Origin of the sequence: Arenibacter echinorum (genome assembly GCF_003259375.1) — a bacterium.
In the GTDB taxonomy this organism is placed as follows: Bacteria; Bacteroidota; Bacteroidia; order Flavobacteriales; family Flavobacteriaceae; genus Arenibacter; species Arenibacter echinorum.
This window is the reverse complement of record NZ_QLLN01000002.1, coordinates 1-115,343: the sequence shown is the minus strand read 5'-3', so window position 1 is coordinate 115,343 and position 115,343 is coordinate 1. Positions and strand designations below refer to the sequence as shown.

The 115,343-nt window shown below is 40.0% G+C and carries 114 protein-coding genes (1 of these 114 running past the window's edge); 59 read left to right on the top strand and 55 right to left on the bottom strand.

All coding sequences use genetic code 11. The annotated features are described in order from the left end of the window. Positions 1 to 1,098: the 5' portion of an SDR family oxidoreductase gene (locus LV92_RS04415; protein ID WP_111622450.1), read on the bottom strand. Its footprint begins 6 nt before the window's first position; 1,098 of the gene's 1,104 nt are visible here — the first part of the coding sequence; its start codon is at positions 1,096 to 1,098; its stop codon lies off the left edge, out of view. A 110-nt stretch (positions 1,099 to 1,208) separates the two neighbouring features. Further along, positions 1,209 to 2,525 (bottom strand): adenosylhomocysteinase, encoded by a 1,317-nt coding sequence (gene ahcY, locus LV92_RS04410; RefSeq protein ID WP_111622449.1) that lies wholly within the window; start codon positions 2,523 to 2,525, stop codon positions 1,209 to 1,211. Positions 2,526 to 2,714: 189 nt separating this feature from the next. Between ahcY and LV92_RS04405 the strand changes: the two genes are divergently transcribed. From LV92_RS04405 to LV92_RS04365, 8 genes are all read left to right on the top strand, one after another. Further along, positions 2,715 to 3,347, top strand: a complete 633-nt coding sequence (locus LV92_RS04405) for a 4'-phosphopantetheinyl transferase family protein (protein WP_111622448.1) — start codon at positions 2,715 to 2,717, stop codon at positions 3,345 to 3,347. Positions 3,348 to 3,682: 335 nt separating this feature from the next. Then, positions 3,683 to 4,321, top strand: coding sequence for a nicotinamide riboside transporter PnuC (gene pnuC / locus LV92_RS04400; protein WP_111622447.1), 639 nt, complete (start codon positions 3,683 to 3,685; stop codon positions 4,319 to 4,321). After that, positions 4,276 to 4,839, top strand: coding sequence for an AAA family ATPase (locus LV92_RS04395; protein WP_111622446.1), 564 nt, complete (start codon positions 4,276 to 4,278; stop codon positions 4,837 to 4,839). Before pnuC ends, LV92_RS04395 begins: the two co-directional genes overlap by 46 nt. Further along, on the top strand, positions 4,839 to 6,377 hold the full coding sequence (locus LV92_RS04390) for a DUF4301 family protein (RefSeq protein WP_111622445.1): 1,539 nt from the start codon (positions 4,839 to 4,841) through the stop codon (positions 6,375 to 6,377). The genes LV92_RS04395 and LV92_RS04390 overlap by 1 nt, the downstream gene beginning before the upstream one ends. Positions 6,378 to 6,655: 278 nt before the next feature. Beyond that, positions 6,656 to 6,967 carry a hypothetical protein gene (locus LV92_RS04385; protein ID WP_245946258.1) on the top strand — a complete coding sequence of 104 codons (312 nt, stop codon included), beginning with the start codon at positions 6,656 to 6,658 and terminating at the stop codon, positions 6,965 to 6,967. A 359-nt stretch (positions 6,968 to 7,326) separates the two neighbouring features. Next, the gene (locus LV92_RS04380; RefSeq protein WP_146613510.1) at positions 7,327 to 7,629 is read left to right on the top strand and encodes a hypothetical protein; all 303 of its coding nucleotides are present in this window, start codon (positions 7,327 to 7,329) and stop codon (positions 7,627 to 7,629) included. 377 nt (positions 7,630 to 8,006) lie between these two features. Next, positions 8,007 to 8,309 carry a hypothetical protein gene (locus LV92_RS04370; RefSeq protein ID WP_111622955.1) on the top strand — a complete coding sequence of 101 codons (303 nt, stop codon included), beginning with the start codon at positions 8,007 to 8,009 and terminating at the stop codon, positions 8,307 to 8,309. Between the two features lie 149 nt (positions 8,310 to 8,458). Then, positions 8,459 to 9,817, top strand: a complete 1,359-nt coding sequence (locus tag LV92_RS04365) for a sigma-54-dependent transcriptional regulator (RefSeq protein ID WP_111622443.1) — start codon at positions 8,459 to 8,461, stop codon at positions 9,815 to 9,817. On the opposite strand, the gene LV92_RS04360 is transcribed toward LV92_RS04365, so the two are convergent. Then, positions 9,792 to 12,263 (bottom strand): hybrid sensor histidine kinase/response regulator, encoded by a 2,472-nt coding sequence (locus LV92_RS04360; RefSeq protein ID WP_111622442.1) that lies wholly within the window; start codon positions 12,261 to 12,263, stop codon positions 9,792 to 9,794. The two genes, LV92_RS04365 and LV92_RS04360, sit on opposite strands and share 26 nt — an antisense overlap. Positions 12,264 to 12,592: 329 nt before the next feature. On the opposite strand from LV92_RS04360, the gene LV92_RS04355 reads away from it, so the two are divergent. Next, positions 12,593 to 14,764, top strand: a complete 2,172-nt coding sequence (locus tag LV92_RS04355; RefSeq protein WP_111622441.1) for a TonB-dependent receptor — start codon at positions 12,593 to 12,595, stop codon at positions 14,762 to 14,764. 139 nt (positions 14,765 to 14,903) lie between these two features. On the opposite strand, the gene LV92_RS04350 is transcribed toward LV92_RS04355, so the two are convergent. From LV92_RS04350 to LV92_RS04340, 3 genes are read right to left on the bottom strand one after another with little or no spacing between them, the layout of a single operon-like run. Next, positions 14,904 to 16,280, bottom strand: coding sequence for a Gfo/Idh/MocA family protein (locus LV92_RS04350; RefSeq protein ID WP_111622440.1), 1,377 nt, complete (start codon positions 16,278 to 16,280; stop codon positions 14,904 to 14,906). Positions 16,281 to 16,336: 56 nt separating this feature from the next. Then, the gene (locus tag LV92_RS04345) at positions 16,337 to 17,431 is read right to left on the bottom strand and encodes a DUF6807 domain-containing protein (RefSeq protein WP_211322932.1); all 1,095 of its coding nucleotides are present in this window, start codon (positions 17,429 to 17,431) and stop codon (positions 16,337 to 16,339) included. 54 nt (positions 17,432 to 17,485) lie between these two features. Continuing rightward, positions 17,486 to 18,082 carry a 3-keto-disaccharide hydrolase gene (locus LV92_RS04340; protein WP_111622438.1) on the bottom strand — a complete coding sequence of 199 codons (597 nt, stop codon included), beginning with the start codon at positions 18,080 to 18,082 and terminating at the stop codon, positions 17,486 to 17,488. A gap of 458 nt (positions 18,083 to 18,540) precedes the next feature. On the opposite strand from LV92_RS04340, the gene LV92_RS04335 reads away from it, so the two are divergent. Beyond that, positions 18,541 to 19,530 (top strand): Gfo/Idh/MocA family protein, encoded by a 990-nt coding sequence (locus LV92_RS04335; protein WP_245946256.1) that lies wholly within the window; start codon positions 18,541 to 18,543, stop codon positions 19,528 to 19,530. A gap of 6 nt (positions 19,531 to 19,536) precedes the next feature. Here the strand turns inward: LV92_RS04335 and LV92_RS04330 are convergent, their stop codons facing one another. Next, entirely contained in the window at positions 19,537 to 19,974 is a 438-nt protein-coding gene (locus LV92_RS04330) for a Rieske (2Fe-2S) protein (RefSeq protein ID WP_111622436.1), read from the bottom strand. A gap of 111 nt (positions 19,975 to 20,085) precedes the next feature. Between LV92_RS04330 and greA the strand changes: the two genes are divergently transcribed. Then, positions 20,086 to 20,559: a transcription elongation factor GreA gene (gene greA / locus LV92_RS04325; protein ID WP_111622435.1), complete on the top strand. Its 474-nt coding sequence runs from the start codon at positions 20,086 to 20,088 to the stop codon at positions 20,557 to 20,559. 121 nt (positions 20,560 to 20,680) lie between these two features. After that, the gene (locus LV92_RS04320; protein WP_111622434.1) at positions 20,681 to 21,073 is read left to right on the top strand and encodes an HIT family protein; all 393 of its coding nucleotides are present in this window, start codon (positions 20,681 to 20,683) and stop codon (positions 21,071 to 21,073) included. Here the strand turns inward: LV92_RS04320 and LV92_RS04315 are convergent. Both LV92_RS04315 and LV92_RS04310 read right to left on the bottom strand, forming a co-directional pair. After that, positions 21,066 to 21,416 (bottom strand): hypothetical protein, encoded by a 351-nt coding sequence (locus LV92_RS04315; protein ID WP_111622433.1) that lies wholly within the window; start codon positions 21,414 to 21,416, stop codon positions 21,066 to 21,068. The two genes, LV92_RS04320 and LV92_RS04315, sit on opposite strands and share 8 nt — an antisense overlap. A 4-nt stretch (positions 21,417 to 21,420) precedes the next feature. Then, positions 21,421 to 22,569 (bottom strand): sensor histidine kinase, encoded by a 1,149-nt coding sequence (locus tag LV92_RS04310; RefSeq protein ID WP_111622432.1) that lies wholly within the window; start codon positions 22,567 to 22,569, stop codon positions 21,421 to 21,423. Between the two features lie 117 nt (positions 22,570 to 22,686). On the opposite strand from LV92_RS04310, the gene LV92_RS04305 reads away from it, so the two are divergent. The 3 genes from LV92_RS04305 to aat all read left to right on the top strand — a co-directional run bounded on the left by LV92_RS04305 (position 22,687) and on the right by aat (position 24,913). Then, entirely contained in the window at positions 22,687 to 23,568 is an 882-nt protein-coding gene (locus tag LV92_RS04305; RefSeq protein WP_111622954.1) for a flavin reductase family protein, read from the top strand. Positions 23,569 to 23,766: 198 nt separating this feature from the next. Then, on the top strand, positions 23,767 to 24,144 hold the full coding sequence (locus LV92_RS04300) for a DUF3127 domain-containing protein (RefSeq protein ID WP_111622431.1): 378 nt from the start codon (positions 23,767 to 23,769) through the stop codon (positions 24,142 to 24,144). A 133-nt stretch (positions 24,145 to 24,277) separates the two neighbouring features. Further along, complete coding sequence (gene aat, locus LV92_RS04295) at positions 24,278 to 24,913, top strand: leucyl/phenylalanyl-tRNA--protein transferase (RefSeq protein WP_111622430.1); 636 nt, start codon at positions 24,278 to 24,280, stop codon at positions 24,911 to 24,913. Positions 24,914 to 25,105: 192 nt separating this feature from the next. On the opposite strand, the gene LV92_RS04290 is transcribed toward aat, so the two are convergent. Genes LV92_RS04290 through LV92_RS04280 form a run of 3 tightly spaced genes read right to left on the bottom strand, consistent with a single transcriptional unit; the run spans position 25,106 to position 27,041 of the window. Next, a complete protein-coding gene (locus tag LV92_RS04290) occupies positions 25,106 to 25,672 on the bottom strand; it encodes a hypothetical protein (RefSeq protein WP_111622429.1) in 567 nt (188 codons plus the stop codon). After that, complete coding sequence (locus LV92_RS04285) at positions 25,662 to 26,225, bottom strand: DNA-3-methyladenine glycosylase I (protein ID WP_111622428.1); 564 nt, start codon at positions 26,223 to 26,225, stop codon at positions 25,662 to 25,664. The genes LV92_RS04290 and LV92_RS04285 overlap by 11 nt, the downstream gene beginning before the upstream one ends. A gap of 60 nt (positions 26,226 to 26,285) precedes the next feature. Continuing rightward, complete coding sequence (locus tag LV92_RS04280) at positions 26,286 to 27,041, bottom strand: slipin family protein (protein ID WP_111622427.1); 756 nt, start codon at positions 27,039 to 27,041, stop codon at positions 26,286 to 26,288. A gap of 253 nt (positions 27,042 to 27,294) precedes the next feature. On the opposite strand from LV92_RS04280, the gene LV92_RS04275 reads away from it, so the two are divergent. The 5 genes from LV92_RS04275 (at position 27,295) to LV92_RS04255 (ending at position 32,008) form a co-directional block, all read left to right on the top strand. Continuing rightward, the gene (locus LV92_RS04275; protein ID WP_111622426.1) at positions 27,295 to 27,870 is read left to right on the top strand and encodes a phosphatase PAP2 family protein; all 576 of its coding nucleotides are present in this window, start codon (positions 27,295 to 27,297) and stop codon (positions 27,868 to 27,870) included. A gap of 82 nt (positions 27,871 to 27,952) precedes the next feature. Continuing rightward, positions 27,953 to 29,269, top strand: coding sequence for a gluconate:H+ symporter (locus tag LV92_RS04270; RefSeq protein ID WP_111622425.1), 1,317 nt, complete (start codon positions 27,953 to 27,955; stop codon positions 29,267 to 29,269). 14 nt (positions 29,270 to 29,283) lie between these two features. Next, positions 29,284 to 29,748 (top strand): RidA family protein, encoded by a 465-nt coding sequence (locus LV92_RS04265; RefSeq protein ID WP_111622424.1) that lies wholly within the window; start codon positions 29,284 to 29,286, stop codon positions 29,746 to 29,748. Positions 29,749 to 29,767: 19 nt separating this feature from the next. Next, on the top strand, positions 29,768 to 30,877 hold the full coding sequence (locus tag LV92_RS04260) for a D-TA family PLP-dependent enzyme (protein ID WP_170126283.1): 1,110 nt from the start codon (positions 29,768 to 29,770) through the stop codon (positions 30,875 to 30,877). A gap of 63 nt (positions 30,878 to 30,940) precedes the next feature. After that, positions 30,941 to 32,008, top strand: a complete 1,068-nt coding sequence (locus LV92_RS04255) for a dipeptidase (protein ID WP_111622423.1) — start codon at positions 30,941 to 30,943, stop codon at positions 32,006 to 32,008. Positions 32,009 to 32,026: 18 nt separating this feature from the next. Here LV92_RS04255 and LV92_RS04250 read toward each other — a convergent pair whose 3' ends face one another. After that, complete coding sequence (locus LV92_RS04250) at positions 32,027 to 32,944, bottom strand: AraC family transcriptional regulator (protein ID WP_111622422.1); 918 nt, start codon at positions 32,942 to 32,944, stop codon at positions 32,027 to 32,029. 248 nt (positions 32,945 to 33,192) lie between these two features. Between LV92_RS04250 and LV92_RS04245 the strand changes: the two genes are divergently transcribed. The 5 genes from LV92_RS04245 to LV92_RS04225 all read left to right on the top strand — a co-directional run bounded on the left by LV92_RS04245 (position 33,193) and on the right by LV92_RS04225 (position 38,879). Continuing rightward, positions 33,193 to 34,716 (top strand): aldehyde dehydrogenase family protein, encoded by a 1,524-nt coding sequence (locus LV92_RS04245; RefSeq protein ID WP_111622421.1) that lies wholly within the window; start codon positions 33,193 to 33,195, stop codon positions 34,714 to 34,716. An 18-nt stretch (positions 34,717 to 34,734) separates the two neighbouring features. Continuing rightward, positions 34,735 to 35,109 (top strand): DUF779 domain-containing protein, encoded by a 375-nt coding sequence (locus LV92_RS04240; RefSeq protein ID WP_111622420.1) that lies wholly within the window; start codon positions 34,735 to 34,737, stop codon positions 35,107 to 35,109. 145 nt (positions 35,110 to 35,254) lie between these two features. After that, positions 35,255 to 35,896: a hypothetical protein gene (locus LV92_RS04235; RefSeq protein ID WP_111622419.1), complete on the top strand. Its 642-nt coding sequence runs from the start codon at positions 35,255 to 35,257 to the stop codon at positions 35,894 to 35,896. Between the two features lie 310 nt (positions 35,897 to 36,206). After that, on the top strand, positions 36,207 to 36,968 hold the full coding sequence (locus LV92_RS04230) for an SGNH/GDSL hydrolase family protein (RefSeq protein ID WP_245946254.1): 762 nt from the start codon (positions 36,207 to 36,209) through the stop codon (positions 36,966 to 36,968). Positions 36,969 to 37,142: 174 nt separating this feature from the next. Beyond that, entirely contained in the window at positions 37,143 to 38,879 is a 1,737-nt protein-coding gene (locus LV92_RS04225; protein ID WP_111622418.1) for an ABC transporter ATP-binding protein, read from the top strand. A gap of 116 nt (positions 38,880 to 38,995) precedes the next feature. On the opposite strand, the gene LV92_RS04220 is transcribed toward LV92_RS04225, so the two are convergent. From LV92_RS04220 to trmB, 7 genes are all read right to left on the bottom strand, one after another. Beyond that, positions 38,996 to 39,325 carry a 2Fe-2S iron-sulfur cluster-binding family protein gene (locus LV92_RS04220; RefSeq protein WP_111622417.1) on the bottom strand — a complete coding sequence of 110 codons (330 nt, stop codon included), beginning with the start codon at positions 39,323 to 39,325 and terminating at the stop codon, positions 38,996 to 38,998. 70 nt (positions 39,326 to 39,395) lie between these two features. Continuing rightward, entirely contained in the window at positions 39,396 to 40,454 is a 1,059-nt protein-coding gene (locus LV92_RS04215) for an NAD(P)/FAD-dependent oxidoreductase (protein ID WP_111622416.1), read from the bottom strand. Between the two features lie 69 nt (positions 40,455 to 40,523). Further along, positions 40,524 to 40,766, bottom strand: coding sequence for a NifU family protein (locus LV92_RS04210; RefSeq protein ID WP_111622415.1), 243 nt, complete (start codon positions 40,764 to 40,766; stop codon positions 40,524 to 40,526). 2 nt (positions 40,767 to 40,768) lie between these two features. Then, positions 40,769 to 41,911, bottom strand: coding sequence for an Mrp/NBP35 family ATP-binding protein (locus tag LV92_RS04205; protein WP_111622414.1), 1,143 nt, complete (start codon positions 41,909 to 41,911; stop codon positions 40,769 to 40,771). Positions 41,912 to 42,068: 157 nt separating this feature from the next. Further along, positions 42,069 to 42,413: an MGMT family protein gene (locus LV92_RS04200; RefSeq protein WP_111622413.1), complete on the bottom strand. Its 345-nt coding sequence runs from the start codon at positions 42,411 to 42,413 to the stop codon at positions 42,069 to 42,071. Next, the gene (locus tag LV92_RS04195) at positions 42,413 to 43,042 is read right to left on the bottom strand and encodes a LysE family translocator (RefSeq protein WP_111622412.1); all 630 of its coding nucleotides are present in this window, start codon (positions 43,040 to 43,042) and stop codon (positions 42,413 to 42,415) included. The genes LV92_RS04200 and LV92_RS04195 overlap by 1 nt, the downstream gene beginning before the upstream one ends. 3 nt (positions 43,043 to 43,045) lie before the next feature. Further along, a complete protein-coding gene (gene trmB, locus LV92_RS04190; RefSeq protein WP_111622411.1) occupies positions 43,046 to 43,717 on the bottom strand; it encodes a tRNA (guanosine(46)-N7)-methyltransferase TrmB in 672 nt (223 codons plus the stop codon). Positions 43,718 to 43,920: 203 nt separating this feature from the next. Here trmB and LV92_RS04185 point away from each other — a divergent pair, with 203 nt between their 5' ends. Further along, positions 43,921 to 44,922 (top strand): glycoside hydrolase family 113, encoded by a 1,002-nt coding sequence (locus LV92_RS04185; RefSeq protein ID WP_111622410.1) that lies wholly within the window; start codon positions 43,921 to 43,923, stop codon positions 44,920 to 44,922. 159 nt (positions 44,923 to 45,081) lie between these two features. After that, complete coding sequence (locus tag LV92_RS04180; RefSeq protein ID WP_245946253.1) at positions 45,082 to 46,128, top strand: N-acetylmuramoyl-L-alanine amidase family protein; 1,047 nt, start codon at positions 45,082 to 45,084, stop codon at positions 46,126 to 46,128. A 6-nt stretch (positions 46,129 to 46,134) separates the two neighbouring features. Here LV92_RS04180 and LV92_RS04175 read toward each other — a convergent pair whose 3' ends face one another. The 6 genes from LV92_RS04175 to LV92_RS04150 all read right to left on the bottom strand — a co-directional run bounded on the left by LV92_RS04175 (position 46,135) and on the right by LV92_RS04150 (position 50,803). After that, a complete protein-coding gene (locus LV92_RS04175; protein ID WP_111622409.1) occupies positions 46,135 to 46,842 on the bottom strand; it encodes a TIGR04283 family arsenosugar biosynthesis glycosyltransferase in 708 nt (235 codons plus the stop codon). Continuing rightward, on the bottom strand, positions 46,829 to 47,584 hold the full coding sequence (locus tag LV92_RS04170; protein WP_111622408.1) for a DUF547 domain-containing protein: 756 nt from the start codon (positions 47,582 to 47,584) through the stop codon (positions 46,829 to 46,831). Before LV92_RS04170 ends, LV92_RS04175 begins: the two co-directional genes overlap by 14 nt. Before the next feature lie 62 nt (positions 47,585 to 47,646). Continuing rightward, positions 47,647 to 48,612, bottom strand: coding sequence for an arsenosugar biosynthesis arsenite methyltransferase ArsM (gene arsM, locus LV92_RS04165; protein ID WP_111622407.1), 966 nt, complete (start codon positions 48,610 to 48,612; stop codon positions 47,647 to 47,649). Between the two features lie 84 nt (positions 48,613 to 48,696). Further along, positions 48,697 to 49,512: a purine-nucleoside phosphorylase gene (locus LV92_RS04160; RefSeq protein WP_111622406.1), complete on the bottom strand. Its 816-nt coding sequence runs from the start codon at positions 49,510 to 49,512 to the stop codon at positions 48,697 to 48,699. A gap of 6 nt (positions 49,513 to 49,518) precedes the next feature. Then, positions 49,519 to 50,130 (bottom strand): TIGR04282 family arsenosugar biosynthesis glycosyltransferase, encoded by a 612-nt coding sequence (locus tag LV92_RS04155; protein WP_111622405.1) that lies wholly within the window; start codon positions 50,128 to 50,130, stop codon positions 49,519 to 49,521. 160 nt (positions 50,131 to 50,290) lie between these two features. After that, positions 50,291 to 50,803: a rhodanese-like domain-containing protein gene (locus LV92_RS04150; RefSeq protein ID WP_111622404.1), complete on the bottom strand. Its 513-nt coding sequence runs from the start codon at positions 50,801 to 50,803 to the stop codon at positions 50,291 to 50,293. 242 nt (positions 50,804 to 51,045) lie between these two features. On the opposite strand from LV92_RS04150, the gene LV92_RS04145 reads away from it, so the two are divergent. Further along, on the top strand, positions 51,046 to 51,981 hold the full coding sequence (locus tag LV92_RS04145; protein ID WP_111622403.1) for a YitT family protein: 936 nt from the start codon (positions 51,046 to 51,048) through the stop codon (positions 51,979 to 51,981). Positions 51,982 to 52,100: 119 nt separating this feature from the next. Continuing rightward, positions 52,101 to 52,724: a thioredoxin family protein gene (locus tag LV92_RS04140; protein WP_111622402.1), complete on the top strand. Its 624-nt coding sequence runs from the start codon at positions 52,101 to 52,103 to the stop codon at positions 52,722 to 52,724. Here the strand turns inward: LV92_RS04140 and LV92_RS04135 are convergent. The 6 genes from LV92_RS04135 to LV92_RS04110 form a co-directional block, all read right to left on the bottom strand. Beyond that, positions 52,701 to 53,438 (bottom strand): hypothetical protein, encoded by a 738-nt coding sequence (locus LV92_RS04135; RefSeq protein WP_111622401.1) that lies wholly within the window; start codon positions 53,436 to 53,438, stop codon positions 52,701 to 52,703. The two genes, LV92_RS04140 and LV92_RS04135, sit on opposite strands and share 24 nt — an antisense overlap. A gap of 77 nt (positions 53,439 to 53,515) precedes the next feature. Further along, positions 53,516 to 54,211 carry a tRNA pseudouridine(55) synthase TruB gene (gene truB, locus LV92_RS04130; protein ID WP_111622400.1) on the bottom strand — a complete coding sequence of 232 codons (696 nt, stop codon included), beginning with the start codon at positions 54,209 to 54,211 and terminating at the stop codon, positions 53,516 to 53,518. Then, the gene (locus tag LV92_RS04125; RefSeq protein WP_111622399.1) at positions 54,211 to 54,996 is read right to left on the bottom strand and encodes an undecaprenyl-diphosphate phosphatase; all 786 of its coding nucleotides are present in this window, start codon (positions 54,994 to 54,996) and stop codon (positions 54,211 to 54,213) included. Before LV92_RS04125 ends, truB begins: the two co-directional genes overlap by 1 nt. Positions 54,997 to 54,999: 3 nt before the next feature. After that, a complete protein-coding gene (locus LV92_RS04120; protein ID WP_111622398.1) occupies positions 55,000 to 55,266 on the bottom strand; it encodes a DUF3098 domain-containing protein in 267 nt (88 codons plus the stop codon). A gap of 9 nt (positions 55,267 to 55,275) precedes the next feature. Further along, positions 55,276 to 56,154 carry a cell division protein FtsX gene (locus LV92_RS04115; protein ID WP_111622397.1) on the bottom strand — a complete coding sequence of 293 codons (879 nt, stop codon included), beginning with the start codon at positions 56,152 to 56,154 and terminating at the stop codon, positions 55,276 to 55,278. A gap of 138 nt (positions 56,155 to 56,292) precedes the next feature. Further along, on the bottom strand, positions 56,293 to 57,855 hold the full coding sequence (locus LV92_RS04110) for a T9SS type B sorting domain-containing protein (RefSeq protein WP_111622396.1): 1,563 nt from the start codon (positions 57,853 to 57,855) through the stop codon (positions 56,293 to 56,295). A 397-nt stretch (positions 57,856 to 58,252) separates the two neighbouring features. Here LV92_RS04110 and LV92_RS04105 point away from each other — a divergent pair, with 397 nt between their 5' ends. From LV92_RS04105 to LV92_RS04090, 4 genes are all read left to right on the top strand, one after another. Beyond that, positions 58,253 to 61,186 (top strand): leucine--tRNA ligase, encoded by a 2,934-nt coding sequence (locus tag LV92_RS04105; RefSeq protein ID WP_111622395.1) that lies wholly within the window; start codon positions 58,253 to 58,255, stop codon positions 61,184 to 61,186. Positions 61,187 to 61,278: 92 nt separating this feature from the next. Further along, a complete protein-coding gene (locus LV92_RS04100) occupies positions 61,279 to 61,533 on the top strand; it encodes a SemiSWEET family sugar transporter (RefSeq protein WP_111622950.1) in 255 nt (84 codons plus the stop codon). Between the two features lie 248 nt (positions 61,534 to 61,781). Beyond that, positions 61,782 to 62,882, top strand: a complete 1,101-nt coding sequence (ald, locus tag LV92_RS04095; RefSeq protein WP_111622949.1) for an alanine dehydrogenase — start codon at positions 61,782 to 61,784, stop codon at positions 62,880 to 62,882. A gap of 134 nt (positions 62,883 to 63,016) precedes the next feature. Continuing rightward, positions 63,017 to 63,712, top strand: a complete 696-nt coding sequence (locus LV92_RS04090; protein WP_111622394.1) for a zinc metallopeptidase — start codon at positions 63,017 to 63,019, stop codon at positions 63,710 to 63,712. A gap of 50 nt (positions 63,713 to 63,762) precedes the next feature. Here the strand turns inward: LV92_RS04090 and LV92_RS04085 are convergent, their stop codons facing one another. Then, positions 63,763 to 64,233 carry an Lrp/AsnC ligand binding domain-containing protein gene (locus tag LV92_RS04085; RefSeq protein WP_111622393.1) on the bottom strand — a complete coding sequence of 157 codons (471 nt, stop codon included), beginning with the start codon at positions 64,231 to 64,233 and terminating at the stop codon, positions 63,763 to 63,765. A gap of 48 nt (positions 64,234 to 64,281) precedes the next feature. Continuing rightward, positions 64,282 to 65,655, bottom strand: a complete 1,374-nt coding sequence (locus LV92_RS04080) for a saccharopine dehydrogenase family protein (protein WP_111622392.1) — start codon at positions 65,653 to 65,655, stop codon at positions 64,282 to 64,284. A 77-nt stretch (positions 65,656 to 65,732) separates the two neighbouring features. Here LV92_RS04080 and LV92_RS04075 point away from each other — a divergent pair, with 77 nt between their 5' ends. Together LV92_RS04075 and pckA are read left to right on the top strand one after the other, a co-directional pair. Next, complete coding sequence (locus LV92_RS04075; protein ID WP_111622391.1) at positions 65,733 to 66,125, top strand: DUF423 domain-containing protein; 393 nt, start codon at positions 65,733 to 65,735, stop codon at positions 66,123 to 66,125. 48 nt (positions 66,126 to 66,173) lie between these two features. Then, positions 66,174 to 67,790, top strand: a complete 1,617-nt coding sequence (gene pckA, locus LV92_RS04070) for a phosphoenolpyruvate carboxykinase (ATP) (protein WP_111622390.1) — start codon at positions 66,174 to 66,176, stop codon at positions 67,788 to 67,790. Positions 67,791 to 67,860: 70 nt separating this feature from the next. Here the strand turns inward: pckA and LV92_RS04065 are convergent, their stop codons facing one another. Both LV92_RS04065 and LV92_RS04060 read right to left on the bottom strand, forming a co-directional pair. Beyond that, entirely contained in the window at positions 67,861 to 68,607 is a 747-nt protein-coding gene (locus LV92_RS04065) for a uroporphyrinogen-III synthase (RefSeq protein ID WP_111622389.1), read from the bottom strand. Beyond that, complete coding sequence (locus LV92_RS04060; protein ID WP_111622388.1) at positions 68,604 to 69,269, bottom strand: DUF4271 domain-containing protein; 666 nt, start codon at positions 69,267 to 69,269, stop codon at positions 68,604 to 68,606. The genes LV92_RS04065 and LV92_RS04060 overlap by 4 nt, the downstream gene beginning before the upstream one ends. Before the next feature lie 481 nt (positions 69,270 to 69,750). Here LV92_RS04060 and LV92_RS04055 point away from each other — a divergent pair, with 481 nt between their 5' ends. The 3 genes from LV92_RS04055 to LV92_RS04045 are packed head-to-tail and all read left to right on the top strand — an operon-like array spanning position 69,751 to position 72,249. Continuing rightward, positions 69,751 to 70,479, top strand: coding sequence for a polyprenol monophosphomannose synthase (locus LV92_RS04055; protein ID WP_111622387.1), 729 nt, complete (start codon positions 69,751 to 69,753; stop codon positions 70,477 to 70,479). A 1-nt stretch (position 70,480) separates the two neighbouring features. After that, positions 70,481 to 71,821, top strand: coding sequence for a dihydroorotase (locus LV92_RS04050; protein ID WP_111622386.1), 1,341 nt, complete (start codon positions 70,481 to 70,483; stop codon positions 71,819 to 71,821). Then, on the top strand, positions 71,821 to 72,249 hold the full coding sequence (locus LV92_RS04045) for a DUF4296 domain-containing protein (protein ID WP_111622385.1): 429 nt from the start codon (positions 71,821 to 71,823) through the stop codon (positions 72,247 to 72,249). Before LV92_RS04050 ends, LV92_RS04045 begins: the two co-directional genes overlap by 1 nt. Here LV92_RS04045 and LV92_RS04040 read toward each other — a convergent pair. Beyond that, positions 72,230 to 73,237: an NAD-dependent epimerase/dehydratase family protein gene (locus LV92_RS04040; protein WP_111622384.1), complete on the bottom strand. Its 1,008-nt coding sequence runs from the start codon at positions 73,235 to 73,237 to the stop codon at positions 72,230 to 72,232. The genes LV92_RS04045 and LV92_RS04040 overlap by 20 nt on opposite strands. A gap of 105 nt (positions 73,238 to 73,342) precedes the next feature. On the opposite strand from LV92_RS04040, the gene tyrS reads away from it, so the two are divergent. Both tyrS and LV92_RS04030 read left to right on the top strand, forming a co-directional pair. Then, positions 73,343 to 74,638 carry a tyrosine--tRNA ligase gene (gene tyrS, locus LV92_RS04035; protein ID WP_111622383.1) on the top strand — a complete coding sequence of 432 codons (1,296 nt, stop codon included), beginning with the start codon at positions 73,343 to 73,345 and terminating at the stop codon, positions 74,636 to 74,638. 67 nt (positions 74,639 to 74,705) lie between these two features. Further along, on the top strand, positions 74,706 to 75,236 hold the full coding sequence (locus LV92_RS04030; protein ID WP_111622382.1) for a hypothetical protein: 531 nt from the start codon (positions 74,706 to 74,708) through the stop codon (positions 75,234 to 75,236). Here the strand turns inward: LV92_RS04030 and LV92_RS04025 are convergent. The 5 genes from LV92_RS04025 to LV92_RS04005 form a co-directional block, all read right to left on the bottom strand. Next, a complete protein-coding gene (locus LV92_RS04025; RefSeq protein WP_111622381.1) occupies positions 75,231 to 76,208 on the bottom strand; it encodes a long-chain-fatty-acid--protein ligase in 978 nt (325 codons plus the stop codon). The genes LV92_RS04030 and LV92_RS04025 overlap by 6 nt on opposite strands. Before the next feature lie 181 nt (positions 76,209 to 76,389). Continuing rightward, positions 76,390 to 76,713 carry a T9SS type A sorting domain-containing protein gene (locus LV92_RS04020; protein ID WP_111622380.1) on the bottom strand — a complete coding sequence of 108 codons (324 nt, stop codon included), beginning with the start codon at positions 76,711 to 76,713 and terminating at the stop codon, positions 76,390 to 76,392. Between the two features lie 182 nt (positions 76,714 to 76,895). Continuing rightward, positions 76,896 to 77,213: a T9SS type A sorting domain-containing protein gene (locus LV92_RS04015; RefSeq protein ID WP_111622379.1), complete on the bottom strand. Its 318-nt coding sequence runs from the start codon at positions 77,211 to 77,213 to the stop codon at positions 76,896 to 76,898. A gap of 169 nt (positions 77,214 to 77,382) precedes the next feature. Continuing rightward, the gene (locus LV92_RS04010; protein WP_111622378.1) at positions 77,383 to 80,211 is read right to left on the bottom strand and encodes a TonB-dependent receptor; all 2,829 of its coding nucleotides are present in this window, start codon (positions 80,209 to 80,211) and stop codon (positions 77,383 to 77,385) included. Positions 80,212 to 80,306: 95 nt separating this feature from the next. After that, positions 80,307 to 81,725: a hypothetical protein gene (locus LV92_RS04005; protein ID WP_111622948.1), complete on the bottom strand. Its 1,419-nt coding sequence runs from the start codon at positions 81,723 to 81,725 to the stop codon at positions 80,307 to 80,309. A 327-nt stretch (positions 81,726 to 82,052) separates the two neighbouring features. Between LV92_RS04005 and LV92_RS04000 the strand changes: the two genes are divergently transcribed. The 18 genes from LV92_RS04000 (at position 82,053) to argH (ending at position 102,692) form a co-directional block, all read left to right on the top strand. After that, on the top strand, positions 82,053 to 82,739 hold the full coding sequence (locus tag LV92_RS04000; protein WP_111622377.1) for a response regulator transcription factor: 687 nt from the start codon (positions 82,053 to 82,055) through the stop codon (positions 82,737 to 82,739). After that, positions 82,739 to 83,785, top strand: coding sequence for a sensor histidine kinase (locus LV92_RS03995; RefSeq protein WP_111622376.1), 1,047 nt, complete (start codon positions 82,739 to 82,741; stop codon positions 83,783 to 83,785). The genes LV92_RS04000 and LV92_RS03995 overlap by 1 nt, the downstream gene beginning before the upstream one ends. Before the next feature lie 221 nt (positions 83,786 to 84,006). Then, positions 84,007 to 85,353 (top strand): NAD(P)/FAD-dependent oxidoreductase, encoded by a 1,347-nt coding sequence (locus LV92_RS03990; RefSeq protein WP_111622375.1) that lies wholly within the window; start codon positions 84,007 to 84,009, stop codon positions 85,351 to 85,353. 9 nt (positions 85,354 to 85,362) lie between these two features. Beyond that, positions 85,363 to 86,943, top strand: a complete 1,581-nt coding sequence (locus tag LV92_RS03985) for a 4Fe-4S binding protein (protein WP_111622374.1) — start codon at positions 85,363 to 85,365, stop codon at positions 86,941 to 86,943. 161 nt (positions 86,944 to 87,104) lie between these two features. Beyond that, positions 87,105 to 87,794 (top strand): glycosyltransferase family 2 protein, encoded by a 690-nt coding sequence (locus LV92_RS03980; protein ID WP_111622373.1) that lies wholly within the window; start codon positions 87,105 to 87,107, stop codon positions 87,792 to 87,794. A gap of 1 nt (position 87,795) precedes the next feature. Then, positions 87,796 to 89,280, top strand: a complete 1,485-nt coding sequence (locus tag LV92_RS03975; protein WP_111622372.1) for a cellulose synthase family protein — start codon at positions 87,796 to 87,798, stop codon at positions 89,278 to 89,280. Positions 89,281 to 89,546: 266 nt separating this feature from the next. Beyond that, on the top strand, positions 89,547 to 90,932 hold the full coding sequence (gene mptB / locus LV92_RS03970) for a polyprenol phosphomannose-dependent alpha 1,6 mannosyltransferase MptB (protein WP_317046753.1): 1,386 nt from the start codon (positions 89,547 to 89,549) through the stop codon (positions 90,930 to 90,932). 217 nt (positions 90,933 to 91,149) lie between these two features. Continuing rightward, positions 91,150 to 91,779, top strand: coding sequence for a GNAT family N-acetyltransferase (locus LV92_RS03965; protein WP_031445532.1), 630 nt, complete (start codon positions 91,150 to 91,152; stop codon positions 91,777 to 91,779). Positions 91,780 to 91,822: 43 nt separating this feature from the next. Then, entirely contained in the window at positions 91,823 to 93,013 is a 1,191-nt protein-coding gene (gene argG / locus LV92_RS03960) for an argininosuccinate synthase (RefSeq protein WP_111622370.1), read from the top strand. Next, entirely contained in the window at positions 93,006 to 93,980 is a 975-nt protein-coding gene (gene argC, locus LV92_RS03955) for an N-acetyl-gamma-glutamyl-phosphate reductase (RefSeq protein ID WP_111622369.1), read from the top strand. Before argG ends, argC begins: the two co-directional genes overlap by 8 nt. Before the next feature lie 110 nt (positions 93,981 to 94,090). Continuing rightward, positions 94,091 to 94,885: a pyrroline-5-carboxylate reductase gene (proC, locus tag LV92_RS03950; protein WP_111622368.1), complete on the top strand. Its 795-nt coding sequence runs from the start codon at positions 94,091 to 94,093 to the stop codon at positions 94,883 to 94,885. Between the two features lie 59 nt (positions 94,886 to 94,944). Next, positions 94,945 to 96,072: an aspartate aminotransferase family protein gene (locus tag LV92_RS03945; protein ID WP_111622367.1), complete on the top strand. Its 1,128-nt coding sequence runs from the start codon at positions 94,945 to 94,947 to the stop codon at positions 96,070 to 96,072. Next, positions 96,069 to 97,265 (top strand): glutamate-5-semialdehyde dehydrogenase, encoded by a 1,197-nt coding sequence (locus LV92_RS03940; protein ID WP_111622366.1) that lies wholly within the window; start codon positions 96,069 to 96,071, stop codon positions 97,263 to 97,265. The genes LV92_RS03945 and LV92_RS03940 overlap by 4 nt, the downstream gene beginning before the upstream one ends. 37 nt (positions 97,266 to 97,302) lie before the next feature. Next, on the top strand, positions 97,303 to 98,064 hold the full coding sequence (gene proB, locus LV92_RS03935; RefSeq protein WP_111622365.1) for a glutamate 5-kinase: 762 nt from the start codon (positions 97,303 to 97,305) through the stop codon (positions 98,062 to 98,064). 4 nt (positions 98,065 to 98,068) lie between these two features. Further along, entirely contained in the window at positions 98,069 to 99,013 is a 945-nt protein-coding gene (locus tag LV92_RS03930) for a Rossmann-fold NAD(P)-binding domain-containing protein (protein WP_111622364.1), read from the top strand. Between the two features lie 219 nt (positions 99,014 to 99,232). After that, the gene (gene argB / locus LV92_RS03925; RefSeq protein WP_111622947.1) at positions 99,233 to 100,012 is read left to right on the top strand and encodes an acetylglutamate kinase; all 780 of its coding nucleotides are present in this window, start codon (positions 99,233 to 99,235) and stop codon (positions 100,010 to 100,012) included. 2 nt (positions 100,013 to 100,014) lie between these two features. Further along, positions 100,015 to 101,082: a M20 family metallo-hydrolase gene (locus LV92_RS03920; protein WP_111622363.1), complete on the top strand. Its 1,068-nt coding sequence runs from the start codon at positions 100,015 to 100,017 to the stop codon at positions 101,080 to 101,082. Between the two features lie 329 nt (positions 101,083 to 101,411). Continuing rightward, a complete protein-coding gene (gene argH, locus LV92_RS03915; RefSeq protein ID WP_111622362.1) occupies positions 101,412 to 102,692 on the top strand; it encodes an argininosuccinate lyase in 1,281 nt (426 codons plus the stop codon). A gap of 538 nt (positions 102,693 to 103,230) precedes the next feature. Here the strand turns inward: argH and LV92_RS03910 are convergent. From LV92_RS03910 to LV92_RS03860, 11 genes are all read right to left on the bottom strand, one after another. Further along, complete coding sequence (locus tag LV92_RS03910) at positions 103,231 to 103,806, bottom strand: DJ-1/PfpI family protein (RefSeq protein WP_111622361.1); 576 nt, start codon at positions 103,804 to 103,806, stop codon at positions 103,231 to 103,233. Between the two features lie 648 nt (positions 103,807 to 104,454). Then, positions 104,455 to 105,015 carry a DinB family protein gene (locus LV92_RS03905; protein ID WP_111622946.1) on the bottom strand — a complete coding sequence of 187 codons (561 nt, stop codon included), beginning with the start codon at positions 105,013 to 105,015 and terminating at the stop codon, positions 104,455 to 104,457. A gap of 57 nt (positions 105,016 to 105,072) precedes the next feature. After that, positions 105,073 to 105,609, bottom strand: a complete 537-nt coding sequence (locus LV92_RS03900) for a Crp/Fnr family transcriptional regulator (protein ID WP_111622360.1) — start codon at positions 105,607 to 105,609, stop codon at positions 105,073 to 105,075. A 10-nt stretch (positions 105,610 to 105,619) separates the two neighbouring features. Continuing rightward, positions 105,620 to 106,594 carry an NAD(P)-dependent alcohol dehydrogenase gene (locus tag LV92_RS03895; protein ID WP_111622359.1) on the bottom strand — a complete coding sequence of 325 codons (975 nt, stop codon included), beginning with the start codon at positions 106,592 to 106,594 and terminating at the stop codon, positions 105,620 to 105,622. Positions 106,595 to 106,620: 26 nt separating this feature from the next. Further along, positions 106,621 to 108,033 carry a BNR-4 repeat-containing protein gene (locus LV92_RS03890; RefSeq protein WP_111622358.1) on the bottom strand — a complete coding sequence of 471 codons (1,413 nt, stop codon included), beginning with the start codon at positions 108,031 to 108,033 and terminating at the stop codon, positions 106,621 to 106,623. Between the two features lie 5 nt (positions 108,034 to 108,038). Further along, positions 108,039 to 108,506, bottom strand: coding sequence for a GNAT family N-acetyltransferase (locus LV92_RS03885; protein ID WP_245946250.1), 468 nt, complete (start codon positions 108,504 to 108,506; stop codon positions 108,039 to 108,041). Positions 108,507 to 109,052: 546 nt separating this feature from the next. Further along, complete coding sequence (locus LV92_RS03880) at positions 109,053 to 109,271, bottom strand: hypothetical protein (RefSeq protein WP_111622356.1); 219 nt, start codon at positions 109,269 to 109,271, stop codon at positions 109,053 to 109,055. A gap of 149 nt (positions 109,272 to 109,420) precedes the next feature. After that, positions 109,421 to 110,263, bottom strand: a complete 843-nt coding sequence (locus LV92_RS03875) for a pseudouridine synthase (protein WP_111622355.1) — start codon at positions 110,261 to 110,263, stop codon at positions 109,421 to 109,423. Between the two features lie 74 nt (positions 110,264 to 110,337). Then, positions 110,338 to 111,243, bottom strand: a complete 906-nt coding sequence (locus LV92_RS03870) for a geranylgeranylglycerol-phosphate geranylgeranyltransferase (protein ID WP_111622354.1) — start codon at positions 111,241 to 111,243, stop codon at positions 110,338 to 110,340. 11 nt (positions 111,244 to 111,254) lie between these two features. Next, positions 111,255 to 112,193, bottom strand: a complete 939-nt coding sequence (locus tag LV92_RS03865) for a mevalonate kinase family protein (protein WP_111622353.1) — start codon at positions 112,191 to 112,193, stop codon at positions 111,255 to 111,257. 117 nt (positions 112,194 to 112,310) lie between these two features. Continuing rightward, positions 112,311 to 113,393, bottom strand: a complete 1,083-nt coding sequence (locus LV92_RS03860; protein ID WP_111622352.1) for a diphosphomevalonate/mevalonate 3,5-bisphosphate decarboxylase family protein — start codon at positions 113,391 to 113,393, stop codon at positions 112,311 to 112,313. 94 nt (positions 113,394 to 113,487) lie between these two features. On the opposite strand from LV92_RS03860, the gene LV92_RS03855 reads away from it, so the two are divergent. Further along, a complete protein-coding gene (locus LV92_RS03855; protein ID WP_111622351.1) occupies positions 113,488 to 113,961 on the top strand; it encodes a TspO/MBR family protein in 474 nt (157 codons plus the stop codon). A 94-nt stretch (positions 113,962 to 114,055) separates the two neighbouring features. Here the strand turns inward: LV92_RS03855 and LV92_RS03850 are convergent, their stop codons facing one another. Together LV92_RS03850 and LV92_RS03845 are read right to left on the bottom strand one after the other, a co-directional pair. Next, on the bottom strand, positions 114,056 to 114,892 hold the full coding sequence (locus tag LV92_RS03850) for an IS3 family transposase (protein ID WP_111622350.1): 837 nt from the start codon (positions 114,890 to 114,892) through the stop codon (positions 114,056 to 114,058). An 8-nt stretch (positions 114,893 to 114,900) separates the two neighbouring features. Beyond that, the gene (locus LV92_RS03845; RefSeq protein WP_111622349.1) at positions 114,901 to 115,299 is read right to left on the bottom strand and encodes a transposase; all 399 of its coding nucleotides are present in this window, start codon (positions 115,297 to 115,299) and stop codon (positions 114,901 to 114,903) included. Positions 115,300 to 115,343: the final 44 nt, after the last annotated feature.

Sequence of the window (115,343 nt, the reverse complement as noted above, 5' to 3'; positions counted from 1 at the left end):
CTTCTGATTTCTAAAATTCTTGGCTTTGGCAAAAGCTACGGTTTCGGATAAATAATCCACTAGGTCGTAATTAGGGATAGGCAAGACACTCTCCAAAAGGCTTGTGTCCCATTCATTGGGTTTAGAGGTCATGTAGGGGTGTAAATGCAGCCCTATGGTTTCATAGTAAAACTCTTCCAACTTTGAAGAAAATCCTGTTGAGGTATCAATTTTATCTTCGGTAAAACTAAAATTGGAGAAACCTACGACCTTCAAAATTTTTGAGATACCTTTTTTCATGTTCGTCTCTTTGGAATTAACAATGTTCAATTGTTGAATTTCTGTAGAAATTACTTTGGCAATCACCTGTGCGGCATAGTCCGTTGGAATAATATTTAATCCTGTACCTGTTTTGGTAGTTATTCGTATAGCATCCTGGGAGTTGTTATTGTGAAAAAACTTCGCAAAAAGGTAAAAGACCATGTATTTTGATATAAAATAATTTGGGCTCTCATTAATATTTCCCCCTAGAACGCTGGGCCGTAAAATTTGAATTGGAACATTGTTTTCCGTGCCGGCCTTTAATAGAAACTTCTCTGAAGCGTGTTTGGAGGCTTCGTAATGGTTTCGATAGTTGCCGTTTATTATTTTGGTATAATCATTATGCAATAACCCGCCTATATTCCCTGCGGCAAATGCCGTACTTATATAAACGAATTTTACAATGCTAGTGCAGTAAGTATTGAATATGTCTTTGGTAAACTGTAAATTCTGATTGAATATTTCCTCCTTGGCGGCAGGATCCGTAGATAAATTGACAAACCCGGCCGAGTGTATAAAATAATCCAATTTATTGTTCCCTAGGAAAGAGGCCGGATTTAATAATTCTTCCGCATCTACAGTAACTATTTTTTTTAAGACCTCATCTAGGTTCTTTTTTACAAAATCCGTCGCAAACTCACTTGACACTACATTTTTAACACGTTGTTCTGGGCTAACCGAAGTTTTCTTACGAACAGGGAGATAAATGGTTTTTATACTTTGAAAGCGAAGTTCTAAAAGCGAAAATAATACTCTAGAACCTAGGGTTCCAGTAGCTCCGGTTAAGAGTATGTTCATCAAGTTGATGTAGGAATTAAAAAATCAAAATCCTTATCTGTTTGAGTGTGATAAGGATTTTGGTTTTGTATTAAAATGGATTCTTAGATCTTTCCAAACAAGAATGGAGACTAGTACCTGTAATAATCGGGCTTAAAAGGACCTTCAACGGTTACCCCTATATATTCTGCCTGTTCCGGTCTTAAAGTTTCCAATTCCACTCCCAATCGGGAAAGGTGCAAAGCGGCCACTTTTTCGTCCAAATGTTTTGGAAGCATATATACGTCATTGTTGTATTTGTCACTATGGTTCCAAAGTTCCATTTGAGCCAAGGTTTGGTTGGTGAACGAGTTGCTCATTACAAAACTTGGATGTCCGGTAGCACATCCCAAGTTTACCAATCTACCTTCGGCCAAAACAATTATATCCTTTCCTTCAAGGGTATATTTGTCAACCTGTGGTTTTATTTCATCTTTGGTATGGCCATAATTCTTGTTCAACCATGCCATGTCTATTTCATTGTCGAAATGGCCAATATTACAAACTATGACTTTGTCTTTCATAGCTTTAAAATGCTGCGATTGGATAATATCCTTATTTCCAGTAGTGGTAATTACGATGTCCGCATTTCCAATAACTGTATCCATTTTCTTTACCTCAAATCCGTCCATAGCTGCCTGTAGCGCACAAATAGGATCAATTTCGGTAACCGTAACAATAGAACCTGCACCTTTGAAAGATGCTGCCGTACCTTTTCCTACATCGCCATATCCGGCAACTACAATTCTTTTACCTGCAAGCATTGTATCCGTAGCCCTCCTGATAGCATCTACAGCACTTTCCCTACAACCGTATTTGTTGTCGAATTTGGATTTGGTTACAGAATCGTTAACATTGATGGCGGGCATTGGCAAGGTTCCTTTTTTTACCCTTTCATATAGTCTATGAACACCAGTGGTAGTCTCTTCGGAAAGGCCTTTGATACCTGAGGCCAATTCTGGGTATTTGTCCAATACCATATTGGTAAGATCTCCTCCGTCATCCAAGATCATGTTTAAGGGTTGGCGATCTTCCCCGAAAAACAAGGTCTGTTCAATGGCCCAATTAAATTCTTCTTCGTTCATTCCCTTCCATGCATATACAGGTACCCCGGCAGCGGCGATAGCAGCTGCAGCCTGATCTTGGGTAGAGAAAATATTACAGGAACTCCAAGTTACCTCTGCGCCAAGGGCTACCAAGGTCTCAATAAGTACAGCTGTTTGTATGGTCATATGCAAACACCCGGCAATACGGGCGCCTTTAAGGGGCTGTTCTTTTCCGTACTCTTCCCTTAAGGACATAAGTCCGGGCATTTCGGCTTCGGCAAGCTCAATTTCTTTTCTTCCCCATTTGGCCAAGCCAATATCTTTTACTTTATAGGGTACGTAAGGAATGGTTTTAGTACTCATAAATTTTATTTGTTATAATTAGTTGTTCAAATGCGTATTAAAATAAATCGGAGTGATAGATCAAAAATAATATAAATCAAGAATATCTTCGATTAGCCTATTTCTTCTCCTTTTTTATTTTTATTTTAGTAATAGAACAATATTCTTATTTTTTGCATTTGCAAAGGTAGTAATAACTTAAATAATCTAATGCCTCTTTACAAAACAATAACAGTTGAGGATAACGCTAAAGTCTTGATTTGGAAAGTTGAAGAAACGGAATCTCAACTTTCTGAAGGGGTTGTGCTTACCCCGCATTGCCAAAAACGTATGATGGGGATGAAATCGGAATTGCATAGAAGGGGTTTCTTGAGTATAAGACATTTAATGGCGGTTGAGGGCTATGTTGATCATGATTTATTTTACGATGATGCGGGCAAACCTCATTTGACCGATGGCAAATTCATCTCCATTACACATTCCCACGAATTTACAGGAATTATTATTTCGGACACCAAAGAGGTGGGTGTTGATATTGAAATGCAGCGCGATAAGATTCTAAGGATAGCCAACAAGTATACTCCTTTGGAGGAATATAAAACCGTGGCAAATGCGGATGCCCTGGTAAGAAAACTTACTATTGTTTGGGGCGCCAAGGAATCCCTTTACAAGATATATGCCCAACACGGCCTAAGTTTTTTACACCATATAGATATTACGGATTTTTCTTTGTCCGACTCGGAGACTACGGGTACTATTCTATACAAGGGAAAATCCTCTCATTACAATATTATATTTTCGGAGTTCGAGGGATATACCTGTGTGTATGCCATTAAAAATTAGTGGTTCGGAATCTATACGGGCAGCCTTATCCAAGCCGATATTACTACTATACAGTTATGGGTTAAGTTAATTCTCTTGTTTGGGAATAGATGTGATACACCTATCAATTCAAAAGTATTTTTCCTGATAAATCCTAAGATTTATAATGGGAAAAGTTATTTTTGGTCAAGATTACTTTACTAAAGCCTTAAGGAAATCACCAAAAGGAGACCTATTGATTAATGTATGTATCTTCAGGACTTAGGCAGCGGTTGAATGTGGAAAGAAATCTTCATTTGAATTGTTGGAAAGTGGTTTGATAAGTATAAAAAATGTAAAATCTGACCGGAGTAACTATGAGCCCCTTTTTTGATTGGATTTTTGCCCAATACCAAGATATTCCCGTCCATTTGATAATTTTGGAAATGGTAGGGGTATTTTTCGGATTTTTAAGTGTTTGGTACTCCATGCGGGAGAATATACTGGTTTTTCCCACAGGAATCATTAGCACCGGGTTGTTCGTATATATCCTTTTTGTTTTTGGGTTATTGGGAGATATGCTTATCAATGCCTACTATTTCACAATGAGTGTCTACGGATGGTATATTTGGACCAGAAAGGTAGATGAGACCCATTTTATTCCCATAACAACAACGAATGCCAAAGAGAAAAAATGGACAGTTGTTTTATTTGTTGCTACTATTTTATTTGTTGTTTTGGTATATGTGGTATTCGATAAGTTGGATAGCTGGACAGCTTATGTGGATACCTTCACAACTGCCGTTTTCTTTGTTGGCATGTGGCTCATGGCCAAGAAAAAACTTGAAAATTGGGTATATTGGATTATCGGCGATGTAATATCCGTTCCATTATATCTTTATAAAGGACTTATATTTACATCTCTACAATATTTATTGTTCACTATTATTGCCATTTTCGGATACCTTGCATGGAAGAAAAGTTTAAACAAGAGCCCTCAAGTATTGTTAAAGTAGTATTATTTGGTCCGGAATCTACTGGAAAAACAACCTTGTCCCAAGATTTAGCCAAGCATTACAATACCGTTTGGGTGCCAGAATATGCTCGTGAATACCTTCAGGATAAATGGGATAGGGAAGGGAAAACTTGTGAGCCAAAAGATTTATTGCCCATCGCTGAAGGGCAGATCAAATTGGAAAATTCCCTGACCAAAAAGGCCAATGAAGTTTTAATATGCGATACTGATCTTCTGGAGACCAAAGTTTATTCCGAAGCCTACTATTTGGGATATTGTAATCCGGTTTTGGAGGCATACGCGTTACAGAATACTTACGATATCTATTTTCTGACCTATATAGACATTCCTTGGGAAAAAGACGATTTAAGGGATAAACCAAATGACCGTGAACGAATGTTTCTTTATTTCAAGGATACTTTGGAAAAATATAACAGGAATTTTATTATCTTAAAGGGTGATAAAAAAACAAGGCTGACGACGGCCCAGAACTACATTAACCAACTACTAAGAAAATAATGGAATTAACGGAAGCAGACAAAAAACAATTAGAAAAGAAGGGTATTTCTAAAGAAAAAGTTCTTGGTCAAATTGAGACATTTAAGGAGGGTATTCCTTTCGTGAGATTGGAAAAGGCCGCGGTAGTATCCGATGGCATTTCTAAATTTTCCGAGGTAGAGGAACAAAAGTTCATTAAAAAATTTGAGGATGCAATAAAGAAGATTTCACTTCTAAAATTTGTGCCGGCTTCAGGTGCGGCATCCCGAATGTTCAAGGCTATGTTCAATTTCTTGGACACCTATGATCCCAAAGTCGAAAAGTTTGAGGCCTATTTGGATAGGACCAAGGACAAGGATGTTAAAGCCTTTTTTGATGGGTACAAAAATTTTGCCTTTTATGACCTTATTCAAAAACGGATTGCTGGTAAGACAAGCTCCAAGGATGAGGAAAAGTATCTCTTTGTAAAGGAGATGTTATTGTCCGAAGGCTTGGATTTCGGAATTTACCCGAAAGGCCTTTTGCCCTTTCACGACTATGGCAAGCATACCGCCACGCCTTTCGAGGAACATTTAAAGGAGGCTGTTGCCTATGCCCAGGTGAATAACGAGGCAAATTTACATTTTACCATTTCTGAACAGCATGGCGAAATGTTCAACAAGGAATTTAAGACTGCTGGGGAGAGGGTGACAAAGGAGGCTACAACTTCCTTTACGGTAAATTATTCCTTCCAGAAACCCTCCACGGACACTATCGCTGTAACTTTGGACAATAAGCCGTTCAGGAATTCCGATGGTTCCTTATTATTCAGACCAGCCGGTCATGGGTCATTGATAGAGAACCTTAACGAGCAGGATGCGGACATTATTTTTATAAAGAATATAGATAATGTAGTAGTTCCAAGATTTTCCGACGATGTTGCCAGAAGCAAAAAGATATTGGCCGGACTGTTGTTGGAATTACAAAACAAGGCTTTTGAATATGCCAAGTTATTGGATGGTGATAATTTAACTTCCGAATTATTGGAAACTATAAAATCGTTTCTTGAAAAGGATTTAAATGTCCGATTCTCAGATAAATTCGGTGGTTTTAGTATAGGGCAACAAATAGAAATTTTGAAGGATAAGATTAACCGTCCAATTCGTATTTGTGGAATGGTCAAAAATGAAGGCGAACCTGGAGGTGGTCCATTTTGGATAAGGGATGCCCACGATCATATTTCTCTTCAAATTATTGAATCTGCACAAGTGGACATGGATAATCCCGCACAGGTCGATATCTTAAAGAACTCTACCCATTTTAATCCGGTAGATTTGGTCTGTGGGGTTAAAAATTATAAGGGGGAGAAATTTAATTTACTCAATTTTGTAGACGCCAAACAAGGTTTTATCACCCAAAAAACCAAAGAAGGCAAGGATCTAAAGGCTTTGGAGTTACCTGGTCTATGGAACGGTGCCATGGCCTTTTGGAATACTATTTTTGTGGAGGTTCCCTTGGTGACCTTTAATCCTGTAAAAACGGTGAACGACCTACTGAAACCTGCTCATCAGGTAAAATAGATTTGTGGTCAACAAATTGGATTATCTTTGACTTCTGTTGCTAGGTGGATTTTCCATTTCAATCAAATATATCAGGTATTGTACTCAAAAAGTGTATAACTTTTATACACTTTTTGTGGTGCTATACATATTTACACATTCATTATAGATGCTAAAAATATTGTAAATTATTGATTATCAATATATTGAACCTAAAATTGTTCAATTTTATATGTTGGCACAATTTTCCTTCTGTGTCCTGTGAGAAACAAATAGTATTCACACAAAACATTAGAGATATGAAAAATGATATGAAAAGCTTGGTTTTTGCCACAGCGATGGCAATGGGAAGTTTAAGTCCAGTTTTGGCCACCCCTCCTATTTTTCACGATGGAATTATGGAAATAATTATGGCTCAAGATTTTACTGAAATAGACGTTGATCAGTTGCCTGACACAATTACAAAGGCTTTGGAGAAAGATCATGCTGGAGCGGTAATAAACAAGGCGTATGTAAATGAGGAAGCTGAATATAAGTTGGAGGTTACTTTTTCCGATGGAACCAATTCCGAATTATACGCCGATGCTGAAGGCAACTGGATAGACATGTAATACATTGGTAAAGTGAGTTATATGAGTTATTTGAATTAGCAGGGCTACCGTATGGTGGCCCTTATGCGTTTCTATAGGGAAGTGGCTCCCAATGCTATTATTAGTGTTTAGTGGAAGCGGCGTATAAACGTTGTTGTATTTGGTGCTTTACACGGGTTTTTACGTTAGATCTGTTTGTCCCGACTGTGGTCATGGTGTGTAATTTTAACACAATTGAATGCTTTAATACCCATTATTACACAGTTTCAGTATAATAACAAATGTTCTTTAAGTTATTGAAAGTCAAGTAAATGAGGCGTTTTAATGATTTCGGTATTGTTTTTCCATTGGTAATGGTAATAATCATTAAAATTGGAATCATGAGAAAGCTATTTTTTGGAATTGCATTATCAATAACAAGTTTAACCGCCTGTGGACAGGAGAACAAAGTAGTTAAGGGGGCGGTTACGGAGATGAGTGTTGCCCAAGATAAATTCTCCGAAATAGGGGCTGCAGAATTGCCCGAAGCAGTGACCAAGGCAATAGACACATATTATCCTTCGGCGGTAATCAATAAGGCGTATATGAACAATTCCCGACAATTCAGGTTGGATATAATATTGAAGGAAGGGAATAGCGGTACTATATATGCCGATAAGGATGGAGATTGGATAGAAAGATAGGATGTGCTAATTTATGATATTATTGGAATGTCCAATGATAATGGGATTGTTTTAACGATCCCATTTTTTGTTTCTGGTATTTTCTAGGTTGAAGTATGTCACTCACTTGATAGTCTAATCATTTGATTAGCGACTTTACACAATTAATTATTGAGTAATAAGGAATCTGTTTTCGAATATAAAAATTATATAAAGGACAGAGTGTTTAGTTTTTACCCATTAAAAGATTTTAATACCCAAAATTATACAGTTCAATTTTCCATACACATTTCATAACACTCACATTTACAAGTATTTAGATTTAAATATGGCATTGGTTGAATCTTGGTATCATATTTTCAATAGATATAACAAGTTCAACTATTAAAATGAAAATCATGAAAAAATTATTTTTTGTAGCAGTATTATCATTCGGAAGTCTAACCGCATTTGCTCAAGCAGGTGAAGATGTAGCCCTAGAAACTACACAAACTGCAATAGCTCAGGACGACTTCTCGGAAATAGAGACAAGTGATTTGCCAGAAGCGGTTTCAACAGCTGTTTCAACTGACTATCCTTCCGGGGCCATCAGTAAGGCTTATGTAAATAAGCAAGAGCAATATAAGTTGGAAGTAACCTTGGAGGACGGTACTACAGGTACTTTGTATGCCGATAAAGACGGTAATTGGATAGAACTATAATAAAACTTGAATTATTTGTTTTGTATCAAGTTGGTTTGGTAAGAGGGGGATTGTTTATTCAATCCCCCTCTTTTTTTATGAAATTTTTTAAAGGCAACTAACTTTCTTATGGTATTTTTACTATCTATAGTAAATTGTAATAGAAAGGTATGCCCAAACTCCTTATCATTGAAGATGACGCCGCTTTTTGTCAAATGCTTCAAAAGTTTTTGATTAGAAACGGATACGATGTCGACGTTAGTTTTACAGCCCAGGAAGCCAAGACCAAATTCAAGGCAACCACCTATAATCTAGTATTGACAGATTTGCGTCTCCCTAATTATGATGGCCTACAACTGTTATCCGATATCAAGGAGGTAAATCCAAAGACTCAGGTGATTGTGATGACTGGTTATGCTGAGGTTGGTTCTGCCGTGGAGGCCATGAAAAAAGGTGCTTACGACTACATTTCCAAACCTTTTACTCCAGAGGAAATTTTAATGCAGATTAAAAGTGCCTTAAACCAAGAGACCAAGGGGCAATTGGATAGTGAGCCAAAGGAGAGCAATAAGATTGAAAATACTTTAGATGAGCCCCAGGACGATAGGGTTGTCATTGGAATAAGTGAGGCATCCAAAAAACTGCACGAGTATATAAAGCTGGTGGCCCCAACGGACATGTCCGTTTTAATTACCGGGGAAAGCGGGACAGGGAAGGAGGTAACTGCCAGGGCAATACACGATAATAGTAAGCGCAAAGAACACAGTTTTGTAGCTGTGGATTGTGGAGCCATTCCCAAGGAAATAGCAACCAGTGAATTTTTTGGGCATATCAAAGGGAGTTTTACTGGAGCCGTGGAGGATAAGAAAGGTCATTTTGAAGCTGCCAATGGGGGTACCTTATTTTTGGACGAAATAGGGAACCTTTCTTATGAAAACCAGATACAGTTGTTAAGGGCCTTGCAGGAAAGAAAAATTAAAAGAGTAGGCAGCAATAAAGAGATAGAGGTAGATATCCGTATTGTAACGGCCACAAACGAAGATCTTACGGAGGCTGTTGAGAACGGTAGTTTTAGGGAAGACCTTTTTCACAGGATCAACGAATTTTCTGTAGAAATTCCGTCCTTGGACGAACGCTTCGAAGATCTACCACTTTTCGCCGATTTCTTTTTGCGAAAAGCCAACCGATCCTTGGGAAAAAAGGTAGAAGGTTTTTCTGAGGATGTAAAGGATATATTTAAGCAATATCATTGGCCAGGAAATCTACGGGAATTACAGAACGTTATAAAAAGGGCGGTTTTATTGACCAGCGGGGATATGGTGGAGAAAGCGGCCTTGCCCAAAGAAGTATATAGGAGCAAAGAAGGCAACGTTAAAGTCGATAACTTTTCCAAGGCCGATTATGAGAAGGAACAAATAGTAAAGGCCTTAAAACAATCAAATTTTAATAAATCCAAAGCGGCCAAATTGCTGCAGATCACAAGGAAAACGCTATATAACAAAATTAATCACTATAATTTGGACTTGTAGCCAAATACGATTTAATGGCAAGGATTAAAACGGTGGACTTATTTTGAAGATCTCTGTAGGTTTGTTTTAAGATCTTAGGTTCCCATTGGCCAATTTCCAAAATCTCCATTTGTTCTAAAATGGGAACTATTTCCGTACTATTCAATTGACGGAACATGGGAAGCATCCTGTGGGAAACAACATTCACTTTCTTGATGTCCAGATCTTCTACCGCCACTTTCAGTTTTTCCATGTTGGTTTTAGTGTCCGTAATAAAGGTCTGTAGAACCTCGGCGATGCCTTCCTCATCATCTCCCAAAAAGGAGGAAATAACCCCCAACTGGAACAAGTTGGAACCAGAGGAAATGACAGGTTTTGCTTTACTTTCAGGTTCCTCGAGAACTGCTTGGGGGAACAAGTTGGTCAATACTTCCAAGAACATATCTTTGGTAAAGGGTTTCAGGAGGATATCTGAAAAACCTGCTTCAATATACTGCTCTCTTTTTAAATCTTTCCGTCCGGTCATCGCTACTATAGGTTGCCCGGCATAATGCGAATAGGTGCCGTTTTGGAGCTTGCTCAGTACTTCAAAACCCGTAATATCCGGCATTTGTATATCGGTCAAAACCATGTTGTACTCAAGTGTCCCTGTTTTTGAAACGTCATTAAAATTATTATAGGTATGGGCAGAGAGGCCTGAATGTTGACAGACTTCCTTTAGTAGTTTTAGCATGGCAAGGTCATCATCTATAATAAGAAGGGATAACTCAACCTTTGGGCTGATTTCAATTTTCTTGGGAGAATTCAATGGTTTTTTTGATATTTCAAGGGGAATTTTAATCATAAATGAACTTCCCTCATTTTCCTCGCTCTGAAGGCTAATTTCTCCCCCTAAAAGCTCGGTGAGTTTCTTGGAGATAGTAAGGCCCAGTCCATAACCCCCATATTTTTTATCCGTATCCTCCTCCGCTTGGGTAAACTCTTTAAATATGTACTCTTGCTTTTCTTTTTTAATACCGATGCCAGAATCTGTGACCTTTATTACCGCCTGATAGTTTCCATCTGCCTCGCTTATCACCTTGGCTTCAACTTTTATGAAACCTTCATTGGTGAATTTATAGGCATTGCCGATAAGGTTGGTCAAAATTTGTCTTATCCTAAATGGATCTCCCAAAACGGGATTATCCAATTGCCCATCTATTTTTATAACGAGTTCAATGGGTTTTTTCGAGTGTATTTCTTTGAGGTTTTCGGCCGTTTCCCTAATGAGGTTAGAGAGAATAAATACGGTCTTGTCTACCTTGATTTTCCCTGCCTCCAGTTTGGAAAAATCCAATAGATCGTTAACCAAACTATCCACATATTTTGATGCTGATTTTACATGTTTCAAATAGGAGACTTGTTTACCCGTAAGGCCAGTGTTTTCCATAAGTTCGGAATACCCGGTTATGGTATTCAAGGGGGTTCGCAGGTCATGGCTTACGGTAGAAATCAATTGTTCCCGACTTTTTAAAAGGGATTCGGAAAATTTCTTTTCCTTTTCCAACTGCTGTCTGTATAATTGAACCTTCCAATAATCTTTGGTAATCAAAAAAGTAAAAAGTCCCACAATCGCTATACCCAGCAAGCTGGCAAAACCGGCCACCCGTAGGCTTCTTTTTAGGGCAGTTTGCTTTTTTAGGTTGTCGTTATAGGATTTTGCGATTACTTCCTGTTCAAAGGCAGAAATAATACTACGGAGCTGCTGCGAAATTTCCAGATCGGCCCTACTTAATTGCAATTCTTTCTGCGCTACCGAACGCAGGGTTTTGGTATTGCTCTGTTTGGCCTCTGTAAGAAGTGATTTAGATGCTGTTAACACCGAATCTACCCGCTGTGAAACTGCAACCTTGCTGGTGTCTTTGGGGACATTTTCACTCAAATATTCTGCCCATTTTTTTACGATATCCCTAGTATCCGGCGGTAGGTCCAAATAATCGGGGGTAAAGCTTTCAGGTGGTATAATACCCAGGGATTCCTCCATTTTGTTAAGCTTCTTTATGGCATTGTCAATGGAACTGTTGGTTTCATTATTTCTCTTTAATCTTAAAAGTTCATTGCTATTGAATACTTTTTTTTTAAGAAGGCCCTGCACGCTATCCAACATTTCCTTTTGGTAGTCATTAACCGTAAGTAGTTTAAGTGAGTCTATGGTAATAAAGATGGAATCTATCTTTTGGGCGTAGGCCGTAAAACTTTTTGGAGTCTTTTTTTGGAGTGCCAGCTTGGAAAGACTTTCCGCCTCATATAGTTCTGTAAGTAGGGAGCCCGTTTTTAGTAATTTGGCATCGTTTTCCGTTGCCGCGTCGGTTGATACCAATACCTTAATTTCTGAAAATATAAAATAAGCTACTACAAGGGTCAATATCCCGAGCATTAGGTAGCTGAACATTATTTTAAAGGTGAATTTATTCTTTGTCTTGTTCATTAATGATTCCAGTTTTTATGGCTGGTATTCTAATTTACGTATTTCAAGGCCCTCTGGTCTATAAATTATAGTTAATTATTTTAGTGCTTTTTATTATGATATTAGAATGGCCGTACGTAAATTTGCCCTCGTCTCAAAGGGGTGCTTGTTAGGTCAGGCTGAGATTATACCCAAGGAACCTGGGCAGGTAATGCTGCCAAGGGATGCGAAAATCGCGTTTTGGAATTTCCAACGTTTTATTTTCGATACAATATTGTAATCGGAAAAAAACAAAAATCAATTTTTAACAAGAATAATAGCCCCTTTTATTCGTAACAAATGTATTACGGATGAAAACTATGTTCACAACGGTCGCTATCGTCGCGACTACGCTTTTGGCGATTGGCCAAGAGAAACCCAAAGATTCTTTGGAAGGAAAAGAAATTGCCTTGGATGAGGTATTGGTATCCGCTGTTAGGGTAACCAAGCAATCTCCGGTAACTTTCACCAACCTGACCAAGGAACAGATCAAACCCAGAAATTTGGGACAGGATATTCCTATTCTAATGAATTTTCTGCCAGCTGTGGTTACCACTTCAGATGCCGGGGCCGGTGTCGGCTACACAGGTATCCGAGTTCGTGGTAGTGATGGTACACGGGTAAACGTTACCATTAATGGTATTCCCTACAACGATGCGGAATCACATGGTTCTTTTTGGGTAAACATGCCCGACTTCGCCTCTTCCACAGAAAGTCTGCAACTACAACGTGGAGTGGGAACATCAACAAATGGATCAGGAGCCTTTGGAGCCAGTTTAAACTTGTTGACCGATGCCATTTCGGAAGAGGCCTTTGGTCAGGTTTCGTCTTCCATAGGCAGCTTTGGCACACTTAGAAATAATTTAAAATTTAGCACCGGCCTATTGAACGATCATGTTGAAATTGCCGGACGTTTGTCCAGAATAACCTCGGACGGTTACATTGATAGAGCTTCTTCCGAATTGGATTCCTATTTTTTGCAAGGGTCCTATGTGGATGACAATACCTTGGTTAAAGCATTGTTGTTCGGCGGGCACGAAATTACCTATCAGGCCTGGAACGGTATAGATGCCGAAACTTTGGAGTCTGACAGAACCTTTAATTCCGCCGGAATCTTTACCGATGAAAATGGTAATACCCGGTTTTATGACCACGAAGAGGATAATTATAGACAAAACCATTTTCAATTGCATTGGAACGAACAAATTGCAGATAATTGGAATACCAATCTGGCATTCCATTTTACCAAGGGAAGGGGTTTTTTTGAGCAGTATAGGGAAAACGATGACTTTAGTACCTATGGAATTGAGCCTATAATGGTTGAGGGGGAAGAAGTGGATAATACGGATCTAATACGAAGACGCTGGCTGGTCAATGATTTTTATGGAACCACTTTTTCTGCAACTTATGACAAAGAGAGTTTGAATTTAATTCTTGGAGGAGGTTGGAACAAATATGAAGGAAGCCATTTTGGGGAAATTATTTGGGCCCGTTTTTCCAACAATAAGGATTATGAAGACAGATATTATGATGACAGTTCCACCAAAACAGACCTAAATCTTTTTGCCAAGGCCAATTATAAGTTTAGCGACCAATGGAGTGCTTATGGGGATTTACAGTTTAGGACCATAGGCTATACGGCCAATGGCGAAGACACTGGCCTTGTAGATGACACCTTTAATTTTTTCAATCCCAAGGTAGGTGTTACCTATGATCTAAACATGAATAATAATTTTTACCTCTCTTATGCCAGGGCCAATCGTGAACCTAACAGAAACGATTATGAAAGCGGTAGCCCCAAGCCTGAGAAGTTGAACGATTATGAGTTGGGATGGCGCTATGTTTCCCCAGATGTACAGCTGAATACCAATGTGTATTATATGGGATATAAGGATCAATTGGTTCTCACTGGCGAGCTAAATGATGTTGGAGCTCCCTTACGTGCCAATGTTGGAGATAGTTACCGCTTAGGTTTGGAAGTGGATGCTACCATAGCCTTGGGGAATCAATTTAAAATACGTCCCAATGTGGCATTGAGCAGTAACAGAAACAGGGATTTTGTATTTCAGCGGGATGGTGATCTACAAGAACTTGGGGATACCCATATTTCCTTTTCGCCCTATATTATTGTAGGAAATGTTTTAACCTATCAACCTAAGGAAAATCTTCAATTTAGCTTGTTGACCAAGTTTGTTGGAGAGCAATATATGGGTAATATAGATTCTGAAGGGTCCAAGTTGGATTCGTATTCGCAGACCGATTTTAATGTGCAGTATGAAATCAATACCAACGGTTTTGTTAAGAACATTGTTTTATCTGGACTGGTCAATAATATATTCGATTCCTTAAATGTGTCCAATGGATATTTTTATACTTATGATGATGATTATTCTGTGCCTGGAACCGTTACCACTTATGAAGGAGCTGGTTACTATCCGCAGGCAGGGATTAATTTTCTCTTAGGGGCATCCATAGGTTTTTAAGTACACCTTACCGCTTTATTCGGAAATTAAAAACCCCGATGTTGGCCTATACAGCTAACATCGGGGTTTATTCTTTTTAAATGTTTCTCCCTATAATTGATTTTAGCAATTCAAGAGAATCCATACTTAGGTTGGAGGATTATACATTTTCCGGAACTATATATGGATATCTGTACTTTCTGGTAAGCATTAGATCAGCTTCTTCATTGTTTATAAATTTTTCGAACTCCCCATTAAATTTTAAGGTTTCTCCCACCCTCAAGGCAATATTTGCTATCAATGGCAGGACGGTGGACATATGTCCTGTCTCTATATCGCAATTTAAATCATGACGGTTTCCTGAGCGTACCCCGTCTATAAAATTCCCATAATGTCCTTTGCTATCAGGGGCGGTCAAAAAGGAGGTGTCACCCCCAACGGCAGCACTACCGGCCATTTCAGAACCTGCAAAAGGTTCGGTTTCCTTGCCCTTGTATGCTTTCCAGGTAGAGCCGTTTACTTCCATCCACCCTTCTGTTCCGTAAAACATATTACCAATTTTGACTCCTAAATTGGCCTCATGGTTGGTATATCTGCCCCTGGTTTCAAATTCCAATATTTTTCCATCCCCATACTCAAATACGGAGGTTTGGGTGTTTGGAGTTTCTTGTGAACATTCCTGTGGTGTAAACCCAAAAATACCTCCCATAGACTGTACCTTTACCGGATGTACTTTCTTGTTGAGTCCCCACCGGGCTATATCAAATTGATGTGGCCCTTGGTTGCCTGTGTCACCATTGCCGGTATCCCAGTGCCAATGCCAATTATAGTGCCCCTTTTTTTCATTGTAAGGCCTATAGGCGGCCGGACCCAGCCAAAGATCATAGTTCAAGGTTGAAGGTGAAACACTATCGGGAGAAATTCCAAAGGAATCCCTAGGTTTAAAACATGTGCCTCGGGATAAAAATACTTCTCCAATACCACCACGATGTAGAAAATCCATTGCCTGCATCACATTGCTAATAGATCGGTTTTGGAACCCTACCTGGACTACCCGATTATATTTTCGGGCTGCCTCTACCATTTTTCTTCCTTCCCATACATTATGGGAACTAGGTTTTTCAACATATACATGTTTTCCTGCCTGGCAGGCCCAGATGGTGGCCAGTGCATGCCAATGATTGGGAACAGCCACGATTACGGCGTCTATTTCCTTGTCCTCAAAAACACGGCGCATATCTTCTTCGGTTCCTGGTTTGTTACCTTTTTGGTTTTTGGTAGCCGTTTTTACATTGTCGCCCAAAACGGCAGAATCAACATCGCAAACAGTTTTAATTCTCACGCCATTATCGTACATCTCGGAAAAATTTTCCAACAAATCACTACCACGACCCCTAACGCCAATAGATCCCAAGACCACACGGTCATTGGCACCCATAATGTTCCCGTAAGATTTAGCGGAAAAGGCAGATGCACCAACAACAACGCCGGTACTGGCAAGGGTAGTTTTTTTAATAAAGTCTCTTCTGTTGTCCATAATTATGTTTTATTAATGGTATTGATGATTATTTTATCCATATGCCTTGCAGCAATTTATTGCGCTGAAAATTTGTTAAATTCTGCATCAAGCTCAGCCTTTTCCAAATTCTTACTGGCGACTATAATCCGATGTTTAAAGGTTACATCCTCCCCTTTGTCCAGGCTTAGGTTTAAGGTTTCCTTTCCATCACTAAAAACTTCCTGCCCTAGGGGATTGGCAGCAAAAAGGCCATAGCCACGGGTATGCCAATAGGTGGGATAGCCGGCATTTGAAGTATGGTCTAAGATTGCCAGGGAGATTTTTTCATCGCCAATGTTGGATCTTAAATTTACCCAATTGGATCTTTTTCCCCAACAGTCGTCCCCTTCAATATTTTCGCTATTAATGTAATTTCCATTTACACCTTCATTGTTTAGGACAGGGACACCTGTAGGGATTCCATTGGAATCGGTAAAAATATCGGGCTTGTCAGAAGGGTGCTCCAATTCGCGTGTAACCCGTATGCCTAGGACTCCTTCCTTGTTGTCCTTAAAAATTACTTTTTCATTGGGAGCAGAAAGGTTGGTGATGCGATCTATAGAATATTCATCGTGAGCGCCTCTAAAAATAAAAGTGGTGTTTTCTTTTAGCAATACCTTTCCTTCGTTAGAAACCCAATCCATGGCCACCTTTAGCCTTGCTTCCTCATTACCGTCTTCCATGCCCAGTATTTCCTTATGAAGAATGGTACCGTAACTACCTCTCTTTTCTACTTTTATGGAATCGGAATTGTTCCAAAAATCCAATCCGTTAACATCACCGTAATTAAACCAAACCCCTACGTGATGCGGATGGTCCACCCTTTCACCTACAGACGGCTCCAGGGGATATTTTCTAGTAATTTTAGTTCCCTTAGGGGTGATTAGAGGGTATAGTACGGGTTTTTTAATGTTGGTAGGGTAGATGTAGGAAGTAAATAGATTGCCATCTATAAATACATCCACCTTTTTTTCTTGGTCGTTACGGACCAGTTTTATTCTTTTTTCTAACTTGGGTTGAATGTCGGTCTCAGCCGTTTTATCAGATTTGGCCTGCTTGCATGATACCATAAAGAGTAAGGCTATAAGACTGCTTAAACCAGATTTAAGAAGTAAAGTTGGTGTGTTCATTTTTGTTGATCGATATTGAATTAGATTAATTTGTTCCAAGAGCAAATAGTTCCACTACATTTTTCCAATTTTGATGTTTCGGAAGCTGGCGGTCATCTCAGTATTTGGGTGTAGTTGCAATCCTATGGGTCCCGTTTTAACATAACTGTCGGAGGTGTAACTCATAACATGTTTGTTGTTGAGCCAAACTTCATAATAGCCTGCAATGGCTATCACTTTTATGGTATTCCAGTCGTTGGGCTTTAGAATTTCCTTGACGTTTTGGGCTTCTACGGGATATTTTTTTCCTACAATATAGGGGGAGCCGGTCATATCACGCTTTAAGGAGCCCGAAATCCCCATTTGTATCTGTTCCTTGTCATTTCTAAGAAAAATTCCAGTATCTACCGTTCCTTCGTCATATCTGAAGTCGGTTTCTATTACAAAATCGGTATATTCCTTGTCGGTCCATAAAATAGATCCCTTTTTATCAGGACCACTTTTGGCACGTAATATTCCATTTTCTACGGACCACCATATGTTGTTTTCAGGAGCAACCCACCCTTTGAGATTTTTTCCGTTAAAAACACTTTTAAGCACTGGGTCTTGTGCAAACATGTTTAACGTAATAAAATTCACTATCAGAAACGTACAAATAATTTTTGCTTTCATTTAATTAAGGTTTTAACGGTGATACTATAAATTGGAATGTGGTCTATGATTAACAAAGCAGTTCTTCTTAAATTATTAAGCATTACATTAAAGTATTCTTAATGCCACACCGTTTTTTTATAAAACTATTTAAAAACTATGTCATTTTCCAATTTTATCTGCCAAAATTTAGAGGAAACTTAAGTATTGGTAAAATACCATTAAGTAGAGTTAAGAATTGTGCAGTTGATTATGGCCTGTCAAGATGAAATACCAAGCGCTATACTGCATATCAGATAATTGAGTTTGCATTTTTCAAGCGTCAATTGGAAAATTATTTTATTCGATTTTAACTTTCCCAATTTGGGTAATTTCTCATAGCATAATGAAGAATCCTCGATTTTGCGGTGATTAATTCATATTTTAACCGTTATTTTTGTGACTTAAGTAGATGACCAAAACCTATAAATTTTTAGATAATGAACAATACTAGTTACACGAAACCAATGCGATGGGGAATAATTGGTTGTGGAGCGGTTACTGAGATAAAAAGTGGACCGCCTTATCAACAAACTAAGGATTTTCAGTTGATTGCCGTTATGCGCAGGGATGAAGAAAAGGCGGAGGACTATGCCAAAAGACACGGTGTCCATAAATTTTATTCCAAAGCTGAGGATTTGATCGGGGATCCAGAAGTAGATGCAGTGTACATTGCCACGCCCCCGGACACCCATAAACATTATGCCTTAATGGTAGCCGAGGCCGGCAAGCCTTGTTGTGTGGAGAAACCCATGGCGCCAAGCTATGCAGACAGCTTGGAGATATACAATGTTTTTAAAGAAAGAAAATTGCCTCTTTTTGTGGCTTATTATAGGCGCTCTTTGCCCAGGTTTCTAAAAATAAAGGAATGGCTGGACAATGGTGAGATTGGGGATGTAAGACATATCCGATGGCATCTGTCTAAACCACCAAGTACTGAAGATCTTGAAAAAACATACAATTGGAGGACCGATGGTGAAATTGCACCTGGGGGTTATTTTGATGATCTGGCCAGCCATGGGTTGGATTTGTTTTCGTTTTATCTTGGGGATATTGAAAATGCCTTTGGAGTTAGCACCAATCAACAAAAATTATATACCGCAAAAGATGCCATTGCTGCTTGTTGGATCTACAAAAACGGAGTTACTGGGGAAGGCAGTTGGAATTTTGGTACCTCGGAAAGGGTAGATATGGTGGAGATTATTGGCAGTACTGGTAAAATATCCTTTCCAGTGTTTGATGAAGGGGATATTACCCTGAGCAATGAAAATGGTACTCAAAATCTCTTTATTGAGCACCCTAAGCACGTGCAGCAGTTTCATGTGGAAAACTTACGGGCGCATTTGTTGGAAAACAGGGAGCATCCTTCAACTGGAAAGTCGGGATTGCATACTAGTTGGATAATGGACAAAATCTTAGGTCAGATGTAAGGGGCGTTAATTGGAAATGATCACGGAATTGCCACTATAGGTGGCACGGTAAAATAGTAGGTCGTGATAACTCTTGCCGTCGTCCGGTCTGTTCATTAGTTGCCCGGTAAACAAATTGTATTCATAACCTTCACAGGAGCAGGTGACCAATTGTCCATTTAATGACATTGTGGAACAGTCATTTGGGGCATGATTGGGGCAGCTGGCTTCCCAGGCCATATAGGAATTAAATCCGGTATTGATGACAAATGCACCTCGGGTACCTACTGCGGCGTTACCCACATATACGGCGCTACCTGTATTGGTCAACGGGCTGTAAAGAGGTAAATTCAAATTTAGATCAAACCTAAAGCTAATTTCCTGTAGGTAAGGATTTCTATTGGTGGAGTTCTTGTCGCAGGACAATAAAAAAAAGAAAAATAATAATCCCAATATGCGTGTCATACCACCGTGCCTATTTAAATAACTTAGACAAAATTGAACAAAATTTATGTATATTTGTCTTAAATCCTCTTTAAAAAAAGAGGATTTTCCTATTTATTTAATGTAGAACTTATGAGTAAGGTATCTTATTATACACCAGAGGGGCTAAAAAAATTGAGAGATGAACTTAATTATCTTAAGGATGTTGAGCGTCCAAAAGCTTCGCAAGCAATTGGTGAGGCCAGGGATAAAGGGGATTTGTCGGAAAATGCCGAATATGATGCCGCAAAAGAGGCACAAGGTTTGTTGGAGATGAAAATTTCCAAGATGGAAGAGACTTTGGCCAATGCAAGGTTAATAGATGAATCACAACTGGATACCTCCAAAGTGTTAGTCCTGTCTACCGTTAAACTGAAGAACATGAATAATGGGATGGAAATGAAATATACCCTTGTAGCAGAAAGTGAAGCTGATCTGAAGACGGGTAAAATTTCTGTGAGTTCGCCCATAGGTAAGGGACTGTTGGGTAAAAAAGTAGGGGATACTGCTGAAATCACCGTTCCCAATGGAACTTTGAAATTTGAAATTTTGGAAATCTCCAGATAGAACATTTTAAAAAATATGATAGGGCCTCATTTGATTTATTCAATTGAGGTCTTTATTTTTTAGGCGTAAGGCTGTTTTAAAATATTTGTACTATCTTTTAATTTGATTTAAGTTCAGAAATATGTCATCAATTTTTACGAGAATTATAAACGGTGAAATCCCGTCCTATAAAATAGCCGAGGACGATAATTATTTTGCCTTTTTGGATATTAATCCTAATGCTCCTGGGCATACTTTATGTGTTCCCAAAAAAGAGGTGGACAAACTTTTGGACCTGGACGAGGAAACCTATTTGGGGCTTATGGCCTTTTCCAGGAAAATAGGCTTGGCCATCGAAGCCAGTGTACCTTGCAATAGGGTGGGTCTAACGGTAATAGGCTTGGAAGTTCCCCACGTACATGTACATTTAATTCCTTTGAATGGAATGAGGGATGCCACTTTTCAGCATAAGACAGCATTGACGCCCAAGGATTTTACGGATATAGCGGAAAAAATTAAAGCCAATATTAAATAATCCCTTCCAAGACAATATAAGCCCCGGCAGCAACTACTATTATAAGTAGTAGTGTTAAAATATAAAACAGTGCGGTAAAACGTATGGAGGCACGGTCTGGGGCAATCATTTTTTGGTAATAATCATATACGCGCTCTATGTCCTCCGTCCAGGTTACCGGATAGATCGTAGAACCGCATTTTTTGCATTTAATTTCGTGGGTGATGTCCTTAGTGGTCCTGTCGTATAGTCGACCATATGTATGTCTTTGATAAAAGGTCAACTTTAATTCTTGATTAAAACATTCGGGACAATTGTTTGTTAAATCCGCTTCCTTAATTACAACTAATTTCTCCTTTGCCATCACCTTAATTTTTAACTTTAAATGTAATTTGCATTATGGTACCGTCCTTTGTGGATGTCAGTACTTTAATTTTGCCTTTGTGGTATTCTTCCACAATTCTTTTTACCAAGGAGAGCCCTAAGCCCCATCCCCTTTTTTTAGAGGTGACCCCTGGATTAAATATGGTCTGAAAATTCTTTTTTGGTATGCCACTGCCTGTATCGGAAATTAGGACTTTGACCCAATTTCCGTTGGGAACTATTTCAATGGCAATACTACCCTTGCCCCTCATTGCATCTATACCGTTCTTTACCAAGTTTTCAATGGTCCAATTGTACAAAGCCTTGTTTAAAAGCACTGGTACATGGTCCACTTGTGAATTAAAAGAAAAGTGAATGAGTTTGGAGCTCCTTAATTTTAAATAATCGTATGCATTTTTTGTTTCTTCAACAATGTCGTACTCATTAAGAATGGGTAGGGAGCCAATTTTTGAGAAACGTTCCGTTATAGTTTCCAATCGGCTAATATCTTTGTCAATTTCCTTGGTAATTTCTGGATTGATATTTTCGGCCCGCAATAATTCGTTCCATCCCAGGAGCGAGGAAAGGGGGGTTCCTATCTGGTGGGCTGTTTCTTTGGCCATTCCGGCCCAAAGTTTATTCTGTTCAGATGTTTTATTGGTCTTGAACAAAAAATAGATTACCGTTCCAAAAAGGAAGATAATCAATAAAAGGGCAATGGGGTAATACTTTAACTTGGTGAGTACCTCGGAATTCCCGTAATATAGCGTGGCCAAATTTTCTCCTTTGTATTCAATGGAGATAGGTTTGTTTTCCGCCTTGAATTTATTAATTTTTCCGCGGATAAAAGCGGTGTCCGTTTTCTGGATCCCCGGCATATTGTTCACTTTTATGGTACTGTCCTTGTTGACTAGTATCATGGGAGTGGAGGTATTGTTCTGAAAGATTTTGATGTGTAGGTTGCCTGGGTCGGCGTCAACCGGAAGGGATAAAAATTCAGACTGTGCCGTGGCCCAAATTTCCATTTTATGGCGTTCTTCTTCCTTAAACTTCTTGAAAAAACTGTTGGTGTTCCATAGAATTAAGCTCACAATAGCAAAGGAAGCTATTAATAACAGAAGGTTCGAAGTTTTCTTTTTAGGACTAAAATCCATCCAACTAAAAATTATACTTAAAGATAACGCAATTTGGACAAAGATATTCTATTTTGATATCTACCTCTTTATTTCATTTTGCCTACATTTTATGTACCTTTACCTGCTATGAAAAAAATGGTTTCCATCACGGCCTCAGAAGTACCCACAGCTAGATTACATGGGTATTTATTGGGTGCCGTTGGACCAAGACCTATTGCTTTTGCCAGTACCGTTGATGGGAAGAATAGACCTAATTTATCGCCTTTTAGCTTTTTTAATGTCTTTAGTTCCAATCCGCCTATTTTGATATTTTCTCCCTCCCGAAGAGTGAGGGACAATAGTACGAAGCATACCTTGGACAATGTATTGGACAATATGGAGGTGGTAATCAATGTAGTGAATTATAATATGGTGCAACAAATGTCCCTGGCAAGCACAGAGTACAGGGAGGGCGAGAACGAATTTATCAAATCAGGTTTAACAATGTTGCCTTCAGATTTGGTAAAACCTTTTAGGGTGGCGGAATCACCAGTGCAGTTTGAGTGCAAGGTCGTTAAGGTAGAACCATTGGGAAAGGAGGGTGGTGCTGGCAACCTTATCTTTTCAGAAGTGTTGAAAATTCATGTAGATTCCGATATTTTGGATGAAAATGGGAATATTGATCAATTTAAAATAGATCAAGTAGCCAGGATGGGGGGCAATTGGTACAGCAGGGCCAATATGGGATTGTTTGAAGTGCCCAAACCGGTTTCCAATTTAGGAATTGGCGTTGACCAAATTCCTGAACATATTCGGTTGAGCAATATCCTTACCGGCAACGATTTGGGAATGTTGGGTAATATAGAAAAATTGCCAACCCAAGCAGAGGTGAGGCAGTACGTTGATAATAATGTAGATTTAAGGTCCATATTGAGTTCAGGTGATGAAGCTTTACTCCATTCAAGGGCCCAAGAGTTGTTAAAGACTAAGGATGTGCTCTCTGCTTGGAAGGTTTTATTGGCCGAGATACCCTCATAGAAGAATTAACGTGAGGTGTATAACATGAATTATTTAGATTGAAATAAGGATAGGGAGTAAAGTAGATTGATGCCAAGCAATATTTTAGGAGCGGAACCCTTAAAAACTAAGATGCGATATTTTGTTTTAGGTGTTCCTGATCAAAATGCTTAATATTGACAAAAAAAGAATACAAAGTAGAATTATATAAATAGCAAAATGGAAGTACAAGGGAAAATTAAAATGGTAGGTGAGACCCAAACATTTGGGAGCAACGGATTTAGAAAGAGAGAAGTAGTGGTGACTACGGAGGAACAGTATCCACAACATATTATGGTAGAGTTTGTACAGGATAAATGCGACCTTTTAAATAATTTTGGAGCTGGCCAAGCTGTAAAAATAAGTATTAATCTAAGAGGTAGGGAATGGGTAAACCCACAGGGCGAGACCAAATATTTTAATTCCATACAAGGTTGGAGAATAGAAAGTTTACAGGATGAAGCAAATGCTCCAGGGATGCCTCCGGTACCACCAATGGATGCTTTTGAACCAGCGGATGATATAAATGACGATGATCATGACGATTTGCCATTTTAATTAGTGGTCAAAAATTTTATGGAGCATAATTATACCCGTTTTTAACGGCGGTGTAATTTCAAAAAAAGGAAAACCTATTCAGTTTGTAACCGAATAGGTTTTCTTAATTTTAGGATCCAAAATCAACTTCAAAATGTTTCTCCTTAATCATCGTTTACTGTTTCCGGATATAGAAAAAGCCGATGATGACGGATTATTGGCTGTGGGGGGCGATTTGTCCCCAGAGCGACTGCTTTTGGCCTACAAGAATGGTATATTTCCATGGTTTAATGAGGATTCCATGATTCTTTGGTGGAGCCCGGATCCACGAATGGTATTATTTCCAAACAAAATAAAGATTTCGAAAAGTATGGCCCAAGTTATAAAATCCAATAAGTTTAGGATTACTTGGAACACCAGGTACGAAGAAGTTGTTGATGCATGTTCTGCCATAAAGCGTAAAGGGCAGGATGGAACTTGGATTACCCCTGAAATGAAAAGCGCCTACTTAAAATTACATCAAATGGGAATTGCAAAGTCCATTGAAGTATGGGAAAACGATCTTTTGGTAGGAGGCCTTTATGGAATAGACCTTGGAAATGTATTCTGTGGAGAAAGTATGTTCAGTAAAAGGAGCAATGCCTCCAAATTCGCTTTTATCAGCTTGGCCCAGGAGTTGCAGCAAAAAGAATATAAACTTATCGATTGTCAGGTGTACACGGCACATTTGGAAAGCCTTGGTGCTGAGGAGATTCCTAGGAAACAATTTATCGAAATTTTAAAAGGTTAGCTGGATAAATTCCTATCGACGCATCCTTAATATAATGTGAGTTCGATTGATTTTAAGTGTTATTGAGTTGTATAGGCAAATGTCTCTGTCTCCTCGAGCGCAGTCGAGAGGTTTTAGAAAATTCTATCTTTAAATTGAGGTCTCGATTACGCCTGTTTTCCGACCAGGCATGCTGGACAGGTCAAAATCATCTTAATATAGCACCCTATCATAATTGGCCGGTAAGGCCAGTGTAGTTTTCATCAAATTTCCCTCAGCATCAAATATCGCTATATAGTCTTCCTTACGATCCGCCTTTTTGCCGCGTAACATTAGTTTGTAGGTGTTATTGGGCAATATCAGATTTTGAAAGGTGTTTTTTAGAACATCCTCAGAGGACCCAAGATAGCGTTGTTGGATATATTTGATTTTTATTTTTTTGAAATTCTCTTTTAGATATGAATCTATATTGGCATAGGCATCCGTTGGGATGTCAACTTCCTTTACCATGAATCCCGTATTTTGAAGCGCTCCCTTTTCGTTGTAATTTATATGGTAATGCATTTTCCCTTTCTTAAATTTTAGGGTATAGGTAATTTTGGAGGTGTCCACTTCTCGGTAGTACCTTATGTGTTTGGTGTTCTCCAAGGGCAGCTTGTCTATGTCAATAGCAGGAAATTGCGATTTTTTTATCCGATGCTCCCGTTCCAATTTTGTTTGGGAAAAACATTGTAAGCCGAGCATCAATAATAGCATTAAGGTTATATAGCTATACTTCATTATATCTAAAACAATTTAATTCGTGATCGTTTACCATGCCGGTGGCCTGCATATGGGCATAAATAACGGTGCTTCCCACAAATTTGAACCCCCGCTTTTTTAAATCTTTGCTTATAGTGTCGGACAAAGGGGTATGCGCCGGGGCTTTTTTATAATCCCTATGATTGTTCTTAATGGGCTGGCCATCAACAAATCCCCAGATATAATTACTAAAACTACCAAATTCCTTTTGGACGGCAATATAGGCTTGGGCGTTGGTAACAGTGGCCCTTATCTTGAGCTTGTTCCTAATAATTCCGGCATCCTGTAACAAGGATTCAATTTTCGATTCCCCGTATTTAGCTATTTTTTTGTAATCAAAATGATCAAATGCAAGTCTAAAATTCTCCCTTTTTCTCAAGATGGTAATCCAGCTTAAACCGGCCTGGAAGGTTTCCAAAATTAAAAATTCAAACAGTAGGTCATCATCTTTTAGGGGGACTCCCCATTCTTCGTCGTGGTACTTTTCGTAAAGTGCATCGCCCTTACACCAGCCACATCTATGTTTTTCCATTTTTAATATTCAAACTTTTTTTAAAGATAAAGAAACCTTGATTTTAATGATGGGATTTACCTACTTTTTGTTTTTGGATTTTTTTACGGGGTTTCTGGGCAAGACCTCTTCTGGGAAGGGAAATAGGATGGTAGAATTTTTTTCTGCCGCAATATTGGATAGGGTTTGGTAGAGCCTTAGTTTTATAGCGGAAGGCGACTGATCTATCAATTTACCCGCTTCCAATAATTTGCCTGCGGCCTGCTCCTCGGCAAGGGCCAAGATAATTCGAGCTCTTCTGGATCTTTCCGCCTCTGCCTGGTTGGCCATCATACGCTTCATGTTTTCAGGTAATTGAATGTCCTTAATTTTGACATCGATAATTTCAATACCCCATTCTTTGGTCTCCAATTCAACTATGGCCTTGATATTTTTTCCCATTTCCTCACGCTTGGAAAGGATGGTGTCCAATTCTACCTTTCCACAAACATCCCTTAAGGCTGCTTGGGCCAATTGGGTAATTGCAAACCTGTATTCTTCCACTTCCAGAACGGCTTTTTCAGGATTGTTTATTTTAAAGAAGACCACGCCATCAATACTGCAGGGAACATTGTCCTCTGTCATTACTTCTTGGGAAATTATATTTATAGTGATAACCCGAATATCCACGGTTTGTATTGTCTCCACTAAGGGAATAATCCACCTAAAACCTGGTTGCAGCGTTTTTACATACTTGCCAAACCTAAATTTAAGCGCTCTTTTGTACTCGAAAATAATGCGTATGCCAGCTAATAAAAACAATAAAATAATAATGCTGAGAATGAAAGGTGGTGCCATGATAACTGTGGTTTATAATTAGTAATAAACTCCTATAAAATTATTTGGACATAAAGGACAATTAGTTACTACTTTCTATTGGCCATAGTCAACATCAGAAAAGAATTATAAAACTCTATTTCTGTAAAGTACAGATTCACTTAAAGTTACGAAAATTACGAAGCAGCCAAAAATAAAAGTTCGCTTAAGTTGATTTGCATAAAATGGCAACGATTATTTATTTATCTTGAAGCTATCACAATAATGATTCTCTATGGAAAAATGGCCGATAATCTTTGTATGTGCATGTTTTTTTATAACCATTGCCTGTTGTTCCCAGGATACGGAAGGAGGACATGAGAAATGGGAATATGTGTTGGAAGATACCGGAGACGTCCTCCAATTGGCACTGCCGTTAACTGCCGGTCTCATGACATTGATTAATAAGGATTACAAGGGTACCAAAAAACTGGCTTTCTCTTATGGCACTACCTTGGCATTGACCTATTCCCTAAAACATTTCACGAAAAAAGAGAGACCTGAAGGCAGAAAGCTATATGATTCCTTTCCTTCCGGTCATACTTCATCCGCCTTCTCTGGAGCATCATTTATACAGCGCAGATATGGTTGGAACTATGGTATCCCGGCCTATCTTCTGGCAAGTGTTGTTGCGGTTAGTAGAACGGAAGCCCCGGACGGTTACCATGATTTTTGGGATGTATTTGCCGGTGCTGCCATTGGCATTGGTAGCACTTATATTTTTACAAAACCATATAAAAAGGAACAAATGTCTCTTGGTTTTTCCAATTATCAAGATACCTATACTTTAAGTTTTTTGTATAAATTTTAAATTATTATTAAAAAGGATATTAATTTTTTGGTTGATATAGTATATTTAAGAATTGTATACAACTAAATACCAAACCAATACTATGCCTTTACTTATTGTTATTTTAGGATTATTTCTCCTCTTTTTACTCATTGCCAAATTTAAACTTAACGCCTTTATTGCTTTCATAATTGTTTCGCTTGCCGTGGGGATAGCGGAAGGCATGGATCTGGAGAAGGTGGTAAAATCCATTGAACACGGAATTGGCAATACCCTCGGTTTCTTGGTAATGATTTTAGGATTAGGGGCCATGTTGGGCAAGCTGGTGGCAGATAGTGGTGCCGCGCAACAGATAACGACTAAGTTGGTGGCCAAATTTGGTGTAAAAAATATTCAATGGGCCTTGGTGTTGACCGGATTTATTGTGGGCATACCTTTGTTCTATGAGGTTGGTTTTGTGATTTTGGTTCCCTTGATTTTTACTATTACCGCCTCAACAGGCTTGCCGTTATTGTATGTAGGTCTTCCAATGTTGGCGTCTCTATCGGTAACACATGGCTATCTCCCGCCTCACCCAGCCCCAACAGCCATCACAGCAATGTTTAATGCCGATATGGGAAAGGTACTGCTATATGGCATTATCATTGCCATTCCGGCCATCGCAGTTGCCGGTCCGTGGTTTTCGCGTACCATTAAAAATGTTGAGGCCACTCCCTTGAAGGATTTTGTAAACCCTACTGTTTTAAAGGAAGATGAAATGCCGGGAATAAACATCAGTATTTTTACCGCCCTCCTTCCTATTATTTTGATAATGTTTTCTACAGTAGCTGATCTTTTTTTCCCTAAGGATTATGGATTTATGCCTGTTGTCAATTTTATAGGAAATCCTGTAATCGCCATGTTGGTTTCAGTATTGGTAGCCATTTATACCTTGGGCTTGGCCAGAGGCAAACGGATGACAGAGGTTATGGCGTCTATGGCCAGTTCAATCTCAGGGATTACCATGGTACTACTCATTATAGCAGGTGCCGGGGCACTTAAGGAGGTTTTAATAGATAGTGGTGTAAGTTTGTATATCGCCGATAGTTTAAAGGACTCCAGTGTTTCGCCGCTATTGTTGGCTTGGTTTGTGGCCACGGTTATTAGGGTGTGTGTGGGCTCGGCAACTGTTGCCGGACTAACAACTGCAGGCATAGTAATGCCCCTTATAGGTGCTACCGGGGTGAGTCCGGAATTAATGGTGCTCGCCATAGGTTCTGGGAGTTTAATGCTTTCCCATGTGAACGATGGAGGATTCTGGTTGTTCAAGGAATATTTTAACCTTTCCATTAAGGATACTTTAAAAACATGGACGGTTATGGAAACCACCGTGGGCGTAATGGGATTGATAGGAGTAATGATTTTGAGTTTATTTGTTTAATTAAAGTGTCAATTATGAGTAGTTCACCCACAGAAAAAATTAAGGAATTAGGATTGGTTTTTCCCCCGGCCCCAAAACCAGCCGGAGTTTATAGGCCTATTTTGGTAGTAGATAAGTTTTTATATGTTTCGGGCCAGGGTCCAATTCAAAATGACGGATCTTTAATAATCGGGATAGCAGGTTTTGATATGAATGCCGATGAAGCCAAACAGGCAGCAAGACAGGTAGGCCTTACTATGCTTTCCACAATTATGACTCATTTTGGGAGCTTGGATAAGATAAAACGGGTAGTAAAGGTTCTGGGGATGGTAAATTCCACTCCAGATTTTGGAAAACAACCCTTTGTAATAAATGGTTTTAGTGAATTGATGGCAGATGTTTTTGGACAAGAAAATGGTATTGGCGTACGCAGTGCGGTCGGGATGATGCTACCAGACAATATTCCCGTAGAGGTAGAGGCCATGTTTGAGCTTCATTGATGTTAAACCCAATACAATAATGAACAAGGATTGGTATATAATTAAGGATCCAGAGGATATAATTACCCCTGCCCTTCTGGTTTATCCGGAGCTTATAGAAAAAAATATAAGGACCATGATAGCCATGGCCGGTGGTATCCACAACCTTAGGCCACATATAAAAACACATAAAACCGCAGAGATTGTTCAGCTACAGTTAAAGCATGGCATTCAAAAATTTAAGTGTGCTACCATTGCCGAGGCCGAACTTCTGGGAAATTGCGGTGCAAAGGACATATTGCTTGCATTACAACCGGTAGGTCCCAATATAGACCGATTTTTTAGACTGATTTCGGAATTCCCCAATTGTATATTTTCTGCAATTGTTGATAGCGCCCAGATTGTTGAAAAAATCACTAAAATTGCTAGGGACGAAGGCATTTGTGTCTCACTTTGGTTGGATATAAATAGTGGGATGAATAGATCTGGTATTCTGCCCAATGCCGAGGCTATGGAATTGTATAAAAAAATATTCAAGGACCCCAACTTAGAGGCCGCAGGCTTACACGTGTACGACGGCCATATCCACAACAAAGACCTGTTTGAAAGAGAGCAAAAATGTAATGAAGATTTTGAAGCGGTTTTGGATTTGAAAAATTCCTTGGAAAAACAGGGTTTCCCTATTCCCACCATTGTGGCCGGGGGTTCCCCAACCTTTCCCATTCATTTAAAGCGCGAAGGGGTGGAAACTAGCCCAGGAACTACGCTTTTATGGGATGCTGGTTATGCTGCCTCCTATAAGGACATGGATTTCCTACCGGCAGCTGTTTTATTGACCAGGGTGATCAGTAAGCCAAGCTCCAATTTGGTATGTTTCGATTTGGGACATAAACACCTGGCTTCAGAGATGAATTTTCCAAGGGTACTTTTGTTGGAAGGGGAAGGTTGCACCCAAGTAGGGCAAAGCGAAGAGCATTTGATTGTGCAATGCCCCAATGATGAAATGTTTGCAGTAGGAGACACCGCCTATGCCATTCCGGTACATATTTGCCCAACTGTTGCCAAGTATAAGGAAGTCCTAACGGTAGTTGATGGGAGCTTAACCGGTGCCTGGCAGGTAGCCGCAAGAAACCTTAAAATAAATATATAAACCTCTCCTTTATAAGGACCAATAATTATTGGTTGGGCCTACAGTTGGGATAAATTTAAAATTATGTTCGTATTTGATGCCCATTTGGATCTGGCTATGAATGCCATGGAATGGAATAGGGATTTAACATGGACCGTGGCCGATATTAGGGAAAGTGAATTGGGCATGACCGATAAACCGGATAGGACCAATAATACGGTGTCTTTTGATGCAATGCGCAAGGGAAATATTGGTCTATGTATGGCTACCCAAATAGCTAGATATGTAAAAAAGGAAAACCCCTTGCCCGGATGGAACTCTCCTCATCAGGCCTGGGCCCAGACCCAGGGACAATTGGCTTGGTACAAGGCCATGGAAGAAATTGGGGAAATGGTCCAAATTAGGAATACAGAACAATTGAATGCGCATTTGGAGCTATGGGAAAATGGGATGGACAAAAAGCCGATCGGCTATATACTTAGTTTGGAAGGGGCAGATTCCATAATTACCCTAGATCATTTGGAAAGATCTTATGAACAGGGTTTAAGGGCCATTGGACCGGCGCACTATGGCCCCGGCACCTATGCGCATGGTACGGATTCGGTTGGAGGGATTGGACATAAAGGGAAGGAGCTTCTAAAGGAGATAGAACGATTAAACCTAATACTGGATGCTACACATTTATGCGATGTAAGTTTTTGGGAAACCATGAAGGTTTACAATGGTCCGGTCTGGGCAAGCCACAATAACTGCCGAAAATTTGTGGAGCATAACAGACAATTTTCTGATGAACAAATAAGGGAACTTATAGGTAGGAATGCAGTAATTGGAATAGCCCTGGATGCTTGGATGATGGTCCCTGATTGGGTTCGAGGGGTTTCAACACCTGAGAGAATGGATGTTACCCTTACACAAATGATAAACAACATAGACCATATCTGCCAGTTAGCTGGAAATTCCCTGCATGTTGGGATAGGGACCGATCTGGATGGAGGCTTTGGGAAAGAGCAATGTCCAACCGACCTGGATACAATCACAGACCTTCAAAAGGTTCCTAAGCTGCTTTCAGAAAGAGGCTATTCGGAAGTTGATATTGAAAATATAATGAGCAATAATTTTATTCGGTTTCTAAGAAAGGTTTGGGGTAATTGATTGGTTTGTTTGCCAAATTTAATATCTCTTTTCCCGAACAACATTGGCTTGATATTCACCTGGGGAAACATTTTTCTTTCTCTTGAATACACGGTTAAAATAAGATCTACTTTCAAACCCGCATTCCATAAAAACTTCTTTTATGGTGCGTTTTGGGTCCTGCAAAAGGCTAACGGCCAGTTTAATTCGTTCATTATTAATGAATTCCACAGGAGAAATGCCAAGTTCATTTTTAAAGACCCTGTAAAAATGGGACTCGCTCATATGGGCCTTTTTGCTCAATGTTTCAATACTTAGAGGCTGGTAAATGTTTTCCCTAATAAAGGAGACTATATACCCTAGCCTGCTGGTGTTGCTGATTTCCAGTGTTTGTTCCGTGTAAATTTTGCGCTCATTGCTCTGTAGTATCCGCACTATCAATTCGCTTAGCATATTGTCTACAAAAAGGTCTTTGGAGGGATGATTCTCTGTGAATAGAAAAAGCAATCGCTGTAAAATCTGATAGAGACCAATATCATTGGTGAAATGAAAATTATAATCCATCAAAGCCCATTCCTTGCCATCCAATTTGGGCATGGTTTCATTCATTACCCTTAACATCTGCTTTATTTTATCTTCAGAAATGGCCATGGCCAGGCAACGGGTAGGGTTGCTGGCCTTTGCTTCGGGAAAATCAATACACATTACTTCTTTGGATGGCAGTATTAGCGACTCACCGGGTAAGAAGTTAAAGGACTCATGGTCCCTGAGATGCATAATTTTCTTGCCACTTAGCATACTTGCCAGTACGGGCTGGTCAAATTGGAGCAATATTTGTTCCGCCTGCTGATGGGTTTCAAAAACGTGCATGGCAGCATTGTTCAACGTATAGGTCGTTTGATTCTCGACCAAAGTTTCCAATTTCCTATTATTAAAGTAAGCGTTGGACAGCTGCATCACGGACTTGTTTTAATTGTCATTAATTATAATTCTACGAGCTTATTTTAATAAAAATACAAAATTAATGCCGTCAAATTAGGATATAGGCAATTATTGATAGGATAGTTCATGTTATTGATAGGATGGGTCAGAATTTTAACAAAAACGCTTCATACATTTGAAAACAAGCCACTTACACTTACGATATGGCTCGGCCAATGGCGATTGGCAAAATGAAATTTAATATTAATTAAAAATATACGATCATGGGAGATGTAAAGACCACAGCACAGAACAGGGTTGAAAGACCAGTATTTAAAAGTCAGTATGAAAACTTTATTGGGGGTAAATGGGTTTCGCCCACCAAAGGGGAGTATTTTGATAATATCTCACCGGTGGATGGCAATAGTTTTACGAAAATAGCACGATCTACCGCAGAGGATATTGAACTGGCGTTGGATGCCGCATGGGCTGCAGCCCCGGAATGGAATAATTCCTCAGCGGCGTCCAGGAGCAATTTGTTATTGAAGATTGCGGATATCATGGAACAAAACCTAGAAGTCTTGGCACGGGCCGAAACCTGGGACAACGGTAAGCCAATTAGGGAAACCATGGCAGCCGATTTGCCTTTGGCCATAGATCATTTTCGCTATTTTGCGGGGGTCATACGGGCAGAGGAAGGCACGGCTAGTGAACTGGATGCCAATACCCTTTCGTTAAACATTCCGGAGCCTTTAGGAGTTGTTGGGCAAATTATTCCTTGGAACTTTCCACTGCTTATGGCCGCTTGGAAGGTGGCACCTGCACTGGCTGCTGGAAACTGTGTAGTTTTAAAACCAGCAGAACAAACCCCAGTGGGTATTCTTGTGTTAATGGAACTTATAGAAAATGTATTGCCGGGTGGTGTGCTCAATGTGGTGAACGGATTTGGTATTGAGGCAGGCAAACCTTTGGCTTCCAACCCAAGGATCAATAAGATTGCATTTACAGGTGAGACTACTACAGGCCAACTTATTATGCAGTATGCCTCCAAAAACATAATCCCTGTTACCTTGGAATTGGGAGGTAAATCGCCCAACGTATTTTTTGAAAGTATTATGGAGGCGGATGATGAATTCTTCGACAAATGCTTGGAGGGAGCCGCAATGTTTGCCTTTAATCAAGGCGAAGTTTGTACCTCTCCATCCCGTATCTTGGTACAGGAAAGTATTTATGAAAAATTTATTGAGCGGGTTGTAGCCCGTACCAACAAAATTAGGTTGGGACATCCGTTAGATCCTGAAACCATGATGGGCGCCCAAGCTTCCAATGATCAATATGAAAAAATACTGAACTATATTAAAATAGGAAAAGAGGAGGGCTGTGAAGTGCTTACGGGAGGTAGTGCCGCCTACAATGAAGGTTTGGAAGGAGGTTACTATATTCAGCCTACCATTCTAAAAGGAAACAATAAAATGAGGGTCTTTCAGGAAGAGATCTTTGGCCCAGTTGTATGCCTAACAACCTTTAAGGATGAGGCCGAGGCCATTGAGATTGCCAATGACACTTTATATGGACTGGGAGCCGGAGTATGGACAAGGGACACTCACCAGGCTTATAAGGTAGCAAGGGCCATTAAAGCCGGTAGGGTATGGGTAAATAGCTATCATACGTATCCAGCACATGCTCCTTTTGGAGGGTATAAAAAATCCGGTATTGGTAGGGAAACCCATAAAATGATGTTGAACCACTATAGGCAGACTAAAAATATGCTTATTTCCTACGACAAAAAAGCACTTGGGTTCTTTTAAGAATTAAAGTAATGTGATATGGTGAAAAGGGTATTGATTTCAGAAAATGCAAGGCAGGTATTGGAGCAACTAAAGTCCCAGCATGGGGAGCTCATGTTCCATCAGTCTGGAGGTTGTTGTGATGGGTCTTCGCCCATGTGTTTTCCAAAAGGGGAATTAATGCTAAATGAAACCGATGTTTATCTAGGAGATATTGCAAACTGTCCTTTCTATATGTCGAAGGATCAATTTGAATATTGGAAACATACCCAATTGACCATAGATATCACCAAAGGCCGGGGTTCTAGTTTTTCCTTGGAAATACCATTGGGATTGCGCTTTGTTATAAAGTCCCGTTTATTTACAGAGGATGAATTTTCCCAATTGGGTCCGGTGGATACGGTCAAAAATTAAGGAATTCTCCCCTGAATTATTAATGCCGGTTTAAGCTCATGCTTATACCGGTTTTTTTTGTTATTCTGTGAATTTAACAGCATTTTAGTGACACATGGCAAGGTATTTGATATTTTTGTAGCTGATAGGTACCTTAAATGGCTATATGAGAATAGTATTTTTATTTTGCGTTCTATTTCTATTTTCCCATTTGGGTATGTCCCAAACAGACCTCCCTACCACGAATCCTCTGAAAATAGAGGGGGATAGAGGGGTTAGGGAAAATCCAAATCAGGGTACTGCTTTGAAAATGCCATCCATTATTACCTTAAAGCCTACAACTAACCTCAGGGATTCCCTTACCGCCAGAAATGTTAAGATGCTCCCGGACAGGGAATTGGTGCAGGCTGGCTACGGTTTAAAAATAGATCCAAAAATTGGTGAAAAGGAAAATGAGGGCTCTTCTAAGTTTTTTGGGAATATGTATTTGGGCGATATAAAAAGCAATGGAAAATTCGTAGGGATTGTTTGCCGCGACCATGAATATGTAGATGGTGACAGGGTAAGGATATTGCTCAACGATAAGGTAGTGGAACCTAATATATTTTTGACAGGTTCCTTCAAAGGAATTAACTTGGATTTACAGAAAGGTTTTAATAGAATTGATTTCGAAGCTTTGAACCAAGGTACTTCAGGCCCCAATACGGCCCAAGTTAATGTTTATGATGATGAAGGTAAAATGATACATTCCAATATGTGGAATTTATCCACTGGGTCCAAAGCCACCATTATTATCATAAAGGAATAACTCAATAAGTAACACAAACACTGACCAATATGAAAGGATATTACTATTTATTGATCATTAACCTACTGCTTATCCTAATCCCGTATTCCTTAAGATTGCTTAGGAATTCTAAAAGAAATAAGAATTAATTAATAAGCAATTCTACAACAAGTTACCGGATTTTAATTATCATCTCAATAGGTAGGGTTTTTATAATTGAGCATTTCTTTTTTAATTTCAACGTTAAGGGATTTAGAAGAAGATATCATCTTTTCTAAATTAAAACAAACCTCTTAACCCTGTCTTTCGTAAATAATATAAAACACTTTTGATGCGGTTATCATTGTTATTTGTTATTGCAATTGTTTTCTTCGGATGTTCCCAAGAAAGGGAGTTGCCCTCAATTGAACCTTCCATGGACAATATTTTGGAAGCGGAGCCGCCTTCGACCATTTCCAATGAATTGGCTGGACCACATTTAAACGAAACAGGAACATATAATTATTTGGCCTTGGGGGATAGTTATACCATTGGTGCAAGCGTTACCAGTGCAGAAAGCTTTCCAATCCAACTAAAGGATAGATTGGAACAGGGTTTAAAAGTAGCGGTCAATACCGAAATAATAGCCGTTACAGGATGGCGCACAGATAATTTAATGGATGCAATAAATAGGGGAACCTTGTTGCCTTCCTATGACTTGGTAACCCTTTTAATTGGGGTTAATAATCAATATCAAGGCAAACCGTTTAGAATATACACCAAGGAGTTTCCCCAACTTTTGGAACGGGCCATTGTATTGGCTTACGGCAATCCCAAAAATGTTGTTGTAATTTCAATTCCAGATTATGCGTATACCCCTTTTGGAGAAGGTAGGAATTCTGATAAAATTTCCAAGGAAATTGATGAATACAATGCCTTTGCAGAAGCCACGGCTTTGCAGAACGGTGTGCCCTTCGTAAATATTACCGATATAACACGAAATGGATTGTCCAATCCCGATTTAGTAGCAGGGGATGGCCTACATCCTTCCGGGGAGGCGTATAAGCGATTCGTAGATGAATTATATCCGGTAGTACTTCCTGTTTTTGATTAATGATAATTTCCTTTTATTCGGATTTGTGAACAAATCTTAGATTATTTTTCCTTTTTTAATGTTAGCTGTTGGCTATAATAAAGTAGCAACAGAGAAAGTTTTCATGGTTCGCCTACCAATAACTTTAATTACATTTATACCTTACAAATCCCCTCAATCAAAATATAATTCATAATGTCCAATAAAAAAGTTAGTATTCTTACCGCCTTTAAAACAATAATTTGGCCTCGGCGCAATTTGGTTTTTATAGGTCTGTTCTTGATCGTCATAAGCAATGCAGCAAATTTTGTAGGTCCTATTTCCCTAAAATATTTTATGGATGACGTTATTCCCAACAAGGATATGGACATGCTCAAAATATTGGTAGGTGTGGTAATACTATCTATTTTGGTACGTGCAGTAACTTCTTTTTTGTTGACAAAAATATTGAGCGTACAGGCACAATATCTTATCTCGGAACTAAGGGCACAGGTACAAAAGAAAGTGCTTTCGCTCCCGATCCGTTTTTTTGATAATGCAAAATCAGGGGCTTTGGTCTCCCGAATAATGTCGGACGTGGAAGGGGTAAGAAACCTAATTGGCACAGGATTGGTACAATTGGTAGGGGGAAGCATTACGGCCATAGGTGCCTTGATTTACATGTTGTGGATAAGCCCGTCTATGACCTTCTTTACCTTTATTCCTTTAGCCATTTTTGCCTTTATAGCCTTAAAGGCTTTTAAGGTTATTAGACCAATTTTTAGAAATAGGGGAAAAATAAATGCAGAGGTTACGGGGAGGCTTACAGAAACCTTAAGTGGAATTAGGGTTATCAAAGGCTTTAACGCTGAGGAGCAGGAGACCAAGGTTTTTGAGAGCGGGGTGGAACTGTTGTTTCAAAATGTAAAAAAGAGCCTTACGGCAACTGCTTTTATGACAAGTTCTGCCACTTTCTTAATTGGTATTGCCACTACTGGAATTATGGGAATTGGGGGGTATAAAATAATGTACGAAGGCTTGAGCCTTGGGGATTTTTTGTCCTTCACCTTCGTCTTGGGCATCATGATTGCACCAATTGTACAAATGAGCAACATTGGGAGTCAACTTACAGAGGCACTTGCAGGTCTGGACCGTACGGAAGAACTAATGAATATGATACCGGAAGCCAATGAGGAGGAAAGAACAATTGTTCTGGAAAAAATAAAAGGGGATATAGCCTTTAATGATGTTTCCTTCGCCTATGAAGAGGATAAGGACGTATTGCACAACGTTAGTTTTGAAGTGAAGTCGGGCAATGTGGTAGCTCTAGTGGGTAGTTCCGGTTCAGGGAAATCTACCATAGCCGGTTTGGCGGCAACCTTTCTAAATCCCCTTTCCGGGGCCATTACCGTTGATGGTCAGGATCTTTCTAAAGTTGATCTGAGCAGCTTTCGCCGAAACTTGGGAGTTGTTTTGCAGGATGAGTTTTTGTTTGAAGGTACCATAAGGGAAAATATAATGTTCCCAAGACCAAATGCTACTGAGGATGAATTGATAAAAGCTGTTAAGGCAGCTTATGTTGATGAGTTTACAGATAGGTTTGAAAAAGGATTGGACACCCTGATCGGGGAACGTGGAGTGAAGCTTTCCGGCGGACAGCGGCAACGTATTGCTATTGCTAGGGCCGTTTTGGCCAATCCAAAAATTCTGATTTTGGACGAAGCTACTTCCAATCTGGATACGGAAAGTGAAGCCCTGATTCAAAAAAGTTTGGCCACCCTAACCGAAGGAAGGACTACTTTTGTTATCGCCCACAGATTGAGCACCATTAGGAAGGCCAATCAAATACTGGTAATAGAAAATGGTCGTATTGCAGAAAAAGGGACTCATGATGAGCTTATTGCAAAAGAAGGACGTTACTTTAACTTATTTACCTATCAGGCGAGGATTTAAATTCGATTTGCTTAAGACCTGAGTTGATATGAGGGTGCTATTAGTCAGCACCCTATATGTAATGGGTTGCGGGATCCGAGAATACTATTCCCGGGGATGCACATACATTATAATAATTAACTCTCAGGAGCCAACTCCACTTCCAGGCCTTCCAAATCCTCTGTAATATGGATTTGGCAACCTAGGCGGCTGTTGTCCTTTACATTGAAAGCTTCGGCAAGCATGGCGTCCTCATCATCCGACATTTCGGGCAATTGGTGGTCAGATTCTATATAGCACTGGCAGGAGGCACACATGGCCATACCGCCACATATTCCAATGGTTCCCTCGGGGGCAAGTTCGTAGGAACGAACTATTTCCATAAGGTTCATATTCATATCCGTGGGTGCGTCTACCTCGTGTACAACCCCATCCCTGTCCTTAATTTTTATTTTAACATCGCTCATGCCAGAAATATTCTTTTTTGCTAATAGCCAGCAAATTTAAGGGATTTACTTTAGGATTTGGTGGTTTTTTTTAATCAATGGCCTTTACTACAGCCTTGGGAGCTTCTTTTTTGCTGCCATCAAAACCAGATACACCGCCTACGGTGGTATATTTCATAACATATTTTTTGTCCGGGAAAATACGTTGGTAGGCACTTTGGCACATTAGGGTTGCCTCGTGAAAGCCGCAAAGGATCAATTTTAGTTTTCCTGGATAGGTATTTACGTCCCCAATGGCATAAATTCCTGGAATGTTGGTCTGATAGTCGAAAGTGTCCACTTTTATGGCATTCTTTTCAATTTCCAATCCCCAATCCGCTATAGGTCCTAGTTTGGGAGACAGCCCGAACAAGGGAATAAAGTGGTCTATTTCCTTGATGATTTCTTCATCCTGATCCCCGGATTTGTTGATTACAACTGCTTCTAATTTTCCTGATCCTTTTAGGCCCACCACTTCTGCTGGGGTAATAAGGTTTATTTTTCCAAGATTTTTTAACGATTGCACCTTCTCTACAGAATCCAAAGCACCTCTAAACTCATTTCTTCTATGTACCAAAGTTACTTCCGAAGCAACATCGGCTAAAAAGATACTCCAATCCAGGGCAGAATCACCTCCACCGGCAATCAATACTTTTTTATTGCGATATACTTCGGGATCTTTTATAAAATAGGAAACACCCTTGTCTTCATAATCCTTTATTCTGTCTATCAAGGGTTTTCTTGGTTCAAAACTTCCAAGGCCACCGGCTATTGCCACTATTGGGGCATTATGCTGCGTGCCCTTATTGGTAGTTACCAAAAAGGTGCCATCTTCCAATTTTTCGATAGTATTTGCGCGCTCCCCCAAAGTAAATCCGGGTTGGAATGCTTTTATCTGTTCCATAAGATTATTGACCAGATCCCCGGCCAAAACTTCTGGAAATCCTGGAATATCGTAAATAGGCTTTTTAGGGTAAATTTCGGAACACTGCCCTCCTGCTTGCGGTAATGCGTCAATTAAGTGGCATTTAAGCTGTAACAGGCCTGCTTCAAAAACAGCAAAAAGACCGGTTGGGCCTGCACCTATAATCAGAATATCTGTTTTAATCATGGAAAAATGAACTTAAAATAGCTACAAAGCTAAAAAAGGTATTGAGAATAGTTTATGATAAAAGTCAGGTTATTGGACCACATTTATGACCTCTTGTATTTGTGGGGCATATTTTTTTATGGTCATTTCCACGCCACTTTTTAGGGTCATTTGATTTACCGAACAGCCTACACAGGCCCCTTCCAATTTTACCTTAACGGAATTATCATTGTCTATGGAAATCAGGGAAATATCCCCTCCATCACTTTGCAAAAAAGGACGGATTTCATCCAAGGCCTTTTCAACGTTGTTTTTAAGTTCAATCGATGTCATAGTTACTTCTTTTTAACAGCCGAACAACCTGCCATTGTAGTTATTTTAATAGCCTCCGTTGGAGGTAAACTTTTGTTTCTGGCCACCACTTCCTGAACTACATTTTTTGTAATTTCCTCAAAAGCGGTCTCAATTGCGGTTGCCGTTTGTAGTGCCGCCGGTCTTCCTATATCACCGGCCTCCCTGATGCTTTGTACCAAAGGTATCTCCCCCAAAAAAGGAACATTTAAATCTTCTGACAAATGCTTGGCACCTTCTTTTCCAAAAATATAATATTTGTTGTTGGGCAATTCTTCTGGTGTAAAATACGCCATATTTTCTACTATTCCCAACACGGGTACATTTATAGAATCTTGCTGGAACATGGCCACACCTTTACGGGCATCTGCCAGGGCTACTTCCTGTGGGGTACTTACTACCACAGCACCGGTAATTGGTAAAGATTGCATAATGCTTAAATGTATGTCCCCTGTTCCGGGAGGAAGATCCAGCAACATAAAATCCAACTCTCCCCAATGAGCGTCGAAAATCATTTGATTGAGTGCTTTGGCAGCCATAGGGCCTCTCCAGATTACCGCCTGATTTGGTTGGGTGAAAAAGCCAATGGATAAGAGTTTTACGCCGTAGTTTTCTATGGGCTTCATTTTGGATTTCCCTTCAATATTTACGGCCAATGGTTTTTCCTGGGCAACGTCGAACATGATGGGCATGGATGGACCATAAATGTCTGCATCCAATAGACCCACTTTAAACCCCATTTTGGCCAAGGTTACAGCCAAATTTGCTGTAACTGTGGATTTTCCAACCCCTCCTTTTCCGGAAGCGACTGCAATAATATTTTTAATCCCTGGGACTGGTTTTCCTTTTATCTCATTAACCTTGGGCTTGGCAGCGGGGGCATCCACTTTTACGTTCACGGTAATCTTGGCCTTGTTGTATACCTTCTCGTGGATTACCTTCAAAATTTCAACTTCGGTTTTCTTTCTCGCCTGTAAACTAGGGTTGGAAATGGTAATATCAACAACTACCTCGTCCCCAAAAACCATAATATTTTTAACCGCGCCACTCTCCACCATATTCTGTCCTTCTCCGGGCACAGTGATGTTTTCGAGGGCTTTAAGTATGTCTGTCTTGTCTAATTTCATCCTAAACCATTCTTATTCAGTCATTATTAAAACTGATTCTAAATTACAAAGATAGGGCTTAGGAGCGAGATTAGGAAGGAAGGTAATTGAAAAGTAAAATAAGGCAATAAGTATCCTCTATATGTTGCGATTTATGCAATATTATCGGCAATTGTAATCAAGAAAATTGCTTCAATTCCTGCCAGGGATCCCAAAAGTGATTTTCAAAATCCACTATTTGATTATCCACGACTTTTATTCCCTCATTTTCCAATAGCTGCTGCATCAAATTGGTGCCTTCAAAATGATGTTTCCCTGTTAATAGCCCTTTTCTGTTAACTACCCTATGCGCTGGGATATCTCCAATTTTATGGGCGCCGTTCATGGCCCAGCCCACCATTCTGGCACTTCTGGCGGTTCCTAAATATTTGGCAATGGCACCATAGGAGGTAACCCGCCCAAATGGTATTTGCCTGGCCACTGCATATACTTTTTCGAAGAAGTTCTCATTTTCGGGTTTCATCAGGTATAAAAAATACGGATTAAGGTAATCACCAATAATAGCATCATTAAGGCACTTAAGATATAATTGGAATTTTTTGAAAACCTGTTGTTCTTGGTTTCCAATTTGGTAAAATAGACCGTGTACAAATAGAGTACTGTAAAAGTGCCACATCCTGCAGCCAGTATAAAGGTAGCTATATCACGGAATTGGAATTGTATCCATCCTGAAGCGTTCCACATGGCATTCAATCCACTGTAATAAGGGATGGTCAATAAATTTAATGCTGCCAATAATATTCCTTTAAAGAAACTATTTTTCTTGCTTACCTTGACTATTTTAGGTCGATTCAGCTTTTTTTTCTTGGCTTTAACAAAGAAGTAGATGGCAAAAAAAGCGAAGACAATAAGGGCAATTTTTAAAAGTAGGTCTATGATCTCCGGATTTTTGAACAGAAATTTGGAAATCAGTACAGAAATATAGGCCTGAATAATGATCATTGTAGACACCCCCAGGCTAAAAATAATACCATTGGTCTTACCCTTTTCCACACTTATCTTGGCGGCATTCATATTCAATAGGCCAGGAGGAACCGTAGCCATGAAGGCCGCTGAGAAGGTAGCAAAAAAAAGGGTAAGCAAATGCTCCATGGTTTACCTTATTCTAAATTTGATATAGGTTATTGGTTTTCCTTTTTCAAGATACTGTTTTTCATAGAAAGTCTGTATTTCCAACACCTCCTTGGGGCTACCTTCGTTTTTATAGATGTCGTGATTGGCATAGAGCACTTCATAACCTTTACCATGTAAAAGGCCCAAGGTATAGCCATGCATAAATTCACTATCGGTCTTTAGATTTACTGTACCATCTTCCTTTAAAATCAATTTATACTTTTCCAAAAATACATCGTTGGTAAGTCTATGCTTGGTACGTTTATATTTTATTTGGGGATCTGGAAAGGTAATCCAAATTTCGGAAACTTCATCAGGGGCAAAAAGACCGTCAATTAGTTCTATTTGGGTTCTTAAAAAGGCAGCATTGGTTACATTCTCTTCAATGGCCGTTTTGGCACCTCGCCAAAAGCGGGCTCCCTTGATATCTATTCCAATAAAGTTTTTATTTTTGTTTTGCTTGGCCATCCCGATGGTATATTCGCCTTTGCCACAGCCCAATTCCAAAACCAAAGGATTGTCATTGCCGAAAAATTCATTCCATTTTCCCTTTTGTAAAAACGAACCCTTTGTAATTTCTTCCCTAGTGGGTTGAATTACATTTCTAAAAGTTTCATTCTCCTTGAATCGCTTCAGCTTGTTCTTACTTCCCACCGTTGATTTATAATTTAAATTTTGGCAAAGCTAATGAAATCTAAATTTGTTTCTTAGGAAGTGGTCGTTCGTTGTTTAATGTTATCCGTAATTAATGGGGAGGCATAAATTGTAAACGTCGAGCCCAACATTTAACACCAGTTAACCAGCTAATTTTTATAATGAACAGGAAAAGAAGTAAATTAGAGCTATAATCCATATAAATGCAAAAATTAGGACTTCTTTTCTTATTGCTGTTGCAACTTGGTTGTAGTGGCCAGGCAATGGAGAAATTTAATGGCGTAAGTTTTGTTGCCTCTAGGGATAAGGTAGCTCAAGAACATGTAGACGCTGTTAGGAATGTAAACGCTAAATGCGCGGCAGTTATGCCCTTTGGATTTATTAGGGATGCAGACTCACCAGAAATAATATTCGACACTTCAAGACAATGGTTCGGGGAAACAAGGACTGGGGCTAGACAATATATTGACATCTTGCACGTGAATGGTTTAAAAGTAATGTTGAAACCCCAGATTTGGATTTCTAGAGGCGCGTTTACAGGTAATTTAAAAATGAATTCGGAAGTAAACTGGAGGGCTCTGGAGGAGTCCTATCAGAAATTCATTATGGCTTATGTTTCACTAGCGCAGGAAACAAAGGCGGATGCATTTTGTATTGGGACCGAGTTGGAGCAATTTGTTAGTCACAGGCCGGAATACTGGAGGGAACTGATCAAAAAGATCAGGAGTGTTTATAAAGGTAAACTTACCTATGCGGCCAATTGGGACGAATATGGAAGAACCCCGTTTTGGGAAGATTTGGATTTTATTGGGATAGATGCCTACTTTCCGCTGAGCGATGAGAAAACTCCCACCGTGGAGCAATTAAGAAAGGGCTGGCAACCACACAAGGAGAAAATAAGATCATTGTCCGTGGCCAAGAATAAACCCATTATTTTCACGGAATACGGATATAGGAGCAATAATTATACTGCCAAAAAGCCTTGGTTGGTAGACCATAGCCAGGACGACGTAAATCTTGAGGCCCAAACGAACGCAACCAAGGCCATTTTTGAAGAATTTTGGAAAGAAGATTGGTTTGCAGGCGGATTTGTTTGGAAATGGTTTATAGATCATGAAAAGGCCGGCGGAATAAATGACAATCGATTTACCCCCCAAAATAAACCTGCACAAGAGGTAATAAAGAGTTTTTACAATATATATTAAGGCCCCTATTCCCAATTTATCCAGTCTTTGTTTTATTTTTTAATGGATTGTAAGGATTATGCCTAAATTATTGGTTTGTGCAGTCCTAGAATTCCTTCATTTTGGATTGTTTTTGGAAATGGGCAGTATTTTTGATAATATTTGTACAAAATATATATCGTGTCTGCCAAAAGAACTTTTATTTTATCGTGGATCGGGGCTTTAATATGGCTCCCTTTAATTTCCCAAACTTCGATTAAAACCGTAATCGCGGAAAGGGGAGATGGTATTTATTCCATTCTCAGGAAGCAAGGGATGAATCCGGTTAGGCACTACGGACATTTTGTTGATCTTAACCAGGATAATTTAAGGGATAGCATGCATCTTTATGAGGGTCGGGAATACTTTATACCTCCCGTACCAGTAGATACTGTTCCAATAGAGGAATCCATAATAAAAAAGTCTACCGAAATTAAAACGGTATCCAATATCCTCAACGATGATATTTTTGGTAAGGATTACGCTTCCACGGAAATAAAAAGTACCAAGTTACAGGGTGCCATTTATTATTTAATATCAGGTCACGGCGGGCCGGATCCAGGTGCTATTGAAAAATATGAGGACAAAATTATAGCTGAGGACGAGTATGCCTACGATATTACGTTACGATTGGCCAAGGAGCTTATATCCCACGGGGCCAAGACCTACATTATCATTAGGGATTCCAATGATGGCATAAGGGATCAGCGCGTTCTGGAAATAGATAGAGACGAGGTGGCCTATCCCAATGAGGAGATACCTTTGAACCAATTATTGCGGTTAAAGCAGCGTGTTGATATAGTGAACAAACTCTATAAGGAAAATGCTGGTAAATATCAACGGCTAATAGTGACGCATGTGGATAGCCGAAGCAGGGGCCAGAATATAGACGTGTTTTTCTATCATCATGAGAACAGTAAGAATGGAAAGCGTTTGGCAGAAAGTATCCATGAGACTTTTTTGAAAAAATATCAATTATATCAACCCAACAGAAATTATGAAGGAACCTTTGCAGATCGAAGTGGACTGTATTTGGTTAAAAATACTTTGCCGGCCATGGCCTATATAGAAATCGGGAACATTAAGAACAAAAAGGACCAAAAGCGAATCTTGGACCCGGACAATAGACAAGCCCTTGCCAAATGGATTTCGGAAGGGGTGTTGTTGGATTTTGACAATAGAAATTAGGGATATTTAAGAGGCAATATTTTTCTTGTAATAACGGTACAATTGGTCGGGGCCTACACCCAGTAAATTCTTCAGGTGGATTATCCCAAAATGATACTGCAATTTAAAGGTTCCAATCTCTTCATATTTTCTGGCCGAAGTCACTACATGTTGAGGCAATACCTTGAATTTTGTTGTTTTGTAAAGACGTGCAATAAATTCCGTATCCTCGTAGATAATATACTTTTCATTAAAACCACCAGTCTTTCTGAAAAGGTCTTTGAGAATAAATAAGGATTGATCACCACCCCTACATAGTCGGTTATTTATTCTGCTGAACCAGGCAAAGAATCGTAAAAATTTTTTGGAGGTATCGAACTTCATCCTAAAGCAACCCGAAGATATATTGTGATGTACTGCATTTAGAATAAAAACGTCAAAGTCTTTTGGCGGATAAGTGTCCGCATGCAAAAAGTAAAGGACATGGCCTGTGGCCAATTCCGCGCCCTTGTTCATTTGTTTGGCACGCCCCATTTCTGAGCTTATGGTCTTTGCTCCCAAAGTTTTTGCCAAGATCGGGGTGCCGTCCGTACTACCGCCATCCACTACAATTATTTCCTTGATATTCTTGGGGCTGCTGTTTGCTTTTATATACTCCAACAAATCACCAATACCGTCAGCCTCATTTAGGGTTGGGATTACTATGCTTAGAGATATGGAATTACTCAATTTCATTTAATCCCCAGTTATAGTTCAAATAACTTATTTTGGTATCGGAAGTCAATTTTTGAAAGGCATACTTGTTAAGGTAATTTATTAAGGAACCATTTTGGGTGAAATCTTTTTTGTACCAGTTAAAAATTTCGGACAGGGAGGCTTTTTCTTTTGTTAACACATTTCTTTTTGGGTCATTTATAAAATCTATGGCCGTCTGTTCCAAGAGTTTTTCCAGATTGGCTGCAGTAAAAGCTGTGTTCAATAATTTGGGACAGGAATAAGAGGCGCAGTTAATGACAAAATGAATTCGCGGTTCGTCCATTTTGCGCAATATTTTGTGTTCCAGATCGCCCAAAGAAATCTTTGAACTACCCATTTGCACGATATCTTTCCCCCATGGATTTTTGATGTCCTTAATACTTTTGGTAGGATAATTGTCCAAGATAAGTTTTACGGTAGCGGCATTGTAAAAGTTAATGTAATAAGCAAGCTTTTCGGGTTTGGGTGCCTTGTCCGTTGGACTGTTCTTGGCCAAATAATCCAAATAATCCTGAAGCGCATCGATATCTCTGGCAAAGCCTTTATAGTCAACATTTCCTGTGTTGTCTACATGCTTTTTGAGTAAAATATCCCATTTGGAATGATCTAATTGCCATACCATATCGATGGCAAAATTTTCATTAGAACTTGGTGTAGGGACAAAACTAATAACACTTTTAGTTAGTAGCAGGATCAGTATTATCGATAATTTGATGTGCATGGTAGTACTATTTACCTCTAATTAGTGGGCCCAATTCATTAAACCTTACATCCTGTGTATTATCAACAGCAGCCCCCACCATTATAGTGCCATGTACTGTTGCTTATATGGATTTCGGAATTGCTTTTTTGCAAGTCAGCTGCGGTTTTGTCACATACCGCCAAAGGCTGGTTTTGCATTAGTACATGGCCGTTTTTGTCATCAAAATATTCTTCATCACCGTAATAAATGGCTGTTTTTCCCGTAAAAATGCAGGGGCCATCCTGGGGTATAGGGTCTTTTATCGCAGCTATTTCAATAGACTCAATAAAGATCAACTCGTCTGTAGGATAGTGATTGGGAGAGAGCACACGGTACGATTTTCGCGCCCTAATTTCAATGGTTCCAAAACCGGCATCCGTCAAAACCTTTATATATTCTTTCAAGGGGATACTTCCGCTTAAACATAAAGCCCTTAGTCGGTCATCGTTACGCAGGGTTTCGTTCATGGGCTGCTCACATATGGGGTCGCTCATAACCAGTCTTCCTTGAGGTTTTAATACACGATACATTTCCGCAACCGCTTTCTTCAAATCTTCCGTCTTAAAGATGTTGAACAGGCAGTTTTGTGCCGCAACATCAATACTTTCATCCTCAATAGGTAGGTTTAGGGCATCCCCTTTCACGAGGTTTACAAACTCGCTCTTAAACCATGGGTTCTCCTGTTCCGCTATTTTGAAGTTTTCTTTGGAGGCCTCCAGCATTTCATCCACAACATCCACCCCTGTTACCCCGCTATTTTGTCTGGAAAAATATGAAAACTGCAACAGCTCCATTCCGCCTCCGACCCCTACATATAGCACCTTTGGATTGTTGACCAGATCCTGGGCAGAAACCGTACTTCCGCAACCGTAGTTCATCTCCTGCATAATTTTAGGAATGGACAAACCTGGGAACTGCCAAATTGGATTCGTGGTGCAACACAGTCCAACATCGGGGGTCAATGCGGCATTCTTATATAATTCATTTGTTGCTTCTAAATAACTCATGTCTGTATGCTTAAAAGTTTGTCATCAGGTTTATAATTTTCTTTCTTCACTACTCACTACTCACTACTCACTACTCACTACTAATTATAATACCTTGATCAATTCCCTAAATAATTTTATCATTTTTGGTTCCGTTTTCCCTGCAATGGCAATGATTTCGGAAATATTGACGGGTTTTAGATCGTCTGGGTCGCATTCGTCCGTTAGCACGGATACGGCCACTACCGGCAATTTTAGATGATTGGCCACGATTACCTCTGGCACCGTGCTCATGCCTACGGCATCGGCGCCGATAATTTTTAGCATTCGGTATTCTGCCTTGGTTTCCAGTTGGGGCCCTACAACGGAGGCGTAGACCCCCTTCCGCAGGATTATATTTTCCTTTTTGGCTATTTTCTCCAAACTTTTACGCATCGGAATGTCATATGGTTCGCTCATATCCGTAAAACGATCTCCAAATTGGCTTACGTTTTTAAATGCTAGCGGAGACCCACCTTGAAGGTTAATGTGGTCCTCAATAAGCATTATATCCCCTTTTTTGAAACCCGGATTTATGGCCCCGGCAGCGTTGGAGATAAATAGTTTTTTTATACCCAGCATTTGCATTACCCTAATAGGATAAGTAACATCCAAAAGATCATATCCTTCATAATAGTGGAATCTGCCCTGCATCACTACCACTTTTTTACCTTCCAATATTCCATACATCAATTTACCCGAATGGAATTCTACGGTGGCCAAGGGAAAATAGGGAATATGGTTGTAATGTGCTTCTATAGGATTCTCAATTTCATCTGCCAATCTGCCCAAACCTGTTCCCAGTACAATGCCAATTTCAGGGGCTTCGAAGCCTTTTCCGATAAGATAATCAGTAGATTCCTTAAGTAGTTTACCCGTCATATAATTTCAATTTTTTAAAAAGGTTCGGAAGATTTCAATATCCTTGATATCTTCAAAATAGTCAATATCATTTTTAGGAGCCAACAGGCTGTAGTTTTTATTTTTCAAATCCTGTAAGGTAGCTTCCAACACCGTATCGGTGCCCCAGGTTTTACCTTTAAATAGAGCGGGGCTCAAGACTTTCATCCCCAATAAATAATAGCCGCCATCAATAGCAGGTCCTATTACATAATCATGTTGATCTAGGAAATGAAAAGCTTCCAATAAATCATTTTCGTTTAAATCGTACATATCACTGCCAATAATAATAATTTTTTCATAGCCTGCATTAAATCCGTCAATAAAGGCATTGGACATGCGCTCTCCCAAGTCATTGCCGGATTGTACTTTTTTTTCATAAAAGGATTTATCCCAAATATCATTTTCCCAAATATCATCAGAATAGTACACCCATTTTCCAATATTTAAGTCTTGCGTAATATTCTTGGTGTGATCAAGTAAGAACTTATATATGTTAAGGGCAATCTCGTCGCCCACTGTTGCCGCCAATCTAGTTTTACACTTGCCCAGTTCGGGGTTACGTGTAAATATGATAAGTAAGTCTCTAGGATGGTTCATTTTGACTGTTGAATATCTTTTTATGTAATGGGCTTGGTCTTAATGGTCGTTATGGGTTGGTGTTCATTACTTAATTCTAGGCTAGAAATTGAGAATTTGATGTGGTACGCCCTTGTTCTGCCCATTAGGGTGGATTGATGCCTTTTAGCAAGGTCGGCAATTAGTTGTTGTGTTTTCTGTGCCCATATACTTTAGTGGCATTGTTCAGCATTTTGCCCCAGTGCTTGTTATAGGCATGAATCCGATCCGTTTTTTGTCCAAAGGAATCATACACAGGTAAACCCTTATTTTTCCATTCAAAAATACCACCATAGAGGTTGTAGACCTCGGTATATCCGTTTTTTATCAGCTTTTCCCCTATGTCTTCAGAACGTATGCCTATTGAGCAATATAGTACAATGGGTGTATTTTTTTCCGGAACAATATTGTAAGTCCTATCCAAATCGGATATTTTGTCCCCTACCCAGACAGCATTTTCGAGATGGCTTACTTCAAATTCCTCTTTTTCTCTGGTGTCCAAGAGTAGAAACCGGGTATTTCCTGTTAATCTTTCCGCTGTTATATATGGCACACTGTTATTGTTGAATATCCTTAAAGCCTGGTCTATCTTACTTTGACCGTGCAGTCCGTAAAGGCAAAAAAGGCTTATGAGTATTTGGAATAGATATTTCATGGGAAGTTATAATCATATTGTAAAGATAGTACATTGATAACATAAGCTTATGGGAGAATCGGTGGGCTAGAAATTAATTTTATTTAAGACCTAAGGGATCTCCATTATTAAAATTTGATTTTTTAATTTCACGGTTCCGTAATTGCGCAGTTTGTTTTCTTTTAAAACATTGAAATTTTTTTTTGGAAAGCACCGTTATAATCTGTCTTTGCTATTAACAAATCTTGTTTTAATTTTAGAATATGCCCGATAAAAAGAAAAAGAATCATGACTTTAGAACCAACCTCTATTCCTATTGGAAAAAATCCCGGAGGTTTAGGGTTGGGATTTTTGCCGACATACATGATGCCCTCTTTATAATAGCTGGTATTTTTTCTGCTGCCTTTGGTTTGGAGAGTTTTCTATTGCCCAATAGCTTTATTGATGGAGGGGCTACGGGAATTTCACTTTTGATCTCCGAAATTTCGGCTATACCCTTATATATATTGATTATTCTTGTAAATATTCCATTTATATTCCTTGGTTATAAAGTGATAGGCAAACAATTTGCAATCAAGGCCTCTTTGGCAATTATTGGCCTGGCCATAGTTTTGGCCACGGTACACTTCCCAGAAGTAACCGAGGACAAACTCTTGGTAGCAGTTTTTGGAGGTTTCTTCCTGGGGGCAGGAATTGGTCTTTCCATTAGAGGAGGTGGTGTCTTGGATGGCACCGAGGTACTCGCCATTTATTTGAGCAGGAAACTAAGGACCAAAATTGGGGATAATATTATAGTGATAAATGTTATCATATTCTTGGCCGCTGCCTATTTCCTTTCTTTGGAAACAGCACTTTATTCCATGTTGACCTATTTATCAGCTTCAAAAACTTTGGATTTCGTGGTAGATGGGATCGAGGAATATACCGGGGTTACCATTATATCTGCTCGCAGTGAGGAGATCAGACTTATGATTACGGAAAAACTGGGAAGGGGTCTTACCATTTATAAGGGTCATGGGGGTTACGGCAAAAGTGGTGTCCATAATGAATACGACATTATTTATGCGGTAATTACCAGATTGGAGATTAGTAAATTAAACACCGAACTGGAAAAGATAGACCCAAATGCTTTTGTTGTGATGAATAGTATAAATGACACTAAAGGCGGGATGATCAAAAAACGGGCCTTGAACCACTAATATTTCTTATTACTAATTGGATATGTAAGTATTGCTGAAGTAAAACTACCAATGTAACTATTGTTACCAATTGCTGCCCAAAGAAGGGCTAATTTTGGAATAAATAGTATTACCATTTTATGGAACAAACAGTACAGAAAAGCAAACAAGAATTGGTTCGGGAGGGTTTAAGATCGTCTATGGGTTATGTGGAATACCGATTAATGATGTCCAATTTAGCTTTAGAGGGAAAATCCACTGGATCAATAGAAAGTCAGGAATTGAGTGATTTTACACGTCTAAACGATCAACGAATGAAACGTTTGGACAAGACCATTAAGATCGACGCTGATTCCGAAGCCAAAATTAAAGGGGTAGCTAAAAAATCTACTTGGTTGGTGCTTACCGAAAGTTGGTGTGGCGATGCCGCCCAAACTCTACCTGTAATGAATAAGATTGCAGAATTAAATAAAAATATTTCGTTAAGACTTGTATTGCGCGATGAAAACCTGGAGCTAATGGAGCAGTTTTTGTCCAATGGGGCTATGGCCATTCCAAAATTGATTTCCATTGATGATACTACGGGCAAGGTTGTTGGGGAATGGGGTTCCCGACCTTCAATAGCTGCCAAAATGGTGCAAGACTACAAAAGTAAATATGGGAAGTTGACGGCAGAATTTAAACAGGATCTACAGCTCTGGTACAATAAGGACAAGGGACAAAATACGGTGAGCGACCTTTTATCTTTGCTTTTCTTGGAATAGATAGGTAATGGTGCCCATTTGTTCAACCTTTTCTCCGGCATTGAATTTGGATTTTAAGGCATATTCAATGGCATTATCTACTAGGCAACCATTCAGGGTACTGGAACTTTTTTTGTTTACATCGGCTTCTATGACCTTTCCTAATGCGTCAACCTTAATGTTAATCACTACTTTGCCCCCTTCTATACAGGTGTAAATAGGTATGGGAAGGCTGGTATGCCTTCTGTCTACCAAGGAGTAGGAAATAGAAGTCCTTCTTTTGGCCAAATTGTTGGTCATTACTTCTTTACTAGCTTCCTTTTCTCCCAATAATTCTTGTTTTTCCCTTCTTCTCTTTGCTAATTCTTTTACTCTTGCAGCATATTCGGAGTCGGAGCTAAGGAAGTCCGTAGGGTCGTCACTATCGGAAGACAGCTCTTGTTCCTCCATTATTTCCTCTAGGGTTTTGAGGGGCTCGGGGTTGCCAAAACTTGGTTTATTGGCCTCATTATAGGCCATATGACTTTTAACGGGATCTGCCTTGGCCATTTCCTCCATGTCCTTTAATTCTTCCTCAATTTGCTTTTCCAGATCCTCCTCTTCCAACAAACTTAATTCAATAACATACTCTTCTTTTTCTTCCTGTCCCAAGTGGATGTTGTATAATCCCAACACTACCAAGGCCATGGAAAAGAATGTTATTAAGAAAGAAAGTTGTTTACGGTTTAAATTCATAGTGATATAACCACGTTTTATCAAAAATATTTCAAATTATCGACGAACGGTTAGGTTACCACTTCTAATATCGAAATTTAACTGTCGATTTGCAGTAATTTACCAAATTCCTCGGGGGTTATGGCTTTATTTACGTTGTAATCACCTATTTTGGTTCTTTTCAACGAGGATAAATGCGCTCCGGATTGCAGGGCTTTTCCAAAATCATGGGCCAAAGACCTGATATAGGTGCCTTTACTACAGACTACCCTAAAGTGAACCATTGGCAGTTCTATAGCGGTAATTGCAAATTCTGTGATAGTGACCCCTCTTTTTTTAATCTCCACTTCCTTGCCTTCCCTTGCGTATTCATAAAGTCTTTTGCCGTCTTTTTTTAGGGCCGAGAAAACGGGTGGAATTTGTTCTATATCCCCAATAAATTGGGCAGTGGTGCTGTGGATCAATTCATTGGTAATATGATGCACGGGGAAGTTTTCGTTTATTTCCGTTTCCAGATCATAGGAAGGCGTTGTACCGCCTAGGGTTATAGTGCCCGTATATTCTTTTTCTTGACCCTGTAGTTCGTTTATGGTCTTGGTAGCTTTTCCAGTACAGATAAGTAATAATCCTGTCGCCAATGGATCAAGGGTCCCGGCGTGGCCAATCTTAATTTTCTTTAGCTGAAATTTCTTTCTAATTTTCCATTTTAAGGAATTAACAGCCTGAAAGGATGACCAACCAAGCGGTTTGTCTATCAGTAATACCTGCCCTTCTAAAAAGTCTTCCTTTGTCATTAGATTACCGTTAGCGGACTTATAAAATAATGTATGACAATGATTGCGATGCCCACTATGATTCTGTAGTAGCCAAAAACCTTAAAACCGTGCTTGCTTAAATACCCAATAAAGGTCTTAATTGCGAAAAGGGCCACTACAAAACCAACTACGTTACCTATAATCAATAAATTTATTTGTTCGGTGCTAAGAGTAAAGCCGGCATTATAATAATCATAACTTTTTTTAAGGGTTGCCCCCAGCATGGTCGGCACAGCCAGAAAGAATGAAAACTCTGCTGCTGCTGTCCTGGATAATTTTTGGGTCATACCTCCAACAATACTGGCACCACTTCTGGACACGCCAGGAATCATTGCCAAACACTGGAAGAGGCCAATTTTAAAAGCCGTGGCGTATGAAATGTCGGTGTTCTCTGAATTTCCGAATAACTCGTCCACTCTAAGTAGTATCAGCCCCCCTATAACTAAAGAAATGGCAACTACAATTGGACTTTCCAGTAAGGCGTCTATTACATCACTAAAGAGTAGGCCCAAGACCACTGCAGGAATAAAAGCGACCAAAAGTTTATAGTAAAAATCAATGCTTTGGAAAAATCGCTTAAAGTAAAGTACCACAACAGAAAGTATGGTGCCCATTTGGATAACGATTGTAAACAATTTCGTAAAATCTTCCTGAGCTATACCAAAAAAGGAAGAAGTAATAATCATGTGTCCAGTTGAAGAAACCGGTAAATACTCGGTTATACCTTCAATAATGGCAAGAATAATAGCCTCTAATATATCCAAAATTTATTTCTTCTTATGCGGATTCAACAGAATGGCGTAGACTTCTATCCCCAGCCCAATCAATACCAATGTTGGGGCCAAGCGTATTCTTCTGAAATTATAGATTTCAGGATTAAAAACATTGGGATCGTCACTTCCGCCACCGCTCATAAGGATAAACCCTAGGCTAATCAAGGCCAGGCCAATAAACATAAAAAGGTAATTTTTTTTCTGAAAAATAAATTCCTGTCTAGGCTTTTGTAGTTGATTATTGTTTTGTTTTTTACTCATGCCGCAAAGTTAATAATATAAATCGTCTGTTCTAAGATTTAAGAAACGTTGTGTTGCAAAAAATGTACTTATAAAGGAAATCAGGACCCCTAAAAAGAAGACACTTGCAAAAAGAAATACTAGAATTGCCGGATCCTGAAAAAGGTTCAGCTCAGGAAAATTTATATTTACATAGTATATTACAAAGCCTAGTGCAATTAAGGCTATTACCGCCCCAAGAACACCCAATTTAATGTTGGTCCAAATAAAAGGTCTGCGGATAAAAGTTTTGGTGGCCCCAACCATCTGCATGGTTTTTATGATAAAGCGTTTGGAGTAAATGGATAGTCTAATGGAACTGTTGATCAATAGCACGGCGATAAAGGTGAAAATACCACTGGCAACCAATATCCAGAAACTTATTTTTTTTACGTTATCGTTTAAAAGGGTAATCAAGGGTTTGTCATAGCTCACTTCTTCAATATAGTCCCTGCTCGATATTTCCTCTGCTATTTCGGCAATTTTCTCTGTAGACACATAATCGGCCTTAAGTTGCACGTCTATGGAATTCTTAAGGGGGTTATACCCCAAGAAATCCAAAAAATTCTCTCCAATTTCTTCACTGTGTTGTTCCGCTGCCTGTTCCTTGGATACATAGGTGGCCTTTTTGGTATATTCTGCCATAGCCAAACTTTTTTGCAATTGATCAACCTCCACCTCTTTGGCATTGTCCTTAAGAAAGACGGATATGGTGATCTGTTCCTTAAAATGATCGGCCAGTTTTTTGGTGTTTAGCACCAAAAGCCCCAATATACCCAATAGAAAAAGTACCAATCCAATACTTAGGACTACTGAAAAATAAGAGGAGATAAGCTTTCTTTTTTGAAAACGTTCAAAAGATGTACTCATAGTTGAAAATCAATATGTAAAAATAGGAAAGTAAATTGAATTAAAAATAGCAGAGGCTCCTTTCCTTACTAATTAGAAGCTGTACTATGGTCTAGCGGTTTCATTTGGCCTCTTGAAAACCTCTTCTTTTTACTAGAATTATCTTTTTAAGGCGAAATGGCCTTTTTTTATGTTGTTGTTAACTTTAAATTGAAACCAATAATCAGAGGCGGGAAGTTCTCGCCCATTATAACTGCCATCCCATTCGAAAGGACTGTTCATGGTGGTTTTTAAAAGGTTGCCATAGCGGTCAAAAATACTTAATTGTGCCGGTTTTAAATTTTCGGCCCCACTAATCTTGAAAGTATCATGTATACCATCTCCATTAGGGGTAAAAAATTTGGGGATTACCAAATGAACATAAGGGAGATTTGTTGTACCACAGTTGTTTTTCTCACGGGCAAAGAGGGTATATAATCCGCCCTCAGTATTGGTAAACTGATTATCGTCTTGGTAATTATAACCATCTAGGGAATATTCAAAATCCCCATTATTATCCATGATTATGGTAAGGGTGTATTCCTCCGAAGTGGCTGTTTTTATTTTAGGCGCTTCAATTTGATTTAGGGTAATGGTTTTCGTAGTAGAACAGCCGCTGCCATTGGTTAGTGTAACAGTATAGATTCCGGGAATACTAACATTAATATCAGAGGTAGTTTCGCCGGTACTCCACTCATAGTCTACATTACTTGTGTCGGAGGACAAGGTAATGGTCGTATTTTCACAGAAACTCAGGGTTTCATCTGTTGGTTTTGGGGGGTCGTCGTGTACAATAATGGATACGGCTGTCCTTTGGCTGGAGGAACAACTTAATATGGAATCGGGATCGTGAACGAAGGAGCCAGGGACCGGTGGTCCCAAAGGGGCGGGCAAAGCCCGAGCTTCAGCATAATAAGTGCCCGATGTTAGAGCCAAAAGAGTGGCACTGTTGGCAAGCAACAGATTACCGCCTATGGGTTCGTCATACCAATCCACTGTTAAATCTTCATACCATTCCACTTCTTCATCTATGCTTACAGTTAGCATCCTGTTTTCGGATCTACAAGCGTCTATATTTCCAAGGCTCAGGGGAGGGTCGGGCTGGGGTACGTTAAAAATCTCGTATACTTGATAATCAAAATTACATAAAGAGCCAGGTAATTCTTCATCGATTAATACATACCTATAAAAGCGATAATTGGTCGATGACGATGGAATAATATATTGGTTGCCGAGTCCTGGTACATTACTAATTGCGTTTTCCCAATTTCTACCATCTGTACTTTGCTGCCATTTATTGACATATTCAAAATTTTCTGTTTGTTGAGGGTTTGAACGAATGATTGTAGAATGTACTTGAAGTCTTATACTGGTAGGAGGCGCTGTTTCACAGCGGGGAAAACTAGTATTACCATATTCATCGTACACGACAGTCTGAACGCGGCAATTTTGGGCAACAGTATTCAACGTTTTTGGGATTGTAATTGTTTGCTCTTTATGAGGGGAATATGCGAGTGCGTGTGGAGAAATACTGCCTTGGTTGCTTTCGGTTTCATCCCATGCCGAAAATAGGGGCAGGCTGGTGTGTATTGTGTTATGCCTAAATTCTCCATGAACAAAATTGCTGTAAAAGCAAACTACTATAATTAGTTTAATACACAGTTGTCCTGAGAAATGGTTCATATTGAAAGTTATATATTTTGAGACAAATGAGCAACTTGTACCGTTGACATGTCATTTTGCCGCTTGTAATCCCTTATAGAGGGTTTAATTCTCCAGGGCTTGCCGGCCCGTTCCAGTCAGGCCGGCCTTTATTGTAACATTTTTTTTCAGTAGCATGCCACTTATCCTTGGGGCTAGGGTATTCATTAGATTTATTTTTAAGGTGTGAAAAAGGCTGGAAGGGATGTTGTTGTAGCCTGCTTGAAACAATTCCTAATTTATATATTCTTACCACTATAATCTTCATCTTAGGCCCTATTGTGATAGTTCATTTCATAGATTAAACTTATTTTTGCGCTACATTAATAAATGCAGGGGTGTGCAGTAGGTACACTAGATTAAAATACAATACATTAGGATGACTTACGATTTTAGGAAGATTGAAGAAAAGTGGCAGGAATTTTGGGCGGAAAACCAAACTTTTAAAGCAGAAAACGACTCCCAAAAGGAAAAGTTTTATGTACTGGATATGTTTCCATACCCTTCAGGTGCAGGTTTGCATGTAGGACATCCCTTGGGCTATATTGCCAGCGATATTTATGCGCGCTATAAAAGGCACAAAGGGTTTAATGTTTTGCATCCTATGGGATACGACTCCTTTGGCCTGCCTGCGGAGCAATATGCCATTCAGACAGGGCAGCATCCTGCCATTACCACAGAGACCAATATCAACAGATATAGGGAGCAGTTGGATAAAATTGGTTTTTCTTTCGATTGGAGCCGGGAAGTCCGTACCTCCGATTCCAGTTATTACAAATGGACACAGTGGATCTTTATCCAGCTTTTTAATTCCTGGTACAATAAGGATGCCGATAAGGCGGAAGATATTTCCAGTCTGATCGCTATTTTTGAAAAAGAGGGCAATCAAAGTGTAAATGCTGTTTGTGATGAAGATGTTGCAGCATTTTCAGCTACCGATTGGAAAGCCTTTACGGTAAAGGAACAACAGGAAGTGTTATTGCAATATAGGTTGACGTATTTGGCGGAGACCGAAGTAAATTGGTGTCCCGCCTTAGGGACGGTTTTGGCGAACGACGAGATTGTCAATGGGGTTTCGGAACGGGGTGGTCATCCGGTGATCCGTAAAAAAATGACGCAGTGGAGCATGCGCATATCTGCCTATGCCCAGCGGTTGTTGGACGATTTAACTATGGTAGATTGGCCTCAGCCCTTAAAGGACTCCCAAACCAATTGGATCGGTAGGTCCGAGGGGGCGGAAGTAACGTTTAGGGTTAAGGGGCGTGAAGAAGTGATAGATGTTTTCACCACCCGACCAGATACGATATTCGGGGTTAGTTTTATGACCTTGGCCCCAGAGCACGAATTGGTTGCCAAAATAACTACTTCTGAGCAAAAGGAAGAAGTAGAGGCCTACATAGCGGCTACGGCCAAACGCAGTGAGCGCGATCGTATGGCCGATGTAAAGACCATTACCGGAGCCTTTACCGGGGCTTATGCAGAACACCCGTTTAGCAAGGAGCCCATCCCAATTTGGATCGGGGATTATGTATTGGCGGGCTATGGTACCGGGGCGGTAATGTCCGTTCCCTGTGGAGATCAGCGCGATTATGACTTTGCAAAGCATTTCAATATTCCCATTACCAATATTTTTGAGGGAGTGGATATTTCCGAAGAGGCCTTTGCAGATAAGGAAAAGACGGTTATTGCCAATTCCGACTTCTTAAATGGACTCCCCTATAAAAAGGCTGTTAAACGTGTCATTTTCGAATTGGAAAAATTGGAACAGGGAAAAGGAAAGATCAACTACAGGTTGCGCGATGCTGTATTTAGTCGCCAACGCTATTGGGGAGAACCCTTTCCGGTATACTATGTGGACGGGATGCCCCAAATGATCAGTGCGGAGCATTTGCCTATTGTACTACCTGAAGTTGAAAAATACTTGCCTACGGAAACCGGGGAACCGCCTTTGGGCAATGCCACAGTTTGGGCCTGGGACGTAAAGAAGTCGGCAGTAGTAAGTAATCAGTTAATAGATCATAAAACTGTGTTTCCATTGGAGTTGAACACTATGCCCGGTTGGGCAGGAAGTTCGTACTATTTTAACCGTTATATGAATCCCAATAATGAAAACGAAATTTTTTCAAAAGAGGCAATTGACTATTGGCAAGATGTAGACTTGTATATTGGGGGTAGTGAACATGCCACTGGACATTTGCTATATAGCCGTTTTTGGCAGAAGTTTTTGTTCGATAAAGGTATAGTACCAAAACCGGAATTTGCCAAAAAACTGATCAATCAGGGAATGATTACTGGAACCAGTGCATTTGTTTATTTTGTTGTAGCGCGTTTTGCCAAGGACAAACAATTTTACATTGCTGTCTCGAAAAGTGCGTGGGGCAGGGTTGATGAGGTAATAAAAAATTGGAGAAACACTCATCCAGTTAACGAGAAGGCGTTTAGATATAGTGTTTTAAATAGAATACACTCCCCCGTTGAATATGTTAATTCTTCTGATGAATTAGATATTGAATCTTTTAGAAATGACCCAATGTATTCTGAATTTAAGGATGCTATTTTTATTGGTGAGAAAGGGGAAGTTATTAAAGATAATAACGATACTTACATTGTTGGTAGGGAAGTGGAAAAAATGTCCAAATCCAAATACAATGTGGTGAGTCCGGATAGTATCTGCCAGGAGTACGGTGCAGATTCCCTTCGATTGTACGAGATGTTCCTAGGACCATTGGAGCAATCCAAACCTTGGAATACTGCAGGTATTACGGGGGTTCACAGTTTTCTTAAGAAAATGTGGCGTTTGTTCCATGGGGGAAATGACGGGGCTTTTATGGTGACCGATGCTGCACCTACTGCAGATAATTTAAAAACTTTACATAAGACCATCAAGAAGGTGGAAGAGGATATAGAGAATTTCTCCTTTAACACCTCGGTGGCTACCTTTATGATCTGTGTAAACGAATTGGCAGCCCAAAAATGCAATAGTAGGGAAATATTGGAACCATTGGTCCTATTGGTTTCACCTTATGCGCCACATATAGCGGAGGAACTTTGGAGTAAATTGGGACACGCTACCTCAATTGCTACCGCTCCATTCCCTAAGTTTGAAGGAAAGTATTTGGTGGAGAGCAGTAAGGAATATCCTATTTCTTTCAATGGAAAAGTGCGTTTTAAAATAGAATTGCAGGCAGATCTTTCCAAAGAGGAAATAGAGGCTGCCGTTATGGCCCACGACAAAACACGGGAACAACTACAGGGACGTAGCCCTAAAAAGGTCATTGTAGTCCCGGGAAAAATAGTCAATATTGTGGGATAGGGAGATTATTTCAAAACATAAGTTGGTTTTGGTGATATTATTGGATGTAAATTCGCATTATGGGGTTTGCCCATAAAATTGAATCTAGTGGCATGGAGAACATAGAAATCATGGGCCTGGTGGCGGCCGTACTTACTACCTATTCTATAGTGCCGCAGGTACATAAGACGTGGAGGAATAAATCTACCAAGGATATTTCACTGACCATGTATTTGGCCATGTTCTTGGGAGTGGTCCTATGGTTGATTTATGGTATTTACCATGATAGCGTGCCTATGATCTTGGCTAATTTTATTACCGCGGTACTACTTTTTATCATGATTGTCCTTAAGTTAAAATACAAATAGCGGATAATTTCCACATTAAAATTTCTTGTTATTTGTGCTATTGATAGTGTGTCTTTTTAATGGGTTCGTACACATAATGTGAAAAGTGCAATAATCAATGTTCTTGCCCCTTATTTAGGGGGTTTTCTTTTTTTCTTATTTTTTTTTGTTCCATTTTTGAAATTCTTATCGTCATTAGTATTGGTAAGGAATAATGCCTATTGCCTGGAAGAGGTATTTTCCCCATGCAGTTTAAAAAAGAATTGAAAATGAAAGTCGGGATTCCAAAAGAAATCAAAAATAACGAAAGCAGGGTAGGTATAACGCCTGCCGGGGTTTTTGAACTGGTGAGAAATAACCATACCGTATATGTGCAAACCGGTGCCGGTGATGGCAGTGGGTTCTCAAATAGCGATTATCAACAGGTGGGAGCCATTGTCTTGGATACTATAGGCCAAGTATATGCCATGAGCGATATGATTGTTAAGGTAAAAGAGCCTATAAAGGAGGAGTATTCCCTTGTACAAAGGGGGCAAGTGGTATTTGCCTATTTTCATTTTGCCTCTAGTGAGGTCCTAGCCGAAGCTATGATAGATCGTAAAGCTATTTGCATAGCCTATGAAACTGTGGAGGATGAAGATGGCACACTGCCTTTATTGACACCTATGTCCGAAGTTGCTGGCAGAATGGCCATTCAGCAAGGGGCAAAATACTTGGAGAAACCGGAAAAAGGAAGAGGGGTGCTACTTGGAGGAGTTCCCGGAGTGGCCCCGGGAAGGGTTTTGGTACTTGGGGCTGGTGTTGTAGGAATTCAGGCTGCTAAAATGGCAGCCGGACTTGGGGCACATGTTACTATTTTGGATGTTAATATGAAACGGCTTCGCTATGTAAATGATGTAATGCCGAGCCATGTGGTAACGGAATTTTCCAATGAATTTAATATAAGGAAACACATTAAGGACCATGATCTAATTGTTGGGGGTGTCTTGTTGAGGGGAGCCAAAGCGCCCAAGATCATTACTCGCGATATGCTTAAGGATATGCGCCCAGGTACCGTAATTGTGGATGTGGCCGTAGATCAAGGGGGATGTGTGGAAACCACAAGGCCCACTACGCATGAAAACCCTGTCTATATTATAGACGATGTGGTACACTACTGTGTTACCAATATGCCAGGGGCAGTTCCATATACTTCGACCATGGCCTTGACCAATGTAACTTTGCCATATGTCTTAAAATTGGCCAATTTGGGTTGGGAAGAAGCTTGCCAGAAGGATGCTTCCCTGGAAAAAGGTTTGAATATAGTAAAGGGAAAGGTAATCCGTAAGGAAATTTTGGAGGCCTTTAAATGGCAAGCTATGGATGACTAGACCGTACATTTTGTCATATATCCAACCCTGTCATAATTTGGCGGGGTTTTTGATTATTTAGAAAAGAAATAATTACTTGATATTAAGAAAAGGAAACTTTAGTATATTGGATTAATTTTAAAAAGAGAATTGTTATGATGATGTATTATATATTACTGGGCGCCATAGCTCTAGTAAGTTGGTTGGTTAGTAATAAGTTAAAAAGCAAATTTAAGTTCTATTCCAAGGTGCATTTGCGCAACGGTATGAGCGGTGCCGAGATTGCCGAGAAAATGTTGGCAGACCACGGAATCAGGGATGTAAAGGTTATTTCTACCCCAGGAATGCTTACGGACCACTACAATCCGGTTAATAAAACAGTAAATTTAAGTGAAGGGGTGTACAATCAAAGAAACGCTTCTGCAGCGGCGGTTGCGGCCCACGAATGTGGACATGCCGTACAACACGCCACGGCTTATGAATGGTTGACAATGCGTTCCAAATTGGTGCCGGTGGTAAGTGTTACCTCAGGCATGTCTATGTGGGTAGTCTTTGGGGGGCTTATGTTGGGGGCCGCAGCAGGAGTTGGTCTTGGCTATTGGGTGGCCGTGGCAGGTCTAATAATGATGGGACTTGCAACCTTGTTTAGTTTTATCACTTTGCCCGTTGAATACGATGCCAGTAACCGTGCCCTGGCTTGGTTAAAGAACAAGAATATGGTGACCCCGGAAGAATACAAAGGATCTGAGGATGCTTTAAAATGGGCTGCTAGAACTTACTTGGTAGCTGCCATAGGATCTTTGGCAACCTTGGTCTATTGGGCTATGCAGGTCCTGGGAAGTAGGGACTAAGACTTTATGATTATAAATCAAAAAAAAGGGCATCTTTAGATGTCCTTTTTTTATATCGTTATTTGTCGGTCTATTTGTTGGTCCAAAGAAATAAAGGTCTCTGTTCTGGATACCCCTTCTATCTGCTGTATGTCCCTGTTAAGTACATGCATAAGATGTTCGTTGTCCCTGCAAAGTACTTTTATAAGAATGGACCAGTTCCCTGTAGTATAATGGCATTCCAAAACCTCTGGTATTTTTTCAAGTTCCTTAACTGCCACCGGATTGCTCATGGCCTTGTCCAAGTAAATGCCAATATATGCCATGGTAGTGTATCCCAAAACTTTGGGGTTGATAATGAATTTAGAGCCTGCAATTAAACCTGAAGCTTCCAATTTTCGCAACCTCTGATGAATGGCAGCACCTGAAATCCCAATTTTTCTGGCAATTTCCAAAACGGGCTTTCTGGCATCGGCCATCAAAAATCGTAGTATCTTTTTATCGATACCATCAATTTTCACGTTTTCGTTATTGGATTTCATGGGTTCTACTTCAAATTCTATATAAAGATACCAAAATGGTTTTACATCTTAGCTAGCAACAGAGTCGGGATTATAACCCAAGTAAGGTACCTGGTATTCTTTAAAGTGAATTCCATAGTTTTTAAGTTGTTTTAAAATAGGCTCATAGACCTCTCTTCTTATTGGTAATTGTACTCCTGGAGTGGTGATTTTTTTGTTTAATATCAATAGCGTGGCCATAGCTACCGGTAACCCTACGGTTTTGGCCATTGCGGTATAGGTCCGGTCTTCCCCTATAACGACTGTATTGGAATCTATCTGTTCTTTTTTTCCGTTAATTTCGTACCCAAATTTGTGGTACATAACAATCATATCCTTGTCCGTACTGGCCAAGGTCCAACTGTCCTCCAAGATTCTTTGCAAAATTTGTGCGGGAGTAGCGTTTTTTAATTCAATTTTCCTTTTCGAATCAAATAAGTGCAATTCCATTAATTTTTCCCACATTATATCGTCCTGGTCTATTTTAAGATAATGCCGCAGTTTTAGTTCTACCGTATTGGTAGGCGAATATGGTAGAAATAAGTTTACAAATTCGCGATAAGACATTCCTTCGGAATTCTCAATGGTATAGCTGTCATCGGTCATGCCCAATTGCACGAACATATTCCATGCCTTGGAAAAACCAACCCTGCGCATGGTCCCCCTATACAAGGTAAGTACGTTCTCCAACCCGTAGGCTTCCCTGTATTTCAGTGAGTCCCTGTTGGCGTATACTTCAAATTTCCCATAGCCTTCCACATCCAAGAATTCGGTTCTTCTAAATAGTTTGTGGTAGGGGATATATTTGTAAGTGCCTTCTTGAATAAATTTGGCCACTCCGCCCTGACCGGCCACTACGACATTTCTGGGGTTCCAAGTAAATTTATAGTTCCAGAGGTTGTTGTCGCTTTCCGGGGCTACCAACCCCCCTGTGAAAGATTCGAAGAGAATAATTTTCCCACCGCGTTCCCTGATATTATCTATTACCTGCATGGCACTCATGTGATCTATACCGGGATCTAGGCCAATTTCGTTCATAAAAACCAGGCCTTTTTCTTTGGCCTGTTGGTCCAAAGCCATTATTTCATCACTTATATAGGAGGCAGTTACCAAATGTTTTGTAAATTGAATGCAATCCACTGCTACCTTGATATGAAAACGGGCAGGGAGCATGGAAATGACTATATCCGTTTGTTCGATGGCCTTGCTTCTTTCTTTATCATTGAAAATATCCAATTTTAGAATAGTACAGGAGGTATGTAATTTTATCCTATTGGGAAGGACCTCCGGATTTAAGTCACAAATAGTAATATGTAAATTTTCCGCCTCTGCTTTTTGTAATAAATAATCCAACAAATATGCAGTGGATTTTCCGGTGCCCACAACAAGTATTTTTCGACGCATTGGTTTTTTACTTTTCTATTTCACGGATACTAAGGTATCAAATTGTTATATTTGTAAGAAATAAGCCCCAATAAGTTATGAACAAAACAATTTTTAGCACTGGTATATTTTTCGGTCTAACAGCAGTACTTTTGGGAGCTTTTGGGGCACATGGTTTGGAAAAAATGATAGATGCCAAGGCAATTGAGACCTTTGAAACTGGGGTAAGATACCAGATGTACCACGCTTTGTTCCTTATGATTTTGGGAGGTAGCAACTTGTTGATCAACGAGTGCAAAAAGTTAATTTATTATTTTATAGTGGTAGGGGTTGTTTGTTTTTCTTTTTCAATTTACCTTTTGGCCATCAATGAATTGTCGAGTTTTGATTTTAAGAAAATAGCACTATTGACTCCCCTTGGCGGTGTTCTCCTTATTACCGGCTGGATACTATTGGGCATTAAGGTTCTTAATCAAAAACCAATAAATTAAAACTAACAAGCTCGCAGAGCACTTTTTTTCTAATAAAACTCAACTATTATGAATTCATCAACACCCTCAACTAAATCGATTGCGTTGGAGACGTACGGCATATCCAGTAAAAAAATTCATTATCAATTGACGCCTTCAAGACTACATGAAATAACAGTGGAAAAGGGGATGGGAGTAACTTCGTCTACCGGGGCTTTAGCTATTAATACCGGGGAATTTACCGGGAGGTCCCCAATGGACAGATTTATTGTAAAGGATGATATTACGGCAGATAAAATTTGGTGGGGAAATGTGAACATACCCTTCGAAGCCGAAAAGTTTGATGCTCTTTATAACAAGGTCATCAAATACCTTAATGAAAAGGAACTTTATGTAAGGGATTGTTTTGCATGTGCCGACGATGATTACAAGATGAACATCAGGGTCATTAACGAATATCCCTGGTCCAATATGTTTGCCTATAATATGTTTTTAAGGCCTACGGAAGAAGAGCTGGTTGGTTTTGACCCGGAATGGACGGTGATCAATGCACCTGGATTTATGGCAAAGGCAGAGGAAGATGGGACAAGGCAGCATAATTTTGCCATCCTAAATTTCACCCGCAAAATAGCCCTGATAGGAGGTACCGGCTATACGGGGGAAATTAAAAAGGGAATATTTTCTGCATTGAATTTTATTCTTCCAGTATTTAAGAATTGCCTTCCAATGCATTGTTCGGCAAACGTGGGGGAAGACGGGGACACGGCAATCTTTTTTGGCCTTTCCGGAACGGGAAAGACTACATTATCTGCAGATCCACATAGAAAATTGATTGGGGATGATGAACATGGGTGGACTAAGGAAAATACCGTTTTTAATTTTGAGGGAGGTTGTTATGCCAAGGTCATTAATCTTTCGGAAGAACATGAGCCTGAAATTTACGGAGCCATAAAGAAAGGGGCGCTTTTGGAGAACGTGGTCTTGGATGCCGATGGGGTGGTGGACTTTACAAACACCTCCATTACCCAAAATACCAGGGTAAGTTATCCTATTTATAATATAGATAATATACAGGTGCCGTCAATTGGTAAGAACCCAAAAAATATTTTCTTTTTAACTGCGGATGCCTTTGGGGTATTGCCCCCTATTTCCAAGCTGACCCCTAGTCAGGCTGCCTATCATTTTATTTCGGGCTATACGGCCAAGGTGGCTGGTACCGAGGCAGGGGTGGTAGAACCCGTACCAAGTTTTTCGGCCTGTTTTGGAGCGCCGTTTATGCCCTTACATCCAACCAAATACGCAGAGATGCTCAGTAAAAAAATGTTGGATGCAGGAGTAAACGTATGGTTGGTAAATACAGGTTGGACCGGTGGCCCTTATGGGGTTGGTACCAGAATGAAATTGAAATATACCAGGGCCATGATCCATGCGGCATTAAGCGGTGAACTAGGATTGTACAGTTATGACAAATATCATATCCACTCCGTTTTTGGAGTGGCACAGCCTAGGGAATGCCCTGGAGTCCCATCAAGTGTGCTTAGTCCTCGGGCAACTTGGAACAATGACGAGGCCTATTACAAAACAGCCTTTAAATTAACCAATGCCTTTCGGGAAAACTTTAAGAAATTTGAAGTCTATGCCAATGAGGAAATAAGGCGTGGAGGACCGCAACGATATGCATTCTAAAAGTAAAACCCCGAGGCTTGCCTCGGGGTTTTTTATAATGTGGTATTGCTAAACTAATTTTCGTAAATAACTATTTTTTGTTTACACTAGTAATGTATCTCTGAAGTGCCATGGTCATAGAAGGAGTTTCTGGAGTAGGGGCCTGAATGTCTATTCTTAAACCTGCTTCCGTAGCCGCTTTAACCGTTGAATTTCCAAAAACTGCTATTCTGGTCTCGTTCTGTTTAAAATCTGGGAAATTCTTTAACAATGATTCAATTCCCGAAGGACTAAAGAATACCAAAACATCATAATACACATCCCTTAAATCGGAAAGGTCGCTAATTACTGTTTTGTAAAAAATGCCCCTGGTCCAATTTATTCCCAAACTATCCAGCGTTTCGGGAACGATCGGCTTAAGGACGTCAGAGGATGGCAACAAAAATTTTTCGTCCTTGTATTTTTTGAACAGAGTATTTAAATCTGGAAAATTCATTTTCCCGACATATATTTTACGCTTACGGTATACAACGTACTTTTGTAAATAGTAGGCTACAGCCTCTGACTGACAAAAATATTTCATCGTATCCGGAACCTTGAACCTCATTTCCTCCGCAATTCTAAAGAAGTGATCCACCGCATTCCTACTGGTAAGTATAATGGCGGTAAAATTATTGAGGTCAATTTTTTGTTGTCGGACCATTTTTGCATCAACACCTTCCACGTGGATAAAAGGTCTAAAATCTACCTTTATTTTCTCCTTATCAATAAGCTTGGAATAAGGGGAATTTTCCATCTTAGGTTCTGGCTGTGAAACCAAAATCGTTTTTACTTTCATAGGTTTCGATCTATTAGATAGTTACCAATTACAATAATTGGTGCTATTTCAAGAGCGCAAAGGTACAAAATAAAATACACAAAATTACTGGCGATGAATTTTTGATGATTTCTCAACGTTGTGGTCCAACCAATAGCGTTTATAAGGAATACCAGTAGTAGACTTATAAAAACTACTGCTTTAGACTCCCTGAAAACAAAATTTAATAAAAGATTGGCAAATAGCATTACAATGCCACTATAGTTGAGATAGGAGAGTTTTTTGAAAATTATTTCGGAAATGACCTTATTGATATTGAAAATAAAACCGTTGCCCAATTGCAAGAGTATTTTAATGGTAAAAAACGAAAAGAGTGATATAAAAATAATGCCGTAGGCAACGAACTGTTGCTCTTCCGGAATCTTAAAAAAAATGGTGTATGTAAAATATAGGAAAAGGGAAAAATTAAGCAATTGGAAAATGCTGAAAAAAATATTGAACCAATTAAAGAGTTTGTCTTTCTTTTGGTACAGGAAAATATATTTGTTGTTGAAGGGTAAGATTATATAGTTCAAGAAACGACTATAAAAAGTAGTTTTTGCAAGCACCATAAAAAAGATACTGGAAAATAGGATAATGGTTATCCAATCTACGGTGTACTCATTTCTTAATATAGCTTCCATTTATACGGTCTTATACTTGGGTGATATTATTGCTAACAACGTATATTTCATTCTCTTTAGTGTTGAAAGCAAAATAATTGAATCCTTCAAGTCAAATATGGGGTACATATTGTCTTTTATGACAAAAAAATCAGCCCAAACCTAAGCTTTTTTTAGCACTAATTCCATGGTAAAGGTAAGAAACCTAATAGTTGGGTATTATATCTCCTTAAAGTAAAGTACCATTAACTTTAATAGTGCCCTTCTCTTTAAAAGAACTTATATACCCGCCAATGCAAAGGATGTTCTTTGTTGACTTCCTTATTGCTAGTGCACCAAATTGTTACTAGGAAGTCTTAAAATTCTACAATAAAGAAGTTCTATTTAAGGACCAAAACCTCACATTCGCTTTTATTTGGAATCTTTAAAAAAATCATAAAACTTCCCTGATATTTCACTACAGTTTTTAAAATACTATTTTTGCTAAAATTGCAATACCTAGATGGCGGATAGCTTGGTCATTATTCCTACCTTCAATGAAATTGAAAACATTGAGCTTATAATTCATTCCGTCTTTGCTTTGGAGCAGGATTTTCATATCCTGGTTGTTGATGATAATTCTCCCGACGGTACAGCTGATGCGGTAAAAGCTTTGCAGGAACAATATTTAAATAAATTATTTTTAGAGGTAAGACGAGGTAAATCTGGTTTGGGAACGGCCTATATCCATGGATTTAAATGGGCCATAGAAAGGAAATATGAATATGTTTTTGAGATGGATGCTGATTTTTCACATTCCCCTACTGATCTTATAAAGCTACGCCAAGCCTGTATAGATGGGGCGGATGTGGCCGTGGGATCGCGTTACAAAAAGGGGATTAATGTGGTAAATTGGCCCTTACATAGAATACTATTGTCCTATGGTGCCTCATTTTATGTGAAGTTGATAACAGGAATGAAGGTGCACGACCCTACGGCCGGATTTGTCTGTTATAAGAGAAAGGTTTTGGAAACCATCAATTTGGATTCCATTAAATTTATTGGTTATGCGTTTCAAATCGAAATGAAGTTTAGGGCCCATCTTCAAAACTATAAGATTGAAGAGGTGCCTATTATTTTTACAGATAGAATAAGGGGCAAATCAAAAATGAGTGCTTCCATTATTAACGAGGCCGTTTTTGGGGTACTGCAGATGAAGTTGCACAGTTTGTTTCACAAAAAGAAATTTTAAGATGGGAAGAATACTTATAAAAAACGCTACAATCGTTAACGACAATAGAATATTCCCTGCCGATATACTTTTGGAGGATGATGTTATTCTTAAAATTGAGGATCAGATTTCATCGGATGGTGTTGCCAATGTTATCGATTTGGAAGGGAAATATGTAATACCGGGAGCCATAGACGATCAAGTACATTTTAGGGAACCTGGTCTCACCCATAAGGGCACTATTGCTACGGAAAGTCGGGCAGCGGTTGCCGGCGGAATAACCTCCTTCATGGAACAGCCCAATACCAATCCCCAAACAACCACCATTGAAGCTTTGGAGGAAAAGTTTGAAATGGCAAGAAATTCTGCTTTTGCCAATTACTCTTTTTTGTTCGGAGGTACTAATGACAATTTGGAAGAGATAAAAAAATTGGATAAGAATGCCTGTTCCGGGATTAAACTCTTTTTAGGTTCCTCTACGGGTAATATGTTGGTAGACAATGAAGAGGTGATAGAAAAAATATTTAGGAATACGGAGATGGTCATTTCTGCACATTGCGAAGATGAGGCCACTATTAAGGCAAATTTTGCGAAATATAAGGCACAATATGGGGATGATATTCCCGTAAAATACCATCCTTTGATCAGGAGTGCCGAAGCCTGTTATCTTTCTTCCTCAAGGGCCATTGCCCTGGCCAAAAAAACAGGAGCAAGATTTCATGTCTTTCACCTATCTACAGGAATAGAAACCGAGCTTTTTAGGAACGATATTCCATTGGAGGATAAAAAGATTACTGCAGAGGTCTGTATTCACCATCTTTGGTTTTCCGAAGAGGATTACGATACTAAAGGAACCCTGATTAAATGGAATCCGGCCGTTAAAACTGCAACGGATAGGGATCAGCTATGGGAGGCCTTATTGGACGATCGTATAGATGTAGTTGCCACGGACCATGCACCACATACATTAGAAGAAAAGAACAACATGTACACTTCCGCTCCCTCTGGAGGCCCATTGGTACAGCATGCCTTGCCGGCAATGCTGGAGAAATATCACAGCGGAAAGATAAGTTTGGAGAAAATTGTAGAGAAAATGTGCCATAATCCGGCAAAGTTGTTCCAAATAAAAAAACGGGGTTTTATTCGGGAAGGTTTTTATGCTGACTTAGTGGTGTTGGATCTTAATGATTCCTGGACAGTGACCAAGGAAAATATCGCCTATAAATGCGGGTGGTCCCCCTTTGAAGGTAACTCGTTCAAATCCAGGATAACCCATACCTTTGTAAATGGCCATTTGGCCTATGAGAACGGCAATTTTTCGAAAGAGCGAAAAGCCATGAGGTTAACTTATAATAGAGAGTAATGCTAAAATATATAGTTGTCGTTTTTCTAGGGCTGTTGTTTTCATGTAATGAGAAGGTGGTGGAGAAACCGGAAAACCTTATTCCGGAAGATAAAATGGCCACCATTTTATACGACATTTCATTATTAAATGCCGGTAAGATAATTAACGAAAGCATTTTAAACGAATATGACATTGAGCCCATGGGGTATATCTATACCAAGTATGGGATAGACAGCGTTCAATTTGTAAAAAGTGATACCTACTATGCCTCTATGCCCACTGTTTACGAGGCTATCTACACCAAGGTAAAAGATAGATTGGAGAAGGATGAAAAGTTTTTTGAAGATGAAAGGCAGCAGAAGCAGGATTCTTTAATGGAGGCCAAAGAAAAGTTGAATCCCGACCTCAAAAAGAAACCAGAAACTACTAAGGATACTCTTCCATAAACTTTTTGCAGGATAGTTCAATAACACCGTCCAAAGCTTCAAAGGAATGTCCTAGTTCTTTTTGAATTTTGTCGGCATTGAACAATTGGTTCTTTCGTAAGGATTCAACAGAGTTTTTGGTAAGTTTTCTTCCACTGTTCCAGAAAATATTCCTTAGCCAATCCAATCGTCTAAATATCTCTAATTGCCAAAATTTAATGGCTTTGGTTGGACCTGGTTTTCCAAAGGCCCCTGTAATCATTTGTAGTATTTCTTTATAGGTAAGGTTTTTGGCCACAAGGATATACTTTTCATTGGTTATGGGAGACTGCATCAATTGGGTCATTATTTGGACCACGTCATTTACAGTTAAGAAACCTGTTCCTCCTGGCGGATAATATTTACGGGCCCTATAAGCGGTTTTAAATAAAATTCCAGTACCCGTTTCCCAGAACCCAGGGCCCAAGATAACCCCCGGATTTACAATAACCACAGGAACATTTTCCTGAGCGCCCCTCCAAACTTCCAATTCGGCATCCATCTTGGTCATGGCGTACACATTGCTTTGCTGGCTGTTCCAATCCGTTTCTTCAGTAGCCTCTTGGTTGCCTACTGTTCTCCCTATGGCACCTATGGAACTGGTATAGCACAATTTTTTAACTCCCTTGGCAATACACAGATTTACAATGTTTTTGGTGCCTTCATAATTAACGGTACGCAATAGGTCATAATCATTGGGGTTAAAAGAAATTAAGGCCGCACAATGATAAACATATGTTACATTTTCAAAAGCAATTTCCAAGGCCGGTAGGTCGTTAAGATCGGCCTTTACCCAATTAATTTTTTGAAACAGTTCGCGGGATTGGTCGGTATAATACCCAAAGACCTTTTCAACCTCTTTTAGGTTGCTCTTTTCTCTATGAATGGCTTTTACCGTAGCACCCGACTGCAATAAGTGCAAAAGTAGGTGCGCTCCTACCAAACCAGTTCCTCCTGTGACTAAAATCATGGCGCAAATTTACTCATTTGCATCTAATTTATTCCGTTTTTGGCAGGAGTTAAACAACCTATTATTTTATATTTGTCACTATTATTGAATTAGAAGATCTAAAGCATGACTACGAACTTTGTAGAGGAATTAACTTGGAGAGGAATGTTGCACGATGCAATGCCCGGAACCGAAGAACATTTGTTAAGCGGAATGCAATCTGCCTATGTGGGAATAGACCCAACGGCAGACTCCCTTCATATTGGACATTTGGTAGGGGTTATGATGCTTCGTCATTTTCAGTTGGCAGGCCATAAGCCTTATGCCTTGATCGGGGGCGCAACCGGGATGATCGGTGATCCCTCCGGAAAATCAACAGAGCGGAATTTGTTGGATGAGGCCACCTTGGCACATAACCAGGCCGCTATAAAAGCTCAACTTTCCCGTTTTTTGGATTTTAATAGTGGAAAGGATAACAGTGCCTTACTGGTGAACAACTATGATTGGATGAAGGATTTTTCCTTTTTGGAATTTATAAGGGATGTAGGGAAGCACATCACCGTAAATTACATGATGGCCAAGGATTCTGTAAAAAAACGTTTATCGGCCGAAGCTAAGGAAGGAATGTCCTTTACGGAATTCACCTATCAATTGGTTCAGGGATATGATTTTTTACATCTCTATAGGGCGCATAATTGTACCCTGCAAATGGGGGGTAGCGATCAATGGGGAAATATTACCACAGGTACCGAACTTATTCGTAGAATTGGGGGCGGTAAAGGATTTGCCCTTACCTGTCCTTTAATTACAAAGGCCGATGGCACCAAATTTGGGAAGTCGGAAGGGGGCAATATATGGTTGGATTCTGAAAGAACATCTCCCTATAAATTTTATCAATATTGGTTGAATACCTCAGATGAGGATGCCGAAAAATATATCAAAATCTTCACCTTTTTACCAAAGGAAGAAATAGAAAATTTGGTAAAAACCCATCATGAAGCCCCACATTTAAGGGTGCTTCAAAAGCGTTTAGCCGATGAGGTTACGGTAATGGTACATTCGCAGGAAGATTTGGACAATGCTGAAAGAGCAAGTGATATTCTTTTTGGAAAATCGACTTCGAGCGACTTAAAGAAACTGAATGAAAAGACATTTTTGGAGGTGTTTGAAGGTGTACCACAGGCGGAGGTATCCAAAGAGGACATAAACAATGGCTTGGATATGATTGCGGCCTTGGCTGCAAAAACCGGCTTTTTAGGGTCTAATGGGGAAGCTAGGCGCGAATTGAAACAAAATTCCATTTCCGTTAATAAGGAAAAAGTCAAAGAAGATTATATCATTTCTTCAGAAGATCTCATCAACAATAAATTTGTTTTGTTGCAGCGCGGGAAGAAGAATTATTTTGTGCTGGTCATTAAATAAACGCCGTATTTTTTTCACTTACCCAATAAAATTAGGAGATACCCGTTAGCCTAATAAATTGGATGTTATGAAGAAGTATTTTTTGTTTTTTGCCCTAGTTTCTCTTTTTGTTTCTTGCGATAAATTGGACGAGCTTACTAAATTTGAGATGGATTATGATCAGACGGTAGTTATACCGTCCTCAACCGGGGTGGATTTGCCCTTTGATATCTTTACCCCTGAAACAGAGACCAATTCATCTGCAGAGTTTGAGGTAAACGATACCAGAAAAGATTTGATAGAGGAAATTGTTTTAAAGAAACTCGTAATGACCGTGGAGGTTCCTGATGGGGAGGATTTTAGCTTTTTGGAATCGATCATCATATATATGTCCGCAGACGATTTGCCGGAGATTAAAATAGCATGGAACGAAGAAGTGTCGGCTACGGTTGGGGAACAGCTGGAACTGGTGACTACGGCTGAAGATTTAAAGGAGTATATTAAAAAGGATTCCTATACCTTAAGACTAAAAACCATAACCGACGAGTTTTTGTCGTCCGATTATGAAATAAACATAGCAACTACCTTTTTTGTAGATGCGAAGATTTTGGGTTTATAATACCATTAAATTACAGCCTCTAATATCGGAATGGTCAAACCTTCCCAATATCTCAAAACTTCCGCCAGTATGGACCTTGCCCAAATCTTGAGTGGCAATAAAGCTGCAGGAGTGTCTGTTGGCCAGATCAATGATATTTACACCCCCCGTTTTACCTACTTTTTGTAATGTTAAAGGGTCTTCGGTTTCACGCGTCAAGACTTTCATCCATTTTGGGGCAAAGAAACGTCCATTGCCTTGGGAATAGGCTTGGGACAAAAGCTCTGTCATACCATATTCGGAATGGATGGCCTGTACTCCAAAACCTTTTTTTAATAGTTGGTGCAATTCCTCCCGGATCAATTCCTTTTTTCGTCCCTTCATGCCACCGGTTTCCATGACTACGGTATTCTTTAATTTTAATTGGAATTTTTCCGCCATATCCAACAAGGCAAAGGAAACACCTAACAGTAATATTTTAGTGTTTTGGGTATCCAATTCAACCAAGGTCTTTTGCAAACGGTGAATATCATCCAAGTAAAAGCCACTGTGGGGATGCTTGCTTTTATTGATAAGGTCGTTGGCCATATAGATTAAGGAAGAACCTTCCCTTTCCAGATAAGAGGGCAGTAATGCCAGTACACAATAGTCCTCTATATCCCCATAAAAGTGTCTGAATGCCTTTAGATAGCTATTCTCATACAGTTCAAGGTTTTTTACGTAATGCTTACTTACCTCGCTTCCAGTGGTGCCACTGCTGGTAAATGTAATCTGGGGCCTAAATGAACCACAAACTACTTTTTTGGATTTGAAAAATTCTATGGGCAGAAAGGGAATATCTTCAATGGTTTTAACGGAGGACATATTTTTCCCTAAGTGACGGCAAAATTCCTGATACACCAAGTTTTCATGATATTGGGCCTGAAATGTTGTCAATGCCATGGCATTGAACTCTTCGTCCGTTGAAATTGTAAAAATGTTTTCCAGAGGCATATGCTAAATCACTACTACAAAAGTAATGATAACAACAGAGTGGAAACCTTATTTTATGGTTTTATTGATATAGATTTAATTCTCCCTTCCCGTATTCCTAATTATTGGGCGTTTAAGTAGTAATAGACGAGTATTGGTTATAGGGTGGGGTATAGAAAGAAAAATGTACAGTCCGAATGGCTTATTTTACGACCAGTTTCCTGGTCATCGTTACCCTGTTTTCGGTAATTTGTAATACGTAGACTCCCGGGGCCAACTTCGATATATTCAAAAGGGTATTGGTAATACGGTCCTGTAAAACTATGGTTCCGAAAACATCATAGATTACAACATCCTTTACCCCATTATGCTTTGTGGTAATATGCACCACCTCCTGATAGGCCGGATTAGGGTATAATTTAAAAGTATTGGTTTGGGTAGTTCTGTCTAATGGCTCTTCAACGAATTCCTGAGCGGAAACGGCCATAGAAAATACCATGAACAGTAGGGTGTAAAATATTCTCATAGGTTAGCATTGATTTGGGATCAATACAGTAAATGTAGGAAAACAAGTATGGAAGTAGTAATAAATGTTGTAAAGAAGTGTTTTTTGTATGTGTATCCTTATTTTAAGAGTTGTACTAGTGTAATAAGGCCTAAAAATGAGGTAATTATGGAAGTTGTGTAGCTGTTAAAAGTTGGGAAGCACTATTTAATAATCAACTTTCTAGTAGCTATTTTGTTTTTTTCGTTTACCCTTAACATATAAACACCGGCATCCAAATCATTGACATTTAATTCAGAACCAATTATGGTGGTTTCCAGTACTTGGGATCCAAAAATATCGAAAATCAAAATTTGCTTCGGAGCGTTAAGGGAAGTACTGATATATACCCTGCCATTGGTGACAGGATTGGGATATATCTTAAACCCAGGAATATCCCCTCCACCCACATTGCCTTTAGGATCCTGTCCATAGGAAATAGAGATAAAAAGTAAGGCTATAACTAAGTAGAGTTGCTTCATAGAAACTTAAACAGCAAATAATATACCGTAAATGTAAGAATTTTAGGTGCAGCACGTCAGCGGCAGCTTAATTAATACTTAAAAATTCGATGAAATGCAAAAAGAGGCCGAATTCTATGTTAAAATACAAAGAACTCGATCTCTTTTTTATTAAAAATAGCTATATAATTTAGAACTTAATGTTGTATCCCAATGAGAATGATCTTCCAGGACTTCTTTTTGAGAAGGTCTTATTTTCAGCCTTGTAGGATTCATATTCACTTTCTACGTCATCATCCAAAAGATTGCTGATTTTAAAACTAACACTCTGATTTTGGTTTTCGCCAAAACTCTTGGAGAAGTTAAAGTTTAGATTGTTAAAGGGCATGGTATATACGTCCGGTACAAATCCGTTGCCCACTACCTGCAATGTTTTTCCTTGTACATTGTAGTTTAGACCCATTTGGATGCCGTTCTCGGCTCCTTCGTAGTTTAACCCGGAATTGATAAGGAAAGGCGACTGTCCCTGTAACTCCCTGTCGTTGCCCAAAGTTTCACCATCCCTAAGTCCCAAAGTTCTAAGATTACGCTCACTTTCACTATAAACTTGGGTAGATTTAATAATCGAGGTATTTACATTTAAGCTGAAATTCTGAAGGGGAGCTGCAATGAACCCTAGATTTTTTCTTAGTTCAAATTCCAATCCGATTACGTCCGCATCACCAAGGTTTTGTGGGGTAAAATTATCGGATGACGATTCAAAGTAAGTAAGTTCAATGGGATCGGTGAATTTTTTATAAAAGCTGCTCAATGCGATCATTTCGGCACTTTCTCCGAACCATTCAACCCTAAAATCGAAATTGTTGATGTAGGTTGGATCCAGGTTAATGTTTCCGATAAAGGTGTTATTGGATAAGGGATCGAAAATCTTGGCTATGGAAGCTTCCTTAAAGGAAGGTCTTGCCGTAGTTCTGGAATAGGATCCCCTTAGGTTAACGTCTTCCGTAAGTTCGTAAATTAAATTGGCCGTAGGGAAAAGGTCAAACTTATCTATTATGGTTTCGTTGTCATAAATAACCTTTTCAGGGTCACTAATGTCCTTATTATCCTCCCCTGTATATCTGGATTCAAATTTTTCCGCCCTAACACCAAGGATAGTTCGCAATTTTTGTCCAAGTTTAAACTCATTGGATACATAACCCGCTATATTTTGTTGTGCTGCCTCATAGGTATTGGCCGGTTCGGTAACCGAGAGGTCGGGATCAATATACGATCCGGAGTTGTTGTCAACGGTCCAAAGGTTTTCTTCCAAAAGGATATTGTCTGCAACACCATTGAACTTGGTAGTTGACCCATTGTTCTCAATTTCAAAGTTCAATATGCCAAAATCCCTATTCTTGTAGGAGCCATAAGCCCCAAATTTTAATTTGGCATCTTTTTCCAGAAAGTCATATTTTTTGGTAAAATCCAATTTGGCAACTGCATTGATCTCTTCCAAATCCCTCCAGATTCTTTTTGGCTGGTTGTTCTGGGGTATGGAGTACACACCATCCTCTACCCTAAAAGATGTTGTTCTAATGTCCTTGTCCTGAATCTTGGACATGGTAGGGGAAAGGGCCCACTCGGTTGTCCATGAAGCATCTTCGCTGGAATGTATTCCATTAAGCAATGCGTTGGTGATGGAACGTTGGGTATATTCCAAGTTGTCTTTTGAGAAGTTGATAAAATCCGTGAAATTCAGGGTCTGGCTAAAATAACCTGCCGTAGATTCTCCGTTCTGAATATGAAGGAGATTAAGTTTGTATTTGGATTTTTCAGTCTTAAAGGAAGTTCCCAAAAGTCCACTTACCAATACGTTGTTTCGGCCTAAATCACCAGTCTGCGTTCTATCCGTTTCCAATTCAAATACAGAAGTGTCTGCGTTTCTTCTGTAGAAATTATTTTCTGCCCCTTCGTAAAAGGTCGTGGTATTTTTATAGGAAAGAGAAGCTAAAAAGCCCAATCTGTTCTCGCCTTCGCCCACGTTATATTGATTGCCAGTGGTGAACCCAAAACTATAGTCCATAGCACTGTTTGCTTTCATTGCCGATAGTACCGGATTAAATTTTTTGGTAATGGCAGTTAATAACGGATTATATTCAAAAGTACTGGGGATTTCCTGATTTCGGTTAATGGGAACACTTCGGTTTCCGTTGTCGAATCCTAAGAAATCGGTAGAACTTCCTTTATAGTCCAAATAGTTTTCGTTAAAGTGCATATCCGGATTATAACTACCACCTAATGATATGCTGTGCTCTTTTTTGGTAGGATAGTCCTTGGTAACAATATCAACAATACCACCTGTAAAGTCTGCAGGCAAATCTGCGGAAGCAGATTTAAGAACCAGGATGTTGTCTATGATATTGGTGGGGAAAATGTCCAATTGAATGGTGTTTCTGTCCGGATCCAGTCCTGGAATGTCCACTCCGTTCAAAATAGATTTGGTATAGCGATCGCCCAAACCCCTTACGTAGACGTATTTTCCTCCTTGAACCGATACCCCTGGTACCGATTTAATGGCGCTGGCCACGTCACTGGAGCCCGATTTTTTGAAGGCTTCGGCCGATAGTCCGTCCAAAAGGTTTACCGCCTTTTTTTGGATGCCCAATACTGCGGTTTCCGTATTTTTTTTAACGCTTACAGATACCACTACTTCATCCAGACCTTCGGCAAGGGTTTCCATAGTTACGTTTACGTTGGTAATCTCGTTGCCCTTAATTAGCACATCGGTTATTTCTACGGTTTTATAACCTAGGAATGAAAATGTAAGTGTGTGGGTACCTTCTTCAAGGGTAAGCTTATAATTACCATCAAAATCGGAGGTAGTACCTATAGTAGTCCCTTTGACCAGAATGTTGGCAAAAGGTACCGGATCTTGAAAATCGGCATCGATCAATGTTCCGGTTACTTCGCCACTTTGTGAAAAAATGAATTGAAAAAAAAGAAAAGTGAAAGTTGAAAGTCTAAGTGAATATTTCATAAGTAAATGATAATTAAATCGTAATAAACCAAATGCCCGCCACTAAATATGGCGAGCATGGTTGTTTATTTTAAAGGGGTGTATTAATTCCTAAATTAGAAGCTCAAACCTGTTTTGGCATATGCATATGTCCAAGTAAAAACGCTAAGGTCTGCACCTACAGTCTCGGAACCAGCGGTAACCTCAGTAGTCCAGGTGGCAGCTCTTTCCGTAAATGTTGGATCTAAGATGATTGTAGATTGTACATCGTTTCCGGCGTCATCTTTCAATACTTTCTCAGAGAAAATACTGTTGTTGAAACCTACAATTTGCCAAGTCTCAAAAGTCAATTTACCATCCAAGAAGTTCTGAGCTACATCGTTGGCGTCCAATTCCACATCTTTTCCAGTTTGGAATCCAATGGCATAGATGTTCTTGGTAGTACCCATAGCATTACTTCTGTAATCTGCATATTCACCGTCAGCGGCTGTTGCACTTCCTACAATGGTAGTGTTCTGAAGGGTAAAAGAACCTGTGATAGAACCTTCTGGACCATCAATTTCAAAGGCGTGGTCAGAAGCCTCGCCTGAAACTACCAAAGCATTGTCTATAGTTCCTGAGTAAGCTTGGTCAATATCCAAAGCATCATCGCCCTGGGCCCAAACTACTAGGTTGGATGCGTCAACGGTTCCACCAAAGAATTCAACGCCATCATCAACGTTACCTACAACTTCTATATGGTTTATTTTTGTACCACGACCTACAGAACCTAAGGTTAGACCGTTTATCTCGTTTCCTTCTCCGATAAGGGCACCACCGTGACGTATAGAGATGTATTCCAATTCTCCTGAATTGTCATCGTCGTTCAATGCATCACCAGGACCGTAAAGTCCAAAAGTATCATCGGCAGGAATACCTTCTATTTGTACTTCGGTAACATCGTTTTTAAAAGAACCTGTAGCTCTCCCCAAAATGATTAAACCTCCCCATTTTCCTCTTGCGGTTTCGTCCAAATTGGTTCCGGCAGTTTGTCCAACACCTATGTTATCTTCTTCTGCGGTAAAAATAATTGGCTTTTCTGCAGTACCTACGGCCATAATCTTAGATCCTCTTTGCACAATTAGTGCAGAGGCCAAGGAACCTGAACCAGCCTTACCTTTAATAATGGTACCTGGCTCAATGGTCAAGGTTTTTCCAACCCCAACAACTACTTTACCGGCCAATAAATACATATTATCTGCAGTCCATGTGGTATCGGCAGATATTTCTCCGGATACGGTAATGATTTCTGAACAAGAACCTCCTATGTCTACACCAGTTTCGTCTCCGTTCTGGATACCATCTTCACAGGTAGCTGTTGCTTCGGTACATGGCTGACAATTAGGTCCACCACAATCAACACCGGTTTCTCCTTGGTTTTGAATTCCATCATTACAGGTAGCTGTTACTTCAGCAATTGGTGGTTCATCGTCATTAGTACAAGATGTAAATGCTAAGGCACCTATGGCCAATGCGGATAATAATAGTTTTTTCATTTCAATTGAATTTTTCGGTTTCATTTTTTTCGAGTTCACTTGTTGTATTTAAACATGGCAAATAAATGGCCTAACTGTAAAAGTCCCGTTACCCTCAGATTAATAGTTTGTTGGCTTAAGGTTATCTAAATGTTACTATATTAAATCCATGTTAAGAGGTTTGGTGTAATAGTATTATCTTTACTTTTGGCGCGGATAACCATTAAATATTAAGGTTAAACGGGCATGTTTAAATAGGTCACAATAATGGGTTGTGATAGATTACAGTAACCTCCTCCAAAGGGTATAGGTTGCAGATGACCGTATTAAAGACAAAAAAATTAAGGCATGAAAAAAAAGGACATTAAAATACTTTTGGTAGACGATGAACCGGATATTTTAGAAATTGTAGGTTATAATTTATCTGCCGAGGGGTATGAGGTTTTCACTGCAAAAAATGGAATTGAAGGGGTTGCGAAGGCAAAAAAGAAGAAGCCCCACTTAATTATTTTAGATGTAATGATGCCTGAGATGGATGGTATAGAAGCTTGCGAGATCATAAGGCGAACCGAAGGTCTGGAGGATACCTTAATTACATTTCTAACCGCCAGGGGCGAAGACTATTCGCAAATGGCCGGATTTGATGCGGGTGCGGACGATTATATAACTAAGCCTATTAAGCCCAAGGTTTTGGTGAGCAAAGTAAAAGCTTTGCTTAGAAGGCTTAAGAATGAAGAGCAGGAGGTAGAGGATATCTTTAAGGTTGGGGAGATTACCATTAACAGGGAGGAATATAAAATTGTTAACAATGGGGAGGAAATTATTCTTCCCAGAAAGGAGTTTGAACTTCTGGCACTATTGACTTCCAAGCCTAATAAAGTTTTTAAAAGGGAGGTGATCCTGGACAAGGTATGGGGCAATGAAGTGGTCGTAGGGGGTAGAACCATTGATGTCCATATTAGAAAACTGCGTGAAAAAATTGGTGATGATCATTTTAAAACGGTAAAAGGGGTAGGGTATAAGTTTGTGCTATAATGGTAACGAGGATTAAAAAATCGTATAGGTTTGCCCTACGTACCACAATTCTAATTTCATTTCTATTAACTGCAGTCTTGGGGATATTTTTGTGGAACAGCGGTTCCATGGATTGGAGTCTCCTAGCGTTCATTTTGGTAACTTCTTCCTTTATTTCATTTCTCGTAGTACAATTAAGAATAGAAAAATTTATCTATCGCAACATCGAGCGCATATATAATGATGTATCCCTATTGGAGTCCACCTCTTTGGCCCCTAAGACCATTACTACCGATATGCGAACCTTGACAGATGAAATAGAGAAGTTTGCCAAGGACAAAAAGATTGAAATAGATACTTTAAAAATCCGTGAGGAGTATAGAAAGGATTTTTTGGGTAATGTTTCCCACGAATTAAAAACACCATTATTTACGGTCCAGGGTTATATTTTAACGCTCTTGGATGGTGCCATGGACGATAAGAACCTAAGAAAAAAATATCTTCAACGGGCCAATAAGGGAGTGGAGCGACTTATTTACATTGTTAAGGATTTGGATCTCATAACCAAATTGGAAGTTGGCGACTTAAATTTGGAGCTAGAGGATTTTGACATTTTGGAACTGGTTCGGAATGTTTTTGAGCTTTTGGAAATGAAGGCCGCTAAAAAGAATATTACCCTGACATTTGACATGGATTATAAGAATCCAATTTATGTAAAGGCCGATAAAGAGAAAATACAACAGGTAATTACAAATTTGGTGGTCAATTCCATTAAATATGGACAGCAGAACGGTACCACCGAGGTGAGTGTAGAGAATTTAATTAAAAACAAGGTCATTATCCGGGTGACCGACAACGGCGAGGGGATTTCCAAACAACACCTTGCCCGAATTTTTGAAAGATTTTACAGGGTAGATAAAAGTGGGAGTAGGGCCGAAGGCGGTTCTGGCCTGGGATTGGCCATAGTAAAGCATATTATAGAGGCCCACAACGAGAAGATTTACGTGGAAAGCGTACTAGATATAGGATCCGAATTTTCCTTTACCTTGGAGAAGGCAACCAAGTAATTCCTAACTGCCGTATCACATAGCTTCAATATTTATAGACTGTTATGGCTATATCATCTCCTTCCCAAGTACTGTTCGGCTTCAAAGCCATTTTGTAGAATAAACTCTTATTCCCAATAACATTATTGGAACTTTCCATTGCCTTGATTAATTCTAAATTAAATAGGAACGATTAAGTTATTACCTTTAGGTACGACCTAGTAATTATCAACCGAAATCCTATGGAGCATATTGTTATTATTGGTAATGGAATTTCTGGAATTACGGCAGCGCGCCATATTCGAAAATTATCCGACAAAAAAATCACCATTATTTCCGCTGAGAGCAATTATTTTTTCTCCAGAACAGCACTCATGTATGTTTACATGGGCCATATGAAGTTTGAGCATACCCAGCCTTATGAGAATTGGTTCTGGAAAAAAAATCGTTTGGATTTGGTCAATGGATATGTGTCAAAAGTAGATACGGCCAATAAAAAGCTGATATTGAAAAGTTCCGAGGAAATTAAGTATGATAAACTGATCATCGCCACAGGTTCCAAATCCAATAAATTTGGGTGGCCCGGACAGGATTTGAAGGGGGTGCAGGGATTGTATTCCAAACAGGATCTGGAATTGTTGGAAGCCAATGCACCTAACAGTGAAGTCTGTAAAAGGGCTGTGATTGTTGGGGGTGGATTAATTGGAATAGAATTGGCAGAAATGCTTAGGAGCAGGGAAATTCCTGTTACTTTTTTAGTCCGAGAAACCAGCTTTTGGAACGGGGTCCTGCCCAAGGGAGAATCCCGAATGATCAATGAACACATTCTGGAACACCATATAGACCTAAAATTGGATACCAATCTTAAGGAAATTATTTCGGATGAAAAGGGTTGGGCAAAGGCCGTGGTTACGGACAAGGGGGAAACTATCCCATGTACAGTGGTTGGTTTGACCGCCGGGGTTACTCCAAATATTGACTTCCTAAAAGGTTCTGGAATAGAGACAGGTAAAGGGGTAAAGGTCAATAACTTCTTGGAAACCAATATTGCTGATGTCTACGCTATTGGGGACTGTGCCGAACAGCATGATGCCATTGGCAGCCGCAGGCCTGTGGAGGCCGTCTGGTATACTGGAAGAATGATGGGGGAAGCTTTGGCACAGACTATTTGCGGAAACAAAAGGGCCTATAATCCTGGGCATTGGTTTAATTCCGCCAAATTTTTGGACATAGAGTATCAAACTTATGGTTGGGTATTTAGTGAGAAATCCAAAAAGGACCAGGAACAACATTTTCATTGGCGGCATCCCAAGGAAAAAATATGTGTTACCATCGCCTTCCACAAAGACACAAAACAGTTTTTGGGGATCAATACTTTTGGAATTCGGATGCGTCATGAAATTTTGGACCGATGGCTTACAGAGAAAAGAAACATGGATTATGTGATGGAATATTTAAAGGATGCCAATTTTGACCCTGAATTCTATGCCCAATACGAGGAAAACATCGTTTCCCATTACAATTCACTTTACAGTGCCAACATTGCATCCAGGAAGAAAAGTTGGAAACGAATTTTTAGCAACATTTAAGATCTCAAAATGCAAATAATAAAAAAAATAGGGCTCTTCATTTTTTTGATCGGCCTTGCCATATTTACCATATTGCCTTTTATTGGCGAGTTTAAGGTAACCCCTGCGACCTTGGATCAAATAATTCAGGAAAAGGGGATTTCCAGTGAACTTTTTATCCAGAGGATGGAAGAAAATGTGGTAGGTAAAGAGTTTCAGGGAATGCTTTCATTATCGCCCAAAATAACCCAGATACTTGAAGAAGCCAATGCCCAGCATAGAAAGGACAAGGATTATAAAAAGTTGATATATACGGGGCCGCATGACATGGCTGCCGCGGTGGGCAAAGCCTCGGGCAGTGGCTTTGTATTGGAAAATAAGGGGCTTATGTGGTTCTTGACCTTCGGACTGGGTATATTGGGGTCTTTACTTTTTATTATTCCCAATATTGTTTTATTGGGTAAAAAAGGGATTAAGAATAATGGTATTTACCACGAGAATGCTACCAATAGGGGATGGATTGCCTGGATGGTCTTTGTTTTTCTCGTGTCCTTTTATTTGGTACTTTATTTTCGTTCGGAATATGCCGTAAACTGGACGTACCTAGTGGATCCCATCAGCGAATTTCTAAGTGGAAATCCTGCCGGACATTGGTTTGTGTACGGGTTTATGTATTGTACAGTGATGACTGTTATGGCTGTGCGCATGTACATTAAGTATAGGCATAATATGTATCAAATGGTACGTACTACCTCGGTTTTGTTCTTTCAAATAGTCTTTGCTTTTCTTATTCCGGAAATAATGGTGAGGCTCCAAATGCCCTATTACGACTTTAAAAATGCCTTTCCGTTGGATTACGATTTTTTTTTCCAATGGAATCTAAAATCCTTAATGAACAGCGGGGGAATAGGACTCTTTATCCTAGTATGGGGTATTGTACTTACTTTGGTAATCGTACCCGTTATGGTCTACTTTTTTGGAAAACGATGGTACTGTTCTTGGGTGTGCGGTTGTGGTGGCTTGGCTGAAACCCTAGGTGATCCATATAGGCAGCATTCCAGCAAGTCCCTCTTTTCATGGAAAGTGGAAAGGTGGTTGGTGCATGGGGTATTGGTCTTTGCCGTGGCAATGACCTTGATGACGCTATACAGTTTCTTTACGGATTCTGGCACCGTGTTGGGTTTAAAAACACAGAGTGTACAAAACACTTATAGTCTTTTGATCGGTGCATTTTTTGCAGGAGTAATAGGTACCGGGTTTTACCCCATTTTTGGAAATAGGGTATGGTGTAGGTTTGGTTGTCCACTTGCAGCCTATTTGGGATTTGTACAACGCTTTAAGTCGCGCTTTCGGATTACCACTAATGGAGGCCAATGTATTTCCTGTGGCAACTGCTCAACCTACTGTGAGCAGGGGATAGACGTCAGGGCCTACGCCCAAAAAGGTGAAAATATTATTAGATCCAGCTGTGTGGGCTGCGGTATTTGTTCTGCGGTTTGTCCAAGAGGGGTCTTGAAATTGGAAAACGGACCTCTTAAAGGAAGGATAAACCCTACTGAAATTCTGTTGGGGAATGATGTTGATCTAATGGATCTGGTCAATAAAAAATAATCTTTTGGTGGGTGTTGAAATAATTGTTGCAATCCTAAGGGGGAGCCCCATAGATTGATGAAAGTATTGATACCTTTGCGTTTTCTTTTGGGCTAACTAAATTATGGACACCCCCGGATACAGAACAATGGATAAATAAGTATGACCCTTCAACTACACTAATGACCGATATAAAAGTAATTATACCTGCCTACAATGAAGCTGAGTCCATTGCGAATGTCATAAAAGAGATCCCAAAAATTGTTTCTGAAATTATTGTTGTAAACAATAATTCAACGGACGATACAGCCCTTAATGCAAGAGGGGCAGGGGCCACTGTACTCACCGAGGATAGGATGGGATATGGCTATGCCTGCCTTATGGGAATTAATTACATTTCCAAACAATCCAAAACACCCGATATTATCGTATTTATGGACGGAGACTATTCGGATTATCCCGAAGAACTTTCCAAAGTGGTAAAACCCATAGTGGAAAACGATTTGGATTTCGTTATTGGGGCCAGAACAAAGGCGTTGAGGGAGGAAGGATCAATGACCCCGCAACAGGTTTTTGGAAATGCCTTGGCCACCACTTTAATGAAATGGTTCTTTGGAGCTTCTTTTACTGATTTGGGTCCGTTTAGGGCCATAAAGTACAACAAGCTTTTGGCGCTGGAAATGGAAGATAAGACCTACGGTTGGACCGTGGAAATGCAGTTGAAGGTTCTAAAAAAGGGTTTTACATATACCGAAGTACCAGTGCGTTATAAAAAAAGAATTGGCATATCAAAAGTATCAGGTACTGTAAAAGGTACTATATTTGCAGGCGTAAAAATCCTAGGTTGGATATTTAAATACAGTTTAAAATAATATGGGACTAACAGTTACTTACTTTATCATTGCGATTTACAGTATTTCCTTACTATTGATATTTTTTTATAGCTTGGCCCAACTTAATTTACTGGTCAACTATCTAGGATATAAAAGAAGAAATAAGGAGGCTCCAAAATTCAATTTATTGGATCCAAAAGAAATACCCTTTGTTACCATACAACTTCCTATTTATAATGAGGAGTATGTAGTGGAGCGTTTGTTGGAAAATATCTCGAAAATAGAATATCCAAAGAGCAAATTGGAAATTCAGGTATTGGACGATTCCACGGACGATTCCGTGCATGACACGGCCAAGAGAATAAAGGCCCTGCAGGAAACAGGATTGGATATACAGCATATTAGAAGGACCAACAGGCAAGGCTATAAGGCAGGTGCTTTAAAGGAAGGCCTGGATAAGGCCAAAGGAGAGTTTATTGCCATTTTCGATGCGGATTTCTTGCCTTCCAGTGATTGGTTGAAGAAAACCGTTATTTATTTTAAAGATCAGGAAATTGGTGTAGTTCAGACAAGATGGGGACATATCAATAGGGAGTATTCTACCCTGACACGTATACAGGCTTTTGCCTTGGACGCCCATTTTACATTGGAACAGGTAGGACGCAACGCCAAAGGACATTTTATAAATTTCAATGGTACCGCTGGTATTTGGAGAAAAGAATGTATTCTGGATGCCGGAAACTGGGAGGGTGATACCCTGACCGAGGATTTGGATCTTAGCTACCGTGCCCAATTAAAGAATTGGAAATTTAAATATTTGGAGGATGTAGAGACACCTGCAGAACTTCCTGTGGTAATCAGTGCCGCCCGTTCCCAGCAATTTCGTTGGAACAAAGGAGGGGCCGAAAACTTCAAAAAAACCGTTTGGAGCGTTATTTCTGCCAAGAACATCTCGTTCAAGACCAAGTTTCACGGGGTAATGCACTTATTGAATAGCTCCATGTTCCTATGTGTATTTTTGGTAGCACTGTTGAGTATCCCCATGATGTACATAAAAAATACCTATGACCATTTGGGATGGATTTTTGAAGCTACCAAATTCTTTATTCTAAGTACCATTATCCTTTTCGTCTGTTATTGGTTTACCTATAAGAGCATACAGGGCAGTGGTTTTAATAACTTTGTGGACTATATATCAATCTTCTTTACGTTTTTCTCTGTGGCCCTTGGATTTTCATTGCACAACTCCATTGCGGTCCTGGAAGGACATATGGGTAAAAGATCTGAGTTTGTAAGGACCCCAAAATTTAATTTGAACAGCATAAAGGACAGCTGGAAAGGCAATAAATATTTGGCTACCAAACTTTCACCGAATATGATTTTTGAAGCGGCCCTAATGCTTTACTTCCTTTTTGGAATGTATAGTGCCATTCCTTTGAACGATTTTGGACTTTTCCCATTTCATTTCATGTTATTTTTGGGCTTCGGTTATGTATTTTTCAAATCCCTTATGGCAAGGGCCTAATTAAAATTTATAAAAGCTATTCAAAAGCCCTGTTCTTTTTAAGGAACAGGGCTTTTTTAATTTTGAAATCGCTGAAGAGGTTTTAATCCTTAAACCATTAGTTAAGAAATAGATAGGTCTGCTCCAGCAAAGCTGTTGGAAGGCTGTTCTCAGCTACTGGCTTTCGTGAATTTCAAAAAAATAAGGGTTTCATTGCCAAAATCAAAATCGGAAGTGCTGTTATTTGATAATTTCATTTAAATTTGGGAGATTGCTGAATTATTAAATTGACCAAAAACTACCAGACTTCTATGATCCAAAGGGCCATTTCTTATTGGAAACTTCACAGGATTCCAATTTTAATGGTGCTGGTTAGCATCCTTTTCTATATTTCCTTTGGTTACCATTTGGATCGGACCGATTTTTTAAAGTTGCTGGGCCTCTATTTGGCGTTGTTCTTTTTATGCTATAAGCTGATTCAATTTGAAAAATGGAACTTTAAATTTTTGGCCATTACCGGTACGCTTTTCCGGATAATACTACTTTTTGCAGAACCTAATCTTTCCCAGGATTTTTATAGATTTATATGGGATGGGCAATTGATCAACAATGGCATGAGTCCTTACCTTCATCTCCCCAAGGACCTTATAATTGAGCATGGCCATCCCATGCACAATGCGGCAGAATTGGTTAGTGGCATGGGAAGCCTCAGTGCATCAAATTACAGTAATTATCCTCCATTGAACCAGTTTATTTTTGCCATGTCCACCTGGCTGTCGGGAAAGAGCGTGGTGGGAAGTGTATTGGTAATGAGAACCGTTATAATTCTGTCCGATTTGGGAATTCTATATTTCGGTCGCAAATTATTGCAAAAGCTCAATAAATCTACCCATCTGATCTTTTGGTATTTCCTAAACCCATTGGTTATTTTGGAACTTACCGGGAATCTGCATTTTGAAGGGGTAATGTTGTTCTTTTTTATTTGGTCCATGTGTCTTTTATGTAATAAAAAATGGCTGTTGGCGGCTATTGTTTATGCACTATCGATCTCTATAAAATTGGTGCCTTTACTATTTCTGCCCTTGTTCCTAAAATATTTCGGGATCAAGAAGAGCATGCTCTTTTATGCTGTTGTGGGTGTAACAACGGTCATTTTGGCTTTCCCGTTCTATTCCCCTGATTTTGCCAACAATTATATGGATACGGTGGGCCTGTGGTTCTCTAATTTTGAATTCAATGCCGGTTTTTATAATGCCATAAAAAAAGTGGCCGTAAATTTCGATGCCAAGCCTTGGGAACTCATCAAGGATTATGGGAAAATTACGCCCATAATCGTCATTGCCACTGTAGCCCTGTTCACGTTTTTCAGGGACAATAAAAAGATTTCAAGTTTGTTGACCTCTATGTTGTGGGTGCTGACCCTCTATTATTTTTTGTCCGCTACCGTACACCCTTGGTATATCATTTTCTTAGTGGTCTTAAGCCTGTTTACGGAGTTCAGATTTCCCTTGGTTTGGTCCTTAACTGTCATATTGAGCTACTGGGCCTATTCCAATGCAGGGTTTAAGGAAAATTATTGGTTGTTATCTGTTGAATATATTGCAGTATATGGTTTTATGTTTTATGAAATTGTTAGATTACATAACAAAAAGATGCTTTTTAGTAAAAATTGACACATCAATCCCAATAATTCATTTTTATTTGTACTTTTGATGGTAGAATGAATAACTCATATTACATACTTAACGTAAACAAGGTTTCCAACCTTGCTTATTCATTTACGCCTACACGTCGTCGCCCGTAAGGGTGCGCTTCTTTTATGGAAATAGGTGAGTCCATTTCCCTCTCAAAAAAAATAAATTTTAATTTTAATTTTAAAAGCAACATTCAATGAAGATTGTTATTGCTAACGATTCCCATTTTAAATATGCCGAAGTTATCTGCGAAACCATTGCGGAGTCGGCCAAAGTGCGCGGTACAGGGATTGCCAAGCGTACTCCTGAATATATTCAAAAAAGACTGCATAATGGTAATGCCATTATTGCTCTGGACGGCGATAAGTTTGCCGGGTTCTGTTATATTGAGGTATGGGGACATGAAAAATTTGTAGCAAATTCGGGTCTTATAGTACATCCTGACTACAGGAATCAAGGCTTGGCCAAGAAAATAAAGAAAGAGATTTTTGAACTTTCCAGAAGTAAGTTTCCCAATGCCAAAATTTTTGGGATTACTACGGGCTTGGCAGTGATGAAAATGAACTATGAGCTGGGCTATAAGCCGGTCACTTTTTCGGAACTTACCACCGATCCGGAGTTTTGGAAAGGTTGTCAGACCTGTAAGAATTTCGATATCCTTACCAGGACAGAACAAAAAATGTGTCTTTGTACAGGAATGTTGTACGATCCGGAAACCAAAGCCAAGGAGGCCCAAAAGGAGCCCAAGGAAAAATTGAATTCCAAGGCCTTTCAAAGGTTAAAAAGTATAAAGGAAAGTCTGTTCCTAAATAAGAAAACAAAGTAGTTGTACAGTACTGCTGTGAAAATATAAATAATAATAGTTTAGCATGAAGAAATTAGTTTTAGCATATAGTGGTGGTTTGGATACTTCCTATTGTGCCAAGTATTTATCAAAGGATCAAGGGTTTGAAGTACATGCCGTAAGTGTAAATACAGGTGGGTTTTCAAAGGAAGAAATAGAGAGCATTCATAAAAAGGCCTTGGAATTGGGGGCCACTTCGTACACTTCTATAGATGCTGTAAACACTTTTTACGAAAAGGTAGTAAAGTACTTGATTTTCGGAAACGTATTAAAGAACAATACCTATCCCTTATCAGTTAGTGCAGAGCGAATTGTTCAGGCCATTGAAATTGTAAATTACGCCAAAAAAGTTGGTGCCAAATATATTGCCCACGGTAGTACGGGAGCTGGGAACGATCAGGTTAGGTTTGATATGATCTTCCAGATCATTGCACCGGAGATCGAAATTATTACCCCAATACGGGATAATAAATTGGCAAGGGAGGTAGAAATTGAATATTTGAAGCAGAATGGGGTAGATTACCCATGGGAAAAGGCAAAATACTCTATCAATAGAGGTTTGTGGGGAACTTCAGTAGGGGGTGAGGAAACTCTTACCTCACACAAGTCCTTACCGGATTCTGCCTATCCAAGCCAACTGCAAAAAACAGAACCAACACAGTTGAAACTTACTTTCCATAAGGGGGAATTAATTGCGTTGGATGGGGATAACGATACCCCCGTGAACAACATCGTAAAATTGGAGGCCATCGCTTCCAAATACGCCATTGGTAGGGATATCCACGTTGGGGATACCATTATTGGCATAAAAGGTAGGGTCGGGTTTGAAGCTCCTGCTTCCTTGATCATTATCAAGGCCCACCATTTGTTGGAAAAACACACCTTGACCAAATGGCAACAGTACCAAAAGGAAATGCAAGGTAATTTTTATGGCATGTTGTTGCACGAAGGAAATTATTTAGATGAGGTTATGCGAAATATTGAAGCATTTTTGACCGATACCCAGAAGAACGTAAGTGGGGATGTCTTTGTAAGCCTGCACCCATATCGTTTTGAATTGGACGGAATATCCTCTCCGCACGATCTTATGAACGCCTCCTTTGGTAGTTACGGTGAGATGAACAAAGGATGGTCTGCAGATGATGCCAAAGGTTTTATAAAAATACTTTCCAATTCGGGAAAAATATACAATCACGTAAATCACAATAATGATTAAGGCAGGAATTATAGGTGGTTCAGGGTATACTGGAGGGGAACTTATCAGAATTCTCCTGAACCATCCAAATGCAACTATAGATTTTGTTTTTAGTACCACTAGGGCGGGTAAAAAAATTACCACGGCCCACCCTGATTTGTTGGGGGTAACCGACCTGGTATTTACTGGGGAGGTCAATAAGGATGTAGACGTGGTATTTCTATGTCTTGGGCATGGGAACTCCACCAGTTTTCTAAAGGAAAACGAGTTCTCCAAAGACACCAAAATCATAGATTTAAGCAATGATTTTAGGTTGGAGGCCGATGCCGTTCTAGACGGAAAAACTTTTGTTTACGGCTTGCCCGAACTGAAAAAGGAAGAAATTAAAAAGGCAAATTATATTGCCAACCCAGGTTGTTTTGCCACAGCAATCCAATTGGCGCTTTTACCCTTGGCAAAGGCACATAAATTGGATAAGCCGGTGCACGTCAATGCCGTTACCGGAAGTACAGGGGCTGGGGTAAGCCTTTCGGCTACCTCACATTTTAGCTGGAGGAACAACAATGTATCCTGGTACAAGCCATTTACCCATCAGCACTTAGGGGAAATTAATGAAAGTCTCCACAGCCTTCAGGAAAATACTGGTGAAATTTTCTTCCTGCCGAACAGGGGAAATTTTACCAGGGGGATTTTAGCTACGGCCTATACCGAGTTTGATGGGAGTTTGGAAGAGGCTTATAAATTGTACAAGGATTTTTATAAGGATGCCGCCTTTACCCAGGTTACGGAAGAGGATATCAACCTAAAACAGGTGGTGAATACCAACCAATGTCATATTCATTTGCACAAGCACAACAATACCCTCTTGATTACCTCGGCCATAGACAATTTGTTGAAAGGGGCTTCAGGGCAGGCAGTGCAGAATATGAACTTGATATTCGGATTTAAAGAAACGGAAGGGCTGCAATTAAAAGCAGGGGTATTTTAATGTTGTTGGCCTTTGAGGGCATATAAACAATATTAAAACCGACCAAAAAACAAATTAACCAATCACTGATTTCTCTAGGTTTAGGGAATGAAACAAATAACAATCAAGGAATGAAAATAGCCATTATTGGAGCAGGTAATTTAGGTCTTTCCATCGCCAAGGGCATTTTGAGCACTAATGGGGCCACTTCCATGGTCCTTACCAAGAGAAATCTTAGTGGGCTTAAGGAAATTGAAAAATATGGAATTGTTACCACCACTACGGATAATTGGGAAGCAGTGGCCAAATCGGACATCCTTATTTTTGCGGTACAGCCCGGGCAATTTGTAAAGATTTTGGGGGAGGTAAAGGACATTCTTACAGACAAGCATGTTATTATTTCTACCATTACCGGTTTTAGTATTGCCAGAATGGAAGAAGTTATAGGACCGGATCACTATATTATTCGTGCCATGCCCAATACCGCTATTTCCGTGGGGAAATCCATGACCTGTATCTGTAGTAACGAGAAGGGCGCCAAGAGGGTAGACCTGGCCAAGGCCATTTTTAACCGTATGGGGCATTCCATGCAAATTCCGGAAGACCAGATGCAGGCCGCTACCGTTATTTGTGCCAGTGGAATTGCGTTTTGGATGCGATTGATACGGGCTACCACACAGGGGGCCATTCAATTGGGATTCGATGCCAAGGAAGCACAGGAATTGGCCATGCATACCTGTAATGGGGCAGCTAGTTTGTTGATAGAATCTGACAGTCACCCAGAAAATGAAATAGATAAGGTAACTACTCCAAGGGGATGTACCATTTCCGGATTGAACGAAATGGAACACCAAGGATTAAGCTCCTCCCTGATCAGGGGAATAGTGGCCTCATTTGACAAGATAAACGAAATAAAAAAAGGATAACCTCTACCTTATATCTGCAAGGTTATTATACAAGGGAGGTTAATAATACAATATAGAAGATGGAATTATTTGATGTATACCCATTATATAACGTTACTCCCGTTTCCGCCAAGGGTATCGTTGTTACCGATGACAAAGGCCAGGAGTATTTGGATTTTTATGGTGGACACGCCGTAATTTCCATAGGACATTCCCATCCGCATTATGTACAGAGATTAAAGGAGCAGTTGGACAAGATCGGTTTTTACAGCAATGCCATCCAGAATCCCGTTCAGGAAGCCTTGGCACATAAACTGGGAGAACTTTCTGGCTGTGAAGATTACAATCTGTTCCTGTGCAATTCTGGGGCAGAGGCCAACGAAAATGCTTTAAAGTTGGCATCGTTCCAAACTGGAAAATCACGTGTAATTGCCTTTAAACACGGATTCCACGGGAGAACCTCTGCTGCCGTGGCCGCCACGGACAACGAAAAAATAAATGCACCCATCAACAAGCAACAAAAGGTAACCATACTTCCCTTCGAGGATTTGGACGCTTTTAAAAATGAGATTTCCAAAGGAGATGTCTGTTGTGTAATTATAGAGACCATTCAAGGGGTGGGGGGTCTAGATCAACCGTCCCAGGATTTTTATCAAAATATAGCCGAACTTTCTAAGGAAAATGGGGCTTTGCTAATTGCGGACGAGGTGCAATGTGGTTATGGACGAAGTGGTAAGTTCTTTGCCTTCCAACACTACGGCATCAAACCGGATATTATTACCGTAGCCAAGGGAATGGGGAACGGATTTCCCATTGGAGGGGTCTTGATCCATGAAAGCATCAAGGCTTCCTACGGGATGTTGGGAACCACATTTGGGGGCAATCATTTGGCCTGTGCCGCAGGATTGGCCGTATTGGAAGTCATCGAAAAAGAAAACTTAATAGAAAATGCCGCCAATCTCTTTGAATACTTCAAGGAAAAAGCAGCCGATATTCCACAGGTAAAAAGAGTAAAGGGAATGGGACTGATGTTGGGATTGGAATTTGATTTTGAAGTGGCGGAGCTACGCAAGAAACTCATCCACAACCAATTTATGTTCACTGGAGGTGCCAGTGATAAACATGTATTGAGGGTATTGCCGGCATTGAATATTACCAAAGAAAATTTGGATCAGTTTTTTGATGCCCTAAAAAAGGAATTGGCATGAGTTTGTATTTAGACATATCCCAACGAAATGAGGTGCTCAGTACCATGGCACAGCTGATAGATGGGGAAAGAAATACCATCCTTGAGGTCAATAAAAAAGACCTGGAGGCCTATAAGGGAGATGATTTGGCCATGTATGACCGACTCAAGGTAGATGATGCCAAAATTGATGGCATGATCCTATCCTTACAACAGCTGGCAGGACAGGAAGATCCCTTGGGCTTGGAGCGATTTAATTTTACCCATGAAAATGGGATGCACGTTAGCAATAAAACGGCGCCTTTTGGTACGGTCCTGATCATTTATGAATCTAGACCCGATGTTACCATAGAAGCAGCAGCCATTGCCTTTAAATCGGGCAATAAAATTTTGCTGAAGGGCGGAAAGGAATCACTTCAAAGCAATTTGGTATTGGTGAATTTTTGGCATAAATCCCTGGAGCAACACGGTATTTCCAAGGATTGGGTAACCTACTTGGAATTCAATCGGGAGCAGACCCAGGCTTTTTTGGAAAAACCAACCCAAAAGCTAGACCTGATCGTGCCAAGAGGAGGGGAAAAGTTGATTGCCTTTACCAAAAAGCACGCTACCTGTCCCGTAATCGTCAGTGGACGGGGTAATAACTTCCTATACGTACATCCTAAGGCGGACCTTAAAAAGGCTATGTCCATTATCCTAAATGGCAAGACCACAAAGATATCAGCCTGTAATGCCTTGGACAAGGTGTTGATAAATAGCGATTTGCCCAACAAAGAAGCTTTTATAAAAGATTTGATCAGCGAATTAAAGGCGAAGAAAGTCGAGATATTGGTCGATAGCAGCCTCGCCAATACCGAGGGTACTTCAGAAATTACTGAAGAGAACATTTGGTTTGAAGAATTTTTGGATTACAAGATCCTTATTGGGGAAGTGGATAGCACTGAACAAGCCATTGAAAAAATAAATACCTATGGCGGCGGACATTCGGCGGTAATCGTTACCGAAGAGGAACAAGAGGCCGACCTTTTTATGAATTCGGTGGATTCCGCCGCAGTTTACCATAATGTATCCACCCGTTTTACGGATGGCGGACAATTTGGACTGGGAGGGGAATTGGCCATCAGCACGGACAAATTGCATCAAAGGGGGCCCATAGGCCTACAGCATTTGGTGACCAACAAATGGTACGTAAAGGGCGATGGACAAATAAGGTAGTAGCCAGACCTAAACAATAGGTCTTAAAAAAAAGAGCATGCAGAAGAAAAGAATATTATTAAAAATAGGATCCAATACCCTTACCAAGGAAACGGACCATATTTCTCGGGGAAAAATCGAGGATATTGGCAGGCAGATCGCGAAACTAAAGGATAGTTACGAATTCATCATAGTAAGTTCCGGGGCCATTGCCGCAGCCAAGCAGTTCGTGAAATTGGAACACAACGGACAGGAAATCACTGTTAAACAGGCCCTGGCATCTATAGGTCAACCCCATTTAATGCGAATTTTCCAAGAGAATTTCAGGGAGTTGGGATTGTTTACCTCCCAATGTCTATTGTCCTATTCCGACTTTGAAAGGGAAGTGTCCAAAGAAAATATCTGCAATACCATCAACGTACTGGTGGCCAATAATTTTATCCCTATTATCAACGAAAACGATACGGTAGCTACCGATGAGATCAAGTTTGGGGACAATGATAAATTGGCTGCATTAACGGCTGCCTTGATGAAGGTAGATCTCTTGATCATTGCTACCAATACCGATGGCATTTATACCAAGGAATCCTTCATTAATAAGAAGCCGGAAACCATTCGTTTGGTGAGCAACTTGGCCGATCTGCAAAAGGAGGTCAGCAGTTCTAAATCTTCCCATGGTACCGGGGGAATGGAATCCAAGATAGAGGCTGCCAATATTGCCAGACAGGCAAATGTGGAGACCTGGATCGTAAATGGCCTAAAGGACAATTTTATTATCGATGCCCTAGAAAACAAAACCGCTTTTACAACCATAAAATAAAGAAATGCAACACTATTTATCCTTAAAAGATATCGATTCCCTACCACAATGGGTAGAAGAAGCTAGATCATTAAAGGCGAATCCGCTTCAATACAAAGCCTTGGGAGATGCCAAGGCCGTATGTTTATTATTCTTCAACAACAGCCTTAGAACCCGTTTAAGCACGCAAAAAGCGGCATTGAACTTGGGGATGGAGGTTATAGTAATGAATTTTGGAAGTGAAGGATGGGCATTGGAATATGGCGATGGTACCATTATGGATCAGGGCACCTCAGAACACATCAAAGAAGCGGCCCAGGTAGTGGCGCAATATTGTGATATAGTAGCTATTAGGGCCTTTGCCTCCTTGACCGATAAAGAAAAGGACGAGGCAGAATTGGTCATGAACGGCTTTAAAAAATATGCGGGGATACCGGTGGTGAATATGGAAAGCTCTGTAGGCCATCCGCTACAGGCTTTGGCAGATGCCATTACCTTGGCAGAAAACAATATCAAGAAAAGACCTAAAGTAGTCTTGTCCTGGGCACCCCACCCAAAGGCGTTGCCGCATGCGGTGGCCAATTCTTTTGTGGAAATGATGCATTTGCAGGAGGCCGATTTTGTAATTACCCATCCCAAAGGATACGATTTAAATCCGGAGGTAACCAAGGGTGCCAAAATAGAATACGATCAGGACAAGGCTTTGGAAGATGCCGATTTTGTCTATGTTAAAAACTGGAGCAGTTACCAGGATTATGGGAAGGTGATGAACCAGGATAAAAAGTGGACCATGACCAATAAAAAATTGGGCAAGGCCAAGTTTATGCACTGTCTGCCCGTAAGACGCAATGTAGTTGTAGCCGATGAGGTCTTGGACGGTCCCAATTCCTTGGTAATCCAACAGGCCAACAATAGAACCTATTCCGCTCAGATCGTGTTGAAGAAGTTGCTGGAGAGTTTGAAGGGGTAGGGAGTATGCAGTGAACAGTAAACAGTGAACAGTATTCAGTTGGTAGTTTACAGTAAACAGTATACGTGGTAGTGAACAGTGAATGACGAAAATAAGGGGCTCCTTCACTTAGTAAGGGAAGGTGGCTTCTCTGACGATAGGAGGAGAAGACGGAAGGGATTGAAACCCCAAACTAAGGACAAAACGATCAAGTGCCCCAAGCGGGAAGTAAAAAAAGACATGAAACAAAAACTATCTATAATAAAAATTGGCGGGAACGTAATTGAGAACGAAACCGAACTCAACAAATTCCTGGATTCCTTTGCAGCTATGGAAGGCCCTAAAATATTGGTACACGGTGGTGGCAAACTAGCCACCCAAATCGCGGAAAAATTGGGGATAGAATCCAAATTGGTAGGAGGGAGACGTATTACCGATGAAGAGGGACTAAAAGTAATCACCATGGTCTACGGCGGATTGGCCAATAAGAATATTGTGGCACAACTGCAGGCTAGGGGTACCAACGCCATAGGCCTTAGCGGTGCTGATGGCAATACCATCCGCGCCGTAAAAAGACCGGTACGGGAAATTGACTACGGGTTTGCGGGGGATGTGGAGGAAGTAAATGCAGCGGCTATAGATAAATTGTTGCAGGCCGACTTTGTTCCGGTGTTTTGCGCCATTACCCATAACAAGGAAGGGCAATTGCTGAACACCAATGCCGATACCATTGCTTCGGAAGTGGCCATTGGGATGAGCGGGAACTATGACACCACCCTCTACTATTGCTTTGAGAAGAAAGGGGTGTTGCTGGATATTTCGAACGAAACCTCTGTGGTAAAACACCTGGAGCCTAGGAATTACCAAGAATTATTAGAAAAGAAGATTATAGTAGGTGGCATGCTGCCAAAATTGGAAAATTGCTTTCATGCGCTTCATAAAAATGTGGGCAAGGTCTGTATTGGGGATTTGGATATGTTAAACCCTAATGCTACCTTATTTACCACAATTACCTTATAAACATGGATCAACAAAAACTTACGGAAAAAGCTATTGAGTTGTTACAGAAATTGATTTCAATTCAGTCGTTTTCCTCCGAAGAAGATAAGACGGCAGATGCCATTGAGGCATGGTTTACACATTTCGACATCCCTTTTAAAAGGGAGAAGAACAATGTATATGCCTTTAACAAATACTATGATGAGAGCAAGCCTTTGCTGCTGCTCAATTCGCATCACGATACGGTAAAACCCAATTCGGCCTATACCAAAGATCCCTTTCATCCACATATTGAGGACGGAAAATTATTTGGACTGGGCAGTAACGATGCCGGGGGGTGCCTGGTATCCCTTATCGCTACCTTTACCCATTTTTACGCTCAGGAAAACCTAAGCCATAATATAGTGCTCGTGGCCTCTGCGGAAGAGGAAAGTTCCGGTCCTAACGGACTTAACAGTATGTTGCTGATCCTTCCAAAAATAGATGTGGCTATAGTAGGGGAACCCACCTTGATGAATTTGGCTATTGCAGAAAAAGGTTTGGTGGTGTTTGAAGGCAAGGTAAGTGGAACACCATCCCATGCTGCCCACCCCAACGATAATAATGCCATTTACAATACCATAGAAGTACTGCAGTGGTTTAAGGACTATAAGTTTCCCAAGGTATCGGAAGTGCTGGGGGAGGTAAAGCTTACGGTAACCCAGATAAGTGCCGGTAACCAGCACAATGTTGTGCCCGGCCATGTGGATTTGGTGATAGATGTGCGGGTAAACGACTGTTACTCCAACAAGGAAATAGCGGACATACTTACTGCCGAAGCCCCTTGTGAGGTAAAGCCCCGTTCGTTGCGCTTAAACTCTTCTTCCATCAATAAGGAACATCCGTTGGTAAAGTCGGGCTTGGCCTTGGGCAGAAGCAGCTATGGTTCGCCTACCCTTTCGGATCAGGCGGCCTTATATTGTCAGTCCTTAAAATTGGGACCTGGCGATAGCACCCGTAGTCACTCTGCGGACGAATTTATTTATGTAGCGGAAATAGAAGAAGGAATAGATTTGTATATTCAAATTTTACAAGGCTTCCTGAAACAATAAACAATAAACAATGATCAGTAATCAATAAACAATGTTGATTTGATCATTGCTATTGACAGTTAAAAAACAAAAAGTATTATCAAATGAACCGAGCCAAAACGAACTTCCTAATCTAAGAGAGAGTTTAAAGACAAACTATATTTGACTTATTAGAAACATTAAAAGATAAATAGTATAAATTAACCCGTTAACACAAGCATTGTTTATTGCTAATTGTTAATTGATAATTGAAAAATAGATGAAATGAGCCAACACAGATCTATTTAATTGGGAGGTAAGATTGATGGCGAATTACATTTGACCTTTAAAAAAACAAATAAAAACGACAAATGAAACTTTGGGACAAAGGATTTAGCACCGACAAAAAAATAGACCATTTCACGGTGGGCAATGATAGGGAACTGGATTTGCTTTTGGCAAAATACGACGTAATCGCCTCCAAGGCACATGCAAAAATGCTGGGTAAAATTGGTCTGTTGACCCTTAAAGAAACCGATTCCCTGGTACATGAGTTGGACAATATAGCCAAGACCATAGAAAATGGCACTTTTACTATTGAGGACAGTTTTGAGGACATGCATTCCAAAATTGAATTTCTGCTCACCCTAAGGTTGGGAGATGCCGGTAAAAAGATTCACACCGCCCGTTCCAGAAACGATCAGGTTTTGGTGGCCATGCATTTGTACCTAAAGAATGAGTTAACGGAAATAAAGGACCAGACCAAGGATTTGTTCCACCTCCTTTTAAATTTGGCGGACAAGCATAAGAAAGTGATGTTGCCTGGCTATACCCATTTACAGGTGGCTATGCCCTCTTCCTTTGGACTTTGGTTCTCCGCCTATGCCGAAAGTTTGGTGGACGATCTTTACTTTGTGGATGCCGCCTTTAAGGTAGCCGACCAAAATCCCTTGGGTAGTGCTGCAGGTTATGGAAGTTCCTTCCCTATAGACCGTAGTTTTACCACTGAGGAAATGGGCTTTGAAACCATGAAATACAATGTGGTAGCCGCACAAATGGGCCGTGGCAAGGTAGAAAAGGCAGCAGCCTTTGGCATGAGCAGTATTGCTGCCACGCTATCCAAGATGGCGATGGACATCTGTCTGTATATGAGCCAGAATTTTAATTTTGTCTCCTTCCCGGATGAGCTTACTACAGGTTCCAGTATTATGCCCCATAAGAAGAACCCGGATGTGTTTGAATTGGTGCGCGGTAAGTGTAACCGACTTCAAACAGTGCCCAACCAATTGATCCTGATCACCAACAACCTGCCCAGTGGTTATCACAGGGACCTTCAATTGGTAAAAGAGGTGATAGTACCAGCCATACAGGACCTAAAGGCCTGTTTGGAAATAATGACCTTTAGTTTAAAGGAAATACGGGTAAATGAAAATATCCTGGACGATCCCAAATACGATTATCTGTTTAGTGTGGATACCTTGAATGAACTGGTATTGAGCGGCACACCTTTCCGTGATGCCTATAAGAAAATGGGCAAGGAAATCAACGAGGGCACCTTTACCCCCAAAAGGGACATAAGGCACACCCATGAAGGTAGTTTTGGTAATCTTTGCTTGGCAGAGATTAGAAAGAAAATGGACAAGATTTCCTGATCAGCAATCAGTAAACAGTTTACAGTGAACAGAGGGTTAAAGTCCGTCACTTCGAGTGATTTTATGAAGTGAAATGAAATAAAATTGTATCGAGAAGTAGACGATGAACAGTAAAAAGTGAACAGTTTTCACTGGTCAGTGAGCAGTTGATTTACAAACTAATACATAAAATTAAGAGCTCCTCCCTTTAGGCCTGTACTCAGCGGAGTCGTAGTGCGAAGGGAGGTGGCTTCGACGTAGGAGAAGACGGAGGGTTCTGATTACTCGAGCCTAGGGACTTTGGTAAAGGCACGAGCATGATGCTCGCGCCAGCGTGGGACAAGGTGGTTTCTCGGACCATCGCAGGAGAAGACGGAAGGGATTGAAGCCACAAACACTATTTTCTTCATTGTTTCCTTATAAATAAATGTGTTGAGAGGGATGTTGTACACTCATTTTCTTAAATCCAATAGGCCCACTTATTAAGTGGGCCTATTGGATATTCGGCGTATGACAGGTCCTAAATCCGTTGGACCTAGGTCGCTATTTTTTATATTCTTTACAATTGGATCGTGGCACCCATTACTTTTAAAAATTCCCTTATAAAACTAGGATGTGCCGGCCAGGCTGGGGAGGTAACCAAGTTGCCATCTACAAAGGCCCCATCTACGGGAATGGATTGAAATTCCCCGCCCGCCAGGGTCACTTCCGGCCCCACGGCTGGATAGGCGGTGAGCTTTCTTCCCTTTACAACACCTGCGGCGGTCAAAATTTGAATGCCATGGCAGATGGCGGCGACAGGTTTGTTGGTGGTGAAAAAGTGCTGTACTATTTCGAGCACTTTTTTGTTCAATCGTAAATATTCTGGCGCCCTTCCTCCGGCAATCACCAAACCATCATAGTCGGACACCTTTACATCTGCAAAGCTGTAGTTCAGGGCAAAATTATGACCCGGTTTTTCCGTATAGGTCTGGTCGCCTTCAAAATCGTGTATGGCCGTTTTTACTATGTCCCCCTTTTTCTTGTCCGGACAAACGGTATGTACGGTGTATCCTACCATTTCCAGCATTTGAAATGGGACCATGGTTTCATAATCTTCAGTGAAATCTCCAGTTAAAAACAATACTTTTTTCATTGTTATTATTTAGGGTTAAAAAATTATTTGCGCTGTATTGTGGGTATTAAAGCTATTAAGGAGGAAGGCCGGTGGCCCTGTTCTTAATATTTACCCTTCAAGTTAGTAAATATTTGGTTTGCTTGAGGCCCAGTTATTTTAGATGCGCGTTGGGAGTAGGATGTAATACGTTGTTTTTGAATCATTTAATGCAGAAGGTCCTTTTAAAAATTAACCTTCTTTTAATACACTTTTGTTGTTTTGTTGGCATTACAGGGTTGGTGTAACTAAAGTTCAAAGTTCAAAGTTCAAAGTTCAAAGTTCAAAGTTCAGAGTTGGAAGTTTCAAGTTCAAGGTTCCAAGTTGAAAGTTGAGTTGACACAGCAACAGCACCTTCCTTTGGATTTGTGCCACGTCAGTAGACTTTGCACTGCATGGATCAAATTCCCCCTCCTTGGGAGGGGGCTAGGGGGAGGGCTTCAAGGCAGGATGATCAACTTCACCAAAAGCAATCACGTCAGTCAAAAACTGATTGCCGCGCTATGCCTACCTGCCGGTAGGCAGGCCTGTCTACCGGCTAGGTATTCTCGCTATTACCTTAAAAGGTCAGGTAGAGCGTCACGATAGTTATGGTTAAAGACTATAAGGCGAAACCTACATACTTTCTGGCTAAACCGCTGACAGCCTACCAGCCTCTTGTAATACCCTTTCCGCTTGGGCCATGTGGCGCTGATTGTGGTAGATGACCACCCTAAAGGTATCGCCCAATCTAAGCTTGATCCATTTTGAAATGGAAATGCCCGTTTTGGTCTTGGTAAGGTCTACCTCTTTGGATTTGTCTAATAGGTTGAGGATGGCCTGTTGTTGGCTCAGAAATTTTTTAAGGGTGTCCATGTTCAGCTTACTGCCTACGGGGTCCATGGACTTAAATGTTTTCATTTTGTTCAGCTTTTCCCTGGGAAGCATGGTTTTGGCAAAATAGTCGCCCAGCCATCCGCTTTTGAAAGTTTCTGCAGGCCTCTGTTGGGAAGTTGTTATCCGCTTTTCAATTTCAGGAATATAAAAATCCCCATAGCGGTTTAAGTGTTCCAGGCATTCCAAAATACTCCAACTATCAGGGGAGGATTTCCAATTCAAAATTTCCAAAGGCAAGTGTGTAAAGCCCTCTGCCTTGTTTTTGTTTTCTTGGGTACGCTCCAATAAATCCTGCAATAAATCCTTAGAAAGCATGTCTTTATTTTTTATGGCAAATTTTGGCATTTTAAAGCTCTAAAACATTGATCGAAATCAAGATTTTTTAATCCTGGAAAGCGTTTCAGGGGTCATTCGTAAATAGGAAGCTATGTATTTGTGGGGTATTTCCTGAAAGAGTTGGGGAGAGCGCTTCAGTACCCTCATATATCTTTCCAAGGGAGACACGGTTAAAATATCCCGCTCCCTTTCCATTTGCTGCAATACCAATTGCTCCAGCATTAGTTGCCAGATGGAAGTATTTTCTGGGGACGATTTCATAAAATCCATGAAAGTGGCCTTGTCAATGACTTTAACGGTGGTTTTTTTTAGTGCCTGTATATAGAGATCGGAAGGTTTTTCATCCAGAAAGGAATCCAGAGCAGTAATAAAATTATGGGTATAGCCAAACCTAATGGTGTGTTCCTCATTTTCCTCCACCACATAAATTCTTAAACTTCCCTGAACCACCCAATAGAGGTTGGTGTCCTTACTGCCCTTTACCTTTAGAAACTGGTTCCTATCCAATTCCAAGACATTGGTCCATAACCCTTTGCGTTCTATGCTCTCAACGAGGTCGGTAATTGGAGTCATTTTTTAGGGATTATGGATTGGTGGTCATTACTATTTTTCCCTTATGCTTTGCGTCTCCAAAATACTGGATCAATCGTCCCGCATCTTCCAGGGGATAAGGGCCATCTATCTGGCATTGGATTTTATGTTGTGTCAGTAGCTCTATAATGTAATCCAAACCAATATTGGTCTTTAGGGCCAATACCTTTAATTTTTTGGAGGAGAATAGGGGTGCAAACTTGCCCCACAGCAGTACTTTTAATAAACCGGACAATTTGCCGCCAATGGTCACATACGCTCCATTAGGTTTTAGAGCTTTGAGGTAGGAGAGGGCCGCTTTGTTGGTTTTACAATCCAGGATGAGGTCGTACGTTTCCCCCGCTTTGGTAAAATTTACTTTTTTATAGTCGATTACATGGTTATAACCGAGTGATGTCATCATGGCCAATTTTTCTTGGGAATCTACTCCTGTTACCTCACAATTATAAAGTTTGGCCAGTTGCAGACCAATGGTTCCCACGCCACCGCCACCGCCGTTGATTAGAATTTTTTGGCCTTCTTTTATTTGTCCTATGTCCCTTAAGGCTTGTAATGCCAGGCAGGAGGCATGTGGAATGGCTGCGGCTTCTTCAAAACTTAGAGCTTGGGGTTTCTGGATCACCGCCTTTTCGTTGATGCTGATATATTCTGCAAAGGTGCCAAAGCCGTATTCCGAGGTGTCTCCCATAACTGCATCCCCAATTTTAAATTTTGTTGCCTTTGCACCCATGGCCACAATGGTACCCGACAATTCCATTCCCAAAAGTCCATGTTTGGGCTTAAGCAGGCCGAACATTAAACGGATCAAATAGGGCTTGCCCAGAACCAGACTCCAGTCGTAGTCGTTCACGGCCGTTGCATGGATTTTTATTAGGACCTCATTGTCCTTGGGTGAGGGTGTTGGCCGTTCGGTTATTTTAACCACCTTTTCGGGAAGGCCATAGGCTTCACATATTATAGCTTTCATTTGGTTCTATTGATGTCCTAAGTTAATCATTTGACCCTAATTGGCATTTCATATTCTTCGGTAATATTATAGGGCATTTTCCATATCTCGCCCTCAAAATTGCCGAAATAGAGTTCGGACTTACTGGGTTGGTGCGAATGTCCATCTGCCCAGAAAAAGGAAAACGGCGCTTTATAATTTACTGGTCTTCGCACATAGGAATGGCTCAAGGCACTATGCTCCGTTAAAACTTTGATCTTTTTCCAATTTTCCCCTTGGTCTTGGGACTGCCATAGAGCCAATTCCCCACCAACGCCCCAATCTTGGGCACCTTTTTCCGTGGGCCCAACAATTTTCCAATCATCCTCCCCAATAAAGAGACTCCCCATATCATAATTATGGTCGGATGTGGTTACCACAGTAGTTTGCCATTGCTCACCGTTCCATTTGGTAATACACCATTCGTAAGGGGCACTTTTTGGACCCGGTTCATGTCCGTTGCTTCTTATATACAGGCAGGCGGGATGACCTTCCGCTGTAAAGCCCATATCTTTTAGGTACACATTTTTTTCTAGGGATGCGTAGTCTACTGCTTTTGCCGGACTGTCCATGTCCACCACCGGAAGAGGTGTTTCTATACCATTGACGGTGGTCCAGGTAGAGCCAAAGTCGATTGACTGTATATAATATAGGTCGGTTCTTTTATCCACATTTCCAATGGGGTGCCTATTGAAGAAGGTGCCCAAAAGCTTACCATTATAAATATCGCTGACTTGATAGTGACCGGACTTTTCCCCTTCTTTTTCCGGGATAGCGGCAAGCAAGGTATCATCCGTCCAGTTGATTCCATCTTTACTGGTCTCGAAATAGAGTTGGCGTACCCCTGTATATTTTGTAAAAAAATGAAAAAAGCCAAAATCGGTGTACCTAGGTTGTGGGTAGGTCATTTCCTCCTCAGTAATCTGCACAAATTCCTTTATGGAATATGGCATTGTGCTTTTGTATTTGAAACCTGGTCGTGTGGTACCCCTTCCACTGATAAATACCCAAATATACCCGGCATGATCGATTAGCATGGAAGGGTTGTCATGGGGGTCGTTTACCCCATTTTTATCATAGACTACAGTGGGTTTGGAAACCATTTCCGTTTTATGGTCAAACTCCCCGATCATGCAGAGTAGGTAGCGTAGGTCTTCTGAGGGAGTACCCCCATAGACAAAGAAGGTTTTATCAACTTCGGGAGCATAAATGGCCAAAGGCACGTGCTTTGCGGTATAGGTCCCCAATGCCCCGGAGTATTTGTCCCCATACTCGTACTTCTGATCTAATTCGAACCAAATGCCCCTATAGCCGTTAATCTTGGTGTTGGTCAAACTCTGGCCGATGGCATTTCCAACAAAAGAAATAGCAATAATCAAGGTCAATAAGTTAAAGTTTGTTCGAGTTTTAATACCTGTCATTTTCTCTATTTTGTTTTGCTAAAGCATGTTTTTTTGATGCCGCCGGTATTTATATATTGACTTGTCTCATGAAAACCAAACTTCTTGTATAAAGCTATTGCCGGTGCATTGGCCCAACCAGTTTCCACAATAAGGGTCGCGGAATCATCATAGTTTTCAAGGAACAGTAATATTTTTTGGGCTATTCCCTGCCTAAAATATTTAGGATGTACTACCAGGCTACAGATATCAAGCGTGTTTTCAAGTAGGTCTATTTCAACTGCAGCGGCCAAAATACCCTCCTTCCAGAGGACATAGAAAAGGGTGTCGCTATTTAGAAAATCTACAATGCTTCTTTTTAAAGGAGGAAAATCCGTAACACCCAATAATTCGGCCTCAATGCGATAGGATACTTGAAAAATCGCGTGAATTTTTTCTGCATTGGAAATTTCGGAATGGTCTATTTTTTCGATCATTGTTTCTTTAGAGGACACCGCTTTGAGGATTAAAACGCCTATATAATAGCCTAATATAGCAATTCCTTTTTATCCATTATTGGTTCAAGGTTCAACTTTGGGCAATGAACAATTAGCAATCAACAATAAACAATATCGAGTGTTCAGTGAACAGTAATGAGTGAACAGTAATAAGTGAACAGAATTCAGTGGTAAGTGTACAGTGAAAAGTGCCCATAACCGACAGTGTGAGTTGCAGTCGTAGCAAAGCAATTCCATCCTTTAAACAGATTGCCGCGTTTCACCTGCCTGACGGCTAGACAGGCTCGCAATGACAAAAATTTGTCGGGTAGAGCGTTGTTTCCAAAAGGATAGATTTCTTACAAGATGTACCATGGTTTCTAGCCAAGTTCACTTCGCGTATCAGGAGTGGAAAATATTGCGGTTATTTTTTCTGGGTAAACTATTCTGAAATCAAATTCAATGCCTTTATGGAATTAGCAAATGTATTTGATTCAATTACTGACCTATATCTTGTAAGGCCCTGTCAACTTTAATTATTTGAGCTATAATGATTCCAAGGTGTTATTTCTTATTCACAGTATAGACACCCCCAGCAACCAAAAGTATACCTAATCCCAAATAGATATATCCTTGTTGTTTGCTCCCTTTATCGGAAACATCGAGTTCTATATCCAACACCTTTATAGAGGCCCCGCTATTATCTATTTTATTAAAGCCTAAATACCCTAGGGCTATGCCGCCAATAATTAGAAGTATTCCTATTACTTTTTTAGTATTCATAGTTGGTTATTTAATGTTAAAGATCAACAAAAATCTACGTACGCTATAATAATGTTAACAACAAAATATACTTTCCAACTGGGTGATATGGAATTTACCTTCAATAAATGAAATCGAATAATGGCTATAAGGAAAATATTTATTAGGGGTTATTTTATCATCCCCAAATTAATGACTTCCTGAGGTGTAAGATGTCTCCAGTGCCCACGGGGAAGATCTTTTTTGGTTAGTCCGGCATAGACCACCCTATCCAATTTTACGACCTCGTATTCCAATTCTTCAAAAATACGACGTACAATTTTGTTACGTGTGCTCTTGAGTTCTATGCCTACCTCGCGCTTAGGGGCGTTTTCAATAAAACTTACATCATCTACCCGAACCACGCTGTCCTCTATAGAAATGCCTTCCTTGATCTTAATAAGGTCCTCGCCCCTTAAGTTTTTGTTCAGCTCTACGTGGTATATTTTGCGAAGTCCGTTTTTCGGTTTTGTAAGTCGCTTCGTCATTTCCCCATCATTGGTAAACAACAAAAGTCCGGTAGTGTTCTTGTCCATTCTCCCAACAACAGAAAGTTTGGATTTGGAGGCATTGGAAATTAGGGAGGCTACAGTTCTTTTTCCGTGCTCATCCTTTGGTGAGGTAACAAAATCCTTGGGTTTGTTAAGCAGTACGTATTCCTTTTTCTCTGGATTTAGCAAACGGCCATCAAATTTTACTTCATCGGTCAGTTTTACCTTGTAGCCCATTTCCGTAATTGGCTTACCATTTACGGTGATGTTTCCGGCAGAGATATAGATGTCTGCATCTCTACGCGAACAAACACCAGAGTTGGCCACATAACGATTTAAACGCATTACATTGGGATCGGATGGTGGTTTTGCTTCCGTTTTCTTTCTTATTGGGGCGTTGCCCCTTGCATGGCTCTTTTTTCTAAAAGTGCCCCCTTGTCTTCCTGATGCTTTTTTGTCGTTGTTGGAATCTGACCTACTCATATATACTGTAATTTATTGCAAAGGTAGCAAAGGAAATGGTATGTATAAGCTATTGTAGCGGTTATTAGTGATTCTTAGAGAATTCTGTTCAATACCAGATCAACATTGATCAATAAAATACTGAACACTCCCAGTATGATGATCAGCTTTAGGATGTTGTGCAGCCATACGTAGTGTTTTTTGCTGTTGGATTTTACCAAAAGGATCAAAAATCCAAAAAGCAAAAAAATGCAACCTATAAAATAGAGGTACATATAGCCTACATCAAAATATTCTATCAAAAGAAAGGCGGGAAGCAGTGTTAGGCCAATCAAAATGGAGATGCAGATCTTCGAGAATTTTGCCCCGTACAGGATGGGGATGGTCTTGTAGTTCTGGGCCATATCCCCGGCCATATTTTCCAGGTCTTTGATCATTTCCCTGGCCAAAATCAATAGGAAAAGAAAAAGGGCATGCACAAAAATTACAGTGTCAAAGTTCTTGTAGTACACAAAAACAGCAAAAAATGGAGCAATGGCCAGAGTGGCGGAAACGAAATTGCCCAAAAAAGGAACTTTCTTTAATTTGTGGGAATAGAACCATATGCCAAAAATATAGGCAGAAAAGAATACAACTGCCTTAAAGGATACATAGCTGGCAAAAAATACAGAAAGAAAATTCAATACAAAATAAGTGGTGAGCTTGGTACGTTGGCTTACCAGGCGATCCAGCATACTCTTTCTAGGTTTGTTGATCAGGTCTTTTTCCGCATCGTAGAAATTGTTGATGATATATCCTGCTGCTATTACCAAGGCCGAACTGAGCACAATAACGAACAGGTTGCCATCAAAAACTACCTTACGCAAGGGTAAATGGGGAGCTAAAATATATATGGAGGCTAGGTACTGAGCCAAAATGATCATAAGAATGTTGTATCCTCTGACCACAGAAAACAGGCTCAGAAACTTTAATAGCAAGAGCTTGTTTTTTCTACTAAGCATAAAGGAGAAGGTTAGAAGTTGTATACCACTTCTAAATTATAGCCCTTCAGGGCTTTTTTGGCTTTGTTGATGTCTTCGGTAAATCCTAAAATGTAACCTCCGCCACCGGAACCACATAGTTTTAAATAATAGTCGTTTGTGTCTATTCCCTGTTTCCATAGTTTATGGAATTCCACGGGTATCATAGGCTTAAAATTGTCTAGTACCACATGCGACAACTGCTTTAAGTTCCCGAAGAGCGATTTTACGTTCCCATTTATAAAATCCTCCACGCAGGCATCCGTATGTTTAATAAACTGATCCTTTAGCATGGCCCGGAATCCTTCATGTTTCATTTGTTCCATAAACAAGTGTACCATAGGCGCGGTTTCACCCGTACTTCCACTATCCAACAGGAATACGGCCCCCTTGCCATCCAAGTTTTGTGATGGAATGCTGGTAGATTCTATATTGTCCTGGGAATTTATTAGAATAGGCAGGCTTAAATAGCTGTTCAGAGGGTCAAGGCCTGAAGATTTACCGTGGAAAAACGATTCCATTTTTCCAAAAATAGTCTTCAATTTTAATAATTTTTCCCGGGTAAGATTCTCTAAAACGGTAATTTTTTCGATAGCATATTTATCGTAAATAGCCGCCACCAGGGCACCACTACTACCAACGCCATATCCTTGTGGAATGGAACTGTCAAAATACATACCGTTAGCTACATCCTTATTTAAGGCCTCCAGATCAAAAGTCACCAATTTATGGTCTTTCTTCTGCAGGTCTTTCAAATATTCCGCAAAGGCCTTAAGGCTGGCGTTCGACTTCTTAGCCGCCTCAGAATCCTTATTTTTAGATTTTAGTGCCCCTTTAAAAAAATTATAGGGTATGGAAAGTCCTTTGGAATCCTTAATGATTCCATATTCCCCAAAAAGTAGAATTTTAGAGTAAAATAACGGTCCTTTCATTTCTTTAAGATAAACATAAATAATTTAAACTCTTGCAAGGGCATTAAAATAAAAATCAATATGATTGAATAACTAACGTAATATCTGACTATTAATTATTCATTTTTCATATGAAAATTACAGCTTTTCTGCTCCATTTCCAATTTGATCGCAAATATACTGCCCGTTTTCACAATATGCAACCAACTCATTATTAATAAATTGATAAACTTTTTCCTTTTCGTTTTCAGGATATAGCACATGCACGTTGGCCCCTGCATCCAGGGTAAAACAAACATGGGTTTTGGACGATTCCCTAAAGGCCCATATTTTATTGATAATTTCCAAGGTATTGGGTTTCATCAATATAAAATACGGCATACTTGTCATCATCATGGCGTGTAGGGTGAGGGCTTCACTTTCTACAATTTTGATAAATTCCAACAAATCGCCCTCTTCAAAAATCCTTTTTAATTTGGTCAGATTTTTATGCGCTTGGTCGAACCGTTGTTCCGCAAAGGGATGATCATGCATTAAATCATGGCCAAGACTACTGCTCACTTGTTTGGATCCTTTGTCCACCAAAAGGATGGAATCCTGATAGTTATTAAAAATAGGGTTTACCTTGTAGGGATATTTAATGGCGTATAGATCGGAACTCTCCTGGGTGTCCTTCTGTGCCCCCCATTGCATTAGGTTCCCTTCAATACTCCGGCAGGCACTCCCAGATCCCAAACGTGCCAAAAAAGAAGCCTTTCTTTTAAAAAAAGCGCTATCCATATTGGGGTTTAGTTCCCTTTCCAGTTCCATGAGGCACAGTGCCAAGGCAGACATTCCACTGGCCGAAGAGGCTATACCGCTGCTGTGGGGAAAGGAATTGGAAGTTTCTATGGTAAAATGATAGGACTTTAAAAATGGCAAATATTTTTCCGTCCGTTTAAGAAATGTGCTTATTTTGGGTTTAAAATCTTCTTTGGACCTACCATCGAAAAGTAGGTCAAAAGAAAAGTCGGATGCCTTATTATTTAATTTTTTATAGCTGACCGTTGTAGTGGTAGCACAGGTATCCAGGGTAAAGCTGATGGATGGGTTGGCGGGAATCTGATGTTCCTTTTTCCCCCAGTATTTTACCAAGGCGATATTACTGGGCGATTTATAAGTAACTTTTCCTTCCGTTTTGTCTGTGGTATAAGTGGAAGGGATAAAGTCTTTATCGGTCATATTGGAAACAATTTGTGCAAAGATAGCTTTTAAGTAGTTTTACTGTAGATCCTGTTAAAATAAATTGTTAATTTAGGGCGTAAACAACCAATCCTTGAAAAAGCAACTTACCTATATCGCAATTTCGGTAACCGTATGTTTAACCATTGGCTTTTTATCCAGTTTTGCCACGCAATCTTCGGTAAATGATTGGTATTTGGAATTGAATAAGCCAAGTTTTAACCCGCCCAATTGGATTTTTGCTCCGGTCTGGACCGTGCTCTATATAATGATGGGAGTGGCCGCTGGAATTGTTTGGGCCAAAGGGTTTTATCATATTTGGGTAAAAACGGCCCTATACCATTTCGGGATACAGTTGCTGTTCAATGCGCTTTGGAGTATAATTTTCTTTGGATTTAAGAATCCTTTCGCTGCCTTACTGGTTATATTGGCATTATTGGTGCTTTTGATCTTTACCATTAAATGGTTTAAAGTGGTGAGCAATACTGCCGCCTTACTATTGATTCCTTACCTACTTTGGGTATGTTTTGCTACGGCTCTTAATTATAAGATTTGGGAATTGAATTAACCTTTTTGCCTTGCTATATATGGTGTGGGGTAGATTAAAATTCCAAATAGATGATTGTTCTTTTTATGAACATCCCTGATTAGAGTTGACCGATTTAATTTACTAATTGATTGTCAAAAATAGTCATCAATTTCCTTTGTTGAGGCCTCAACAAAGGAAATTGGCCTATGAACTTTTCAGGGCTCATTCTATTATTGTTATTATGTAATCTTTTACTGTTGTAATTCTTTACAGCTTTGGCCGTCATTCTTTTTAACTGTCCAAAGTCCTTTGGTTTCCAGTGGTCCAGGTACTCTTCTTTTATGGTCCTGTTTATGCGCTCCGCATAGGCATTGTCCTGGGCCGATAGCGCCATGCTTATCCTGCTTCCGTTTTTCTTGAGAAGGCCTATATAACCTTTGTAGGTATATTGGCTTCCCCTGTCGCTGTGGTGGTACATAGGAGCGGCATTCTCGTTAAGTGCCCTGTTCAGTGCATCCATATTTGCCTGTGCCCTCATATTGTCGGAGACCTTGTGTCCTACGATCTTCTTGGTATAGACATCGATTATGAAAACGGCGTAATAGTGCTTGCCACCAATTGGGATGTACGTAATATCGGATTGCCAGACCATCGATGGGCGGTCCACCTCCATACCTTTGATAAGGTTGGGATAATATATCTTGGAGGCAATGGTCGTCCTTCTATAGTTCTTTTTGCGCTTCAACCTATATCCCAGTTCCATCATCAGTTCCACGAACCTGTCCCTTCCTATAAAATCGGGCCTAAGGGTATGGTACATTTTCTCCACCCCACAACCTGGATGGTCTTCCCGGAGCTCATCCGCCTCGAGGACCATCTGGCGGACCTTCTCGTCAAAGATCTTCTGCCGTGCGCCGTACTGAAGGACGGCCTGTTTGCTCAGGCCGGCTTCCTTGTACAGATCGTTCATGGAAAAACTCACTTTTTGTTTGTTTTCCCGGAACCAGTTGATTGTGGGGTGCCGAAGTTTTTTTTGATGTCGATATCGAGTTCGTCCTTGGCGATCTCCATCATCTTCTCCAGATAATCGATCATGATCTGCTTACGGCCCACTGTACGCTCCAGCTCTTTTACGCGGGCTTCCAGCTCCTTCATCTTTTTGTTGCTACTGTCCTTCATCTCGATAACTCTAAATCCACTTTCATTAAAGATAGAGAATTTATAGATCCACCGATAAATTGTTGCGTGGGGGACCCCATGCAGTTTCTCCAGTTGGGGAACACTGAACTTGCCTTTCTCGAAATCCGAAACAAGACGTCTTTTGAATTCTTCCGAGTATTTACGCTGTTTGCGGATACTCCGTATGTTTGCTTTCATAGTTTTCCACTCTTTAAGTGGTCAACCTATATCAGGGACGTACA

Bases quoted from the DNA above. Each gene is read 5' to 3' on its own strand.
- ahcY (WP_111622449.1), bottom strand. From the start codon at position 2,525: ATGAGTACTAAAACCATTCCTTACGTACCCTATAAAGTAAAAGATATT.
- LV92_RS04405 (WP_111622448.1), top strand. From the start codon at position 2,715: ATGCCTCTTTACAAAACAATAACAGTTGAGGATAACGCTAAAGTCTTG.
- pnuC (WP_111622447.1), top strand. From the start codon at position 3,683: ATGAGCCCCTTTTTTGATTGGATTTTTGCCCAATACCAAGATATTCCC.
- LV92_RS04395 (WP_111622446.1), top strand. From the start codon at position 4,276: ATGGAAGAAAAGTTTAAACAAGAGCCCTCAAGTATTGTTAAAGTAGTA.
- LV92_RS04390 (WP_111622445.1), top strand. From the start codon at position 4,839: ATGGAATTAACGGAAGCAGACAAAAAACAATTAGAAAAGAAGGGTATT.
- LV92_RS04385 (WP_245946258.1), top strand. From the start codon at position 6,656: ATGAAAAATGATATGAAAAGCTTGGTTTTTGCCACAGCGATGGCAATG.
- LV92_RS04380 (WP_146613510.1), top strand. From the start codon at position 7,327: ATGAGAAAGCTATTTTTTGGAATTGCATTATCAATAACAAGTTTAACC.
- LV92_RS04370 (WP_111622955.1), top strand. From the start codon at position 8,007: ATGAAAAAATTATTTTTTGTAGCAGTATTATCATTCGGAAGTCTAACC.
- LV92_RS04365 (WP_111622443.1), top strand. From the start codon at position 8,459: ATGCCCAAACTCCTTATCATTGAAGATGACGCCGCTTTTTGTCAAATG.
- LV92_RS04360 (WP_111622442.1), bottom strand. From the start codon at position 12,263: ATGAACAAGACAAAGAATAAATTCACCTTTAAAATAATGTTCAGCTAC.
- LV92_RS04355 (WP_111622441.1), top strand. From the start codon at position 12,593: ATGAAAACTATGTTCACAACGGTCGCTATCGTCGCGACTACGCTTTTG.
- LV92_RS04350 (WP_111622440.1), bottom strand. From the start codon at position 16,280: ATGGACAACAGAAGAGACTTTATTAAAAAAACTACCCTTGCCAGTACC.
- LV92_RS04345 (WP_211322932.1), bottom strand. From the start codon at position 17,431: ATGAACACACCAACTTTACTTCTTAAATCTGGTTTAAGCAGTCTTATA.
- LV92_RS04340 (WP_111622438.1), bottom strand. From the start codon at position 18,082: ATGAAAGCAAAAATTATTTGTACGTTTCTGATAGTGAATTTTATTACG.
- LV92_RS04335 (WP_245946256.1), top strand. From the start codon at position 18,541: ATGAACAATACTAGTTACACGAAACCAATGCGATGGGGAATAATTGGT.
- LV92_RS04330 (WP_111622436.1), bottom strand. From the start codon at position 19,974: ATGACACGCATATTGGGATTATTATTTTTCTTTTTTTTATTGTCCTGC.
- greA (WP_111622435.1), top strand. From the start codon at position 20,086: ATGAGTAAGGTATCTTATTATACACCAGAGGGGCTAAAAAAATTGAGA.
- LV92_RS04320 (WP_111622434.1), top strand. From the start codon at position 20,681: ATGTCATCAATTTTTACGAGAATTATAAACGGTGAAATCCCGTCCTAT.
- LV92_RS04315 (WP_111622433.1), bottom strand. From the start codon at position 21,416: ATGGCAAAGGAGAAATTAGTTGTAATTAAGGAAGCGGATTTAACAAAC.
- LV92_RS04310 (WP_111622432.1), bottom strand. From the start codon at position 22,569: ATGGATTTTAGTCCTAAAAAGAAAACTTCGAACCTTCTGTTATTAATA.
- LV92_RS04305 (WP_111622954.1), top strand. From the start codon at position 22,687: ATGGTTTCCATCACGGCCTCAGAAGTACCCACAGCTAGATTACATGGG.
- LV92_RS04300 (WP_111622431.1), top strand. From the start codon at position 23,767: ATGGAAGTACAAGGGAAAATTAAAATGGTAGGTGAGACCCAAACATTT.
- aat (WP_111622430.1), top strand. From the start codon at position 24,278: ATGTTTCTCCTTAATCATCGTTTACTGTTTCCGGATATAGAAAAAGCC.
- LV92_RS04290 (WP_111622429.1), bottom strand. From the start codon at position 25,672: ATGAAGTATAGCTATATAACCTTAATGCTATTATTGATGCTCGGCTTA.
- LV92_RS04285 (WP_111622428.1), bottom strand. From the start codon at position 26,225: ATGGAAAAACATAGATGTGGCTGGTGTAAGGGCGATGCACTTTACGAA.
- LV92_RS04280 (WP_111622427.1), bottom strand. From the start codon at position 27,041: ATGGCACCACCTTTCATTCTCAGCATTATTATTTTATTGTTTTTATTA.
- LV92_RS04275 (WP_111622426.1), top strand. From the start codon at position 27,295: ATGGAAAAATGGCCGATAATCTTTGTATGTGCATGTTTTTTTATAACC.
- LV92_RS04270 (WP_111622425.1), top strand. From the start codon at position 27,953: ATGCCTTTACTTATTGTTATTTTAGGATTATTTCTCCTCTTTTTACTC.
- LV92_RS04265 (WP_111622424.1), top strand. From the start codon at position 29,284: ATGAGTAGTTCACCCACAGAAAAAATTAAGGAATTAGGATTGGTTTTT.
- LV92_RS04260 (WP_170126283.1), top strand. From the start codon at position 29,768: ATGAACAAGGATTGGTATATAATTAAGGATCCAGAGGATATAATTACC.
- LV92_RS04255 (WP_111622423.1), top strand. From the start codon at position 30,941: ATGTTCGTATTTGATGCCCATTTGGATCTGGCTATGAATGCCATGGAA.
- LV92_RS04250 (WP_111622422.1), bottom strand. From the start codon at position 32,944: ATGCAGCTGTCCAACGCTTACTTTAATAATAGGAAATTGGAAACTTTG.
- LV92_RS04245 (WP_111622421.1), top strand. From the start codon at position 33,193: ATGGGAGATGTAAAGACCACAGCACAGAACAGGGTTGAAAGACCAGTA.
- LV92_RS04240 (WP_111622420.1), top strand. From the start codon at position 34,735: ATGGTGAAAAGGGTATTGATTTCAGAAAATGCAAGGCAGGTATTGGAG.
- LV92_RS04235 (WP_111622419.1), top strand. From the start codon at position 35,255: ATGAGAATAGTATTTTTATTTTGCGTTCTATTTCTATTTTCCCATTTG.
- LV92_RS04230 (WP_245946254.1), top strand. From the start codon at position 36,207: ATGCGGTTATCATTGTTATTTGTTATTGCAATTGTTTTCTTCGGATGT.
- LV92_RS04225 (WP_111622418.1), top strand. From the start codon at position 37,143: ATGTCCAATAAAAAAGTTAGTATTCTTACCGCCTTTAAAACAATAATT.
- LV92_RS04220 (WP_111622417.1), bottom strand. From the start codon at position 39,325: ATGAGCGATGTTAAAATAAAAATTAAGGACAGGGATGGGGTTGTACAC.
- LV92_RS04215 (WP_111622416.1), bottom strand. From the start codon at position 40,454: ATGATTAAAACAGATATTCTGATTATAGGTGCAGGCCCAACCGGTCTT.
- LV92_RS04210 (WP_111622415.1), bottom strand. From the start codon at position 40,766: ATGACATCGATTGAACTTAAAAACAACGTTGAAAAGGCCTTGGATGAA.
- LV92_RS04205 (WP_111622414.1), bottom strand. From the start codon at position 41,911: ATGAAATTAGACAAGACAGACATACTTAAAGCCCTCGAAAACATCACT.
- LV92_RS04200 (WP_111622413.1), bottom strand. From the start codon at position 42,413: ATGAAACCCGAAAATGAGAACTTCTTCGAAAAAGTATATGCAGTGGCC.
- LV92_RS04195 (WP_111622412.1), bottom strand. From the start codon at position 43,042: ATGGAGCATTTGCTTACCCTTTTTTTTGCTACCTTCTCAGCGGCCTTC.
- LV92_RS04185 (WP_111622410.1), top strand. From the start codon at position 43,921: ATGCAAAAATTAGGACTTCTTTTCTTATTGCTGTTGCAACTTGGTTGT.
- LV92_RS04175 (WP_111622409.1), bottom strand. From the start codon at position 46,842: ATGAAATTGAGTAATTCCATATCTCTAAGCATAGTAATCCCAACCCTA.
- LV92_RS04170 (WP_111622408.1), bottom strand. From the start codon at position 47,584: ATGCACATCAAATTATCGATAATACTGATCCTGCTACTAACTAAAAGT.
- arsM (WP_111622407.1), bottom strand. From the start codon at position 48,612: ATGAGTTATTTAGAAGCAACAAATGAATTATATAAGAATGCCGCATTG.
- LV92_RS04160 (WP_111622406.1), bottom strand. From the start codon at position 49,512: ATGACGGGTAAACTACTTAAGGAATCTACTGATTATCTTATCGGAAAA.
- LV92_RS04155 (WP_111622405.1), bottom strand. From the start codon at position 50,130: ATGAACCATCCTAGAGACTTACTTATCATATTTACACGTAACCCCGAA.
- LV92_RS04150 (WP_111622404.1), bottom strand. From the start codon at position 50,803: ATGAAATATCTATTCCAAATACTCATAAGCCTTTTTTGCCTTTACGGA.
- LV92_RS04145 (WP_111622403.1), top strand. From the start codon at position 51,046: ATGCCCGATAAAAAGAAAAAGAATCATGACTTTAGAACCAACCTCTAT.
- LV92_RS04140 (WP_111622402.1), top strand. From the start codon at position 52,101: ATGGAACAAACAGTACAGAAAAGCAAACAAGAATTGGTTCGGGAGGGT.
- LV92_RS04135 (WP_111622401.1), bottom strand. From the start codon at position 53,438: ATGAATTTAAACCGTAAACAACTTTCTTTCTTAATAACATTCTTTTCC.
- truB (WP_111622400.1), bottom strand. From the start codon at position 54,211: ATGACAAAGGAAGACTTTTTAGAAGGGCAGGTATTACTGATAGACAAA.
- LV92_RS04120 (WP_111622398.1), bottom strand. From the start codon at position 55,266: ATGAGTAAAAAACAAAACAATAATCAACTACAAAAGCCTAGACAGGAA.
- LV92_RS04115 (WP_111622397.1), bottom strand. From the start codon at position 56,154: ATGAGTACATCTTTTGAACGTTTTCAAAAAAGAAAGCTTATCTCCTCT.
- LV92_RS04110 (WP_111622396.1), bottom strand. From the start codon at position 57,855: ATGAACCATTTCTCAGGACAACTGTGTATTAAACTAATTATAGTAGTT.
- LV92_RS04105 (WP_111622395.1), top strand. From the start codon at position 58,253: ATGACTTACGATTTTAGGAAGATTGAAGAAAAGTGGCAGGAATTTTGG.
- LV92_RS04100 (WP_111622950.1), top strand. From the start codon at position 61,279: ATGGAGAACATAGAAATCATGGGCCTGGTGGCGGCCGTACTTACTACC.
- ald (WP_111622949.1), top strand. From the start codon at position 61,782: ATGAAAGTCGGGATTCCAAAAGAAATCAAAAATAACGAAAGCAGGGTA.
- LV92_RS04090 (WP_111622394.1), top strand. From the start codon at position 63,017: ATGATGATGTATTATATATTACTGGGCGCCATAGCTCTAGTAAGTTGG.
- LV92_RS04085 (WP_111622393.1), bottom strand. From the start codon at position 64,233: ATGAAATCCAATAACGAAAACGTGAAAATTGATGGTATCGATAAAAAG.
- LV92_RS04080 (WP_111622392.1), bottom strand. From the start codon at position 65,655: ATGCGTCGAAAAATACTTGTTGTGGGCACCGGAAAATCCACTGCATAT.
- LV92_RS04075 (WP_111622391.1), top strand. From the start codon at position 65,733: ATGAACAAAACAATTTTTAGCACTGGTATATTTTTCGGTCTAACAGCA.
- pckA (WP_111622390.1), top strand. From the start codon at position 66,174: ATGAATTCATCAACACCCTCAACTAAATCGATTGCGTTGGAGACGTAC.
- LV92_RS04065 (WP_111622389.1), bottom strand. From the start codon at position 68,607: ATGAAAGTAAAAACGATTTTGGTTTCACAGCCAGAACCTAAGATGGAA.
- LV92_RS04060 (WP_111622388.1), bottom strand. From the start codon at position 69,269: ATGGAAGCTATATTAAGAAATGAGTACACCGTAGATTGGATAACCATT.
- LV92_RS04055 (WP_111622387.1), top strand. From the start codon at position 69,751: ATGGCGGATAGCTTGGTCATTATTCCTACCTTCAATGAAATTGAAAAC.
- LV92_RS04050 (WP_111622386.1), top strand. From the start codon at position 70,481: ATGGGAAGAATACTTATAAAAAACGCTACAATCGTTAACGACAATAGA.
- LV92_RS04045 (WP_111622385.1), top strand. From the start codon at position 71,821: ATGCTAAAATATATAGTTGTCGTTTTTCTAGGGCTGTTGTTTTCATGT.
- LV92_RS04040 (WP_111622384.1), bottom strand. From the start codon at position 73,237: ATGATTTTAGTCACAGGAGGAACTGGTTTGGTAGGAGCGCACCTACTT.
- tyrS (WP_111622383.1), top strand. From the start codon at position 73,343: ATGACTACGAACTTTGTAGAGGAATTAACTTGGAGAGGAATGTTGCAC.
- LV92_RS04030 (WP_111622382.1), top strand. From the start codon at position 74,706: ATGAAGAAGTATTTTTTGTTTTTTGCCCTAGTTTCTCTTTTTGTTTCT.
- LV92_RS04025 (WP_111622381.1), bottom strand. From the start codon at position 76,208: ATGCCTCTGGAAAACATTTTTACAATTTCAACGGACGAAGAGTTCAAT.
- LV92_RS04020 (WP_111622380.1), bottom strand. From the start codon at position 76,713: ATGAGAATATTTTACACCCTACTGTTCATGGTATTTTCTATGGCCGTT.
- LV92_RS04015 (WP_111622379.1), bottom strand. From the start codon at position 77,213: ATGAAGCAACTCTACTTAGTTATAGCCTTACTTTTTATCTCTATTTCC.
- LV92_RS04010 (WP_111622378.1), bottom strand. From the start codon at position 80,211: ATGAAATATTCACTTAGACTTTCAACTTTCACTTTTCTTTTTTTTCAA.
- LV92_RS04005 (WP_111622948.1), bottom strand. From the start codon at position 81,725: ATGAAAAAACTATTATTATCCGCATTGGCCATAGGTGCCTTAGCATTT.
- LV92_RS04000 (WP_111622377.1), top strand. From the start codon at position 82,053: ATGAAAAAAAAGGACATTAAAATACTTTTGGTAGACGATGAACCGGAT.
- LV92_RS03995 (WP_111622376.1), top strand. From the start codon at position 82,739: ATGGTAACGAGGATTAAAAAATCGTATAGGTTTGCCCTACGTACCACA.
- LV92_RS03990 (WP_111622375.1), top strand. From the start codon at position 84,007: ATGGAGCATATTGTTATTATTGGTAATGGAATTTCTGGAATTACGGCA.
- LV92_RS03985 (WP_111622374.1), top strand. From the start codon at position 85,363: ATGCAAATAATAAAAAAAATAGGGCTCTTCATTTTTTTGATCGGCCTT.
- LV92_RS03980 (WP_111622373.1), top strand. From the start codon at position 87,105: ATGACCGATATAAAAGTAATTATACCTGCCTACAATGAAGCTGAGTCC.
- LV92_RS03975 (WP_111622372.1), top strand. From the start codon at position 87,796: ATGGGACTAACAGTTACTTACTTTATCATTGCGATTTACAGTATTTCC.
- LV92_RS03965 (WP_031445532.1), top strand. From the start codon at position 91,150: ATGAAGATTGTTATTGCTAACGATTCCCATTTTAAATATGCCGAAGTT.
- argG (WP_111622370.1), top strand. From the start codon at position 91,823: ATGAAGAAATTAGTTTTAGCATATAGTGGTGGTTTGGATACTTCCTAT.
- argC (WP_111622369.1), top strand. From the start codon at position 93,006: ATGATTAAGGCAGGAATTATAGGTGGTTCAGGGTATACTGGAGGGGAA.
- proC (WP_111622368.1), top strand. From the start codon at position 94,091: ATGAAAATAGCCATTATTGGAGCAGGTAATTTAGGTCTTTCCATCGCC.
- LV92_RS03945 (WP_111622367.1), top strand. From the start codon at position 94,945: ATGGAATTATTTGATGTATACCCATTATATAACGTTACTCCCGTTTCC.
- LV92_RS03940 (WP_111622366.1), top strand. From the start codon at position 96,069: ATGAGTTTGTATTTAGACATATCCCAACGAAATGAGGTGCTCAGTACC.
- proB (WP_111622365.1), top strand. From the start codon at position 97,303: ATGCAGAAGAAAAGAATATTATTAAAAATAGGATCCAATACCCTTACC.
- LV92_RS03930 (WP_111622364.1), top strand. From the start codon at position 98,069: ATGCAACACTATTTATCCTTAAAAGATATCGATTCCCTACCACAATGG.
- argB (WP_111622947.1), top strand. From the start codon at position 99,233: ATGAAACAAAAACTATCTATAATAAAAATTGGCGGGAACGTAATTGAG.
- LV92_RS03920 (WP_111622363.1), top strand. From the start codon at position 100,015: ATGGATCAACAAAAACTTACGGAAAAAGCTATTGAGTTGTTACAGAAA.
- argH (WP_111622362.1), top strand. From the start codon at position 101,412: ATGAAACTTTGGGACAAAGGATTTAGCACCGACAAAAAAATAGACCAT.
- LV92_RS03910 (WP_111622361.1), bottom strand. From the start codon at position 103,806: ATGAAAAAAGTATTGTTTTTAACTGGAGATTTCACTGAAGATTATGAA.
- LV92_RS03905 (WP_111622946.1), bottom strand. From the start codon at position 105,015: ATGCTTTCTAAGGATTTATTGCAGGATTTATTGGAGCGTACCCAAGAA.
- LV92_RS03900 (WP_111622360.1), bottom strand. From the start codon at position 105,609: ATGACTCCAATTACCGACCTCGTTGAGAGCATAGAACGCAAAGGGTTA.
- LV92_RS03895 (WP_111622359.1), bottom strand. From the start codon at position 106,594: ATGAAAGCTATAATATGTGAAGCCTATGGCCTTCCCGAAAAGGTGGTT.
- LV92_RS03890 (WP_111622358.1), bottom strand. From the start codon at position 108,033: ATGACAGGTATTAAAACTCGAACAAACTTTAACTTATTGACCTTGATT.
- LV92_RS03880 (WP_111622356.1), bottom strand. From the start codon at position 109,271: ATGAATACTAAAAAAGTAATAGGAATACTTCTAATTATTGGCGGCATA.
- LV92_RS03875 (WP_111622355.1), bottom strand. From the start codon at position 110,263: ATGAGTAGGTCAGATTCCAACAACGACAAAAAAGCATCAGGAAGACAA.
- LV92_RS03870 (WP_111622354.1), bottom strand. From the start codon at position 111,243: ATGCTTAGTAGAAAAAACAAGCTCTTGCTATTAAAGTTTCTGAGCCTG.
- LV92_RS03865 (WP_111622353.1), bottom strand. From the start codon at position 112,193: ATGAAAGGACCGTTATTTTACTCTAAAATTCTACTTTTTGGGGAATAT.
- LV92_RS03860 (WP_111622352.1), bottom strand. From the start codon at position 113,393: ATGACCGATAAAGACTTTATCCCTTCCACTTATACCACAGACAAAACG.
- LV92_RS03850 (WP_111622350.1), bottom strand. From the start codon at position 114,892: ATGAACGATCTGTACAAGGAAGCCGGCCTGAGCAAACAGGCCGTCCTT.
- LV92_RS03845 (WP_111622349.1), bottom strand. From the start codon at position 115,299: ATGAAAGCAAACATACGGAGTATCCGCAAACAGCGTAAATACTCGGAA.